The following is a 105,468-nucleotide window of genomic DNA, read 5'->3' on the forward strand; positions in this document are numbered from 1 at the left end:
CTCATCACATCCTGGGGCTGAAGCAGGTCCCAAGGGTTGGGCTGTTCGCCCATTAAAGTGGTACGTGAGCTGGGTTCAGAACGTCGTGAGACAGTTCGGTCCATATCCATCGCGGGCGCAAGATACATGAGGGAGACTGCTCCTAGTACGAGAGGACCGGAGTGGACGGACCGCCGGTGAACCAGTCATGCCGCCAGGTGTGCAGCTGGGCAGCTGCGTCCGGAAGGGATAAACGCTGAAAGCATCTAAGCGTGAAGCCCGTCCCGAGATGAAGTATCTCATAGCATAAGCTAGTAAGAAACCTTGAAGAAGACAAGGTTGATAGGGTAGGTGTGGAAGTACCGTGAGGTATGAAGCTAACTACTACTAATATGTCGAGGGCTTAACTTAAGTAGCGAGCCAAAGATGAAGGAGCGCAAGTGACGCACAGATTTGTGCGAGTCACTTATGCAAAATTTGCGAAGCAAATTTTACGTTCCTACTAAAACGTAACTCGCAGAGCACAAGAGGCCTGGAGTGTTCATACATTGATTTCTTCTGTATAGTTTTGAAAGTTTGAGAGAGCGCCGTTAGGCGCTCTTTTTTTGTGTTAACTGATATATTATGGTATACTTGTATAGTTGTGCAAAATATGGCTAGGGTGTGTTGATTAAATGAACTTGGCACAGATTTGCGGGGATTGGCTGCCCATTGCAAGGCGGCAAACCGGAGGCATAGCGGTGCTATGTCGAGGATTTGTCAACGCAGCAGGGGCAGTCAAGACCCGTGAAGATGGGCTGAGTGAATTAATCAACACGCCCAAGGAGTAATTTAGTCAATGAGTAATAATGTATATGCATTAGTCAATGAATTTTACAGAGAGAATGGCAGAGCCGGTTCTCTGCTGCCTCGCACATTGCTGGACAAGTATCTCCGTCGTCTGGCCTGGCGGGGCAGAGGGGATGCGGAACTCAGGCAGGAATGGAGCCTGATTGAACTGCTGCTGACCTATCTGGACGAGCAGCAGCTTGATTCTTTTGCAGCGCTTTCCATCTTCGATTACCAGGAGCTTCTCTACCGCTACAATGAGGTGCATAAGGAGTTCAGGCTGGAGGAAGAGTCAGTCAGGGAATGGCTGAAGCGGTTGCAGACGTTCTATGATTACCTTGCTGAGAATGGTTGGCAGGAGGATTTTTCTTACTTTATCCAAGATGTGGAGGAATCCTTGTATTTGGATGAAGTATTCTCCATGCCGCCCAGGCATACGAATGGGGATGTCTATCACCGTCTGGACCCGGAAACGGAAGAGTCGGTGGTGGAGGTGGAGAGGCTCAACGCAGAACTGGATGCGGTGCTCAAGAATGTGGGCAAGTACTTCAAGCAGAAGAAGTACGCCAGGGACTCAGAGCGGGCCATGCGGATTTTCTGCGGCCCTGCCCATGAAATGCCGCCTTTTATCAAGGACGAAAGCGAGGTCGAGGAAGACAGTGCCTTTTGGCTGAGCTACTGGGATTACTTCATGTTTGACTATCATCTGCTGGAGGATGACCGCACTCCGCTGCGGCATTATTATGAGCGGGAAAAGGACAATCTCAGCACCACGGCTCAGGATATTCTCCGGGACCTTCTCCATGCCCGCTTTTCCGTCTTTGAAGTAGTGGAAATGCAGGAGGGCATGGTGAAATGCCGTGACATCTTCACCGAGGAGTATATGGACCTGCCCATGCCCGAGGTAGGGCTCAATGGCATAGAGAATTTCGTTTTCTTCGGCCATATCAGGACCAGGGGCATACTGATGCTCAATTACATCACCTCTGTGCCTGCCAGCCTCAAGCTGCGTTCCCGCATGAAGGAGGTTGTGTTGCGCCAGTATGAGCTCTTCAAGCTGCAGAGCCCTCAGGCCAATCTGGAACAGTTCTTTGTGCGTGAGGCGGCGGCGGTGAGGCATATCCTTCACGTGATGTCCGATTACGCCCAGCTCAATGTGGTGTCTTTGAGGGAAATGCCTCCCAAGGTGCAGCGTCTGGAGAAGCTGGCGGATTGTTTCAAGGACGAAGCAAGGGCCCTGGAGGAAATAGTGCGGCGCATAGGCTTCAGTGCCTATGCCCGTCTGCTGATTCGCGCGCTCTTTGCTGATGCCGTGTCGGTGCTGGGGGATGAGAAAAGCTGCCGGGATAAGATGCCGGCTCTGATGACGGCAGTGCTTCTGATGTTCATCAAGATCAACGGCTATGATTACACTGCTACCCCGGATCTGTATATGCTTTTCGGCTCCCAGGAGAAGGAGACGGAGGCACTTGGCAGGATGCTTCGGGAAAAGCTTGATGTGCGGGTCTTTGACCCCCGTTATCTTACGGAGGATGGAGTTGTTTTGAGCTTGTACCTGCTGGTACAGGAAAACAAGCAGGATTAAAGGGGAAAGTCAAGGAAAGGCTTGCCCTGATATGATAAAGGAGTGATGTTGGTGGGTATCTTTCGCACCAAGAGCATTGAGGAATACCAGTCTGATGTGAAACGCACCCGCCTCAGGCGGGAAATGGGAGCCCTGGACGTTACTATGCTGGGCATAGGCGTCATTGTGGGGACGGGGATTTTTGTGCTGACAGGGGTGGCGGCGGCCAAGTATGCCGGGCCTGCTCTCATGGTATCCTTTCTGATGGCTGGCATTACCTGTGGTTTTGTAAGTTTGGTTTACTCAGAGCTTGCCTCCATGGTGTCCGTGGCTGGCAGTGCTTACGCCTATGCCTATACCTCCGTGGGAGAGCTCTGGGCCTGGCTGGTGGGCTGGAATCTGGTGCTGGAGTATTCCGTGGGTGCCAGCGCTGTGGCGGGGGGCTGGTCGGCCTATGTGACGGGACTTCTGAAGTCCATGGGCTTTGCCATACCCGAGGCTCTGACCAAGGTTCCTGCGGAAGGGGGCCTGGTGAATCTGCCGGCGGTGCTGATTACTCTTTTCCTGACAGCGCTGCTGATACGGGGCATACATGCCAGCGTCACGGTGAATAAGGTGCTGGTGGGCGTGAAGCTGCTGGCTATTTTCATCTTCTTGTTCCTGGCCGGGCCATCTGTGGATACTATGAATTGGGAGCCCTTCATGCCCTTTGGGTGGGCTGGCGTGTCTGCAGGAGCAGCTGTGATTTTCTTTGCTTACCTGGGCGTTGATTCCATTGCCACAGCGGCAGAGGAAACGAAGAATCCTGCCCGGGATATGCCCATGGGCATTATCGGTTCCCTGCTTATCTGCACCTTGCTTTACGTGGGGGTCACGGCGGTGATGACGGGCAATATGAGCTATACCCAGCTGGATAATGCCGAGCCGGTGGCTTTTGTGCTGCGTGAGCTGGGCTACCGCTTCGGTTCTGCTTTGGTGGGCACGGGAGCTATTGCTGGCCTGACCACGGTGCTGCTGGTGATGATTTATGCCCAGACCCGTGAGTTCTTTGCCATGAGCCGTGACGGGCTGATTCCGAAATTCATCTGCCAGGTTCACCCCCGCTTCAAGACCCCGCACCGCATCACCATCGTGGTGGGGGTGGCGGTGGCTATCGTCAGCGGCTTCACCCCCATCAATGTGGTGGCTGAGATGTGCAGCGTGGGCACGCTCTTTGCCTTCCTGGTTTCTTCCGTGGCGGTGATGGTGCTGCGCAGGAAGTATCCTGTCACCAAGCGTCCTTTCCGCTGCCCTGCGGTTTATCTGGTGGGCACCCTTTCCATCGTGAGCTGCGGCTACATCATGTACAACCTGTCTTCTATGACCTGGGAGAGGTTCTGGATCTGGAGCGCTCTGGGGGTGGCTCTGTATTTCCTTTATGGCCGCAATCATAGCCGTGAAGCAGCAGAGCAGGATAAGCAGGCATGAATTTTCATCGAAAAAGCAAAAAAATGAATATGACAAGATAAGCATGATTTATGCAAAGGCCCGGAACCGCATGGTACGGGCCGTTTGGCTGTGTGCAGGCGGGTTTTATCTTATTTACAATGGTTTTTGCAGGGTGTATAATTGATGTCAGCGGATAAGTGAAATTGTGTAATTTTCACCGAAAACGTATGTTAGGCTTCAAGTCATACACAGAGGGGAGCAAAACACATGAGCAAAAAAATGAAAACCATGGACGGCAATACAGCTGCCGCCTACGTGTCCTACGCCTTTACGGATGTAGCGGCTATTTATCCTATCACGCCGTCTTCACCCATGGCTGAGCACGTGGATGAAATGGCTGCCAAGGGACAGAAGAACCTGTTCGGCCAGAAGGTGCGCGTGATTGAGATGCAGTCCGAGGCTGGTGCCGCAGGCGCGGTCCATGGTTCCTTGCAGGCAGGTGCCCTGACTACCACCTATACGGCTTCCCAGGGTTTCCTCCTCATGATTCCGAATCTTTACAAGGTGGCAGGCGAGCTGCTGCCGGGCGTGTTCCACGTGAGCGCCCGTGCCCTTGCTGCTTCCTCCCTGAATATCTTTGGTGATCATCAGGATGTCATGGCTGCCCGCCAGGCTGGCTGCGCTATGCTTTGCGAGAACAGCGTCCAGGAAGTCATGGATATGTCAGCTGTGGCTCATCTGGTAGCTATCAAGGGCCGTGTGCCTTTCATAAACTTCTTTGATGGCTTCCGCACTTCCCATGAGATCCAGAAAATCGAGCTCATTGACTACGATGACCTCAGCAAGATCCTTGACTGGGAGGCTGTGAAGGCTTTCCGCGAGAGGGCTCTCAATCCGGATGCTCCGGTGATCCGCGGCACTGCCCAGAACCCGGATATCTATTTCCAGGAGAGGGAAGCTGTCAACAAGTACTATGATGCTATCCCGGCTCTGGTAGAGGAGTGCATGGCAGAGCTGGCCAAGGTCACCGGCCGTGAGCACCACCTCTTTGATTACTATGGTGCCGAGGATGCAGACCGCATCATCATCGCCATGGGTTCCGTCTGCCAGGCTGTGCAGGAGACGGTGGACTACCTGAACAAGAACGGCGAGAAGGTAGGCCTCCTGTCCGTGCACCTCTATCGTCCTTTCTCCCTGGAGCATTTCTTCAAGTTCCTGCCCAAGACCGTGAAGAAGGTGGCAGTGCTTGACCGCACCAAGGAGCCGGGCGCCATCGGCGAGCCGCTGTATCTTGATGTGAAGAGCGCTTTCTACAGCTCCGACCTGAACCCCGTCATCGTAGGCGGCCGTTATGGTCTGGGCGGCAAGGACACCACTCCGGACCAGATTTTCGCCGTGTTCGAGAACCTGAAGAAGGATGCGCCTCTTGACGGCTTCACCATCGGTATCGAGGATGACGTGACGGAGAAGAGCCTGGCTCCCGTGAACTCCGATGTGAACCTCACGCCGGAAGGCACCACCGCCTGCAAGTTCTGGGGCCTTGGTTCTGACGGTACTGTAGGCGCCAACAAGCAGGCCATCAAGATCATTGGCGACAACACGGATATGTATGCCCAGGCATACTTTGCCTATGACTCCAAGAAGTCCGGCGGCATCACCATGAGCCATCTGCGCTTCGGCAAGCTGCCCATCACCAGCCCCTATCTCATCAACAGGGCTGACTTCATTTCCTGCTCCCAGCAGTCCTATGTCTATAACTACGACCTGCTGGCAGGCCTCCGCAAAGGCGGCAAGTTCCTGCTGAACACCGTCTGGAGCGATGAGGAGCTCACCGAGCATCTGCCCGCTTACATGAAGCGCTATATTGCCAAGAACGAGATTGAGTTCTATACGGTCAACGCCGTGAAGATTGCCCAGGATCTGGGCCTTGGCGGCCGCTTCAACATGGTCATGCAGGCAGGCTTCTTCAAGCTGGCAAACATCATTCCCATTGACAAGGCTGTTGACCTGCTGAAGGACTCCATTGTGAAGGCCTATGGCAAGAAGGGCCAGAACATCGTGGATATGAACAACGGCGCTGTGGATCAGGGCGTAGAGGCTCTCCACAAGGTAGAGGTGCCTGCTTCCTGGGCTGAGGCACAGGATGAAGCTGAAGTGAAGCGGGATGAGCCTGCTTTCATCACCGAGATCCAGCGGGTCATGAACCGCCAGGAAGGCGACAAGCTGGCAGTTTCCAAGTTTGCCAGCGATATGGCAGACGGCACCTTCCCCGTGGGCGGCGCTGCTTATGAGAAGCGTGGCACGGCCATCAAGGTGCCTGTGTGGAATGTGGACAAGTGCATCAGCTGCAACCAGTGCTCCTTTGTCTGCCCCCACGCTGCTATCCGTCCTGTGCTCATGACTGATGAGGAGAAGGCAGCAGCTCCCGAAGGGATTCTCTCCAAGAACCCCAAGGCTCCGGCTCTGAAGGAATACAACTTCACCATGGCTGTGTCCACTCTGGACTGCCTGGGCTGCGGCAACTGCGCCCAGGTCTGCCCGGTGAAGGCTCTGGATATGCAGCCTCTGGATGACGAGCTCAAGGCAAAGCAGAAGTACTTCGACTATGCGGTGGACACCAAGAAGGTGGCTCCCAAGACCATCACCATGAAGAAGGAAACGGTCATCGGCTCCCAGTTTGAGCAGCCGCTCCTGGAGTTCTCCGGCGCCTGCGCAGGCTGTGGCGAGACTCCGTACGCCAAGCTCATTACCCAGCTTTTCGGCGACCGCATGATGGTGGCCAATGCTACGGGCTGCTCCTCCATCTGGGGCGGCAGCGCACCGGCTATGCCTTATACCAAGAACGCCAAGGGCCACGGCCCCGCTTGGGCAAACTCCCTCTTCGAGGACAATGCAGAGTTTGGTCTGGGCATGTTCCTGGGCACCAAGGCTGTGCGTGAGGCTCTGGAGGCAGATGCCCGTGCTGCCGTCGAGGCAGGCAAGGGCAGTGCAGACCTGCAGGCAGCTCTCACTGACTGGGCTGACCATCTGAATGAGGGCGAGGGCACCCGCGATCGCGCCGAGAAGCTGGAGGCATTGCTGGCTGCTGAGAAGGGCAGTGACGAACTGCTGGGCAAGATCTATGACCAGAAGCAGTACTTCGTGAAGCGCTCCCAGTGGATCTTCGGCGGCGACGGCTGGGCTTACGATATCGGCTACGGCGGTGTGGACCATGTGCTGGCATCCGGCGAGGACGTCAATGTCTTCGTCTTTGATACTGAGGTTTACTCCAACACCGGCGGCCAGTCTTCCAAGGCAACGCCTGCTGCTGCTATCGCTCAGTTCGCAGCTTCCGGCAAGAAGACCAAGAAGAAGGATCTGGGCATGATGGCTATGTCCTATGGCTACGTGTATGTGGCTCAGGTTGACATGGGCGCTGACCACAACCAGGTCCTGAAGGCCATTGCCGAGGCAGAGGCTTATCATGGCCCGTCCCTCATCATCGCTTATGCTCCCTGCATCAACCACGGCATCCGCAAGGGCATGGGCAACAGCCAGCTGGAAGCAAAGCTGGCTGTGGAGTGCGGCTACTGGGCAAACTTCCGCTACAACCCGCAGCTGGTTGGCAGCGAGAAGAACCCCTTCAGCCTGGATTCCAAGGAGCCTGACTTCGGCAAGTTCCAGGAATTCCTCATGGGCGAGAACCGCTACATCAACCTCAAGCGTTCCTTCCCGGAGGCAGCAGATGCGCTCTTCGAGAAGACCCAGAAGGATGCCATGACCCGCTATGAGAACTACAAGAAGCTGGCAGGCAAGTAAGACGGCAGCTTTCAGTTAATTGCATAGTTTAAGGAGAGACGACCCAGCGTGGGTTGTCTCTCCTTTTTGTCTTTGCGGGAAGGTTTCGAGTTTTCGCAGGATATGTTATAATATTTAATACGACTGAATTATTTTGCAGGGAGGTCATTGCTTTGAATATAAATGATGTAGTCAGCGGCTTCAGGCTGCTGAGGAAAACTTCCATCAAGGAGGTCAGCTCCGAGGCCTATGTCTTTGAGCATGAGAAGAGCGGCGCCCGGTTGTTTTTCCTGGAGAACGATGATGACAACAAGGTCTTCTCCATCGCTTTCCGCACGCCGCCGGTGGATGATACGGGGGTGGCCCATATTGTGGAGCACTCCGTGCTCTGCGGTTCCCGTAAGTATCCCTTGAAGGAGCCCTTTGTGGAACTGGTGAAGGGCTCTCTCAATACCTTCCTCAATGCCATGACCTATCCGGACAAGACCATCTATCCTGTGGCCAGCCGTAATGACAAGGATTTCCAGAACCTCATGGACGTGTACCTTGATGCGGTCTTCTATCCCCAGATGCGGGAAAATCCCCAGGTGCTCATGCAGGAGGGCTGGCATTATGAGATAGAGTCCCCGGAAGAGCCCCTGCGCTACAGCGGCGTGGTTTACAATGAGATGAAGGGGGCCCTGTCCTCTCCTGATGATCTGCTGGAGAGCCGCATCATGAACTCCCTTTATCCCGATACCACCTACGGCTGGGAATCCGGAGGTGACCCGGAGCATATCCCCGAGCTGACCCAGGAAATGTTCACCGAGTTCCATGGCAAGTATTACCACCCTTCCAACAGCTATATTTATCTTTATGGCGATATGGATATAGAAGAGAAGCTGGCCTATCTGGACAGGGAATATCTGTCCCATTACGACCGCATTCCCGTGCCTTCCGTCATTGAGAAGCAGGAACTCTTCACGGAGATGAGGCGCCGCACTGAGTCCTATCCTGTGGGTACTGAGGAGAGCACGGAGGAAAAGACCTTCCTCTCCCTGAATTGGCTCATGGGTGATTCCCTGGATACGGAAACTATCATGGGATTGGAAATCCTCAACCATGCCCTCTTGAAGACACCGGCTGCTCCTTTGCGGAAAGCCCTGATTGATGCAGAGCTGGGCAGTGATGTGGATTCCAGCTTCGAGGAAAGCGTGCTGCAGCCTTTCCTGAGCATTGTGGTGGCCAATTCCGAGGCTGACAGGGCGGACAAGTTCTATCAGCTGACCATGGATACACTGAAGAAGCTGGTGGAGGAGGGGCTGGACAAGACCCTGTTGGAAGCTTCCATCAACCTGCTGGAATTCCGCCTGCGTGAGGCGGACTTCGGCTCTGCTCCCAAGGGCTTGATTTACGGCATTGCCGCCATGAAGACCTGGCTTTACGATGGGCAGCCTGAGGATGCCCTTTACTATGAGAAACTGCTGGTCCGCATGAAAGAAGGACTGGAGGGCAGGTATTTTGAGGAGCTTATCCAGAAGTTCTTCCTGGACAACAACCATGTGACCATGGTGACCCTGACCCCCAGCAAGACCCTGGCAGCCGAGCGGGAAGCTGCCCAGGAAAAGCTGCTGGCTGAGAAGAAAGCGCAGATGTCCCAGCAGCAGATAAAGGAAATCATCGAGGCCTGCAAGGCGCTGAAGGAGCGACAGCAGGCAGAGGACAGCCCCGAAGCCCTGGCTTCCATTCCCGTGCTGGATGTGGCAGATATCCGCAAGGAAGCCTATGAGCTGCCTGTGGTGGAAAAAGAGCTCATGGGGACGAAGGTGCTCCACAGCAAGGTGGACACCCACGGCATTGGCTATCTGAACCTTTACTTTGATGCAGGCTGCGTGTCCCAGGAGCATCTGCCTTATCTCTACCTGCTGGCAGAGCTTATGGGTGAAGTGGATACGGCAGAGCACAGCTATGCAGAACTGGCCAATCTCAAGAATCTCCACACCGGCGGCATCAGCTATGATGTGGTGTCCTATACCCGCAAGGGTGAGCCGGATTCCTGCCAGCCCAAGTTCCGCATCAAGGCCAAGGCCCTGGTGAAGAAGCTGCCTCACCTCTGCCAGCTGCTGCAGGAAATCATTACCCGCAGTGTCTTTACGGATGCCAAGCGCATCAGGGAACTTCTGCTGCAGGTGCAGACAGAAGTGGAGCTGAGCCTGCAGCGCTCTGCCCATCAGGTGGTGTCCGGACGCATTGCCGCCTATCTCACCCCTGCGGGGGCTTATGCTGACCAGGGGGGCCTGCCCTTCTATCATTTTGTGAAGGACTTCCTGGCAGACTTTGACAATCATTTTGCCAAGCTCCCGGAGATTTTCGGTGAGGTGCTGCGCCAGGTCTTCAACCAGAAGGACCTTTTGGTGAGTATCACGGTGCCGGAGGCGGATTACAGGAGCTTTGAAGCTGCCTTTGCCCCCCTGCGCCAGTCACTTTCACGCCTGACTTTCCCCAAGCAGCGCTATCGCTGGAAGCTGGCCCGCCGCAATGAGGGGCTTACCTCCTCCAGCCGGGTGCAGTATGTGGGCAAGGGGGCTAACTTCCTGAAACTGGGCTACAAGTACACCGGCTCCATGCGGGTGCTGGAAACCCTGCTGCGCTATGATTACTTCTGGACCAAGATCCGCGTGCAGGGCGGTGCCTACGGTGCTTTCACCAGCTTCAACCGCAGCGGCATGATGAATTTCGGTTCCTATCGCGACCCGAACCTCAAGGAGACTATCGAGGTCTTTGACAGCACAGCTGATTACCTTGAAAATTTCGCTGCTTCCGACAGGGAAATGACCAAGGCCATCATCGGCACCATCAGTGGCGTGGATACGCCCCTCACTCCCCAGATGAAGGGGGAGATGGCGGATAACTGCTATCTGCGGGGCATTTCCTACCTTGACCGTCAGCAGATGCGCACGGAAATCCTCACCACCCGCCAGGGGGATATCAAGGCATTGGCTCCGCTGGTGAGAGCCTGCATGAAGGAGAATGTGCTCTGCGTCTTCGGCGGGGAGCAGAAAATCAAGGAAAACAAGAAACTTTTCGGTGCTGTGGCACCGGCGCTCTGAGAGTTGGTAAGGGCAGGTTTTTCCTGAAAGTTTGCAGTTTACGGCGTAGACAAAAGCTGCACTATGGCGTAAAATTGTAAACATGAATGAATAAAGGCAAATGTGGATATTCAAGGAGGCTTCCTGATGAAGAAACCGATTTTCAGAGGCGCAGGCGTAGCAATCATCACCCCTTACACTGAGGATGGCGTTAATTTTGAGGAACTGGGCCGCATCATCGACGACCAGATTGAGAATCATACGGACGCCATCGTCATCACCGGCACCACTGGCGAGTCTGCTACCATGTCCGTTGAGGAGCATAAAGAGGCCATCAAGTTTGCGGTGGAGCATACCAAGGGACGTGTGCCTGTGATTGCCGGCACCGGCTCCAATGAGACCCGCATAGCGGTGGAATTCTCCAAGTATGCTGAGGAAGTGGGGGCTGATGCCCTGCTGGTAGTGACTCCTTACTACAACAAGTGCACCCAGAAGGGGCTGATCCAGCACTATACCATGATTGCAGACAGCGTGAATATCCCCATTATCCTTTACGATGTGCCTTCCCGCACGGGGGTTTCTATCCAGACTTCCACCTATGCTGAGCTGGCCAAGCACCCCAACATCGTGGCAGTGAAGGAAGCTAACGGCGACCTTTCCAAGATCCTGCGCCTCAGGGCAGCCTGCGGGGATGACCTGGTGGTCTATTCCGGCAACGATGACCAGATTGTGCCCATTCTCTCTTTGGGCGGCCAGGGAGTTATCTCCGTGCTGTCCAATGTGGCACCCAAGGTCACCCATGATATGTGCCAGCTTTACTTTGACGGCAGGGTGGAGGAATCCATGAAACTGCAGATTGAGTACACTGACCTTATCGATGCACTCTTCTGTGAGGTGAACCCCATTCCCGTGAAGGTGGCTATGCGCAAGATGGGCTGGAATGCCGGCCCGCTGAGGATGCCCCTCTGCGAGATGGAGCCTGCCCATGAGGCACAGCTGGAAAAGGCTTTGAGAAACCATGGGCTGATCAAGTAATTTTGTTTTAGTTGGCAAGAGAAGGAGGAGGCTGTTTGTCAGCCTCCTCTTTTCTGCATGAGGTGAAAGATTATGCATGGTGTGTTTGATATTGTGGGGCCGGTGATGATAGGCCCCTCCAGCTCCCATACGGCAGGGGCTGCCAGGCTGGGGCTCATGGCGCGGAAGATCCTGGGCGAAAGGGCCGTGAGGGCGGAGATAAACCTGCATGGCTCCTTTGCCCAGACCTATAAGGGACACGGCACGGACAAGGCGCTCATTGCCGGCATCATGGGCATGGAGCCTGATGATATGCGCCTGCGCGAGGCGTTGGAACTGGCAGGCAGGAATGGCCTTTCTTACGATTTCAAGCAGGTGGAGCTTCAGGATGCCCACCCTAATACGGCAGTCATCTATCTTGTAGGTGAGACTGGGCGGGTGGCCAGGGTCAGGGGTGCCTCTGTAGGGGGCGGCAATATACTGGTCACCAATATTGATGGCTATGAGGTGGAGCTGAGCGGCCAGTATCCGGCGCTTCTGACCATTCACCACGACCGTCCCGGCATAATTACCAAGGTGACACAGATATTGGCCCGCTATGAGATGAATATAGCCTTTATGAGGGTGTCACGCCAGAGCCGGGGGGAGACTGCCATGATGATCATGGAACTGGATGACGAACCGGCAGTGGATGTAGTAGAGGAATGCGGCCAGGTGCCGGATGTGGAAATGGCCAGGGCAGTGCCCGCCGTGTGAGCAGGAGAGAAAGATGATAAATTTCAACAATCTGGCTGAGCTTATAGCCATGGCCACAGACAAGTCCATGCCCATGCATGAGATAGTCATTGCCCGGGAGATGCACACCAGCCTGCGCAGCAGGGAAAACATCATCAAGGAAATGGCTGCCAGCTGGGCGGTGATGCAGGAATCCATTGAACGGGGCATCAGCAATACGGAAAAATCCCTCAGCGGTCTTACAGGCGGCGACGCCCGGCGCCTTTCTCTCTACAGTGAGGGAAAGGTGCGGGTTCCTTACCTGGGGCGGGCAGCTCTGAAGGCTGCTGCTGCTGCCATAGGCGTAAATGAGGTCAATGCAGTGATGGGCCGCATTGTGGCCTGCCCCACGGCGGGTTCCTGCGGCATAGTGCCTGCAGCCCTTTATGCAGCCAGAGAAAGGGGAGCTTCTGAGGAAAAGCTGGTGCTGTCGCTTTTCACTGCGGCAGGCATAGGCATGGTCATAGATCAGAATGCCTCCATTGCCGGAGCTTCCGGGGGCTGCCAGGCTGAGTGCGGTACGGCGGCAGCTATGGCAGCAGGCGCTCTGGTGGAAATTGCCGGAGGCAGTCCGGAGGAAGTGGGGGAGGCGGTGGCCTTGTCTATCAAGAATCTCCTGGGACTGGTCTGCGATCCCGTAGCCGGCCTGGTAGAGGTGCCCTGCGTGAAACGCAACGGCTTTGCGGTGATCGAGGCCATGCTGGCGGCAGATATGGCTCTTGCCGGCATCAAGTCTGTCATTCCCGTGGATGAGGTCATCGAGGCCATGGATAAGATTGGGCGGGCCCTGCCCAAATCCCTGAGGGAAACAAGCCAGGGGGGATTGGCGGTCACGCCTACAGCCAGGAGGATTGAGCGGAGCCTTTACGGTCAAGAAAAATAACTGGCGGTATTTGGGGAAGTGTAGTAAAATAATAGATAGTGCTAGCCGGGGGCAAGACACCGGCGCAAGCAGGAAATCTATATACGCAGGAGGAAGCAATTCATGAGAAAAATTATCCAAATGCTGGTCATCGCTTGCATGGTAGTGCTTAGCACTCAGGTAGCGTTTGCAAATGCAGAGAAGGAAACCCTTATTGAGGGAGCAGATATTACCTCGATCCATCGCATTGCCGTGGGAGCTCCGCTTTATCAGCCTGTTGCTGCCAATGCGCCCAGTAAGGATATGCTCACCAAGATCGTCTATGATGCCAGCCGTGTGACCCGCAATCATGTGGTGTCCTATGACACGGTGGCAGATAACATCAGGGCAACCAAGGGGGTGGATGTCAGGGTCCTGGAGCGCCGTCAGGCTGGCAAGATTTTCAAGGAGAGCCTTGGCGATCTGGCTGATGCCTATGTTATTTTGACTGTGGCCAACAACAGCCGCACCAGCTTCTTTTTTGATGTGTTCAAGGTTGGCACCAATGAGCTCCTTTACAGCTATGAAATCCGTGCCAACAAAAATGAAGGCGATACTGAGAAAACCTATGCCAATTTCTGTGAGCAGTTCTACAAGCACTTTGACCGTGCTGTAGAGAAGCAGCTCAAGAAAGAACTCAAGGGAAAATATTAAATGCAAGAGAGACAGCGTCATCAGGGCGCTGTCTCTTTTGTGCATTTATGGAGCCTGCAGTTCAGCGGGCAAAGTAAAGGGGCTTTATCTTGGCATCTTCTGCGGTCTTTTCATCTATGAAGCCGTTGCGCACCATGGCGTCCAGCACTACGATCTGCCGCTTCTTGGCCATCTTGAAATCCACGTAGGGGGAGTAAAGGGAGGGAGCGTTGGGCAGGCCTGCCAGCATGGCTGCTTCTGAGAGATTCAGCTCTCTGGGCTGCTTGTCGAAATAGCCCAGGCTGGCGGCCTGGATGCCATAGAAGTTGGAGCCGTAGTAGATGGTGTTGAGGTAGAGTTCCAGGATTTCGTCTTTTTCATAGCTGGCTTCCATATCAAGGGCCAGCAGCAGTTCTTCGCCCTTGCGGCCGAAGGTCTGCTCATGGGAAAGGAAGAGGTTTTTCACCAGCTGCTGGGTGATGGTGCTGGCACCTTCCTGGATTTCTCCGTACTGCAGATTTACCAGGGAGGCCCGGGCCACGCTTTCAAAGTCCACCCCGTAGTGGGTGTAGAAGCGGCGGTCTTCTACCGCCAGGATGGCGTGCTGCATATTTTCCGGCACATCTTTCAGGCGCACGTAGTTTTCCTTGTCCAGCCTGGCCTCCACTGCCCGGTGCAGGAAGAAGAAGCGGGAGAGCCTGTCGCTGCCGCTCAGTTCCTCGGCAGTATCTGAGGCAATGGCGGGCAGGCGCTTTTCCAGCTTCGGCAGGAAATCACCTACGCCCTGCCAGGTGCGGGGAGAGAAAACCATCAGCCCGCCGGAAAAGGCAAAGGCGATAAAAAATAGGATGGCAAGCAGGGCCAGGAAGCGCAGGGGCTTCACGCGCCGCCTGATGACTTTTTTCCCGGTTCCCTTGCGTTTGGTTGTTTTTTTCATAGTCCCCTCCTTAGGAAGATTCTCTCCTATTATACTCCAATCTGTTCATTTTAGAGGAGAATTTTCGCAGAAAGAAAAAAATTCTCAGGGGACTATTGCAAAAATATACATTATGGTTGTATAATTATGCTTATAAGTTTACAGGGTACACTTGAGAGAGGTAGCGGCAATACCGCAAGTCCTTTCAAGGTGTACAGGTCAGGGGGAGAGTTTATGAAGGTAAGCGTATTGGGGGCCACGGGCTATGCAGGGGCAGAGCTCTTGCGACTGCTCTACAGCCACCCTGAGGCTCAGGTGGTGCACATCACTTCTGAAAGCCACACGGGAGAGAAGATTGACAGCCTTTATCCGCATCTTTCAGGACTGTATAATATGCAGCTTGAGAGCATGAAGGAGATTGAGTCCATCGGCAGGGACAGCGATTTCGTCTTTATAGGCCTTCCCCATGGCCATGCCATGAAGGTGGGGCAGGAGCTGGAAAACCTGCCAGTAAGGATTATCGACCTGGGGGCAGACTACAGGTTCGATGATACAGAGGTCTATGAAGCCTGGTATCATGTGCCCCATACTCATAAAGATGCGCCCAGGGTCTACGGCCTGGCGGAACTTTACCGGGACAAGATCAGGGATGCCAAGATCATCGGCAATGCGGGCTGCTTCACCACTGCCAGCATCCTGGCTTTGGCACCACTGGCCAAGGAACACCTGATTGAGGTGAACACCATCATCGTGGATGCCAAGTCCGGCGTCTCCGGGGCAGGCCGTGGGGCCAAGGTGCCCAACCACTTCCCGGAGCTTTACGATAATTTCCGGGCTTACAATGCCTGCAAGCACAGGCATACGCCGGAAATCGAGCAGGCCATGACGGATCTTTCCGGTGAGGAGACTATCATAAACTTCACGCCGCATCTGGTTCCTATGTCCAGGGGCATTCTTTCCACTTGCTATGCAACCCTGAAGCCCGGTGTTACGACTGAAATGGTCAATGAGGCTTTCGATAAGCTTTACGGTGAGGAACACTTCATCAGGCTGCGGGGCTTGGGGGCCTATCCTTCCACCAAGGAGGTGCGCGGTTCCAACTACTGCGACTTGGGCTGGCATGTAGACGAGCGCACGAAGCGGGTAATCGTCATGTCTGCCATTGACAATCTGGTGAAGGGAGCCGCAGGGCAGGCAGTGCAGAATTTCAATATCGCCTGCGGTTTTGATGAGAAGACGGGCCTGGATATGGTGCCCATGTATCCTTGATAGATAATTATGGAGGTTCAAGATATGTCAGATATGTTCAGCGAAGCAATGTGCAAGGCCGGTGTCACTTATCCTCAGGGGTTCAAGGCCGCTGGTGTCAAGGCCGGCGTCAAGAAGAGCGGCAACCTTGATGTGGCTGTCATCTATACGGAGAAGGAGGCCAGCGTGGCCGGTGTCTTCACCCAGAATGCGGTGGCAGCAGCGCCGGTTTTCGCTTCTAAGAAGGTAGTGGCTACGGGCAAGGCACATGCCATCACCGCCAATGCAGGCTGCGCCAATGCCTGCACCGGCGAGCAGGGCACGAAGGATGCCGCTGCCATGCAGTCTATCACCGCTGAGGCGCTGGGCTGCGAGCCTTTGGATGTGGTGGTAGCATCTACGGGCATCATCGGTGTGAATTTGCCCATGGAGAAGATGGAAGCCGGCATCAAGCAGGCTGTCAGCGAGCTTTCCGAGCATGGCAGCGAGACTGCAGGCAAGGCCATCATCACCACGGACACTTATTCCAAGTCCTGTGCTGCTGAGATTGAGCTGGGGGGCAAGAAGGTGCGCTTCGGCGCCATCGCCAAGGGCTCCGGCATGATCCAGCCCAACATGGCTACCATGCTCTGCTTCATCACCACGGATGCGGCTATCGACTCGAAACTTTTGCAGAAAGCCCTGTCGGAAATCACCGAGGTTTCCTTCAATATGATTTCCATTGACGGCGACATGAGCACCAATGACATGGTGATTGTGCTGGCCAATGGTGAGGCAGGCAACGAAGAGATCAAGGTTGAGGGTGCCGACTACGAGAAGTTCAAGGCTACCTTGCAGGAGCTCTGCCAGGGCCTGGCCCAGCGCATTGCCGCTGACGGTGAGGGTGCTACCAAGTTCCTGACGGTGCACGTTTCCGGTGTCAAGAACTTTGCTGACGGCAAGACCATTGCCATGAGCGTGGCCAAGAGCCCTCTGGTGAAGACGGCTTTCTTCGGGGAAGACCCCAACTGGGGCCGGGTCATCTGCGCTGTGGGCTATGCCGGAGTTGAGATGGTGCCTGAGAAGACCGTGGTGAAGTTCGGCGGCATTCCTGTCTATGCTTACGGCGTGGGTGCGGAGCATGACGAGGAGGCCCTGAAGCAGGTCATGAGCCAGAAGGATATCTTCATCGACATTGACATGGGCCTGGGCGAGGCTGAGGCTACGGTCTGGACCTGCGATTTCTCCTATGAGTATGTGAAGATCAACGGCGAGTATCACACCTGAGGGAGGCTGGAACCATGGATTTTTCTGCAGAGGATAAGGCAGGGGTCCTGGTGGAGGCCCTGCCCTATATACAGGAATTTTATGGCAAGACCATCGTCATCAAGTACGGCGGCAATGCCATGGTCAGCGAGGAGCTGAAGGAAAAGGTCATGCAGGACATTGCCCTGATGAAATACGTGGGCATCCGTCCGGTGATTGTCCACGGGGGCGGCCCGGAAATCACGGGCTTCCTCAAGAAGGTGGGCAAGGAAAGCTCCTTTGTGGCAGGCCTCCGGGTCACCGATGAGGAAACCGTGGAAATCGCGGAAATGGTGCTGGACGGCAAGATCAACTCCGAGATCGTGAACCTGCTGAACCGCCGGGGAGTCAAGGCTGTGGGCCTGTCCGGCAAGGACGCGGGCCTTATCAAAGCCAGGAAGAAAATGGCCACCGTCTACGAGGGCGAGGCAGAAAAGCAGGTAGATATCGGCTATGTGGGCGAGGTTGAAGAAATCCAGACTGGCATTATCGAAGACCTCCTGGACCGCGGTTATGTGCCTGTGGTGGCCCCCATCGGTGTGGGCGAGAACGGCGAGAGCTACAATATCAACGCCGACTATGTGGCGGCGGAGATGGCAGGAGCCCTGCAGGCGGAGAAATTGCTGCTGCTGACAGATGTGGAAGGGATTTACAAGGACTTCAACGACAAGTCCTCCTTCATCTCCACCCTGCATATGGAAGAAGCCAAGGCATATATAAGGGAGGGCATTATTGCCGGGGGCATGATCCCGAAGGTGGAAGCCTGCCTTAAGTCCCTCTCCATGGGCACTGGCAAGACCCATATCATCGACGGGCGTCTGGGACATTCTCCCATTCTGGAAATGTTCACTGCCAAGGGTATTGGTACCCAGGTGGTACGCTGAGAGGAGCAGATTATGCGGGAAACTGATCAAGAGATAATGGCCAAGGACAAGGCAGGTTACCTGCCGGTGTTCAACCGCTATGAAATAGTGCTGGACCACGGCGAAGGCGCTTATGTCTGGGACCATAACGGCAAGAAATACCTGGATTTCCTGGGGGGCATTGCAGTCAATGTGCTGGGACATAATCACCCGGCGCTGGTAAAGGCAGTGTCAGAGCAGGCTGGCAAGATGCTGCACTGCTCCAACCTTTACTACACCCAGCCCCAGGCGGATGCGGCAGACAAGCTGGCCAGGCTCAGCGGCCTTGAGGACGCCAAGGTGTTCTTTGGCAACTCCGGTGCTGAGGCCAACGAAGGGGCCATCAAGCTGGCCAGGAAATTCGCCCATGCCAAGGACCCTGAGAAGAGCCAGATTATCACAGCCTGGATGAGCTTCCATGGCAGGACCCTGGCTACCCTTACAGCTACAGGCCAGCCCCACTATCAGGAGGGGGTAGGGCCTCTGCCGGAGGGCTTTGACTATGTGCATTACAACGATATAGCTGAGCTTGAGAGCATGATGAGTGACAAGACCTGCGCCGTCATGCTGGAGACCATTCAGGGTGAGGGCGGTGTCTATCCTCCGAATCCCGGCTACCTGCAGAAGGTGCGGGAGCTTTGCGACAAGCACGGGGCCCTGCTGATCTTTGACGAGATACAGGCTGGTATCGGCAGAAGCGGCAAATTCTTCGCCTATGACAAGTACGGGGTGAAGCCGGATATCGTGACCCTGGCCAAGGGATTGGCTGGCGGCGTGCCCATCGGTGCCTTTGTGGCCCGGGGGGAAGTGGCCAAGGTCATGAAACCCGGCGATCACGGCACCACCTTCGGAGGCAATCCTCTGGCCTGTGCCGCAGCCAATGTGGTGCTGGATACAGTGCCCAAGGCGGAGTTCCTGGGGCAGATTGAGAAGGTGGGCGGCTATTTCAAGCAACAGCTGGTCAAGCTGCAGGAGAAGTTCCCCTCCCTTATCAAAGAAGTGAGGGGCGAGGGGCTGATCCTGGGGGCGGAGCTCTCCAAGGATAATATCGGCAGGGATATCGTGAACGACTGCCTGGCCGAAGGCGTTATCATCAACTGCACCGTAGGCAAGGTGCTGCGCTTTATTCCTCCTTTGATCATCACGGAGGAACATGTAGACGAAGTTATCGGGGCACTTGAGAAAGTGTTGCCCAAATACAACTGATTTGGGGGATTTTTATGTTAAAAGGCAGGGATTTGCTCTCTATCCACGAACTTACAGTGGGGGAAGTGGAGGAGATACTGGCTCTGGCAGCAGAGCTTAAGGCCAAGCAGAAAGCCGGCATTGAGCATAAGCTGCTCTCTGGCAAGACTTTGGGCATGATTTTTGAGAAGTCCTCCACCCGCACCAGGGTTTCCTTTGAAACCGGCATGTATCAGCTGGGAGGACAGGCCCTGTTCCTGTCCAACCGCGACTTGCAGCTGGGGCGCGGCGAGCCCATCAAGGATACGGCCAGGGTGCTGTCCCGCTATCTGGACGGCATCATGATCCGCACCTATGGCCATGAGCGGGTAGTGGAGCTGGCAGAGTATGCAGATATCCCCGTCATCAACGCGCTGACGGATCTCCTGCACCCCTGCCAGGTGCTTACCGACCTGCTTACCATCAGGGAGCATAAGGGCAAGAACCTCAAGGGTCTGAAGATGGCCTATGTGGGTGATGGCAACAACATGACCAATTCCTACATGTACGGCTGTGCCAAGGCGGGCATGGAGTTCGTGGCGGCTACGCCTGAGAATTATCGCCCTGATGAGACGGTGACGAAGCAGGCCATGGAGGATGCCAAGGCCACGGGGGCTTCCATCAGCCTGGTGACTGATCCTGTAGAAGCTGTCAAGGGTGCCGACATCGTGGTGACCGACACCTGGGCCAGCATGGGGCAGGAGGAGGAGCATGATGAGCGCAAGAAGATCTTCGCTCCCTATCAGGTGAACAAAGAGCTCATGGCTCACGCTGACAAGCGGGCCATCGTCATGCACTGCCTGCCTGCTTATCGCGGTGAGGAAATCACCGAGGAAGTGCTGGAGGCCAATGCAGATGTCATCTTTGACGAGGCAGAGAACCGCCTCCATACCCAGAAGGCCATCATGGCGCTCTTGATGGGCAGCTGAATCAGGTTTCACTAAGATTTACATAGACATCATGATAAAAGGAGATGCTTACTATGGCAAAAGCAAAGGTTAGCAAAGTTGTTCTGGCATATTCCGGAGGACTGGACACTTCCGTCATCATTCCCTGGCTCAAGGAGAACTATGACGGCTGCGAAGTCATCGCCTGCTGCTGCGATATCGGACAGGGTGATGAGCTGGATGTGGTCCATGACAAGGCCCTGAAGTCCGGCGCTTCCAAGGTCTATGTGGAAGACCTCACCGAGGAGTTCCTGACTGATTACGTCTGGCCCACCCTGCAGGCCGGGGCTGTCTATGAGGGCAAGTACCTGCTTGGCACCTCCTTCGCCCGTCCCCTGATTGCCAAGTGGCTTGTGGATGTGGCCAAGAAGGAAGGTGCGGATGCCATCGCTCATGGCGCTACTGGCAAGGGCAACGACCAGGTGCGTTTCGAGCTGACCGTCAAGGCTCTGGCTCCCAACCTCACCATCATCGCTCCCTGGCGTGAATGGGATCTTGATTCACGCAGCGCTGAGATCGAGTATGCCAAGAAGCATGATATCCCCGTGGCTACGGAAAACAAGACCTACAGCATGGACCGCAATATCTGGCATCTCTCCCATGAGGGTTCTGACCTGGAGGATCCTGCCAACGAGCCCAAGAACAGCATGTTCCTGATTTCCAAGGCTCCCGAGGATGCCCCGGACAAGCCCGAGTATGTGAAGATCTGCTTCGAGAAGGGCAGGCCTGTGGCTGTCAACGGCGAGAAGCTGGGTGCTGTGGAGCTCCTCACCAAGCTCAACGAGATCGGCGCCCGCAACGGCGTGGGCATCGTGGATATCTGCGAGAACCGCCTGGTGGGCATGAAGTCCCGCGGCGTCTATGAGAATCCCGGCGGAGCCCTGCTCTACTATGCACATCGCGAGCTGGAGTACCTTTGCCTTGACCGTGCCACCTATCATTACAAAGAAGGCCTGGCTATCCGCTACGGCGAGCTGGTCTATGACGGCATGTGGTTCTGCCAGCTGCGTGAGGCCCTGGCTGCCTTCGTGGAGAGCACCCAGCAGACTGTCACCGGCACCGTGACCCTGAAGCTCTACAAGGGCAACATCATCTCCGCTGGCTCCACTTCTCCCTATTCCCTCTACAGCCAGGAGTTTGTCACCTTCGAGCATGATGATGTGTACGACCAGGCTGATGCTACGGGCTTCATTAACCTCTTTGGCCTGCCCCTGAAGGTCCGTGCCCTCATGCAGGAGAAGAATGAGAAATGAGTGAGGCCATGTGGGGAGGACGCTTCACCAAGACCGTTGATGAAATGGTCAATGAGTTCCAGGCGTCCATAAACTTTGACAAGCGCATGTATCATGAGGATATTGCAGGGTCCATTGCCCACGCCATCATGCTTTCCAAATGCGGGATCATCTCCGAGGATGACTGCGGGGCAATCCTGGCGGGGCTGAAGGACATCGAGGGGCAGATTGAGGCGGGGGAGTTTGACTTCTCCGTGGACCTTGAGGATATCCACATGAATATCGAAAAGCGGCTGACGGAAGCCATCGGCGAGGCAGGGGGGCGGCTCCATACCGCCCGCAGCCGCAATGACCAGGTGGCTTTGGACACTCACATGTATGTCCGCCGTGAGACCGTAGCCGTGCTGAGGGAGATCCTCAATCTGCAGGCCGCCCTGGTGGAGACAGCCAAGGCCAATCAGGATGTGATCATGCCCGGCTACACCCACCTGCAGCGGGCACAGCCCATCCTCTTTGCCCATCATCTGCTGGCCTACTTCGGCATGCTCTCCCGTGATTTCGCCCGCTTTGAGGGCGTCTACCAGAGGGCGGACATCATGCCTTTGGGAGCAGGCGCTTTGGCTGGCACCACCTTCCCCATTGACAGGGAACTGGTGGCCAGGCAGCTGAACTTCCAGCAGATTTACGGCAACAGCCTGGATGCAGTCAGCGACCGCGACTACATCATGGAATTCCTGTCTGCTGCCTCCATACTCATGGTGCACCTGTCCCGCCTGTCCGAGGAGACCATTCTCTGGTGCAGCCGGGAGTTCTCCTTTGTGGAGCTGGATGATGCCCATTGCACGGGCTCTTCCATGATGCCCCAGAAGAAGAATCCCGATGTGTCCGAGCTGGTGAGAGGCAAGACCGGCAGGGTGGTAGGCCATCTCATGGCCATGCTGGCCACGGTCAAGGGCCTGCCTCTGGCCTATAACAAGGATTTGCAGGAGGACAAGGAGGGCATCTTCGATGCCATCGACACGGTGAAGTTCAGCCTGGGTGTCTATGCCCAGCTGATCCGTGGCATGAAGGTGAAGAAAGAGGTCATGCGCAGAGCTGTGGCAGAGGACTTTTCCAATGCCACGGACCTGGCTGATTATCTGGTGAAGAAGGGCATGCCCTTCCGCCAGGCTCATGCTGTCTCCGGCACCGCTGTCCACACCTGCCTGGAAAAGGGCTGCTACCTGCAGGATATGAGCCTGGAGGAGTACAAGAAGCTCTCTGAACTCTTCGAGGAAGATATCTACGAGGCCATCAGCCCCGAGACCTGTGTGGCAAACAGAAATTCCCTGGGTGGGACTTCCTACGCACAGGCAGCAAGGCAGCTGGCGGCGGCAGAGGAACTGCTGGCGGCAGAGAACAAGCTGCAGGAAGAACTGGCGCAGAAGCAGATTTAAGTCAATAACGCAAAGCAAGACACAGCCATTGGTGCAAGGCATGATGGCTGTGTCTTTTTGTCTGCCCATGGAGAAAGAGGATTTTGCCTGAAGGGCGCAGAAATCTATATCAACTGAAGGACCAGGACTGAAACGGAGGTGGAGCTTATGTCCATGGAATGGAGGATCTACGGCAGATCCGTAGTGTTCGTGCTCATTACAGCCGTACAGGAGCTTTATTACGGGGCAGAGGTGGTGGTGCAGTTCACAGCCAACAAAGGACTGTTTTGCGAGCTGAATCATCTGCCTGTGCCGCTTAACGAAGGAGTGGTGCGGGCCATTGAGGTGAAGATGCGCCAGATTGTGGCAGAGGACAGGCCTTTGGTCAAGAAGTCCATGCTGCGGGAGGAGGCGGTGCAGCTTTTCAAGAGCAGCGGACAGATTGAAAAGGCGAATCTCATCAGTGCGCTGCCCAGGGAAATGGTGAGCATCTACAGCTGTGGCAATTACCATGACTACCTCTATGGGAAATTGCGTCCCTCTACCGGAGAGCTGGGGCATTTTGAGCTGGACTATGAGCCGCCGGGGATTCTCCTGCGCATGCCCACCCAGTATACCTATGAGACTATGGAGATTCCCCGCCGGGTTTCCCAGCCCAAGTTCCATCAGATCCTGTCTGAGTCCAAAGAGTGGGCCAAAATCCTCCAGTGCCGCTATGTGACGGATCTCAACCGGGCCAACAAACAGGGCAGGATGGGGGAGGTTATCCGCGTTTCTGAGGCGCTGCAGGAAAAAACCATTGCCAGGATTGCCGACCACATTGCCGAGCACAGGGGCAGGCTCCGGCTGATACTCATAGCAGGGCCGTCGTCTTCTGGCAAGACCTCCTTTGCCCAGCGCCTGCGGGTGCAGCTGCTGGTGAACGGGCTGCGGCCTGTATCTATTTCGCTGGATGATTATTTCAAGAACCGTGTGGACACGCCCAAGAATGAGGCAGGAGAATACGACTACGAATGCCTGGGAGCTCTAGACACAGAGCTTTTCAATGAGCAGATGGTATCCATGCTGAAGGGAGAGGCTGTAGACCTGCCCCATTACAATTTCCTCACGGGCCTGAGCGAGAGGGGCGGGGGGCGGCATCTGCTGGTGGCTCATGACCAGCCCATCATCGTGGAGGGGATTCACGGCCTCAATGAAAAGCTCAGCGAACTGGTGCCCAGGGAACGGAAGTACAAGATTTATATCAGCGCCCTGACTCAGCTGAACATAGATGCCCACAACAGGATTCCCACCACCAGTGCCCGGCTCCTGCGCCGGCTGGTGCGTGACTACCAGTTCCGCGGCGCCCGTGCCCTCAAGACCCTGCATCAGTGGCCTGCTGTGCGGGAGGGGGAGGAAAAGTACATCTTCCCCTTCCAGGAGGAGGCAGACTTCATGTTCAACTCTGCCCTGATCTATGAGCTGGGCATCTTGAAGCATTACGCTGAACCTTTGCTGGAAAGTGTTTCTCCAGAGGTGCCTGAGTACGGAATGGCCCGGCGTTTGCTGGACTTCTGTCAGTATTTTGACCCCATCACGGTGGAGGACGAGGTGCCAAATAATTCTATCCTGAGGGAGTTCATAGGAAAGTCGGTGTTCTTCAAATAGAGAGAGCCTGTTTGCGACCGATACGGTTTTGCAAACAGGCTCTTTTATTATGCATATTTTTAGACATCATGTGACTGAGTTTCAGTGCAGATATAAGATGCTGTTCCTTCCGCTACATGGCTTTGTGCGTAGTGCGATTGGAATTGTTTGGCCAACATCAGCAGGTCTTCTCTGTGCTCATGGTTAAGGCTGCGGAAAATACTGAGAAGCTCCCTCTCTTTGGGGAACAGCTCTTCTTTGGTTTGGGGCCTGTCATCGCCCAGCAGCCAGGACAAGCTTACATTTTCTGAGCGTGCAATTGTTACGAAGCCGTCGGCATCAGGCTGGCCTGAACCTCTTAGCCAGCCGATGAAAGCGTTCCTGGTGACACCAAAGCGTTTGGAAAATTCTGTCTGAGTGAGCTTGTAGTCCCTGTCCTTGGCTCTTTCCCATAGTTCATTTATGCGTTCATGGAATTTATTTTTCCAAATCATATCGTATCTATGCTCCTTTTTGGAAAGCATAGCATATATGTTAGTGGAGATAGCTTTGTGTGTCATAAAATTACATTGACTGAGTAAAAAATACTCACTATAATTAAATATGTTGCTTGATAAATACACAAAAACCTTGCAGGGAGTAAGTAAATTTGAACGGACCCATAGATATAGTCCTGCCCTGGCTGGATGACCATGACCCGGCCTGGCAGGAGGAACTAAGAGAGAGCATGTCCAGATATCCAAGGGATGAGGGAGCGGATTCCAACATCCATTTTGAGAGCTGGGACAATCTACATCTATGGTTCCGGGCAGTGGAGAAGTTCATGCCCTGGATGCATCGCATCGTGCTTATCACTTGGGGGCATGTGCCAGCATTCCTGCGCACCGACCATGAGAAACTGCTCATTGTCCGGCATACGGACTACCTGCCTGAGGAGTATCTGCCAACGTATAATTCCAACGTCATTGAGCTGAATGTGCACCGCATAAAGGAGTTGGCGGATAACTTTGTTCTCTTCAACGATGACACCTTCCCATTGGCGCCGGCTGATGAAGGCTATTATTTCCAAAATGACCTGCCCTGCGATGAGGCGGTGGAGGGCATCATCGTCCCCAAAGAAGAGGGGGCGGTGGCCCATATGGCCCGCTATACCCAGGTGAACAATCTCATGGTCATCAACCGACACTTCGATAAACGGGCCATGCAGGAGGAGCACCACGAGAAGTGGTTCAACCCCGTCTATGGGAATCTCTTGGAGCGCACGGAATCCCTTGCCTACTGGAACACCCTGGGCGGCATCCATGACCCCCATATGGCCAACCCCTTAAAAAAATCAACTCTGGCCAAACTCTGGGAGCTGGAGCCGGAGGTGCTGGACAGATGCTCCCGCAACCACTTCCGCGCCCATACAGATGTGACCCAGTACCTCATCCGCTACTGGCAGCTCTGCACAGGTCAGTTCGTGCCCCGCAGGACAGAGGGCAAGATGTGCCTGATGGACAAGAGCAACTATCTGGAATACGCGGAAGGGATCAGGCAGGGCAGCTGCCCCATGGTCAGCATGAACGAAAGCTGCACCGCCGAGGAATTCCCCCTTATCAAAAAGGCCATCAATGAAGCCTTGGCAGAATTGCTGCCTGAGAAATCATCCTTTGAGAAGTGAGACCCATGAAAGAAATATTGCTATCTGTAATCATCCCCACCTACAACGTAGAAAAATATCTCCCAGCCTGTCTTGGCAGCCTCAAGGAACAGGACTTCCAAGCTTATGAAGTTATCTGCGTAGATGACGGCTCCGCAGATAGCACAGTCAGCCTCCTCAGAGACTATGCCGCCGGATGGGAGAAAATGAAGGTATGCACCCAGCCCCACAGCGGCCCCGGTGCTGCCAGGAATCTGGGCCTGTCCAAGGCCAGGGGGCGTTACATCTGTTTCATGGACAGTGACGATATGCTCTCGCCAGGCAGCCTTTCCTTCATGGCTGAAACCATGGAGCGCGAGCAGCTGGATATTCTGGCCTTCGGAGCAGAAGTCCTTTTCGAGAATGAGCGCCTTGAGCGGGAACGCTACAGGGAGGTGCAGGGTTTTTCCTATCGCAAGGCTTATGGCACCTATGCCAAGGGCAGCGAACTTTTCAGGGAGCTTGTAGCTTTAAGCGACTTCATCCCCAGTGCCTGCCTTATGTGCTTCCGCCACAATCTTTTGAAGGAACACAATATTTTCTTTCCGACCCGTCTCAGATGTGAGGATGAAGTCTTCTGCATAAATGCCTGGCTGGAAGCTGGCAAGGCCATGCACACGGACAAGAAGCTTTATCAGCGGCGGGTGCGGGACGGTTCCCTGATGGTGACAGCTGCCAGCTTCGACTACTTCCGGGAGGGAGCGGCAGCCTGGCGGGACATTATGGAGATTCTTGGCCGTACCGACGATGAAGCCGTCAGATCTGCCCTGCGTGCCCACCTTTATCGTCGTGCTCAGGAAATGCACAAGCGCTTCGAAGCTATGCCAGGGGAAGAGCAGGACAAGCTGCAGGAACTTCCGCCAATGGAAGCCGCCTACAACAGACTATTGCTGGAAATAGCCCCCGTTTTCCGCCGTGTCTCCGCCAACTACATCTTCCCCTGGCATCTCTTCAAAAAAGGAGAGCGGGTAATAATCTACGGCGCAGGCAACGTAGGCAAAGACTTCGCTCGCCAGCTGCAGGAATACAGCTATGTGACCCTCACAGGAGCCGTAGACAGAGCAGGTCCCAATGCCAGAATTCCAGGCGTAGAGGTAAGGTACCCCAAAGACCTCCAGACAATGGACTGCGATGCTATACTGCTCTCGGTGCAGGACAAAAAGCTGGCCGACAGCATCAAGGCAGACCTGCAGAAGCTGGGCATAGACGAAGCAAAAATCCGCTGGGATGGCCCGCACTACCTGCAGAAAGACTTCTACGAGGGCTATTATTTCCCAAAAATTTCGGAAAGGAAGTAACCCGTTGAGTTATAGATTCACCATAGTAATAGCAGTCTACAACACCGGCCCCTACCTGAACGAGACAGTGGAAAGCCTCATCAGTCAGGACATAGGCTTCAAAGACCATGTTCAGGTCATACTGGTAGACGATGGTTCCACCGACATCTCCGACACCCTCAGCGATATATGGGCAGACAAATATCCCCATAACATCAAAGTCATCCACCAGCCCAACGCCGGAGTCTCTGCTGCCCGCAACGCGGCCCTGCCATATATCGAGGGGGAGATAGTGAACTTCCTGGACAGCGATGACAAGCTCTCGAAGAACACGCTTTCTCTGGTAGATGAATTCTTCCAGGCGCACGCCAAGGAAACGGATATGGTCTCCGTCCCCATGCACTTCTTCGAGGGAGCCACGGGAGAGCATATCCTGAACTATAAATATGCCCGAGGCACCAGAGTGATAGACATGGAAAAAGAGCCGGACTGCATCCAGCTCTCCCTCAGTTCCTCCTTCGTGCTGTGGGAGCGGGCAAAGGATAAGGTGAGCTTCGACACCCGCCTGAAATATGGTGAAGATGCCAAAGAAGCCCTGAAAATCCTCAAGGGCAGGAAGACCCTGGGCGTTATCTCCGAAGCCAGATACCACTACCGCAAACGCAAGCGGGGCGGCTCGGCCCTGCAGCAGAGCACGGCCCAAGAAGCCTGGTACTTCCCGCATCTGGAGTATCTATGTGTCTATAGCTTGGAAAATCACAGGGATGAAGCAGGAAAAATCCCCAAGTTCATCCAGTATACCATCATGTACGACCTGCAGTGGCGCTTCAAGCTGGCCAGAAAGGTCATAGAGGATGCACTTGGCAGGGAGAAGGCCGGGGAATTCATCAACGCTCTGTTTGCAACGCTTGGGCAAATAGATGATGACATCATCCTGGCCCAGAAAAATATATGGGCCTCTCATAAGGCCATGCTCTTGAAAAAGAAACATAGCATAGAATCAAAGCTGGCTCAAGATGGGGAAGACGTAGCCATTTCCTGCGGAGGCCTGCAGCTGGGACATTTCTCCGACTGCGCTGCCAAGTGGGAATTCATGCGCCTTGAGGGAGACACCCTTATCCTTGAAGGTTACACAGGCTTCGTGGGAATAGAAGAAAAGGACTTGGAAGATATAGGCACCTATCTCCTTATCAATGGCACGGATTGGCTGGAATGCAAGAAAGATATCTCCGCCCTGGACAGGGTGGACAACGCCGAGGCCTTGGGTGAGGACATCTTCCCCTCCATCACCTTCAGCAGCAGGATTGACACCAGCAAGTATGAAAGCATGGAGATAAAGCTCTACAGCTTCTACAAGGGCCTGAAGATAGAGCGCAAGAAAATCAATCACGGCTTATTCTTCCCCATCGTGGATGTATTCCCTCATGCCTACACCCGCCTGGGCCCTTTCCTGGCGGAGACTGAAGGGAATGTGCTGAAACTGCGGAGGGCGTCAGCCTGGGACTTCACCCGGCAGGAAATCAAGCTCTGGCAGGACTTCCGCGCTTCAGGACGTCCCCATGCAGGGAAAGCCATCCTCTACAGGAGCGCCTACCATCTGGCCAAGCGGATCCTGCCCAAGGATATCTGGCTGGTGTCAGACCGCATCAACAAGGCAGATGACAACGGCGAAGCCTTCTTCCGCTATCTCAGCGAAACAGGCAGACACCAGCACAGCTACTTCGTGCTGCGTAAGGACAGCCCGGACTATCAGCGGGTGCAGGCATACGGCAAGTTGATACCCTACCACTCCCGCAGGCACAAACTGCTGCAGCTGGTGGCAGACAAGATCATTTCCTCAGCAGGGGATGATTTCGTCATGAACCCCTTTGGTGGGGAAAGGGCCTTCTACTGGGACATCCTCAAGAGGAAGAGACTTATCTTCCTGCAGCATGGGATTATCAAGGATGACCTCTCCAGGTGGCTGGGCAAGCCCCACAGGGATCTTGGGATGTTCGTCACCTCCACCAGGCCGGAGTATGAATCCGTACTCAAGGGGAAATACTATGGCTATGGCAAAGATGTGGTGAAGCTCACAGGCTTGCCAAGATATGATTATCTGGAAAATAAACCTGAGAAGATAATCACTATCATGCCTACCTGGAGGAATTCTCTGGGGCTGGGGCATGATACGGAGTCCGGCAGATGGCTCTATGCTCCTGGGTTCGAAGAAAGCAGCTTTTTCCGCTTTTACAATGGTCTGCTGAATGATGAAAGACTGCTATCAAAGGCAAGGGAAAAAGGCTATACCATAAAGTTCTTGCCCCATCCCAATGTTATGCCCATTCTGAGTAAGTTCACGAAGTCTGAGGGAGTAGTCTTCTGCCGTGCTGATACCAGATACAAGGAGGTTTTTGCCGAGAGCAGTCTGATAGTCACAGACTATTCGTCTGTAGCTTTTGATTTTGCCTATTTGGGCAAGCCGGTAATATATGCACAGTTTGACAGAAAAGAATTCTTCCAGGGACATACTTACAGTGAAGGTTACTTCGATTATAAGGAAATGGGCATGGGAGAAGTAGAAGAAGACCTGCCCCGCACAGTGGACAGGATAATAGAGTACATGAATTGTGACTGCAATATGAAGGAAAAATATCTCCAAAGGGTGGAAGCATTTTTTCCTTTTAGAGATAAGAAGAACTCAGAAAGAGTTTATGATTGCATTATGGAATGAAAGGATAGGTAAGTAAATTGGAACAGATGGAAAAGCAATTCGATTTCACCATAATCATGGCGGTTTATAATGTGGAACCCTTCCTGCGGGAAGCTGTCATGAGCGTCATCTCTCAGGATATAGGCTTTGTGGATAATGTGCAGCTTATCTTGGTGGATGATGGCTCTAATGATGGCTCTGGCAAGATTTGTGATAACTTTGCGGAGCTATCCCCAGAGAATATCATGGTTATACATCAAGAAAATGCTGGTGTATCTGCAGCAAGAAATGCGGGGTTGCCGTACATAAGGGGCAAATATGTGAATTTTTTGGATGCAGATGACAAACTATCAAGCAATACTCTCAGCAAAGTGCGGGAGTTCTTTAAAAAGCATGGGGATAAATTGGATTTAGTATCCATTCCCATGGAGTTCTTTGATGCCAAGAGCGGAAACCATCCCTTGAATCGTAAGTTCAACAAAGGTACCAGAGTGATTGACCTGACCAAAGAGCCTGATGCAGTGCAGTTGAGTTTGCCATCTTCGTTTATCAAAGCTGAAGCCTTAGCAGGCATTTACTTTGATACCGAGCTTGCTTATGCAGAAGATGCCAAGGTTACTATAACCATTCTCATGCAGAGATGTATGCTGGGCGTATTGTCTGAACCGCGTTATTATTACCGTCGTCGAAGCCAAGGTGCAGTTTCTGCCATACAGCAGTCTGAAGCTAATCCACAGTGGTATGTGCCATATATGGAGCGCTTTGCCAAGTATCTGTTTGAAGCTTCTCGCCAGTATTATGGCAATGTTTTGCCTTTTGTCCAGCATGATATCATGTATGATCTGCAATGGCGCATGATTAGTCGTGAAAAGATGAAAAAGGTGCTGACTGAGGAAGAAATCAATCAGTATTGCAGTCTGTTCTATTCCTTGCTGGAAGATATAGATGATGAAGTAATCCTGGCACAGAAGAATATCTGGCAGGAGCAGAAAACTTTTCTTTGGCGCAAAAAACACGGCATGAATCCTGAATTGCGCTTAAACCCTGCTGGGGATGATTTTGATTTGTATCTGAGTGGGGAAGACCCTTACTTTGGTATATCACATTGCAAGACTCTATACGAATTCCTCAACGTGGACAAGGAAAAAAATAGTCTCACCTTGGAAGGATATACCACACTTTTGGGCATACCGGAGGATGAGGAAGTTAAGTTGTATCTCAGAGTGAATGGCCAGCAGGATATCCCTTGCGAATCCGTGGAGGGCAGGAATATCTCCACGGAGGTGATGGGAGAGGTGATACTGCCTGCCTACACTTTCCATTGCACTATTGAAAATCTTAGCAGCTATGAAAAAAAGGGGTTGGACATCAGTCTGGTGACGGAATTGAGAGGGGTGAAGTTCACCCGCAGGTATAACCTGAGGGTAGGAGACTTCTTCCCCTTGGGCAGAGATTTCAAGTCTGCCTACGCCGAAAGAAATGGCTGGTTTATTCGCTTTGGTGAAGAAGAGCATCTTATTCTGACTAAGGTCGAGCCTGAAGTCATAAATGCACGTGAGGAAATCTTGCTGAAGGAGATGGCAAAGCAAGGGGAGATTGGTAAGGAAGCCGTCCGTCGTAGGCGCATGGCAAGACTCTTGAAGCCGTTCTTCAAGAAGGAAATATGGCTGGTTTCCGACCGTATCAACAAGGCGGATGACAATGGAGAAGCGCTGTTTGCTTATTTGCAGAAGCATGAGGAGATTGACACATACTTTGTTATTTCCAAGGACAGTGTGGACTTTGACAGGCTCAAGGAAATAGGAAAAACTGTAGATTATCTCAGCGAAGAGCACTTGATTCTTCATTTGATGGCAGATAGAATAGTATCTTCTTCTGGTGATGGATATGTCATGAATCCTTTTGGGGGACATCGGAAGTTTTACAGAGATCTTATCAGTAGAAAACAACAGGTTTTCCTTCAGCATGGTATTACAAAGGATGATATATCTGCGTGGATTAATCGTTATAATAAAGATTTTTCAATGATAGTAACAGCAGCACTTCCTGAACATAAGTCAATCTTAGAAGGGGCATACTTTTACGATGGAAAAATAGTAAGACTAACAGGGTTCCCTCGTCATGATAGACTAAATGATAACGCTAGAAAACAAGTAGCAATTATGCCTACATGGAGAAATGCTCTTCTTCGTACTGAAAATTATTCTACAAAATGTGAAGATGGTTTGGTAACAGGTTATGAGGAATCATCCTATTTTAAATTTTATCATGGCTTGTTGAATGATGAAAAGTTATTGTCTAAGGCACATGAACTTGGATATGAGATATTGTTCTTCCCTCATCCACGCATGTTGCCATTCATCGATGAATTAAATCTTGCATCTCAGGTGAAGGTTGGCAACTTCAGCATGGCTTATAAGGATGTATTTGGTGAAAGTAGCCTTGTAGTCACGGATTTTTCCTCTGTTCAGTTTGATTTCACCTATATGCGAAAACCTGTGGTTTATGCTCATTTTGATAAGGAAGAATTCTTCCAAGGCCAAGTATACGACCCAGGCTATTTTGATTATGAACGTGATGGCTTTGGTGAAGTGGAATATGACTTGGAACACACTGTAGACCGCATCATTGAGTATATGGAAAATGGCTGTCAGTTGAAGGATAAGTACAGGGAGCGCATCGAGAAATTTTTTGGTTTCCATGATAAGAACAACTGCCAGCGTACCTTCGAGGCCATCCTCAGTCTGGGACAGCCAGAAAGCTTTACCTCTTGGCAGACAGCTGATGAAGTTCAGACTACGGACACCTCTATGGTACTTTTGCAGGCAGCTGCAAAATCCAAGGATAACGAAGCACTCCGTGCCATGACTGCCTTGCCTGATATGACGCCCCCGCCCCGCAGGGATCATCTGCGCTACATCTTCCCCGCTCATCTTTTCAAAGAAGGGGAAAGGGTAGCCATCTACGCCGCTGGTGAAGTGGGCACAGAGTTCTACCGTCAGGCAAAGAAATACGGCTATGTAGAACCTGTCATGATTGTAGACCGCAACGCTGCCTCAATGCAGGCCACTGCCGACTTGCCTGTGCAGCCTGTGAAGGCTCTGCTGAATGAAGATGAATACGACAGCGTGCTCATAGCCATCAGGTTCGAGAGGATTGCCATCCCTGTGAAGGAAGGCCTCATAGCCATAGGGATTCCTGAGGAGAAAATCAAGTGGGATGGCGAAGTGTACTTCGCTGATGACTGGGGCAGCAAGTTCTGGAAGAGGAAAACGGAAGATAAGGCAGAGGCATAAAAAAGAGCCGAGGTTGCACATAAATAGCAACCTCGGCCCTGAAAGCCTCAGCGCAACTGCTGGGCAAGGGCTTCAATGCGTTCCTGAGGAAGATGGGAGTACTTGATGATTTCCTCCATTGGCTTATTGTCTCGGAGCATATCGAGGGCTGTGTTGGTACGTTCCTCGCTGAGCCACGCATCGCGTTCTTCCCTCATCAAGTCTTGCATGATCTTGCACATTGCATTCACCCCCTTGGTTTCATGTTTGAAGAAACCAGCTCTTTGGGCAAGTTCCTTGTAGTGCATCTGGTCAGGGTCATCGCAGAAGAAGTCATGCATCAGCATACCTACGGCATCCTCCGCCCGATAGTCGCCGTTCACATACATGATGTGGGCAGCGTCCTCAAAGGGCTGGTCAAGCTCGGTAATGACCCGCTCCACATGGTAGATGGGCAGCCCGGCGTTGAAGATGTCATTCTCGGTGATGAAGATGACCCAGACTTTGGGGAATTCCTTGAAGTCTGTGCCCTTGGCAACTTCTCTTGAGTCGATGAGACAGGTGTTGAACCTGGCCCGCCTGGGACTGGCACCTTCGTCAGTGCGCTGAATCTCTACATTGTAGATTTTGCCATCGCCATCCACGGCGAGGACATCGAAGCGGACGCTGCGGCCGTAGAGATTGTGGGCAGACCGCTGGGTGATTACTTCCTTCACTATGATATCAATGCGGTCAAAGATAATGGACAGCAGGAGCTGCATGCACTCATGGCTGCCATCGAAGCAGATGTTGAAGAAGGTATCGTCTATCAGGCGAAATCTTTTGATGGGCTCAAGATATTTGGGATTGAGGCCGGTGGCAAACATGCTCATGGGCATCATCCTTTCTTAGGATATATTATAGCATACGGAAAGAAATAATAAAATAATATTCTGAAAAGAAATGGCTATTCAGTGCAAGTGGAAAGGAGCATGGCACGGACTAATGGATATAAAGAAGGAGATAAAGGATTTTCGAGACAGGTGGTACAGCCATGATAAGAAAATTCTAACCTGCAAACGTAAATACGATAGTTTAGAAGAATTGGCGGCTAAACTGGAGTCGTCACAGTTTGCCATTGACTTGGAAGGCTACCATTTTGAATGCCTTTTTAAAGAACAACCTGGGGAATATCTCTATGTAATTTACAATGGGGCCCAGTACAAGGAATTGCCGGAATTTCCTCGTTGGGGATATCACAGATTATTCAATGGCAGCATGCTTTGTCTGGAAGACCCCATGTATTACAAAGACAAGCGTATTATTTGTGGCTCATTTTATGGTGACAGGGAGAAAAGCTGCATTGTCATGTCGATAGGCATAATCAAAGCAGTATGTCGCAGGCTCGGTTTGGGGGAAGATAAGGTAATATTCTTTTCTTCCTCCCAGGGGGGCTATACAGGCACATATGCTTCTACTCTCATGCCGCATACACTTTCTATAGGACTTAATCCAAGGCTGTACATACAAGACACACCTCATGCAGAGAATTTCACCAAATACACTGGTATTGATATGAATCTGCCTGATCCTTTACACAGAAATGATATCATTCATTGCATAAAGAATGGCTCATCTCATCATATCATGCTTTTTAATGTTCAGTGCGACCACGACTGGAACCATCATGGATTGAGATTTTGTCGTGAATTTGGCATAGAACCTCATTATGGTATTACCATGAAGGAAAATTGTCTGTTTTGGGCATACGACTGTGCAGGTGCTCCTAATCCGCATACTTCTTTTGAAACTAAGAGCATCTTTGTGTTCATTGATAAGGTTGCCAAGACTTTTGTGGCTGGGCAGGTAACAGAGGAAATGTGCAAGACTGCTTTGACGGTCAATGAGTGTTGGCATGATATCTATAATCTAAAGAAGGATAATATAAAATTGAATAAAAATCAAGGATATCTAGATTGCATTTATATATCACAAAAAAAGAGCAATAAAGGAGAAAAAGTTGAGTTTATTCACAACATATCTATATCCAAAAGAGATAGTAAATACAATTTCTTTAGGTATAATATTTTGGCAAAGAATAAAAAGATTACTATACGTATAAGTGGTATTGAAGGAAGTGTAGAAAAATGCACGGTAGGAGTTTACGATTTTCAGCATGAAAAAAAGATTTATTATAGGGATTACAGTATAGATAGCGATATAGAATTTTCTATTGTGACTGGAGAAAACATAGAAGGATTAGCTGTATGTGTTTACGCAGGATTAGCGGGGAAAACACAGGGACAGGAGCTTTCAGTGGAAGGGTTTGAGGTTTGGGAGGAAAAGGTGTGAAAGAGATTTGTGTATACATAGCTGGTGATAAGAGAATTATTAATCAGAGTATAGTTACATTGAAAAGCGTAAAAGAATATAATGACATGGTTGATATTGCTATATTTCAACCAGATGCAAATGATGTTACTGACGAACAAAGAGGTTTATGTAAGAGGTTGGGGATATTTATTGTAGGACTGGAGAATGTGGGAGAGGAGTATACAAAAGATTTTGGTTCGTTTTCAAGATGGCCTAAAGAAGTGTGGCTTAATTATATCGCACCAAATTATTTGGAAAAGAGAGGTTATAAATATGCTATAAAGATGGACTATGATATGCTATGTGTTAAGAAATTTAATTTAGAAGAATTACTGCCAGGTGATCATATCATATCTTATTGTGAAAAGCGAAATAGCCTAAGCAATTTTATCGAAAAAAAAGACGTGACACAGATAGAAAATGAATATAATATTATTTTTGATGCAAAAATAGGAACCGCAAATGTTGGTTTTATAGTATTTGATTTGAAAGAATATGTTAAAAGAAATATAGCGAATATCTTCAAGGATTTGTATGTATTTTTTATAAAAAAGGAAATTAAGGTTTATGGTGAATTTATAGAGCAATTCCTATTTAGTTTATTACAACTTATAATTAGAATAAGGTTTAAAAAAATACCATTTTCATATAACAGTACTGCAAGTTATATGATGTACAATGATGAATGTGTTGTTATACATTATAATACTGACATAAAACCATGGATAGATTATAAAGATTACACTAAGATTGCCATTAGTTTCTACAATGCAGGAAACGATGAATTCAAGCAACTTTTATTGTTTAATCCTTGGAGACGAATTTGTAATCAAATAGGATTTAAAAATTTTTTTTGCCCAGAACCTTTTTCTGATTTTGAACTAGTAAAAATTCATCAAGATTTTTCATATTTTACATTTAAGGAGAGATACAGGAAACAAAAAGAACGAAGAAGTATTAAGGCTTTTGAAATTTGTGGCAATTATGATTTAACTGCTGAGACTACGAAAGTGTCTGTTATCGACATAGCAATTAGAGCAAATGCTAGTAATCATAATTTTTTTAGGTATGATATTTTTAGAGCTAATAGTATATATGTGATTACTTTTTCTACAAAAGAAGAAAATAAATTTTTCACAGCAGGGGTATTCGATTTTAAGAAACAAGAAGTAGTTTTCTTTAATGAATATCTGACTGGAAATGAGGTTTATTGTTCATTTGTAACTGGAGCTGAAATTCTCGGATTGTCTTTTTTAATATATGCAGGCGAGTGTGGGAAAACAGCTGGTGAGTCGCTGTTTATCGAGAAAATTAATGTAAAGACTATACCTATATTAAATAAACTATCTGTATGAGTCGTATAAAATGGTTATATTCATTGGATTGCCAGAAATGTGAATTAGAAAACCTCGGCAATCTAAATGAGAATTGGCAATCATCGGTATTGAGGTGATGTGAAATGCCCTTATACAAGGTTGGAATACCGTAGCTTGAAAGTGTATGGAAAAATTGGCGCAGGATACCCAGCCCTGAAAAATCGAATTTTTTCAGGGTTCATGCACTCTCACATTTGCGCTCATGCCAAGCATCTATGTGAATGACGGACAGTATGGCGAATAATCGAATATACCACATCATAGATGAGCGATGGTGCCCTTCTTCCAGCAGTCCGTCAATCTTTATGCGTTTGTTGGCCCGTTCAGCAGATGTGCGCTTGTTGTAGGCTTGCTTCCATTGAGGCAAACCTCGTGGAGGGTCGCAAAAAGCCGTAGTAGAAGAAATTTCTGGACGAATCCCAGCCCCAATTGGCATCGGGCTGGGAGAACCAGCGCTTGTGTCAGCACTTGTCGATGCCCTGCTTATGGCAGTCACAGGTCGAGTGGCTGCGCTCACGGTTTGAGACCACAACGGGAGTGCCGTCACCAGCCAGAACCAACTTCTTGGTATTCAGAAGACCTTTGTGCATTGAGCCAGCCAAGAAGATACGGCTGAAGATTTTACCGATGATAGAAAGCTTGCTCTTGAGGATGACTCCGGCACCATGCCCATCGAAATATTTGATGATGGTGGCAGCATAATCTTTGTCGAAGGACGGAGACTTTTCACCATTGCCTTTACCTTTAGGCGGTTTCTTCCTGCGATAGCGCAGGTGAGGCGAGAAATTGTTGCAGCCTGGCCATAAGCGGTGGAAGAAGTCATAAAAAGAGGCGAAGGAAGGTGTATGGTCGGGTGAAAAGCCCGAAAGTATGGCCAGAGACTCATCGGACCGCAGATGCTCGGCCCAGTCAACGAGGGAAGTAGACTTAAGGCAGATGGAAAGCAAGTAGGAACGCAGCATCGAGGAAGGGAGCCATGCAGGACGACCTTCCTCTGAGTAGAAAGGGGCGCATGATTTCGTCAATGGGTGAAAGATCAAGAGCCAGGAGCCTGGCTGCCAGCTTGCGCTTCTTCTTGTCGAACCGCTTGAGGTGGCTGTTGTGAATGCGTTGGGAGAGGAGCTGCTTATAAGCAGCGTGGGAGCCGTCTTTAGGCAATCTCAGCATGATGTTCACCTTCTTTCCAAGTACTATTGTACATGTGAAACATCAAACTGAGATGGGGGCTACTCATTCGCAACAGCTTTTGCTACAAATTGTGGGGGCACATTGAATATTATGCCATGGCTCGAGGCTGGCAAATAAATGGCTTTGAGTTTTCTAATTTACATTTATAGTATTATGGAGGTAGTTTGATGATAGGTAGTAAAGTATCTCAGTGTAAATTTACAGCACTTTACAACTTTTACCAAATAAAGATCGCGTAACTGATCCTTACAGACTTTCAGAGTATAATATGTTCTTAAAAAAGAGCAGTGAGCAATTCCGCAAGGGAAAGCTCACTGCTCTTGTACGTTTTACTTTTCCAGGGTTATGCTGTCCACCTTTTGGCCGCTTACGGTGAAGCATTCCACTGACAGCTTTTCCGGGGTGACTGACAGAACCAGATAATTTGGTTCCGTAGGCTGTGAGATGGCAGCTATATCAAGCGGGTCGGCAGGCACCTGGTATTGCTGGTCGCCGGCAGGGCCGCTCATGATGCAGACGGGGCCTTTGTCTGAGGTCTGGAAGTTTGACAGCGGCCCCCGGCGGCGGTAGGTGTGCATGTGGCCCGTGAGGATAAGGTCAGCGCCGACCTCTTCAAGGGCGGGCAGCAGGGCGCGGCCTGCATCGCTGAAGCCGTAGGCGCTGTCCTGCCCCGGCTGGTATTCATCGTAGGCCAGTACGTCCTTGTGCATGAGTACCACCCGCCAGGGCAGGTCTTTTTTTTCGCGCTCTTTCAGCCAGTTCAGCTGGGCATTCAGCAGGTGGTCTTTGCCGAAGAAGCCGTCCAGTTCCAGCATCTGGGTGTTCAGCACGATGAATTCCACGGGACCGTAAGTGAAGCTGTAGAAATAGCCGTGGAAGGTGGCTGTGCCATTGCCGGGGAAGGTGAAGGTGCTGAGATACTTCCTGGGCAGGCAGTTTTTCCAGTCCAAGCCGTAGCATTCATGATTGCCCATGATGGGGACGAAGGGGTGGTTTGCATAGGGCGCCATAGCAGAGAGAAAACCTTCCCACTGCCATTCGGCTTCGCCATTGTCTGCCAGATCACCCAAGTCAGCAAAGAAGGCCGCTTCGGGACAGCGGCCCCAGCCGGCAGCCAAAGTGTCCCGCCATACCTCATAGGAGGCGTTTGTGCATTGGGAGTCAGTGAAGATCAGGGCTTTGAAAGAAGCCGTAGCAGGAGGCTTGGTACCCGGGGGAAAGTAGGCTCCTGGCACGGGGGTATCCATGGGGCTGGCCATAGCCCTTTGCCAGCTGTGGGGCAACAGGGGGAGAAGGCCCAGGGAGAGCATAACCTGTCCTGTTTTTTGCAAAAATGTTCTGCGAGTCATAAGAAAGCCTTCTTCCTTAGTTTTGCACCTTGGTTGCTTTTCGTTCGTAAATCCAGGCGCCTGCAATCAGAACTACAGCGGCGATGATCACCAGAATCAGTCTGGTGGGGTCCTCCTGAGCTGTGATGGTGTCGTGTCCGATGATGGCCTCGATGCCTGTGGAGGGGAATTTGCCGATAAAAGAAGCTATCACATAGTCGCGCAGGGAAATGGCAGACAGGGCGCCTACGGCATTCAGGAGGGCTGAGGGCAGGTAAGGCACCATGCGGGCAATCAGCATGACCACGAAGCCCCGCTCCCCGCTGTACTTGTCGATATTTGAGAGGGATTTGTGCTTCTGGATGATTTTCTCGGCACTTTCCCGGAAGAAGAAGCGCAGCAAGAGGAAGCTGATGGTGACCCCCACGGTCTCTGCCACGCAGGACAGCACAATGCCGGGGATGATGCCGAAAATCAGGGTGTTGGCAGTGGAGAAGATGATGGCGGGAGGAAAGCCGATGGCATTGACGCAGAGGGTGAGCCAAAAGGCGAAGAAAACGGCCCAGGTGCCGAAGGATTGGATATATTCAGCTGTCTCCTGTATATCGCCCCGGCCCAGCAGAGCCAAAAGGTTGGGCAAAAACTCCGGGTCAGCCAGATGGATGGCGGCGAATTGAATGATGATGGCAAAGAGGGCGGCAAACTTCACCCACCCCATGGATTTCTTGATAGCCAAAGCCATTCCTCCTAATAAATTTGCTGGCTTAATTATAACGCTGTTGCTCAGATTTTGTCGACATCTAGCTGAAAAAAGGGCAGGGGTGCTGTCAATTTTGTCCGGGCTGTGGTATTATATTAGGGTGTGTATGCAGGAAAGAGAATTTTGAGGAGAATGATCGAGGGTGAAGCAGGTAAAGGGCAGGGAATTGTCTGCTGGCCTGACCATGGCCGCGGCTCTGCTTACGAGCCTTATTACAGTGCCGGGCCTGCTTTTCCAGGCGGGCATGGACTTCACGGCAGCTTTTATGTCCATGGGAGCCGTGAGCATTGCGGCGTCTGCCTGGCTGGCCTACAAGGGGCTGCCCCTCATAGCCATGCCCTCGGTGCCTATGGTTGCCTGGCTGGCCTATGTTGTGATCATCTCCAGGGGCTGCAGCTGGCAGGAAGTGCTGGGACTTTCGGCGCTGGTTTCCTGTGCAGGTGTTGTCCTGTTCAGCTTTGCCCAAGGGCCAAGGCTGTTTTCTGCTGTTCCTGTGTGGCTTAGGAAGTCGCTGGTTACAGGACTGGGCCTGATGCTCATCATGCAGGGGCTGGTGCAGGGGCGCTTGCTCATTGCCTCTCCCTGGTCGGCTGTGATGCTGGGAAATCTTCAGGATCCGCTGGCCTGGTGGAGTTTCATGGGGCTGATAGTGGGTGCGGTGCTGCTGGCGGCCAGGTTTGACTGGGCGCTGGGGGCGGTCTTTCTACTCATTGCGGGACTGACCCTTATGGAAGGCTTCTGGATTCTCCCTGCCGCTCCGGGGCTTTTGCCTGAGGGGCTGGAAAAGGTCCTGGGGCAGGCTGCCTTTGGCGGCGATTGGGCCGGGGCACATACGTTGGACTTCTTTCTCATGGGGCTGGTCATGCTGCTGGCAGTGAGCTCGGAATCCTGGTGCCTATGGCAGGGAATGCCAAGGGAGGAAGGAAATCTGCGGCCTGTCCTCAGAGGACTGGCTGGCTTTAGCCTGATAGGAGCATTTCTGGGGTGCCTGCCCCTTTCTCTTTCACCGCTTTCAGCCGCAGGCTGGGAGTCAGGCGGCAGGAGAGGCAGAACGGCGGCTTTTGCCTTGTTGGCGCTGGCTGCTATTTGGTTCATGGGGCCGGTTATAGCAGAGCTGTCAAGCTTTCCTGCCATGACGGTGCCGCTTCTGGTCCTGCCAGGGGTGTTGCTCATCTGGCGGCAGCTGGAGGATTTCAGCCCTCACCGCCTGGCTTTTGAAGAGTTCCTGCCGGGACTCACAGCTGCTGTGATCATGGCGGTTTCCTTCAACGTGTCGGCCGGAGTGGGAGCGGGGCTGATTGCCCGTGCGCTGCTCTTTGCTGCCGCAGGCAGGAGCAGGGAATTGTGTCCTGCTGAAACAGGTCTGGCGATTCTCTTTGCCATATATTTTCTGGTTATATATCTCTGATTCAAGAGAGAAATATATTTTTCCGCAAGTTCAAGGTAAAGTTTTTAGGGAGTGTTCTTTTCGTGAAAGTTTCGTTTTGGTACGGTAAAGCCATTGCTTGTTCACTGCTGGGAGTTCTGGCAGTTTCTGCCCCTGCTTCCGAGGTTTCTGCCCGTCATCACAGCAGCCCTGGGGAGACGAAGGTGCTGAACAGGCAAATTGCAAGTGATGTGAAAAGCATGACGGACAGGAAGGTGCAGGACGCCACCAGCCGTGGGGATTTTCAGGCCCGCATCCACGCCATTCTGGAGCAGAATGAGAAGGAAAAAAAGGCACAGCAGGAAAGCTTCAATGTGCGGCAGACGCTTTCTGCTGATGACGATGAGATTCTGGGCACGCCGCTGGCCAGCCAGCAGCAGTGCGTGAATTACCTTCTGAGCGTGAATCCCCGCCCGGCAATTTCTGTTTCTCCCGAAACGCTGGTTTCGTACTATTACGAAGAGGGAGCCCGTGAGGGTGTGCGCCCCGATGTGGCTTTTGCCCAGGCACTGAAGGAAACCGGCTTTTTCCGCTATGGCGGCACGGTAACTGCTGACCAGAACAACTATTGCGGTCTGGGCACTACCAGCGCCGAAGTGAAGGGGGCCTACTTCCCTTCCTCCCAGCTGGGCGTGCGTGCCCATATCCAGCATCTGCTCGCTTATGCCTCTACCAGGAAGCCCGTGGAAGCGGTGGTGGATCCCCGTTACCAGCTGGTGCGTTCCTCCTATGGCAAGCGTACTCTGGGCCGTTGGGAAGATTTGAACGGCCGCTGGGCAGTCCCTGGCTATTCTTACGGCCAGAGCATTCTCTCCATGTTCAAGGACATGCTGCGCAAGTAAATTTCAGCCCCTATGGGTGTAGATAAAGAAAAGGATGAATAACAGCCAATGATTACAACCAACAATGTGAGTCTGCAGTTCGGCAAGCGCGTGCTTTACAAAGATGTGAACCTGAAGTTCACTCCGGGCAACTGCTATGGCATCATCGGTGCCAACGGTGCGGGCAAGTCCACCTTCCTGAAGCTTCTCTCCGGTGACATCGAGCCCACTGGCGGCAACATCGAGATTACTCCGGGTGAGCGCCTGTCTGTGCTGAAGCAGGACCATTATGCCTTTGATGAATTTGAGGTGCTGCGCACGGTCATGATGGGCAACAAGCGTCTGGTGGAAATCATGGACGAGAAGGATGCCCTCTATGCCAAGCCGGATTTCTCCGATGAGGACGGTATGAAGGCGTCCGAGCTGGAAGCCGAGTTCGCGGAGATGAACGGCTGGGATGCCGAGTCCGAGGCTGCCCGCCTGCTGAACGGTCTGGGTATTCCCGAGAATGAGCACACCATGCAGATGGCAGAGCTCACTGCCAAGGAGAAGGTGCGTGTGCTGCTGGCCCAGGCTCTCTTCGGCAATCCCGATATCCTGCTGCTGGACGAGCCTACCAACCACCTGGATGTGGAGTCCATCAACTGGCTGGAGGACTTCCTGGCTGGCTTTGAGAACACGGTCATCGTGGTTTCCCATGACCGTCATTTCCTGAACCAGGTCTGCACCTATATCTGTGATGTGGACTTCGGGGAAATCAAGCAGTATGCCGGCAACTACGACTTCTGGTATGAGTCCAGCCAGCTGGCTCTGCAGATGGCCAAGGATGCCAACAAGAAGAAGGAAGAGAAGATCAAGGAGCTGCAGACCTTTATCCAGCGGTTTGCAGCCAACGCTGCCAAGTCCAAGCAGGCTACTTCCCGCAAGAAGATGCTGGACAAGATCACCCTGGACGACATCAAGCCGTCCTCCCGCCGCTATCCCTACATTGCCTTCACTCCCGATCGTGAGGCTGGCGACCAGCTGCTGACGGTGGAGGGCATTTCCAAGACTGTGGATGGGGAGCAGGTGCTGAAGAACGTGAGCTTCACCCTGAAGCGTGGCGACAAGGTGGCCTTTGTGGGCCCCAACAGCATCGGCAAGACCATGCTCTTCAAGATTCTCATGGGTGAGGAGGAGCCGGACGAGGGTTCCTTCAAGTGGGGTATCACCACCACCCAGGCATATCTGCCTGCTGACAACTCCGCTTACTTTGACGATATCGACCTGAACCTGGTGGACTGGCTGCGCCAGTACAGCAAGGACCCGGATGAGACCTTCGTCCGCGGCTTCCTGGGCCGTATGCTTTTCTCCGGCGAGGAAAGCCAGAAGAAGGCGCAGGTGCTCTCTGGCGGCGAGCGGGTGCGCTGCATGCTGTCCCGCATGATGCTCTCCGGTGCCAATGTGCTGCTCTTGGACGAGCCTACCAACCATCTGGATCTGGAATCCATCACGGCCCTCAACAACGGCCTCATGGACTTCAAGGGCACTGAGCTCTTCGTGTCCCACGACCATCAGTTCGTCCAGACCATTGCCAACCGCATCATCGACATCACTCCCGATGGGGTGGTGGACCGCGTCACCACTTATGACGAGTTCCTTGCCAATGAAACGGTGAAGCAGCAGCTGGCAGAGAAATACGGCAAGAAGTAAGACTTTAGCAGCTAAATTTTCTAAGAACCGGAGGCGTGGCAATGCTCAAGAGATTTTTCCAGGGGCGTGTAGAGGATACCAGTACCACGACGCGCCTCAAGGAAATGGTGAACGTCCTGCGCAAGCGGGAAGTCATGGGGGGCATGACCCCCGAGAAGCTGCGGGCAGTGCTGGAGGATCTGGGGCCCACTTTTGTGAAGCTGGGCCAGGTCATGAGCATGCGTCCCGACTTCCTGCCTCCCGAATACTGCGAGGAGCTCATGAAGCTCCAGACAGAGGCGCTGCCTTTGCCTTTTGAAACCATTGCCGAAGTCATAGAGCAGGAATACAACTGCCGCTGGCAGAAGGTCTTCAGCTACATTGACGAAAAGGCTCTGGGGTCTGCCAGCATTGCCCAGGTTCATCGCGGAACTCTGGTGAGCGGCGAAAAGGTAGCCATCAAGGTACAGCGTCCCGGCATCTATGAAATCATGAGCCAGGACATTGTGCTGCTGAAGCGGGCTGCTACCCTGGTGAAGGTCATCAGCGGTGCCCAGGAAGTGGTGGACTTCGGCCAGGTGCTGGATGAGATGTGGCTCATTGCCCAGCAGGAAATGGATTTCCTCATGGAAGCTTCCCACATAGAAGAATTCACTCATTTGAACAGCGACAATGAGTATATTTCCTGCCCCAAGGTCTACAAGAATCTTTCCACCCAGCATATCCTGGTGATGGAATTCGTGGAAGGCATCTGCATGGATGACCTGGAAGGGCTGAAGGCCCGGGGTTATGATGTGAGCATCCTGGGCCGCAGGCTGGGGGAGAATTACGTCAAGCAGATCATTGAAGACGGGTACTTCCACGCCGACCCGCACCCGGGAAATATCTGGATACGCAACAGCCGCATAGTGTGGCTGGATCTGGGCATGATGGGCCGTCTTTCCACCAAGGACAGGCTGGCCATCCGCAAGGCCGTCATAGCCTTGGCCCGCCACGATACCTTCGAGATGAAGGAGGCTGTCCTGCAGCTGGGGGTGGCCAAGGGGCGCATCAACCACACTGCTCTCTATCAGGACATTGATGCCCTGCTGGGGCAGTACAGCAGCCTTGATTTCAGCTCCCTGCAGATGGGTGTGCTGACACGGCAGATCATCAATATCCTGCGGGTGCATCATCTGGCCTGTCCTCAGGGGCTGGCCATGTTTGCCCGGGGGGTGCTGACCATCGAGGGAGTCATGCGGCTTTGCTGCCCCAAGGTGAGCTTTGTGGAGATCTTCGCCAAGAGCCTGGCGGTGGATTTCAAGAAGAATTTCAACTGGCATGATGAATTTGACAAGGCGAAGCGGCAGGGGCTGCAGCTTCTGCAAAAATCCGTGCAGCTGCCGGAGCAGATCTCGGATATCCTAAAGATGACCATGAGCGGACAGACCAAGGTGAACCTTGATGTGACTGGTTCAGAGGAGCCTCTCAGGCGGCTGGACCAGATGATCAACAAGCTGATCCTGGCCCTGCTCTGTGCAGCTATCCTTCTGGCCTCCAGCACCATCTGCACTACCAATATGACGCCTAAGATAATGGAGATACCTCTCCTGGGGCTGGCTGGCTATTTCCTGGCCTTCATCCTGAGTCTCAGGCTGATCTGGGATATCCACAAAGGCAGCAAGGGGCTGTAAATAAGTATGGAAGGGAAGGTGAGGCCATGGCAATGCGTGGCCTGCGAGGAGCGACAACTGCTCCTGCTGATGACAAGGAAGCAATCTGGCATGCCGCCAAAGTCCTGATGGAGGAACTCCTGAAGAAGAATGATATTTCTGCGGAGGCTATCGGGGCGGCTATCTTCTCCATGACGGAAGATCTGACGGCGGCATTCCCTTCTACGGGGGTGCGGAGCCTGCCGGGCTTTGACCTGGTGCCGCTCTTTGATGCACGCCAGTGTGCCATTGAGGGCAGCCTCCCAAGGTGCATCAGGGTGCTCCTGCTCATAGACACTGACAAGGGTCAGCAAGAGCTCTGCCATGTTTATCAGGAAGACGCAGCAGCCCTGCGTCCTGATCTGGCGAAATAAGCGTAAAAAGTTTTTTGATATTGATACTCGGAGGGGGACACCCCTCTGAGATTGATATGTATAATATTCTATCTTTTAAGTATTTTTAGTTTTAGGAGGAGATTTACCTTGGCTAATCTCGACACCACCTGCGTCAATGCAATCCGTGTGCTGGCAGCTGATGCTGTGCAGAGGGCAAATTCCGGTCACCCGGGCCTGCCTTTGGGCAGCGCTGCCATGGCTTATGAGCTGTGGGCAAAGCACATGAATCATAACGGCAAGAACCCCAAGTGGGCCAATCGTGACCGTTTCATCCTGTCTGGCGGCCATGGCTCCACGCTGCTCTACTCCCTGCTGCATTTCTTCGGCTACGGCCTCACCATGGAGGATATGCGCAACTTCCGTCAGGACGGCTCTTTGACTCCTGGCCATCCCGAGTATGGCCATACCGTAGGCGTTGAAGCTACCACCGGTCCTCTGGGGGCTGGTATGGGAATGGCTGTGGGCATGGCTATGGCTGAGGCACATCTGTCTGCCAAGTTCAACAAGCCCGGCTTCCCAGTGGTTGACCACTACACCTTCGTGCTGGGCGGCGACGGCTGCATGATGGAGGGCATCTCCTCCGAGGCTTTCTCCCTGGCTGGCACCCTGGGCCTGTCCAAGCTGATTGTGCTTTATGATAGCAACAACATCTCCATCGAGGGTTCCACGGATATCGCCTTCACTGAGAATGTCCAGGCACGCATGGCTGCTTTCGGCTTCCAGACCATCACTGTGGAAGACGGCAATGACCTTGAGGCCATCGGTAAGGCCATCGAGGAGGCCAAGGCTGACAAGGAGCATCCTTCCTTCATTACCGTGAAGACCCAGATCGGCTATGGCTGCCCCGCCAAGCAGGGCAAGGCCAGCGCTCACGGCGAGCCCCTTGGCGATGAGAACGTGAAGGCTCTGAAGGAAACTCTTGGCTGGCCTGAGCCGGACAAGACCTTCAACATTCCTCAGGAGGTCTATGACCACTACAAGGAAGTGGCCAAGAAGGGCGAGGAGGCTGAGGCTGCCTGGAACAAGCTCTTCGCTGACTACTGCGCCAAGTTCCCCGAGATGAAGGAGCTTTGGGATAAGTTCCATGCACCGGTGGATGCTATGTCCCTGCTGAACGATAAGGATTTCTGGGCTGTGGAAGACAAGCCGGTGGCTACCCGCGCTTGCTCCGGCACCATGATCAACCGCCTGAAGGACCTGCTGCCCAACCTCATTGGCGGCAGCGCTGACCTGGCTCCCTCCAACAAGACTGACATGAAGGGCGCTGGCGACTTTGCCAAGGGCAGCTATGAGGGCCGCAACCTCCATTACGGCGTACGTGAGTTCGCCATGGCAGCCATTGCCAACGGCATCACCCTCCACGGCGGCCTGCGCACCTATATCGGCACCTTCTTCGTGTTCAGCGATTACACCAAGCCCATGATGCGCCTGGCAGCTCTGATGAACATCCCTGTGACCTATGTCTTCACTCACGACAGCATCGGCGTAGGCGAGGATGGCCCCACTCATGAGCCCATCGAGCAGCTGGCTATGTTGCGCTCCCTGCCCAACGTGAATGTGTTCCGTCCCGCTGACATGGCTGAGACTGCTGCCGGCTGGTGCCTGGCTGTCACCGCCGAGAGCACTCCCACGGCTCTGGTGCTGACCCGTCAGAACCTGCCCCAGCTGGCTGGCTCCGGCAAGGCAGCTCTCCGCGGCGCTTACGTCATTTCCGAGGCCAAGAACCCCGAGAAGATGGACGGCATCCTCATCGCTACCGGCTCCGAGGTCAGCCTGGCCATCGATGCTCAGGCAGAGCTTGCCAAGGACAACATCGACGTCCGCGTGGTTTCCATGCCCTGCATGGATCTCTTCGAGCAGCAGACTCCCAGCTACAAGGAGGAAATCCTGCCCAAGGCTGTGCGCGCCCGCGTGGCCGTGGAGGCTCTCTCCGACTTCGGCTGGGGCCGCTATGTAGGCCTGGACGGCGCTACTGTCTGCATGCACGGCTTCGGCGCTTCCGCTCCTGCTAACCTGCTCTTCGAGAAGTTCGGCTTCACCAAGGAGCATGTGGCTGATGTGATGAAGGAAGTATTGAAGAAGTAAGATAAAGATTAATACTCAAGGCTCCGAGGCTTTATAGCTTCGGGGCTTTTTTTAACTACGTTATGACAAAGAAAATCTTCTTGTTGAAACGCCATTAGGTATATTTTGCCTATAGCAAAATTTGAACAGTTGCGTTATAATGGAAAAAGTTTTTTGTAAGCAACTTATTTAGGAGGAGTTAGACTTTGGATTTAAGTATCATAGAGCTTGTCAAGGTAGTCATCCTCGGCGTCGTGGAGGGCCTGACGGAGTGGCTGCCGGTGTCCAGCACGGGCCACATGATCCTGGTGGATGAGTTCATCAAGCTGGATGTGGATAAGAAGTTCATGGATATGTTCCTGGTGGTGATCCAGCTGGGGGCAATCCTGGCGGTAGTGGTGCTGAACTTTGAACGGCTGAATCCCTTTTCTTCCTGGAAGACCAGGCAGGAGAAGCGTGAGACCATCGACCTGTGGATGAAGGTGGTTGTGGCCTGCGTGCCCGCCGCTGTCATCGGCCTGGCTTTCAATGACTACATGGAAGAGCATTTCATGAATGCCCCTGTGGTGGCCTTTACCCTGATCTTCTACGGCGTGCTCTTCATTGTCATCGAGAATTACAACAAGCGCCGCCGTCCCCGGGTGAACAGGCTGGAACGCCTTGATTACAAGACGGCGCTGATCATCGGCATGTTCCAGGTGCTTTCCCTGGTGCCGGGCACCAGCCGTAGCGGTTCCACCATCATCGGCGGCATCCTCTTTGGTACCAGCCGCTATGTGGCCACGGAGTTCACTTTCTTCCTGGCCATTCCCGTGATGTTCGGGGCCAGCTTCCTGAAGCTGGTGAAGTTCGGCTTTCACTATACCGGTGCAGAAATGCTGATCCTGGTGCTGGGCATGGCCACGGCCTTCGTGGTGTCTATCGCTTCCATCAAGTTCCTGCTCCAGTATATCAAGACCAATGACTTCAAGGCCTTTGGCTGGTACCGCATTGCCCTTGGCATTGTAGTGCTGGCGTACCTGTTCCTGGTGGGGGATCCTACCGCAGACAATATTTGATGTGTTTTTGACAGTTGGGGGTATATCCTTCAACTGTCAGTTTGTTTAGGAGGAAATCATGAAAGTTATCGTAGGCCTTGGCAATCCCGGCCGGGAGTATGCCCAGACCAAGCATAATGTGGGCTTCATGCTGTTGGATGCCCTGGCAGAAAAAATGGGCATTACCGATTGGCAGTCAAAGTTTGATGCCCTGATTGCCGAGGGGCGCATGGGTACGGAGAAAATCCTGCTGGTAAAGCCCCAGACCTATATGAATGAAAGCGGCAGGGCAGTAGGGCCCTTGATGAACTGGTACAAGCTCATGCCGGAGCAGCTTATTGTGGCACACGACGATATGGATATCCCCGCGGGTACCATCCGCATCCGCAAGAAGGGTAGCGCCGGGGGACACAATGGCATCAAGTCTGTACTTGCCCATGTGGGTGATGAGAATTTCAGCCGGGTGAGGATTGGCATCGGCAGGCCCCTGCCTGGCTGGACGGTGATAAACCATGTGCTGGCGCCTTTCCAGGAGGAAGATGTGCCGAAGATCAAGGAAGCTATCCAGTACCTGCTGCCTGCGGTGGAGTGCATAGTTACAGAGGATACTGACAAGGCCATGAACCTTTACAATCCCAAGAAGGTGAAGAAGCAGAAGCAAAAGGCTGAGCTGGAGAAGCAGGAAAGCAAGGAAGCACAGGAAGGAGGAGCAGCATGAGCGATATCATCACGGCGGTGTACGCTGACGAGGAAGGAAATATCCTGGATGCACCGGGATTGAGGGGCATGGGGCGCACTGGCAGCACTAATGTGGAACTGAAGCCTGAGGATTTGATACCCCTGCCGGAGAGTGCAGACCTGATGCTCCTGCCCGGCCATCAGGCCGTGGGCATGACGGCTGAGGGGGAGGTGCTGCCCATTGCGGGACAGGCAGTGTCTGCCATCCTGCCTGCCGGCTACACCCGCCTTTTCCTGCCCGCCTATGAGCGGGAGGAGGAGGCAGAGCGCCTGCCCCTGTACGGCTATACGGCGGTGGTGGTGTATAAGGATGAGCTTTACTGTGCCGCCCTCTACACCGACGAAAATGACAAGTGGGACCCGGTACACTATAATACGGCAGAGCTTAAGAAGCTGGTGAAGCGCACCAAAAAGGATTTGCCAAACAACCGCATTGTAGAGCAGGTGGCAGGGTGCTCTCTCAACTGGCACTGCTGCACCGCTCAGAATCTTTTCTACCGTCGCTGGGAGTGTGGTATTCCCACCTCCCCTGTGTGCAATGCCAACTGCTTTGGCTGCATTTCCCTGCAGCCTGCAGAGTGCTGCCCTTCTCCCCAGAGCCGCATCACCTTCCGGCCTACACCGGAGGAGATAGCAGAGGTAGGCATCTACCACCTGACAGTGGCCCCGGACGGCATCATCAGCTTCGGCCAGGGCTGTGAGGGAGAGCCCAGCCTGGCAGCAGATAATATCGCTGCAGGCATCAAGCTGATTCGCGCCAAGACCAGCAAAGGCCAGATCAATATGAATTCCAACGTGGGCTGGACTGAAGGCGTGAAGAAGATCATTGATGCGGGTCTCGACAGCCTGAGGGTCTCCATCATCAGTGCCCGCCCCGAGGGCTACGATGCCTATTATCGGGCCAGCTATCATTTGGAAAATGTCAAGGAGTCCATTGCCTACGCTCTGGAGAAGGGGGTCTATGTCTCCCTGAATCTCCTTTATTTCCCCGGCTACAACGACAGGGAAGAGGAACTGGCCGCCTGGCAGGAGTTCTTCCGTGAGCTGCCAGTGCAGATGATACAGGTGAGGAACCTCAACATAGACCCGGACGCTTTCCTGGCTATCATGCCTGAGGCCAAAGGCAAGGCTGTGGGTACCAGGAAATTCCTGGAAACCCTCAAAGCCGAGTTCCCCCAGCTGGTTATTGGCAGCTTCAGTCATTACGTGGAAGGTTAAGACAGGTTATCATGAAATATGAAAGCAGGCGCACAGCTGCCTTTTAGAGGCGGCGTGCGCCTGCTTTCATTATGTGCACAGGTTGACGAAGTTAATACTGCGTGTTAAAATAAAATATTTTTATTATTTTGCTTTTTTGGAAAGCGTGTGTTATAATGTAAACAGGCTAGCGATGAACTGCTTTTCGGGGAGGTGGTTGTTTGTTGCATGTAGGTGACAAGGTGGTCTACCCGATGCACGGCGCGGGGGTTATTGCAGGCATTGAGAATTGCGAAGTCCTCGGCGAAGGAAAATCTTATTATGTCCTCCAAATGCCATTAGGCAACATGAAAGTGATGATTCCAACCGATAATGTGGACAACATCGGTCTGCGAGACATTATTTCAGAGGATAAGGTAGGTGAGGTCAAAGACGTGCTGGAGGACAAGCCGGAAAAGGCCTCAGGCAGCTGGAACAGACGTTTCCACGCGAACCTCGACCGCATGAAAACCGGCAATATCTGTGATGTGGCCGCAGTGGCACGCAACCTCATACTGCAAGACCGCCAGCGCAAAGTATCAAGCGGCGAACGCCGCCTGATGGATCTAGCCAGGCAAATCCTCATCAGCGAACTCGTTTATGCTTGTGACAAGACACCAGATGAAGTAGAGGGCTGGGTGGACGACATCTTGGATAAGAACGTCTACACGCATTGAATCTTTGGACAAAGTCAGACAGACCTGCTATACTTATAGAGATGGTCTGTCTGACTTTTTCTCATTTTTAGATGGATTCATCAATTCCTCACTGAAAGGAGGTGAGAAGATGCTAGACAGGGTACTCAGGTTCTTCATTGTGTCTTTCCTGGCTATAGCAGGCGGGGCGCTGTTTCATCTTTTGGCTCCCGTTCTGACGGACTTTCTAAGCACAGAGGTACTGAAGACTGACTTGGGAATCTTCAAGCTGACGCTGGCAAGTCTCCTGTGCCTGCTCACAGGTGCTATTCTGGGCGGCATCATAGGTTTCCTGTTCTCTCCGTACCTTATCCGGCAGCTCAAAAGGTTTTCTACCTGGGTGGAGCAGCAGCTTAGCAAGATGCCCATCCACGATGTGATTGCCGGGGCTGTGGGACTTTCTATCGGACTCATTATTGCTAATCTCCTAGGTTATTCCTTTGCCAAGATTCCCCTTATCGGTGATTATATCCCGGTAATCTTCAGCATTGTGCTGGGCTATCTTGGCATCCATATCACCATCAAAAAGCGTCAGGAACTGGCGGGGCTTTTCGACTTCTTCCCCAAGCTCTTGAAGGAGCTGGCCAAGAACCGGGAGGCCAAGCAAAATGCTGCCAAGCCTGCAGCAGTGTCGGCAGAGCTGCCAGCGGGCAAGGATTACAAGCTCCTTGACACCTCTGTCATCATTGACGGCCGCATTGCCGATATCTGTGAAACCGGCTTCATTGAAGGAACGCTGCTGATTCCCGTGTTTGTGCTGGAGGAACTGCAGCATATTGCCGATTCCGCTGACCAGCTCAAGCGGGTGCGGGGACGCCGGGGATTGGATATCCTGGCCAAGATTCGCGGCGAGTCCAAGAAGCTCAAGGTAGAGGTCACCAATGTGGACTATGATGACATCACAGAGGTGGACTCCAAGCTGGTGCGTCTGGGGCAGGAAGTGGGCGGCAAGATCATCACCAACGACTTCAACCTGAACAAGGTAGCCCAGCTCAGAGGCGTGGAGGTGCTCAATATCAACGAGCTCTCCAATGCCGTGAAGCCCGTGGTCATTCCCGGGGAGACGATGGTGGTCTCCATCGTGAAATCCGGCAAGGAGCAGGGCCAGGGAGTGGCCTACCTGGATGATGGCACCATGATTGTGGTGGAAAATGGCCAGCGGCATATAGGTGAGACTTTGGAAGTGGAGGTCACTTCTGCCCTTCAGACGGCGGCAGGCCGCATGATTTTTGCCAAACCTAAACATTGATTTTTCTCAAGGTTAGTTAGGGGCTGTCCATGGGACAGCCCCTTTTTAAGGAGTTACTATGGTAAGTGTGATTTTTCCCGCTGCGGGACAGGGCTCCCGCATGAAGGCGGGCAAGAACAAGGTGTTGCTGGAACTTGGCGGCAAGCCTATTCTCCTGCGCACGCTGGAGAGTTTTTCCCGCCTGGACGAGGTGAGGGAGCTGATTGTGGTTACTGGCCGTCAGGAGATGGAGGAAGTGAGGGCTATCCTGGAAGGGACCAGGGGCTTGAAGCCCTGGCAGCTGGTGGAAGGCAGCACAGAGCGGCAGTATTCCATCAGGAACGGCCTGAACTGCGTGTCTGAGGAGGCAGGTCTGGTGCTGGTGCATGATGCGGCCCGCCCCCTGATTACCGCTGAGGTCATCAGACGTGTTATAGAGGGTGCGAAGGAGTTCGGCGGTGCCATTGCTGCCGTGCCGGAGAAGAACACGGTGAAAATCGTAGATGATAACGGAATGGTGGTCAGCACCCCGCCCCGCAAGTCCCTCTGGGCTGTGCAGACTCCCCAGGGATTCAGGAAGGACATACTGCTGGAGGCTAACGACAGAGCTGAAGCGGAGGGGTTCCTGGGCACAGATGATGCCAGTCTGGTGGAAAGGCTGGGCAGGCCTGTCAAGGTGGTGGAGGGGGACTACCGCAATATCAAGCTCACTACCCCTGAGGATATGGTGACGGCAGAAGCATTTCTGCAGCAGATGAAGGAGGAAGAATAGATGACGCGTTTTGGCATGGGCTATGATGTGCATAAGCTGGTTGAAGGCAGGAAGCTGATCCTGGGCGGCGTGGAAGTGCCCCATACCCTGGGGCTCCTGGGCCACTCCGATGCAGATGTGCTCCTTCACGCTATCAGCGATGCTCTCTTAGGGGCGGCGGCTTTAGGAGACATTGGCCGCCATTTCCCGGATACCGACCCCAAGTATAAAGGGGCAGACAGCATGAAACTGCTGGCTCACGTGGTGGAGCTGATAAAGGAAAAGGGCTACAAGGTGGGCAATGTAGATGCCACCATTGTAGCCCAGAGACCAAAGCTCAAGGATTATATTCAGACTATGAACGATAATATTGCCCGCGTGCTGGAAGTGGAGCCTGACCAGGTGAATGTCAAGGCCACTACTGAGGAAAAGCTTGGCTTCACCGGCACGGAACAGGGGATTTCTGCTTACGCTGTGGCAGGATTGGAGAAAGCCTGAAAATCAGGACTGGCCTGTTTTTGAGGCAGCCTGTGCGGCTTCCTCGTTTTCGTCGCTGATTTTCTTTTCTGCCGTCTGGGCGAATTTGGTTACCATGACACGGGTCAGGCCTTGCTGGGCCAGAGTACCGGGACCGTCCACACAGCCGTTTACACAGGCCATGCCCTCGAAGTACTCTATGGGCAGCGTCCCCTGCTTCACCAGGGTCAGCTTGTCCTGGCAGTTCCTGAGGCCGTCAGCGTACTCCATGATGGTGTCTGCTTTGCCATCCTGCTTGGTCAGCAGGGCTTTCATGGAGGACTGTACGCCCCGGTTGAGGGGGAAGCCGATGCCGCCGGCTGTGGCCGTGGTCTGGTAAGGCTCTGCCTGCAAATTGTCCAGGTCGATATCCAGCCCGTCGAAGATGCAGGCCAGTTCCTCGTAGGTCATGGCGAAATCCATGCACTCGGGGTGATGGAGAGCTTCAGATTTCTTGGCAATGCAGGGACCGATGAAGCAGGTCAGGGCTTCAGGATCTTTATCCTTTACCCAGTGTCCGCAGGCAACCATGGGAGAGGCGGTTTCGGAAATGTTTTCCTTGAATTCCGGGAAGTGCTTCTTCACCTGCTCCACAAAAGCAGGGCAGCAGGAGCTGGTCATGAAATCAATCTTCCCCGGTACTTTTTCTTTGAACTCTTCGGCTTCGCGAATGGTGGTGATATCCGCGCCTACGGCGACTTCCACCACTTCGGCAAAGCCGATTTTTTTTATGCCTGCAATGATCTGCCCCGGCTGTACTTTGGCTCCGAACTGTCCCACAAAGGAAGGCGCCAGCATGGCTGTTACCTTTTTACCTGCCTTGATGGCAAGGAGAATCTGGGCAATCATGCTGCGCTCGTCCAAAGCGCCGAAGGGACAGCCCTCACGGCAGTTGCCGCAGCTGACGCATTTGTCATAGTGGATGAAGGTGCGCTTGTCCGGTCCCGAGCTCATGGCATCCAGGGCGCAGGATTTGATGCAGGGGCGGGTAATCTCGATGATGGCGCCGTAGGGGCAGGACTTGGCACAGCGTCCGCACTCGATGCAGATATCCCTGTCGATGTCTGCCCGGCCATTCTGGATGCTGATGGCGTGCTTGGGGCAATGCTCCATGCACTTGTGCTGGATGCAGTGGCGGCAGAGGTCAGTCACATAATACTTGTCGATGGGGCAGGCGTCGCAGGCATCGGGCAGCACATCCATGACAGGCAGGTTTTTCTCGAAATTCCCAGAAAGTGCCCGCTTGGCAGCCTCTACGATGTGGATGCCAGTCTCCTGCCACAGTGCCATCTGGATGCGGTTCTTGAGCACTGCCCGCTCCTTGTGCACGCAGCAGCGTACCCGGGGGGTGTCCTCCTTCACGATGTTCAGGATATCGTAGACCTTTTCCTCCAGTGTCCCATCCCAGACATATCTGGCAATCTGGCGCAGGACATTGCGCCGGAAATTGGCTACCTGTGTGGTTTCCATAAAATCCTCCTAAAATGCAATACATACAGTATGCTCATCTTGCTAAATACAACATAATTTTATTTTAACACATCTCCATTTGCTGTAGCCATAAGATTTTTCTCCTACAAGCCGCCTGGTCCATGCCAGCCCAGGCCAACCAGAACAGCAGTGCCCTAAGCTTGCTACAGTAGTCGCAATATACATGCCCCTGTCGGCAATTTGCCGATGGGGTCGTTATTCTGCCTTGGAATCTGGCAAGATGATGCTGATGCTGGAATACAAAAAAATTTAAGCTGATGGCTGATTACTACGATAATAATATAAGAACGTTAAGGTGGACTATTCGTTTGCACATGGGGAGGGAGTCACTATGTCGTATACAGATAAAGATTTCGTGGTGTACTCTGGCACCAGTAATAACGATGAAATATTTAATGTTGGAAGAGGCGCGACTGTCAAAGGCGGAAAAGGGAATGATTCCATCATCAATAATGGCGTACAGGCCGTGATTGATGCCGGGAGCGGAAATGACTCCATCCGCAATAACCTTGATGGAAGAGAGGCAACGATTAAGGGCGGAGCAGGAAAGGATACTGTGGCCAATTGGGGAGAGAAGGTTGTAATCGAAGCAGGGACAGAGAATGATTCCTTGTTTAATGGCGGTGCTGGGGCGCATATCGATTTAGGCGATGGAAATGACTCCATATATAACAATGCTCCCGGAACCAGTGTCACCATCAAGGGCGGTCTGGGCAATGATTTCATCATAAGCAATGGAAATCTGGCCGTGCTTGAAGGAGGGGAGGGAAATGATTATATCAACAATACTGATGGCAAGAAAGCAACGCTCCGCGGCGGAGCGGGGAATGATTCTCTTCATAATGGCGCAGAGCGTGCCAGGGTATATGGAGAGGCTGGCAAAGACTTTATAAAAAACAATGGGGCCAGAGCTTTGCTGGATGGCGGAGCAGATAATGACCGTATAGAGAATTGTGTTAATGGTATTAATACAACCATAAAAGCCGGAGCAGGCAATGATTCAATCTACAGCGACACTGGCAAGGTGACTGTGTACTCCGGCAGTGGCAATGATACCATCCGCATTTTGGGGGCGGAGGACGAGTGTCCTGTCATCTATGCCGAAGGCGGCAGGAATGTCATCAGCCTGGGCAAGGTGCAAAATGCAAAAGTTTTTGGCAGTGCAGGCGGTGAGGAAATCCGGTTTGACGAATCTTTCTGGTATGCAAACGGCGCAGCAGGGGCAAATGTGACTCTGAACGGCGGCAAGGGAAATGACACTTTATACGGCAGCCGTGGGCAGGATCTGTTCCAATATGCAAGCGGTGATGGGGCTGATATCATTGAGAACTACGACTTTCAGGATGTAATCCAGCTGACTTCGGGAAAGGTTGACAGCTACTCTTTAAGTGGCGGCGATCTCATACTGAAGGTAGGCAAGGGTAGTATCACTTTGAAGAACATGGCCAACCATGCCATCAATTTCATGGACAAGAATGGCAATATTTCTACCAAATATTACGGCACAGGTTATACGGCCAAGGAAGTCATTCAGAACTTTGTGCAGACCGTAAGCGAATCACCTTTGCAGGGGATGGCTGCGTTGGATGAGGCTGTGAAGGCTGGCACTTCCTTCAAGGATGCTAATGATGTGGTCAATCGTCTCGTAGCTGACTGCCAGGCTGCGGGAAATGCAGATACGTTCCTAAAAAAATACTGCGGCATCAATCTGGATAATGAGGATACGGGTATCCTTACTGGCTGGGATGCGGGCGGCATGAAAACTGTGAGCAGGAATGAGCTGGTGACTGAGACCGGCAAGGCCGTATATCCCGGCAAGACTACCTTCACCAAGCGTGGTGTCACGGTGACGGTGCCGAAGAAATCCTCCCTGACGAAACAGCAGCAGTTGGTAGTCCAGGGAATATATTCCTGGTGGCTGGATGGTGCCATTGATTTGGTTGAAAAATCATCCGGGATGTCATTCGAGAAGAATCCGTTCTCCATTTCCATAACTTTTGAAAAGTCCGGCAGTATGAAGCTAAGATATTGTGGCGGTTATGAAGCATCCATAAGTTATGGAGATTTCAAGGCTTCGGACAAAAGTGGCGGCGGGCTGGATGCTGCCTTGGCAGCCTGGCTGGCGTATCCTGCTCAAAATGTATTTGGCATCACTGGCAATTTTTCACGTTCTATGACAGAGGGGCTGGCTTCCCTTATGACGGGCGATGAGAATTACATTTGTGGGCGCATCAGGGAGTTGGCGGGAAATCCCTCGAAGCTTGCGCAATATATAAATGGCATCATCAGCAGCAACGGAGATGGCCGCAATGATGCAGCAGGCTATATCCTCTGGCGCTACCTAGCTAAGCAGTCTTCCGATTCATATGATGCCTCTGTGGCCCATCCCTGGGATGACAAGGTGAAGATAAACGGGACTTCCGTCAATGACCTGCTGGCGGCCAGGGGGGACAAGGTCACCTTGAACGGAGGGAAAGGTCTGGATACCCTGACAGCTTACGGCGTGAGCAACAGTCTCAGTGGTGGCGCGGGCAATGACTATCTCTTTGCTGGAGCTGGTGCCACAAAGACTGTCCTGGATGGCGGCAGCGGCAAAGACACCCTGAGGGCCGCCGGGGATAAGGTTACTGTATATGGCGGTGCCAATAACGATATAATTTACTTGGAAGGCACGGGGGAGGTTGTCCGCTATGTCAGCGGCGATGGAAATGATGTGGTTTATGGCTACAAGGCTGCGAAGGATACCATTCGGCTAGACTCCGTGCAGTCCTATTCGGTTAGTACCAGTGGCAAAGATACTTTACTGAAAGTAGGCACGGGCAGCCTTACGTTGAAAAATGCCAAAAATGAAGCATTGAATTTGGTCATATACGGAACTGACAGCGCTAATCGCCTCAGCGCAACAGCTGCCGGTTCGAAGCTTTACGGGCTGGGCGGCAATGATACTCTGACCGGCGGCAAGGGCAGGGATTATCTGGAGGGCGGCAAAGGCCATGACTGCCTCTATGGCGGCAGCGGCAATGACACTATCAAGGGCGGCACTGGCAATGACACCCTCTGCGGCGGCAAGGGGAACGATACCCTTTATGGCGGTACCGGCAAGGATATCTATCTTTATTCCAAGGGTGATGGAAATGACAAGATCATGGATTACTCCTCCAGCCAGGCTGTCAAGGTCATGACAGGCAAAGTAGGCAGCATGTATGCCAGCCAGAAACACTCCCTAGCCGGAGCAGGCTATGTGCAGGATGTGGTGCTGACAGTGGGGGACGGAAGCATAATGCTGAAGAATTTGGGATGCAGTTCCACGTTCAATGTGATTGATGCTGGTGGCGGGAAGAAGAGCTATAAGGTTTCTTCGCTGGTGAAGAGGAATATTTAGGAGCCTGACTGGTCAGGCTGGCATTTTGAACTACATCACGGACAGGCCGAAACTGCTTTCGACCTGTCCGTGAAACATATATTCAAGGAAGTGAATTGAATGGCAACTCACCAGGAAGTAATCAAGTCCTTTATGCAGTCCTTGGACAACACCACCTTGTCTGGTGCTGATGCTTTGGATGAGGCTGTCAAAAAAAGCTCAGGGGGAAGATTCTCCGATATGCAGGCTTTGATTGACAGTTTTATCAATGATGTGAGAAACCATGGCGGAACTTACAGCTACTATGATGAGCAGACGGATAAATTCTTGAAGGATTATTGCGGCATTGTCATAAACAATAAAGATACCGGCGCTATTACCGGCTCTGATGCAGGTGGTGCCATAACTAAAACAGCTGAAAGCATTGTGGCGGAATCCGGCTCTGTTCGTTCCTTCCCCAGTGGCGGCAAGACCACCATCAACGGGCTGACCTTTCATTGGCCGGACAGGAATTCCCTGAGTAGTGATGAACAGGCCATTGCAGACCGGCTTTATAGCTGGTGGGCCGGAGGGGCCTTGAATCTTATACAGGAATCCTATGGTCTGAATTTTTCTGAGGCAGGCACTTCGGTCAAGGATATTACCCTTCAGTTCTACTACAATAGTAGTGATTCCGCCCTGGCTTCAGTCCGGCATTCATACTCCCCCTACACAGGGAAGACAAGCGAGCTGTCTCTGCGGGTGAATATGTATTATTACAGCGGCTTCGACAAGCAGGATGTGAATGGCGCTGCCAGCAGGAATACGGCCTTTTATCTCGACCGCACACTGGCCCATGAGTTTGTCCATGCGGTGATGGCTGCCAATATCGACTACTTTTCCAACCTGCCCCTGTTTGTCAAGGAAGGCCTGGCTGAGCTGGTGCATGGCATCGACGATGAACGCGCTTCGGATATCCGTCAGCTGGCAACCACGGGCAGCGTGGCTGATTTGCAGAAAATGTTCTCGATTCGCGGCACCTACTACAACTATGGTACCCATTCATATGCCGGCGGCTATATGCTGTTCCGCTATCTGGCCAAACAGGCGGCTGCTTCCGGCACCGGCGGGTCTGAGCTGCCGGAAGGAATTTCCTATGACAGAGCCAAGACTACTGTCACCATAGCTGCGCCCTTTAGCGGCACTTGGGATGCCAAGGATTACGCTGATAGTGTGCGTATAGTGGATGCTTCCGGGGAAAATAAGAGCATCACCATCAAGGCAGGCAAGTATAATAGCACCATCAAGGCCGGCAAGAAGGGGAGCAATATCTACGGCCAGGGCGGCAATGACACTATCTATGGCGGCGCTGGCAAGGATGTTTTTTGGTACGGCACGGGTGATGGCAAGGACACTATCAAGAACTTCAAGAGCGGTACGGATGTTCTGCGTTTCTACAACAAAGCCCAGTTGGACGGCGTCACTACCTCCGGCACCAATGTCATCCTGAAATCCGGCACTGGCTCCATAACCCTGGCAGGCATGGCCAACAAGCGGATGGATATCACGAATGCTAATGGCAATAATGCTGCCTATTATTTCGGTCGGCAGGACAAGGCCAACAGCTTTGTTTACGCTGCAGGAAGCCGCTACTACGGCAGCGCGAAGCAGCAGGATACGTTGAAGATAAATGGGACTGCTGCGGTTTCTTTGGCAGATACTGCGCTGTATCATGATATCGATGTGCTGGATGCCTCCAGCTCTGCTGGGGCGGTGAAGCTAACTGGCGGCGTGAAGAGATCTGTGCTGCGCGGCGGTAGCAAGGCAGACACACTGACTGCGGGCGCAGGCGGTGCGGAGCTATACGGCGGCGCGGGCAATGACCTGTACTATGGCGGCAAGAGCAATGACAAATTCTGGTGGGGTTCCGGCCAGGGCAATGACGTGGTCTACAATTATGAAGGCGGCAAAGATGTCATCGCACTCCAGTCCGGAAGCCTGACGAGTGGCAAGGTATCCGGCAAGGATGTCATCCTGACATCGAATACCGGCAGCACCCTCACGCTGAAAGGTGCCTCTGACAAAGTCATCGTGACTGCAGATGCGGCTGGCAATATTACCAGGAAAACTTATAAGCTGGCCGATACCGGCGTTGCCTATAATGCCAATAAGACAGCCGTAACCATCAAGGCTCCTTTCAAGGGCACTTGGGATGCGGCGAAGTATGCCTCGACTGTGCGCACGGTAGATGCTTCCCAGGAAACCAACAATATAACCATCAAGGCAGGCAAATATAACAATATCATCAAGGCCGGCAAGAAGGGCGGTAATATCTACGGCCAGGGCGGCAATGACACTATCTATGGCGGCGCAGGCAAGGATCTTTTCTGGTACGGCACGGGTGATGGCAAGGATGTTATCAAGAACTTCAAGAGCGGTACGGATGTTCTGCGCTTCTACAACAAAGCCCAGTTGGACGGCGTTACCACCTCCGGCACCAATGTCATCCTGAAATCCGGCAGCGGCTCCATAACCCTGACAGGCATGGCCAACAAGCGGGTGGATATCACGGATGCTGCGGGCAAGAATGCGGCCTATTATTTCGGGAGGCAGGACAAAGCCAACAGCTTTGTCTACGCTTCAGGGAGTCGCTACTATGGCAGTGCGAAGCAGCAGGATACGCTGAAGATAAATATGGCTGCCGCGGTTTCTTTGGCAGATACTGCTATGTATCATGATATAGATGTGTTGGATGCCTCCAGCTCCGCTGGGGCGGTGAAGCTCACTGGCGGCGCGAAGAAGTCTGTGCTGCGCGGTAGCACCAAGGCAGACACACTGACTGCAGGCAAGGGCGGCGCCGAGCTCTATGGCGGCAAGGGCAATGACACATACAACGGCGGCAAAGGCAAGGATAAATTCTGGTGGGGTTCCGGCTTGGGCAATGATGTGGTGTACAACTATGAAAGCAACAAGGATATCATTGCGCTTAGCGCAGGTAGTCTGAAGAGCGGCAAGGTCTCCGGCTCTGATGTGATACTTACCTCTAATGCCGGCAATACCTTGACGCTTAAAAATGCAGTCAGCAAGACCCTTGTGGTGGTAGATGCCAAGGGGCATAAGACTACCAGGACTTATCTCCCCGCTGGTGTCACCTACAACTCAGCCAAGACGGTCGTGACCATCAAAGCACCCTTCACTGGTACCTGGAATGCAAGTAATTATGCCTCTACAGTGCGTACGGTGGATGCTTCCCAGGAAACTAACAGCATTACCATCAAGGCAGGAAAATACAATAGCACAATCAAAGCAGGTAAGAAAGGCGGCAATATCTACGGCCAGGGAGGCAATGATACCATCTATGGCGGCGCAGGCACGGATGTTTTCTGGTACGGCACGGGTGACGGCAAGGACACTATCAAGTCGTTCAAGAGCGGCACGGATGTCCTGCGCTTCTACAACAAAGCCCAACTGGACGGCGTCACCATATCCGGTACCAACGTCACCCTGAAATCCGGCAGCGGCTCCATAACCCTGGCAGGTCTGGCCAACAAGCGGGTGGATATCACGGATGCTGCAGGCAAAAGCGCGGCGTATTATTTCATGGGCAAAGGCAATGATACCATCAGCGGCACCAAGGGAGCGGACAGGTTCTACTGGGGCTCCGGTTTTGGCAATGATGTGATCAGCAATTACACCAGCGGCCAGGATCTGGTGGCCTTCAGCGCTGGCAAGCTCAAGAGCGGCAAGGTCTCCGGCCAGGATGTGATACTTACCTCAAATACTGGCAACACCCTCACCCTCAAGAAGATGGCTGGCAAGGCCATCACCATCCAGGGCACGGACGGCAAGCAGGTGAAAAAGACCTACAAGGCTGCAACGCCCACTGACCCCTCCCTGCCCACAGGCGTCACCTACGACAGCAAGACCATGATGGTGAAAATGAGCAAGGGCACCATCACGGACTTCACACTCTCAGGTAATGACGTTATCTTCAAGAGTACTGTAGGCGATATCCGTGTGGCAGGCGGCAAGGATAAGATTCTTAGTGTAGTTGATGGGGACGGTGTAAGGGCTACTTATAAGGTAGCGGGGAATATCCCTACGGGTACCGAACCTGCTTATAATGCGGATAAGACGGAAGTGATTCTGGGGGAGAATACGCAGATTGGTTATATCTTCGACATAGACGATGTCGAGAAAAGTGTTCGTACTGGAAATGCTACTGCGTATAAAGGTAATCACTATATTCTTTGGGGTAGCATTAAGGATGATGTGCTTATTGCTGGCAGCGGAGATATGGAACTGTATGGAGGATATGGAAAAGATACTCTCTACGGCGGTAGCGGCAAAAATGATTTTTCTTGGAGTCACAGTATGAATGATGACGTTGTTTATAACTATACCAAGGGACAGGATAGGATTCTTTTGGAATGTGGCACCAGGATTGAGAGTTATGCTGTGTCTGGTAATGATGTCATACTGAAAAGCGGTAGGCATACTTTGACTGTGAAAGATGTCAAGCCAGGGGATTTAACTGTGTATAACAGGTTTGCAGATGTGAGCGATACATATTGGTATGACGGAAAACTTCCAGATGGCATATCATATAATAGCAGCAAAAAACAATATGTATTAAGTGCTTCTTTTGGCGACACACACACACTGTTTGATTTCGAAGCACTCCCGGAGCTAACTGCTTCTGTAGATGCCTCGGCGATTAAGAATATGGGGGGAGTCTTTTCAATTTATGGTGATGATAGGGATAATTGCATCATAGCCAGTGATTGCGAGGGCTATATTACTACTGGGCGTGGTCATGATACAGTATATATGGGGAATGGTAAGGATAAATTGTGCTGGGATAGTGGGGCAACAGATGAGATTACAGTATATGGCTATAAGGGAGGACAAGACAGTATACGGTTGGGTTATAGCGATAGTGTAAATAGTTATGAAGTTAGTGGCAATGACTTGATTTTGTGGAATGTTGACCGCAGTTGTAGTTCCAAACTTATACTGAAGGACACAAGATTGTCGGATGTTACCATTTTGGATTCGTATGGCAATGAGCTGGCCGACTGGCAGTATTCTGCCAACATCGCTTCTGAGTACAAGAATATTATTGGCGATTCGGAAGGCTCTTTCTTGTATTTCGATGATGAGCTTTCAGACTATGTTGATGCCGACAGCGTGAAGCTGGAATCTATATCGCAGAACCATGACACCCTGACGGTGCAGAGGGAGGCAGAGGATTTGCTGATTCTTTCCGGTGATACAGGTTCATGCGCCGATATGATGACAGTGGTGGGGAATGCTTCCACTACGGCGAAAGGCTTCCTTGATGAGAATATAGGAACATCATCGAAAAATAGTCACAAGGATGAATTGCTCAATGGCAAATGACTTGATATGGAAAATTTTGTTCATGGAAGGAGTGCCTCTCTATGGTTATGACACAGAATAAGGTCATCTTGAAATTTATGGAATCCTTGGCTGACACAGACAAAACGGGGACTGCGGCTTTGGATCAGGCTGTAAAGCGGCTGGGGTATACCAGTTTTCAGGCACTTAGGCAGAGTTTTTGTAAGGATATAAAACCATATCAGGCATCTAGCAAGAGCAAAGAGCTGGAGTTCTTGGAAGATTATTGTAGCATTCATCTAAGCAATGCGGATACAGGCGCTATTACTGGTTCAGATGCCGGCGGTGCAGAAACGAAGACGGCAGAGTCGGTTGTGCCGGAAGCAACGGCAGCCCGTGCGTTGAAGACAAAAGAATATAACAGCTTCGAGTGCAATGGCTTGACGGTGAATGTCACGTATGCAAAGGCTCAGTATGGTTTTCCTTCTGACCAGGCGACACTGGAGGCTAAGGAACGGCTGGTTGTTAAGAATCTTTATAACTGGTGGATCAAGGATTCCCTGAATTTGATAGAAAAGTCTTTGGGAATAAACTTTTCTGATGGGCGTGCCAGTGTTACGGAACTGGAAGTTAAGTTTGATGCCCCAAATTCTGTCTACAAGTACTATAAACCGGTCAGGTTGAATGTGAATTCTGATTCCTGGGGGGCTTCAAAGCTCACCTTGACCATCGACATGAATTATTTCATGTCCTTATCTGGTTCAGACAAAAACGGTAAAATAAATAGATATGGCGAAGTTGAATATTTGGATCGAGATTTTCTGGATGCCCTTACCGAAGCTACATTGGCAGCAAATGTGAAGGGATTTACCAAATTGCCGAATTATCTGAAACTCGGGCTGATCAGCCTTGTAGGCGGCGGGGACAGCAGTTACAACAAATATTTTGGTGTTGAATGCTCTTCCGGCGGCCTAAGTGGGGATTATTGGGATAGCAGCTTTGAAGCGTATGCAGTGCTGCGTTATATGGCGCGGCAGGTATCTGATAAATCATTGCCTAAGGGGCTTTCTGTCAGCAAAGATGGGCTGACCATAACTGCTAGTACAGCATTTAAAGGGTCGTTCAATGCCAGTGATTATTCGGAAGCAGTAAAGACCATAGATGTCAAGAACGCCAATAAGAGCGTTATCATCAAGGGAAATAGCAAGGCTAATGCAATATATGCAGGTTCTGCTGGTGGTACATATTACGGTCAGGGAGGTAATGATACTCTCTTTGGCGGCAAGGGTAATGACACTTTATATGGTGGTGAAGGAAAGGATGTTTTCGTGTATGCAAAAGGAGGAGGTAAAGATACAATCAGTGATTTCAATCCGGAGGAGGATGTGATTCGTCTGACTTCCGGGGCATCTTTGATCAAGTCGGTTGTGTCTGGTGCTAATGCAGTCCTGACAATCGGCTCTTCTGGCAGTATAACTGTCAAGAATGGCGCTGGTAAATCTATCATAGTAAAGGAAGAGGATGGTGGGACTAAGAAAGTGTTCGCATTGCCTAAAGGTGTGACTTCTAACAGTAAGCATACCGAGCTGACGGTGAAGAATCCCTTTGAAGGCAAGCTGGATATTGCAGGATATGAGTCCACCATCAGGAATATTGATGCTTCTAAGAACAGCAATGAACTGACTTTGAAGGGCAATCAGTATAATAATACCATCAAGGCAGGCAAAGCTGGCGGCAATTACTACGGTATGAAAGGCAATGATACACTGCAGGGTGGTGCTGGGAAAGATATCTACTGGTATGGCAAGGGTGAGGGAAAAGACACTATAAAAAATTTCCAAAGCGGCAAAGATGTCATGCGCTTTTACAACAAGGCTCAGATTAGCAGCGTTGTGACTTCAAATACGGATGTGACGCTAAAATCTGGCGATGGTTGGGTAAAATTGACAGGTATGGCTAATAAACGCGTAGATGTCATTGGTGCTGATGGCAAGAGCGCTGTTTATTATTTTGGACGTCAGGATAAGGCAAATACATTTGTTTATGCTGCTAACCGGCGGTATTATGGCAGTGCCAAGAAGGAAGATACTCTGCAGATAAGTGCTGCAGCTACGGTATCTTTGGCTAATACTACGCTGTACCATGATATTGATGTGCTGGATGCTACAAAATCTAATGGTGTAGTAAAGCTTACTGGCGGTTCCAAGAAGTCCGTATTGCGCGGCGGGACTAAGGATGACATTTTGACTGCCGGCAGCGGCGGAGGTTCACTTATCGGTGGTGCAGGCAATGACAAGCTTTACGGCGGCAAGGGAGTGGATAAGTTCTATTGGGGAAGCCGCCTGGGTAACGATACCATTTATAATTATATCAGCGGCAAAGATGTCGTTGTCCTTAGCGCAGGCAAGATCAAGAGTGGCAAAATCTCTGGGAAGGATGTAATTCTCACTTCCAATACCGGCAATACACTCACTCTCAATAAGGTGGCTGGTAAAGAGATTACCATTCTTGATAAAGATGGCAATCAGGTGAATTTGACCAAGTGGCAGAAATCTGAAAATATCATTTCTGACACAAATAATGCAGAATGCAACAAAGCTGCTATTCCTTTGCAAGGAGTTGCGTATTATCCTGAGGAGGCATGGGGGGAGGCATCTGAAGAGAGTAGCTGCATCTGGTCTGTTGATGCCTGCCAGGTGCTGGTAGCAGACGAAGATGATATGACGATGGACAGTGCTTCCCTTTACTTTGATGATGCTGCATCATATCTCGACGCTGACAGCATGAAACTGGAGTCAGTATCTCTTAGCCAGGATTCCCTGACGGCCCGGAGGGCGGCAGAGGATTTGGCAGCGCTCTCTGGTGAAATGTCTGCCGGTGGAAGTGGGATGTTGCTGGCGGGGACTCCTATGAGTACAGATGTAACTGCTCCCCTTGGAGAAAACGGGACTGCGTCCTCGACTGTTTTGAAGAATAGTGAATCGCGCACGCGTAAATGAATGAAGACAGGCACCCCCAACAGCCTTGGCTGTTGGGGGTGTTTGTCGTGCTGGTGGCTGCGCTGGTTTTGATAGCAAAGGCGGCATTTGCTTGCTTTATGATGAGGGGTGGTGTATCATTTTAATGATGCTCTAATCTTGATTTAACTTGGAGCATATCATAAAAGGAGGAATGGGATTTGGCAATTTCACGGAAGAATGAGAAAAGCAATGTGGTTATTTCCGGCAGCACCGGGAATGATCAGCTGAAGAACACCGGGAGCGGTGTGACCCTCAGGGGAGGTGCAGGTGCGGACACCCTTGTAAATGAAGGGGGGCGGACCGTGGTTCTGGGCAATGATGGTAATGATGTCATCCAGAACAGTCCTACGGCTGCGAATGCTTCAATTTCCGGAGGGTATGGAAATGACTACGTCAGCAATTGGGGCAGCCAGGCGTATGTAGAGTTGAATGACGGTAATGACTACCTGCAAAACTCCGGCAGCAGTGTATCTGTCTATGCCGGCGCAGGGGCCGACAGCGTCGATAACTATGGAGCCAGGACCCTGATATGTGGTAATGACGGCAACGATTACATCAGTAATCAGGGTTCTCAGGTGACTATCTATGCTGGTGCCGGGAACGACAGCGTATTTAACCGGGGTGAAAGAAGCTGGGTAGACGGATATGACGGCAATGATTGTCTAGTCAATTTTGTCAGCGCGGTGACGGTGATAGGCGGTGCCGGGAATGACTATATTGAGAACCAGGGCGCAAATTGCGGGCTGGGCGGCAATGAAGGCAATGACACCATCCGCAACAGCTCCAATGGCGTTGGCTCGACGATTAAAGCTGGGGCCGGTGACGACAGAGTCACCAATCAGGCCGTCGGGGCCATAGTCTACGGCGGCGATGGCAATGACCACCTGCACAATGAGGGTCAGAATGTAACCCTGGTGGGCGGGGCAGGCAATGACTATTTCGAGAGCTATGTAGGCAAGGTCACGGTGGATACCGGCATTGGCAACGATACGGTGTGGCTCTACGGTGAAGCCAATGAAATGCCCACGATTAATATGGGAGGCGGTCATAAGACCCTGACCATAGTCGAGGCAAAGAAACTCAAGCTCTTTGGCAGTGACGGTAACGAGGATGTTCGTTTTGCCACCGGGGATTGCAGTAATGAGAATGATTTCCAATATGTAGGCTGGAATCTGGGCAAGGGAAATGACACTATCCATGCCACCAATGGTACAGATCTGATCAAATATGTGAACGGTGACGGCCATGATGTCATAGTGGGTTATGGTGGTGATGATGCCCTGGTGCTGGATTCGGGCAAAGTTGACAGCCATGCCTTCAGGGGCAATGATTTGATCCTGAAGATAGGTTCGGGGAGCATTACCTTGAAGGGGATGAAGAACCGTGCCGTTAGATTTGTGGATAAGAATGGCGATGTTTCTGTAGCATATTATGGTGCGGAGAAAGGAAAAGGTGACAGCCTTATTGGCGGCGCGGGTAAGGACTCCCTGCTGGGCGGCAGTGCCAACGACACTATATTGGGCGGCGCAGGCAATGACACCCTCAACGGCGGCGCAGGCAACGACATCCTGTATGGCGGCGCTGGAGCAGATCTTTTGATTGGCGGCGCAGGCAATGATACCTTCTACTATGCTGGTGGCGATGGGAAGGATATCATCAAGGACTACGAGACGGGCAAGGATATCATCCGCCTGGGCAGCGGCACACTCACCGGCAAGAAGGCCAACGGCAAGGATGTGATCCTGACAGTGGGGCAGGGCAGCCTGACCCTGAAAAACGCCGTGGGCAAGAAAATCACCATGGTGGATGCAAGGGGCAGGCAGTCAGTCATAGGCCCCGTGGTGAATTCCCTGCCGAAGAATGCCAGGTACGTGGACAAGAGGCAGACTCAGGTGAGTCTGGGGGCGGCCTATGCCGGCACCTTTACCGCCGGCCTCTACTCTACGGGCCTCAAGACTGTGGATGCTTCCAAGACTACCAATAGCCTCACCCTCTACGGCAATGCCAATGCCAATGTGATAAAGGCGGGAACTGCCGCCTCGAAGCTCTATGGCCAGAACGGCCATGATACCCTGCTGGGCGGCAAGGGGAATGACACTCTCTATGGCGGCAACGGCAATGACAGCTTGTCAGGCGGTAACGGCCGTGACTATCTCTCTGGCGGCAATGGCAATGACATACTGCTGGGGGGCAGCGGCAACGATACTCTCTGGGGTGGCAAGAGCAACGACACCATCTACGGCGGCAGCGGCAATGATATCTATCTGTATTATCAGGGAGATGGCAAGGATGTGCTCATGGACTATGCATCCAATGAGGCCATCAAGGTCATGTCCGGCCAGGTTACCGATGTGTATGCCAACAAGAAGCACAGAAACGGAGCAAACTGGGTACGGGATGTGCAGCTGATCGTGGGTGATGGCAGCATAACCCTGGAAAATGTGAGCTGCGATGCCAAGCTCAATATCTATGAAGCTGGCAGCAAGACCACCATGAATGATTCTGTTAAATCTTTGAAAACGAAGAATTTCTAAGCGAATAAGAACACACCACCCCCAGCAGCACAGGCTCTGCCCTGTCTGCTGGGGGTGTTTGATATGCTACTGGTTGCGTGATAGGACTTTTGACGCAGATTAGGCTATGATTTTGCTTGCTTTATAGTTAATATGGGTGTAGCATTTTTAATGCAGGTCTAATTTAGGCCTAATCTGGGTTCAATGTAGAGAAAATTGTATCAAAAGATACAATTTGTGCCGCAGCAAAGAAGGAGCTAGAGGGATTGGCTTGTGCGGCATGGTGTGTGCGGTCTCAAAAGGAAAAGGATGTGAAGGAATGGCTACGCAACAGGAAGTTATTAAAAAGTTTATGCAGTCATTGGACAACAGCAAGTTGTCAGGTACCAAGGCTTTGGATGAAGCCGTGAAGAATTGCTCTGGGGGCAAGTTCAAAAGCATGGATGCATTGAAGGAAGACTTTGTTCACGCTTTGTCGAAGTACGGTGCCAAAGATGGTTCTCGTAACTATGATCAACAAGCAGAAAATTTCTTGAAGAATTACTGCGGCATAGATCTGACCAATGCTGATACTGGTGCAATCACTGGCGCGGATGCGGGTGGCAAAAGGGTGAAGACCAAGGAAAGCATTGTGCAGGAAGTTGGCAGTTTATCTTACCCTGTAGGCGAAAAGACTACCATCAACGGCCTGACCTTCCACTGGCCGGACAAGAGCAGTCTCAGCAAGGATGAAAGAGCCATTGTGGAACGCATCAATAGCTGGTGGGCCAAGGGGGCTTTGGATCTTGTGCAGGAATCCTTTGGCATGAGCTTTTCGGAGAAGGGTGCAACGGTAAAGGATATCAGCCTGAATTTCTACTATGATGCCAGTGATTACAGCCGGCCGTGGATAGGTTATTATGATGACTACAAGACGGGAAAAACGACTGGGCTGACGTTGAATATAAATATGTACCACTATGTAGGCTTTGACAGGCAGAATGTGAATGGCATGATTAGTGATGATTATTCCTACGGCAGTTCGGCTGATTACTTGGACCGTGGCCTGGCTCATGTGTTGGCTCAAGCAGTCATGGCGGCCAATATAGACCGTTTCAATGGGATGTCCGATGTTATGCGGGAAGGCATGGCCTATCTGGTGCATGGCGCTGATGATGAACTTCATAATATTTTATATGACATGGTATCTACAGACATAGAATGCATAGACAATTGGAAAAATGTGTTCAAAAAGGGCAGGAACAATGAGGAGTATGGGTACTATGCTGGTGGTGGTTACGTACTGCTCCACTATTTAGCAAAGCAGTCTGCCGCCTCCGGGGCATCTGCACTGCCCGTCGGTGTTTCCTATAGCAATTATCAGCGTACAGCTGTCAGCTTAACGGCTCCCTTCAAGGGAACCTGGGATGCCAAGGATTATCTGGAAAATGTGACCACCGTGAATGCTTCGCAGGAAACCAACAATATCACCATCAAGGCTGGCAAAAATGACAATACAATCTACGCTGGCAAAAACGGCAGTAATATCTACGGCCAGGGTGGTGATGATCTCATCTTTGGCGGCAATGGCAAGGATGTATTCTGGTATGGAAGCGGCGATGGCGAGGATGTCATCAGGGGCTTCCAGAGTGGCAAGGATTCCCTGCAATTCTACAACAAAGCCAAGGTGGACAGTGTTGCTGCCTCTGGCAACAATGTCATACTGAAGTCCGGCAAAGGTTCCGTGACGCTGGCAGGCATGGCTGGCAAGCGGATAGATGTCACTCTTACCGCGGCCAATGGCAGGAAGGAAAATGTTGCTTATTATGTCAGCAATCCTGGGTTGAAGGCTGGCTTTGATCTCCACACTTCACCGACTGCTGTGAATCTTACCGGCGGAAGGGCGAATGATACCTTGGTGGGCAGCAAGCTCGCTGATACCCTGAACGGCGGCGCCGGCAATGATTACCTCGATGGAGGCGCTGGCAATGACATGCTGAAGGGTGGAGCCGGCAATGACACTATTTATGGTGGCAGTGGTAAGGATTACCTGTACGGCGATGCAGGCCATGACAGCCTTTCAGGTGGTGCTGGCGATGATTATCTCTATGGCGGCGTAGGCAATGACACTCTCTGCGGTGGCAAGGGCAATGATACCCTTTTGGGCGGCACTGGTAATGATATTTACCTGTACTGGAACGGCGATGGCAAGGATAAGATTCTTGATTACTCATCTAATGAGCTCATCAAGGTTATGTCCGGCAAAGTAACCGATGTGTATGCCAACAAGCAGCACAAAAACGGAACAAAATTGGTACGGGATGTGCAGCTTATCGTGGGCGGCGGCAGCATAATTCTGGAAAATGTGAGCTGTGATGCCAAGCTCAATATCTATGAAGCTGGCAGCAAGATCACCCGTAAAGATTCTGTTCTGTCTTTGAAAACGAAGAATTTCTAAGCGAATAAGAACACAATACCCCCAGCAGCACAGGCTTTGCTCTGTCTGCTGGGGGTGTTTGCGATACTGTCGATTGCGTGCTAGGCTTATGTTTGGGCTGCCTGGTTATTGGCTGTGGAGTCCTTTATATTTGATGCATCATTTAACCAATAACTGGTGAGCCTTTGCGAGCGCTTCTTCTTTTGACATGGCTTTGAAGGTATCTGTATCGCACATGCCTACAACTTTTGGATGTCTGTAAGGGGCGTCTATGCCGTTGTCAGTCATGCAGACGTACCTTGTATTCTCCCAGCCAGTGCGTTCATCGTTCAAGGTCCTCAGCTTGACTTTGAATTTCGCATCAGGATAGGTGGACAGCCATAGCTTCTTTACATGGTCAAGCAATTCTTCCTCAGTGTCAAATGCGGCTGCCTCAGCCATTGCTCTGTCAAGATCGCTTCTTTGAGGACGAAATAAGATTGCCATGGGAAAAAACTCCTTTCTGAACGAATCATGGGGCTAATAAAGCAGGGAAGTTTGATTCTGTGATGAATATTCTATACATGAAACATGAAAAGATGAGGTAAGAGGAGGTGGATGATCTGGAAAAAGAAAACCACTAAGTTCATGCTGCATGTGTTGGAGAATTTGGTGAATAGTCTTGATTTTTTTTGATTATGCGTGTAAAATTAAAAATGGAAATTACGATTTGAAAGTAGCTGTATTTTCGCAAGTCATACCACAAAAACAATTATTGTAGGGAGGAATTTTTAATGGCACGTCAGGTTAATTACGATCAGAAAATCGAGGCAATTAAGGCAAAAATCGAGACCAAGACTGCACAGCTCAAAGCATTGAAGGACGAGTTGGCAAAAGTTGAGAAGGCTGCAGCTGCCAGCAAGAATGAGGAAGTAGCAAACTTCATTGCCGGCAAGGGTCTGAACCCGGCAGAGGTTTTGGCCGTTCTCCAGGAGAGATTCGGTCAGAACTAAGTCTTGGATTAAATTAAAATACGCATGTAAAGGAGCCGCCTGTTGATGGAAGTCAAAAGGCGGCTCCTTTGTTAGATTAAGTATATAATTCTCTACTGATACTCATTCTGCAGGTTGTCGGAATTGTTTACCCAGTAAAGGTATTTTGAGGATAAGTGGCAGGATGTGTAAAATCCCTATAAGAATGATTGGACAGAAGGGCAGATTTTTGGTACAATACATCATTACGAGTTATTAGTAATGAAAGGTAATGGAGCAAGCATGGCAGATATAAATGGAAGAAAATATTGCAAGCTGATAGTCTACGGCTGTCAGGGGAATGTCTCCGACGGGGAGCGCATGGCCGGGCAGCTGAAAGCTATTGGCTATGAGCGGACGGAGGACATGGAGCGGGCTGATCTCATCCTCATCAATACCTGCTGCGTGAGGGAGACGGCTGAGGACAAGGTCTACGGCAAGATTGGGGAAATCAAGGCCCTGAAGCGCAGGAAGCCTGAGTTGATCTTCGGCATTGCGGGCTGCATGGCGCAGAAGGAGGGTGAGGCCCTCATCAAAAGAGCTCCCCATATCGACTTCGTGCTGGGCACCAGCAAGGTGCATTCCCTGTCCCAGACGGTGCGCCGCATTGAGGCGGAGCGCCAGCATGTGGTGGACGTGAACCTCACGGAAACAGAGCTGCCTGATGAGTCTGAGGCCCCTGTACTCCGGGATGGCAAGTTGTCTGCTTGGGTGCCTATCATGTACGGCTGCAATAATTTCTGCACCTACTGTATCGTGCCCTATGTGCGGGGCCGGGAGCGCAGCCGTCTGCCGAAGGATATCGTAAAAGAGGTGGAGCAGGCTGCCAGGGCAGGCTATAAGGAAGTTACCCTCCTGGGGCAGAATGTGAACTCCTACGGCAAGGACCACAAGCAGGCTGACTTTGCGGAACTTCTGGCCATGGTAGATAAAGTGGAGGGCATTGAGCGGGTGCGCTTCATGACTTCCCACCCCAAAGACCTCAGCGACAGGGTGATTGAGACCATGGCTCATGGCAGGCATCTTTGCGAGCATATCCATCTGCCGGTGCAGCATGGCAGCAGCAAGATCCTGAAGGCTATGAACCGTGTCTATACGGCGGAAGCCTACAAGGATTTGGTGAAGCGCATTCGCGCGGCTCTGCCTGAGGTGAGCCTGACCACTGACCTGATTGTGGGTTTCCCCGGAGAGACAGAGGAGGACTTTGAGGAGCTTCTCTCTTTCCTCAAGGAAATACGCTATGATGCGGCTTATACCTTTATCTATTCCAAGCGTTCCGGCACCCCTGCCGCAGAGATGGAGAATCAGGTTCCAGAGGATGTGAAGAAGGCAAGGCTCCAGAGACTGATGGAGGTGCAGAACGAAATCAGCCTGGAAATCAATCAGGCCCTGCTGGGCAAGACTCTGGAAGTCATGGTGGAGGGACCCAGCAAGAATGACGAAAATGTTTGGATGGGCCATACCCGCAGCAACAAGATTGTGCTTTTCCCCCATGGGGAGGAAAAAGCAGGGGACTTTGTCCAAGTGAAGATAACCAGCCCCCAGACCTGGGTGCTGAAAGGTGAGGTTTGCTAAGGAGGCAGCAATGGAACTTACGCCAATGATGCAGCAATACCTGGCCACGAAAGAGCAGGAGCCTGATGCCCTGCTCTTTTTCCGGTTAGGGGACTTTTATGAGATGTTCTTCGAGGATGCCAAGACCGTGTCCAGGGAGCTGGGCCTGACCCTCACCAGCCGTAGCGGTGACAAGGAAAACTGTCCCATGTGCGGGGTGCCCTACCATGCAGCAGAGCAGTATGTGGGCAAGCTCATTGCCAAGGGCTACAAGGTGGCCATTGCCGAGCAGATTGGCGACCCCAAGGCCAAAGGGCTCACCAAACGGGAAATCATCAAGGTGGTGACTCCCGGCACGGTGCTGTCGGACAATGCCCTGGTTAATGCCAATAACAATTACATTGCCCTGCTCCATGAGGACGCTGTCAGCGGCGATATTGTGCTGGCGGGGGCGGATATCTCCACTGGGGAGTGTTTCTATGGCATCTATCAGGGGGCAAACCGCCTGCAGATGATGCTGGACGAGCTCTACCGGCTCATGATGCCTGAGCTGGTATTGGTAGGGGCTCTGAGCTTTATGGAGACTCTGCAGGAGTTTGTGGAACTGCGCATGCCAAACTGCCTCTTTACCCGTCTGACAGAGGTTACTGAGGAGATGGAGGATATCCTGGTGCAGCATTTCGATGCTTCCCAGCGTCCCTCCCAGCAGTTGGTGAAGGAAGGGGTGGCAACCCTGCTTTCCTACCTGCACCGCACGGTGAAGACAGACCTTTCCCAGATCAGCAAGCTGACGGTGCTGGATGCCTCGGAAAATCTGGTGATAGATACCTATACTTTGAGGAATCTGGAAATCACCCGCAATCTCAGGGATGGGGGCAAGAAGGATACCCTGCTGGACGTGATGGATATGACCCAGACTGCCATGGGCACCCGCCTGCTGAAGAAGTGGCTGGAGTATCCCCTGCTCAGCATCATGAGCATCGAGGCCAGGCTGGATGCGGTTGAGGAACTTGTAAATGATATGACACGCCGCAGGAGCTTGCGTGACGCCTGCAAGGAGGTCTATGACTTTGAGCGTCTGCTGACCCGCATCGAGGTGGGGACGGCTAATGCCCGTGATCTTATTTCCTTGAAGGTTTCCCTGGCCTGCCTGCCTGCTATCCGCAGGTCACTGGCGGAGGCCAAGGCAAAGCTGCTGCAGCAGGGCTATGAGGGCATTCAGGAGTTCCAGCCTTTGGTGGAGCTGATTGAGCGGGCTATTGTGGATGAGCCGGGCTTTTCCGTTCGGGAAGGCGGCATCATCAAAGACGGCTACAATGAGGAACTTGATGAGTATCGCCGTTTGTCCCGGGACAGCAAGTCCATGCTGCAGGAAATCGAGGAGCGGGAGAAGGAAGAGACGGGCATCAAGACCCTGAAAATCGGCTACAACAAGGTTTTCGGCTACTATATCGAGGTACGGAAAAGCGGCACGGATATGGTGCCTGCCCATTATGTGCGCAAGCAGACCCTGGCCAATGCGGAGAGGTACATCACCGATGAGCTCAAGACCTTTGAGACCAAGATTTTGGGGGCTCAGGAAAAGATTGAGGCCATTGAGTACAATCTCTTTACGGAAATCAGAGAGGTCATCAAGGGGCAGCTCTCTTCCATCCAGCAGACAGCTCATGAGATTGCCATTGTGGACGTGCTGGGCAGCCTGGCAGAAGCGGCTTCCGGCTATAACTATGTGCGGCCAAGATTGCGCACGGATGGGGTCATAGACATCAAGGATGGGCGTCATCCGCTGGTGGAACGCATCCTTACCCGTGATTTGTTTGTGCCTAATGATACCCATCTGAGCCATGGGGACAGCGAAATCATGCTGATTACCGGACCCAATATGGCGGGCAAATCCACCTATATGAGGCAGGTGGCCCTGCTTACTCTCATGGCCCAGATTGGCAGTTTTATCCCTGCCCGGGAGGCTTCTATTTCCCCTGTGGACAGGATTTTCACCCGCATCGGCGCCAGTGACGACCTGGTCAGCGGCCAGAGTACCTTTATGGTGGAGATGAACGAGGTAGCCCAGATTCTGAAATACGCCACCAAGGACAGCCTGGTGATCCTGGATGAGATTGGCCGCGGCACCAGCACCTTTGACGGCATGAGCATTGCCCGGGCGGTGATTGAGCATATCGAAAAGAAGGTCCATGCCAAGACTCTCTTTGCCACCCATTACCATGAGCTGACGGATTTGGAAGATGACAAGATCAAGAATTTCTGCGTGGCGGTGAAGGAGCGGGGCACCCAGGTGGCCTTCCTCAGGCGCATTGTGCCGGGGGCGGCTGACAAGTCCTACGGCATCCATGTGGCAAGATTGGCAGGGCTGCCCAAGGTGGTGACCCAGCGGGCCCAGGATATACTTACGGAACTGGAATCACAGCACGGGGAAGGGATGCCCCAGGTTTCGGCCCCAAAGGCAGAGGCAAAGATTGAAGCAGAACCTATGATGGCCTCTCTTTTTGCCTCCAGCCTCAGCGACAGCCTGCTCTCCCTGGATGTCATGACCATGACCCCGTTGGAAGCCATGAATGAGCTTTACAAGCTGCAGGAGCAGGCCAAAAAGGAGGCGGGCAGAGCATGAAGGGCAAAAGCATCATCCATGTGCTGGATGACAATACCATCAACAAGATAGCAGCCGGTGAAGTTGTGGAGCGTCCCGCTTCCGTGGTGAAGGAACTGGTGGAAAATGCCATGGATGCCGGAGCGACCCGCATTGAGGTGGAGGTCATGGCCGGGGGCACCAGCTTCATGCGGGTGACAGACAACGGCAAGGGCATGAGCGAGGCTGATGCCCGCATGGCTATTCAGCGTCATGCCACCAGCAAGATACAGGAGGTATCGGACCTCAATACCATAGGCACCCTGGGGTTCCGGGGAGAGGCACTGCCTACCATTGCTTCCGTGTCTCGCTTTTCCATGCTGACCCGCCCCCAAGGGGAAGATTTGGGCACCCGGGTTGATATCAGTGGGGGCAAGGAACCGGAGTTTTCCGAGGCGGGCTGCAGTCTGGGCACCACCATCAAAGTGGAGGACCTGTTCTTCAACACCCCTGCCCGCAAGAAGTTTTTGAAGACTAACCATACAGAAGGGGCCCATATCAATGATTTCATTGTGAAGCTGGCCCTGTCCCGGCCGGATATCGAGTTCCACTTCATCAACAACAACAAGAAAGCAGTGGTGACCCCGGGCAAGGGCAATCTCTTTGACACCATCGGCGCCATCTATGGCCCGCAGGCGGCAGATTCTTTGTTGGCAGTATCCTTTGAGGATGAGGAAGTGAAAATCACGGGCTTCATTACCAAGCCCACCTTTCTCAAGAGCAGCCGCGGTTGGCAGACCTATATCGTAAATGGGCGCATCGTGCAGAACAGAGCCATTGCCAAGGCTATAGACAATGCCTACAAGTCCCTGATACCCAAAAGCGGCTACCCCTTGGCGGTACTGAAGATAGAGGTGCCCCAACGCACCATAGATGTGAATGTGCATCCCCAGAAAAGCGAGCTGAAGTTCGAGGACGAAAGCCGTATCTTCAAGGCTGTGTATAAGTCTGTGCGGGATGCTATCCGCCCGGCAGAGGTGCAGGACCTCACCCAGGTGGCAGCGGTGGTGGAGCGGCCCAAGGCCCATTTCACACCCCAGCAGGAACCCATGGAATTTGTGCCTGCGACAGAGCCTTTGACTGCAGGGGTAGGCAGAGGAAGCTCAAGTTCCTATCATCAGGACAGGAGTTGGGGTTCTGCCTCAGTCCCGGCAGAGAGGCCCTGGCAGGATAAGCCTGCCATAACCCTCAGTGAGGCCAGAGAACAGTTGAAGGTTCAAAACTATCTTGAGCTGGAACCGAAAACTGAAAAGGTTGCAGAAGAAAGAGCAGAGGATTCAATTGAAACAAACAAGGTAGTTTCCCATGCCTCCGTGGAAAATGCCAGCGTCAATGAGGAGACGGTCTTTGCTTTCGCAGTAGGGCTCATGCCCATCGGACAGGTGGCCCTGACCTACATTGTGGCACAGGACGGCGAGGGGCTATATATCATAGACCAGCATGCCGCCCACGAACGCATTCTCTTTGATCATCTCTGCGCTTCGGCAGACAAGATTCCTTCCCAGCAGTTGCTGCTCCATCAGGTGCTCACCTTTGACAGCAAGGAATACACGATGATTGAGGAGCATCAGGAACTCTTCGGGGAACTGGGGTTCGCCCTTTCTCCTGCCGGAGACAGGGAAATGCGCCTCAGTGAGATTCCTGCCGACGTGCCGGTGGCAGAGGCAGAGGACCTGATCAGGGAAATCCTGGGAGGGCTTCATGACCTGCATTCTGTCTCAGCAGCGGAGATTCGCCAGCATGTACTGGCAACCACCGCCTGCCGGGCTGCCATCAAGGCAGGAGAGGTGCTGAACCTGAAGCAGATGCAGATCCTTCTGGAAGAATTGATGAATACGGCCTTTCCCTATACCTGCCCCCATGGCCGTCCCACCATTCTGAAGTTTTCCAGTGAGGACCTGGCCAAGATGTTCAAGCGCACCGGGTTCAACCTTTAAGTGATGGCATCTGTCCTTTCCTTGACATCAGACCCCCATTTGCTACAATTGAAGCAAAGAGAACGTTTCATCATGGCAGGAAGGAGTGAGGGAAATGGCAGAAGAAATAAGGCGGCTGCCCATCGGGGTACAGAGTTTTGAGGTCATGCGGCAGGAGAAGTACCTGTATGTGGACAAGACCCGCTATATCTATGAACTGACTCATACCGGGCGGCAATATTTCCTCAGCCGTCCCCGGCGCTTTGGTAAGAGTTTGTTCCTTTCAACTTTGAAAGCATATTGGCAGGGGAAGAAGGAACTTTTTGAGGGGCTGGAGATTTCGGAGTTGGAGAAGGACAATGAGGAGGCTTTTGAGGCTTACCCTGTGTTCTATTTTGATTTCAACGGGCAGAATTATCAGGCTGCGGCTTTGGAAGATGTGCTGGACGGGATGCTGGCGGAATGGGAAGCCATATATGGCTGTGAGAAAACGGGGTTATTGAGCGACAGGTTCAAGAAGCTTTTGAAAGCCGCCAGGGAAAAGACTGGCAAGAAATGTGTGGTGCTGGTGGACGAATATGACAAGCCGTTACTTGAGGTACTGGAAAACAACGAAATGGAGGAGCACAACAAGGCAGTCTTCAAGGGTTTTTTCGGCACCTTGAAAAACTATGATGAATATCTCCAGTTTGTCTTTATCACTGGTGTCACCAAGTTCAGCAAGGTCAGCATCTTCAGCGACCTGAACCAGCTGAAGGACATCTCTCTGCATAAGTCCTATAATGCTATTTGCGGTATGACCTCAGAGGAAATATGCCGTCATTTCCAGCCTGAGCTGACGAAGATGGCTGCAGAGCGAAACCTGTCCCGGGAAGAATGCCTGCAAGAAATGGCCAAGATGTATGACGGCTACCATTTTTATCCTGGTGCTGATGGCATCTACAATCCCTTTAGTGTGCTGAATGCCATGGATTCAGGAGATTTATCGGCGTTCTGGTTCTCAACTGGTACCCCGACTTTCCTGGTGCGGCGGCTGAAGAATATGCATTTCGATGTGCGGCAGCTGACCAATGGGGGGCTATATGCTGAGTCATATGACATCACTGATTATCGGGCGGATAATCCTGATATAGTGCCCCTGCTGTATCAGACGGGGTATCTAACCATTGTGGGGGCTGACAGCCCGGTGGGGCCATATATCCTGGGGTTCCCAAATGACGAGGTGAAATTAGGCTTTCTGAAGAGCTTGTTCCCCGAATATGCACCTGGGGCCGTCAGAGGCAGCGGCAAGGATGTCCTAACTTTGCGCCGCCGCATCCTGGATGGTGACACGGAGGGGATGCGGGATATCCTCACCGCTCTTTTTGCCAGCATTCCCTACACCACAAAAGACGCCCCCTTCGAGCATTATTTCCAATCAGTGCTCTATATCGTCTTCACTCTGCTGGGTCAGTACGTCCACGCTGAAGTCCACAGCAGCCGGGGGAGGGCGGACTGCGTGCTGGAGACGGATAAGTTTGTTTACATCTTCGAATTCAAGGTGGATAAGTCTGCCAGGGAAGCTCTGGAGCAGATTGAAGCTAAGGGGTACGCTGCACCCTACGGGGCGGATAAGCGGCAGCTTTTCAAGATTGGCGTGAACTTCGATTCGGAGAGCAGGAGCCTCTCGGAGTGGCTGGTGGGATGATGTTTGCTTTGAGTTTTGGCGAGGGCGGGAAACAGCCCGCTTTTTCTTCCCCGGCAGATAACTGAACAGAGTGAAAGCCACCTTTCCAAAAAAAGGAGAGGTGGCTTTCATAATGACATTTTCAGACATGCAAAAGCATCATGTCTTATGCTTCCGTGTTCATATACACAGCCTCATCCATCATGTTTTCGTGCTTCGACAAGGCTGTCGTCGCGGCAATATCGCCTATGGTGTTGATGGAGGTGCGGAACATAGACGTCAGCGGGTCTATCCCCAGCACTATTGCTGACGCTTCCGTAGGCAGGCCGAAAGAAACGATGATTGAGGTCAGGCAGACGAAGGAACCGCCAGGCACCCCTGGTGCTCCGATGGAGAGCGCCACAACGGTGACGAAAAGCGCCCCGATAAAAGCCGGTGTCATTTCCAGGCCGTACATTTTCGCCAGCAGGATTGCCTGGATGGAAAAATAGAAGCAGCCGCCGTCCATATTGACTGTTGCGCCCAAGGGGATGGAAAAGGAGGACAGACGCGGCGAGACTCCCATTTTTTCCGTGCAGAATTTCATGGTGAAGGGCATAGCGGCGTTGCTGCTGCCCATGGAAATTGCTATTGGCACGAAGCTACCGATTTTTTTCAGGAAGGGGCGGGGAGAAATTTTCCCCATCAGGAGTATGACTGTTGCATAAACCCCAATCATGGCCATGGAGCCGATGAACTGTCCCACCAGCACCCGCCCCAGAAGCAGCAGCGAGTCGGTGCCTACCGTGAACATCAGAGCCATCATGGAAAGAAAGGCAATCAGCGGGATGAATTGCGCCAACAGGGTAATGACGCGCAGACAGAAGGTATTCATGGTTTCAGTGATATTTTTCAGAAGCTGTGCTTTTTCACCCAGCATATTTATGGTTATGCCGAACAACACAGAGACGAAAATGATCTGCAGCATATCGCGGTTTACGATGGGTTCTACCAGATCCTTCGGCACTACATTCACTATCATGTCCAGCAGGGAAACGCTTACGCCTTCTCCACTGCCACTGACTGTCCCCACCTGTGGTACGCCACCATGGAACATGCACAGGCCGATGATAATGCTGAACGCCGTGGCGATGATTGTGGTACACATATACGTTCCCACCAGCTTGCCGCCAATGCGCCCGATATCGGAGGCGCTTGATATGCTGGTAAGTCCTGCAATGATGGAAAAGAAAACCACCGGGGCAATCATCATATTCAGGGAATTCAGGAACATAGTCCGTATGCTGTCTATGATGTTCTTGTTCAACATCGTGATGAGATCCTGCGGAGCAACTTCCTTGATGAGGGCCCCCACCAGTATGCCCATGACCATGGCTAACAGCGTGTAGCGTATCTGTTTGTTGCCAGCTTCATGTACCTTGATGGTTACGATGTTCTTTCCGTTGCTATGGGAATAGGAAAGCATCTCCTTTTTTGATTTGAGGACAATGGTCCGCTCATAGTCCGGGTCGTTTTCGTCCCATTCCGTCAAGACCTGCAGGGGATTGTAGGCGTTGCCTATGGTTTCCATCCGCAGCGAAATGTCGCCGAAGCGTTTTCTCAGATTGACCTTGACACGGACTTCTGGGCGCAATGCAAGCTGTAGCGAAAAGATATGTTCCGTCAGCTGTCTGGCTGTCTCCGCCTCCTTTTCTGATACGCCCAGCTTTTTCAGGGCCTCGCCGATTGATGCGATGGTCTCTCGGTAACTTTCTCCTGCAAGCTCAAAAGAACGCCATCTTTCGAACATTTTTTTCCCTCCCTGTACTAAATTATTAGCAGTTCATGGCTTTGCTTATCACGTTTGTATTTATTCATCGTCCTGGCGGTAATAACCTTTTTTATTTTGCCGTGTTTGATAAATTCCAGGCAGGAAATTGTTGAAAGCAGGGAAGGGAGGTTTCTTTTAAGTATAAGCAAGTATAATAATATTGTTTGCGATACAATAATAAGAATGAAGCCTGAAATTGACAATTATTCAGTATACATGGTATACTTTACAGGATGACTGTACAATAATTTTCAATGATGCTTGTCTGTAAGAGGTGGTTGTATTGGGGAGAGCTTTTCGAATCATTACAGTCCTGACTCTGGTTATGATATTTTTCAGCGTCACAGCCTTTGCCTCGCGGATCATCGTGAAGGAAGGCTGCCGTGGTCATGCGGTGCGCATTGTGCAGACTCTGCTGATTGAGCAGGGGTATCTGGAGGGAGAGGCTGATGGTATTGCGGGGCCCATGACCGCGGCAGCCATCAAGAAATTCCAGAAGGACAAAGGCCTGGAGGCTGATGGCATCTGTGGTGCTGCTACTTTTGAGATACTCTCAGGTGGCGAGGAATACGAGGCTCCTGAGGGACATGATGATGATTACTGTGAGACTCATGGGGATCATTTCAAGCCCAAGATGGTTGCAGAAGTGAAAGAGGAGACTCATGAAGCCCATGAGACAAGCCCCTCAGTCTATGCGCGTGGGCATTGTGTCTATGTGGAGGCTACGGCCTATAGTGCCTTTGACCCAGGCAACAAGCCTACTACTGCCAGCGGTACCTTGGTCCGCCATGGGGTGATTGCGGTGGATCCTGCTTTTATTCCCATTGGAACGCGGGTTTTTATTCCCGGTTACGGTGAGGCTGTGGCAGAGGATATCGGCTGGGGCATCAAGGGCAATATCATTGATGTGGCTTTTGATTCCCATGAGGAAGCTTTATCCTTTGGGCGGCAGCATCTGGAAATCTATATAATCGATTGAATCAAACAGGCACGGCTTCTGTTGAGCTGTGCCTTTTCTTTTGTTTGAAAGGCAGGAACTTATGGAAGAAATGCGACCCTTAGCTTTGGTGACTACCAAGGAGAAATTCTCCACCAAGGCGGTGAGGATTGCCAAAGAGACAGCAGAGCAGCTGGGGCTGCCCTATGTGCCCCGTAGCAGCTTTTCGCTGCCTGAACTGCGGGAGAAGTACGGCGTAGACAATATCCTGGTAGTGAAGAAAGGCTTGCTGTTTTTGGAGGGAATAGAGGAAACTTTGCAATTCCATCCCAACATGGCGCATATAAGGGTGAAGAATTTGCGCTTCGGGCGGGGGGATCATCTGGTAAAGGCCCTTGACATACAGCCAGGCGACAGAATCCTGGACTGCACACTGGGGCTGGGGGCAGACGCCATTGTGGAGAGCTTTGCAGCAGGGCCGGAGGGCTCTGTGACAGGCTTGGAATCCCGGCCTTTGATAGAAGCAGTGGTGAGCTACGGCCTGCGTCATTTTGACGGGGACGGGGAGAAAATCACCGAGGCCATGCGGCGGGTGCAGACGGTCTGCACCGATGCATTGGCTTATCTGAAAGAGCAGCCGGACAATTCCTTTGATGCCATCTACTTTGACCCCATGTTCCGCTATCCGCTTATGGACAGCGAGAATCTCAGCCCTTTGCGCGCGCTGGCAGATGACAGGGCTCTCACGGAGGAAACAGTGGCAGAGGCCTGCCGGGTGGCCAAAAGGCGAGTGGTCATGAAGGAAAATGCCCGCAGCCTTGAGTTTGAGAGGCTGGGCTTCAAAACCATCATGGGTGGCAAGTACAGCAAGGTGCACTATGGAGTCATGATACTTTGACTTGACGTGCAAATCACTTTGGCATGGACAGGGGGAGCAGAACATGGAGATAAGGAAGACGGCGTGCCCGTACGATTGCCCGGATTGCTGCGGGTTGCTGGTGACGGTGGAGAATGGCAGGGCGGTAAAGGTGGCAGGCGACCCGGAACATCCCTTTACCCGCGGTACCCTTTGCCCTAAAATGGCGCATTACGAACGGACGGTACATTCTCCCAGGCGCCTGACTACGCCCCTGAAGCGGGTGGGAGCCAAGGGGGAGGGGAAATTCTTGCCTGTCAGCTGGGCTGAGGCAATTGCAATGATTGCCGAGCGCTGGCAGGAGATTATCAAAAGGGAAGGGGCGGAAGCAATCCTGCCCTATTCCTATGCCGGCACCATGGGCACTATCCAGTACAGTGCGGGGCATGCCCTGTTCTTTGCCCTGGGGGCATCCAGCCTGGACCGAACCATCTGCGCCCCCGCCAAGGGGGCGGGATACCGGGCCTTGATGGGGAAGACCATGCCTACTGCTCCTCAGGAGGCTCAGCACAGCGATTTCATCATGCTCTGGAGCATCAGCATGCTGGCCACGGATATCCATTTCAAGCATGATGTGGATATAGCCCGGAAGAAGGGGGCCAGGATTATTTGCATAGATACCTACGCCACGAAAACCGCTCAGTGGGCTGATGAATTTATCTGCGTAAGGCCTGGCACAGACGGGGCCCTGGCTCTGGGCATGCTGCACATCATTGCCAGGGACGGACTGGCTGATGAAGCTTTTATTGACCGGTATGTGCAGGGCTGGCAGGAGCTGAAGCAGGAAATCCTGCCCCGCTATGCTCCCGCCAGGGTGGCTGAAATCACGGGAATCGGGGCTGAAAGACTGGAGTGGTTGGCTCATGTTTTTGCCAAAGCCAGGGCACCCTTTATCCGCCTGGGCAGCGGCCAGTCACGCTATGGCAACGGGGCCATGACCTCAAGGCTTATCACCTGTCTGCCTGCAGTGGTGGGAGCTTACAAGAAAGAGGGCGGAGGCCTTCTGACCTCCGCTTCCGGCAGCCATGCCTTTGACAAGGATATCATACGCCGTCCTGATATGGAGAAGAAGGGCGTGCGCCATATCAATATGATCAAGCTGGGGGAAGTGCTGACTGACAGGTCCCTGCAACCCCAGGTGAAGGCCCTTTACGTCTATTCTTCCAATCCCGCCTGCACAGCTCCTGACCAGAACAAGGTGCTGGAAGGGCTGGCCCGGGAAGACTTGTTCACCGTGGTGCATGAGCGCTTCCTGACAGATACTGCCCGCTACGCAGACATTGTCCTGCCTGCCACAACCTCACTGGAGCATGAGGATATCTACTATTCTTATGGGCAGTATGTGATCCAGCGGGGGCCGAAGTTCATACCGCCAGTAGGGGAGAGCAAGTCCAACTGGCAGGTCATGCAGCTGCTGGCTGAGGCCATGGGGCTGAAGGAGGACTTCTTCCGTCAGAGTGAGGAAGAACTGGTGGAGAGGCTCATAGCCAGCACGGAAACCGCCTGGCCCCTGCCTGTTGACAAGGTGAGGCTGGCAGCGGCAGAGCCGGTGGCGCTGGACTTGCCGGAAAGCTACAAACTGGACTTCAAGACTCCTTCCGGGAAAATTGAGATTTTGAATCACAATCTGTCACCTGCTTTGCCAGACTTCTTCCCTCCGCATCTGTCGGAAGATGAGGGAGAGTTCATCCTGATCAATTCGCCTGATCCCAGGATACTGGACAGTTCCTTCAACGAGCGTGAAGAACTTGTCAGGGGCAATGTCATGACTCTGTTGCTGAATCCAGCTGATGCCAGCCGTCACGGCTTCAGGGAGGGTGACAGGGTAACGGCGAAAAATCGGCTGGGAGAGGCCGGCTTTACCCTTAAGATCAGCCCATCGGTCCAGGAGGGCACGGTTGTAAGTGAAGGCGTCTGGTGGCAGGAGTATACCCAAAAGGGCAACACCAACCGCCTGACCTCTGCCCGCACTACAGATGTGGGAGAAGGCAGCACCTTTTACGACGTGCGGGTAGATCTTATATCAGGGTGAATCCTTGCTTTTTGAAGCTGAAAAATCCCGCTGGAGCAACTGTGGTTGTTCCAGCGGGATTTTTTGCGTTTATGTTGTTTTCAGCTTAGAGGTTTTGCTCTGTCAGCACCATGTCAAGGGCATTCAGCACCTCGTTGATGTTTTCTTCCGTAATCACCAGGGGGGGCTGGAAGGCCATGACGTTGCGGCCGATGCCGTTTTTGCCGATGATGAAGCCGCGGTCCTTCATGGCTTCCAGGACACTATCAAGTTCCTCCAGGGCGGGGCTGCCGTCTGGTTTCACGAACTCTGCTCCGTCCATAAGGCCCAGGCCACGGATGTCCCCAATAATGGGGTGCTTCTTTTGCAGTTCCCTGAGGCCTGCTCTGAGCTGCTGGCCGCGGGCGTTGGCATTTTCCATCAGCTTGTGCTCTTCGATGTACTCCAGCACAGCCAGTCCGGCCGTGCTGGAGACAGGATTGCCACCCAGGGTGGAGGCGCCGGGGCGGGTGTACTTGTCGGCAATCTCTGCGGTGGAGATGAAGGCGGAGATGGGAGCGCCGTTGCCCAGGGCCTTGGCCATGCTCATGATGTCTGGCACCACGTCGAAGTTCTCGATGGCAAACATCTTGCCTGTGCGGGCGAAACCTGTCTGAACTTCATCTACAATGAATAGGGCTCCGTAGTGTGAAAGAATCTCTTTCACTCGTTGGAAGTAGCCCTTGGGAGGCACTACGATGCCGGCATTGCCCTGGATGCTTTCGGCAATGAAAGCGGCAGGCTGGCCGGAGGTGGCGGTCTTGATTATGTCCTCTACGGCATTGGCGCAGGCCAGGTCACATTCCGGATACTTCTTGCCCAAGGGGCAGCGATAGCAGTAGGGATTGGGGGCGAAGCTGATGCCCCCTACGGGATTGGGGTCCGTGCGCCACATGCCGATGCCCGTGAGGCTCATGGTGAGTTTGGTGCGGCCATGGAGGCCGTTGCGGAGGGCGATGAATTCGCTCCTGCCCGTGTAGATCTGGGCCAGCAGGGCAGCACCCTCGTTGGCCTCTGTGCCAGTGGAGCAGAAGAAGGACTTCTGCAAGCCGCCGGGGGTGACTTCTGCCAGCTTCTCAGCCAGGTTCACGAAGTTTTCCGTCAGATAGATGTTGCAGACATGCTGCAGGGTGTTGACCTGCTCTGTGACTTTGGCATTGATTTCGGGATTGCAGTGGCCACAGTTGATGACGGAGACACCTGCGAAGCAGTCCAGATACTGTTTGCCCTCGCTGTCATAGAGGTACTGCATGGAGCCGCGGACGAACTGTCTGGGCTCCCGGTAGAAATGGGCCAGGCAGGGCATGATGTACTTTTTCTTTTTCTCAATGATGCCCTGGGGGCCAAGATAAGTCTTTTCAGCCATAAGTTTACCTGCTTTCTCTTAGATAGAATTGCGGCTCTGGCGGAAGCGGTAGGTGCCGATGCCAAATTCACGGGGGCTGGCCTGCTGGAGCTTTTCAAAAGTCTCTCTGTCAAAGGCTTTGTCACCGGCAGAGAGTTTGTCCAGGCGCTCACGGTAGGCCTTGGTTACCTGGGCAGTGAGCTCCGGGCTGTAGTCCTGAGCTTCAATGCGGCAGGAGGCCAGACCGTTGAATTTCTCCAGATAGGGATAGAGGCAGAGGTCCTTGGCAAAGAGGATGTGGTTGCGGCCATACTGGTCAAGGCGGAGGCTGTGCTTTTCGCCTGCCTTGTCCAAAAGGGCATAGCGGCGGTCGTAAACCTCGGGATTGTCAAGTTCCTGGGCGTGAGGCAGGCTCATGCCCGCAAGGTCATGGTCGCAGATCATGGACTCATAAGAGCCGTGGACGATGACCTCAATGGGCAGAGGTGATGCTTCCACAATCTCTTTCAGCTGGGCGAAGGAGAGCTCCAGGGAAGCGCAGCCCTGAGTAAGGCCGTTTTCCTTCATGAACTTGGCAGCCAGATGGTTGAAGAGGTTGAAGGAATGGTCGGCGTAGAGGGGATAGTCCGTGAGTTTCTGGGCCAGCTGCAGGGAGCCCAGGTTGCTGACCATGATGCCGTCAGGCTGGGCAGCGAAGCCCTGCAGGGCCTTGAAGAACTGCTCCAGCTCACCGCATTCCCTGCGGCGGGTGGTGCGGGGAGTCATGATCACTGCTTTGGCGCCGGCCTTATGGGCATAGGCAATGACTTCCTCATAGTCCCTGAGTTTCCAGGGGCGATGGGGACGGAAGGCCTCGCCGCCGATGTAGACGCAGTCAGCGCCATTGTCAATGGCTGCCCTGGCTGCGTCCGGTGAACCGACCCGCAGGGCAAGGCTGCGGTGCTGGGCGTTCTCTGCCTCAATGGGGTGCTCCTGCTGCAGCACTTCATCCTGCAGGCCTGCTTCCTTCACGGCGTTGCTGAAGAAGCGGGGCTCACGCTCCCCTGTGAAGCCAATATCCTGTTTGGAGGTGCCGCCGAAAGCAAAGGTGGTGGTGAAGTCCCGGGCGCGGTTCTCGTAGAGGGAACGCCAGCCTTCTTCGTCAACCGTGTAGCCCTGAGGGTCGGCGATGTAGGCATCGATAGCCTTGCGATAGGTGGAGACAATGCGGCGTATGAAGGGGGCAGGACGCATGCGGCCTTCAATCTTGAAGGAGAATACCCCAGCCTGGATGAGCTGGGGGATGGAGCGGTACATGCACATATCCTTCAAAGCAAGTTTGTAGGGACCCTCGCTCTCCTTGTCCAGCACTTCGCCAGTTTCATCATCAATCAGCTGATAGGGCCAGCGGCATGGTTTCAGGCAGCGGCCCCGGTTGCCGCTCTGGCCGAAGAGCACCCCGGAATGGATGCACTGGCCGCTTTCGGACATGCACATATCCCCGTGCATGAAGTATTCCACTTCGATGCCCGTGCGCTCGCAGAAGAGGCTGAGCTCGGAAAGAGTCATCTCCCGGCCCACCACGATGCGGGTGATGCCGTATTCCTTGAGCCTTTCGATGGCGTTCTCGTTGTGGGTGTTCATCATGACTGAGGTGTGCAGGGGGATGGTGAGACCCATCTCATGCACCAGTTCCAGCACCGCAAAGTCCTGCACCAGGATGGCATCCGGGCGGATTTTCTCCAGATAGGCCAGGTACTCACGCAGGGCGGGGATTTCCTCATCGCTGATGAGGTTGTTCAGAGTGATGTAGAGGCGCACGTCATGGGCATGGGTGTACTCCACTGCCCGCTTCAGGGCTTCATCGTCAAAGTTGAAGTCCCCTTCGTGCATGCGCATATTGAAGTGCTTGCCACCCAGGTAAACGGCATCGGCACCAGCCTCCACGGCGGCTTCCAGGGCATCCCAGGTGCCGGCGGGAGCCAAGAGCTCTACGGATTTGCGGTTAAGAAGCATTTATAAAACTCCTTTATAAATAAGATTTATCGTATCAAAAAAACCTATATCAGTATAACAGGAATTGGGAGAGCTATCAATATTTTGACAAGGCGGGGCTTTTTTGATATATTTTTGAAGGAAAACCTATATGATTTGTCATAACAGGCTTAATCATGTATAATTTTATGAAGATGAAAATGGCAGATGGGAAATGACTGCCAGGCATAGATTTTGGGAGGTTTGTTAGTAAATGTTAGGGGATAAGCTGCGGGCTGAGCGTGAAAGGCAAAATCTTACTATCAAAGATATAGAAAAAGGCACAAGCATTCGTGCCCTTTACATCGAGTGCATAGAGAAGGGCGAGTACGGCAGCCTGCCAGGTGAGGTCTACACCAAGGGCTTTATTCGCAACTATGCCACTTTCCTGAAGTTGGACGCCAACGCCTTCGTGCAGGAGTTCAACGAGGAAGTGCATCCTGGGGTGTTGCAGCAGCCCGAGGAGGTGGCCGCTGATGCTGCCGAGGAAAAAGATGATTCCTTTGACAAGGGCAGTGTCAAGGTAAGCTTTGAGGATAATGCTCACCGGCAGAACAAGATCCTGGCAGCGGTGATATGCCTGCTGGTGCTGGGGGGAGCTTACTTCCTTCTGGCCACAGGTGATGATGGCCAGGTAGCCAGGGCGCCCCAGCAGGTGAAGCAGGAAACTGCCGCTGTGAAGGAAGCCCCCAAGGCAGAGGAAAGCAAGGCCGCAGTCGCATCTGCCAAGCGCGACGATGTGGAAGTCGTAGCCAAGTTTGATGACCGCTGCTGGACCCAGGTCATTGCTGATGGCAAGACCCTCTATGAAGGCACCATGGAAAAGGGCAAGACCATGAGCTGGAAGGCCAAGGAAACCGTCAGCATCACGGCTGGCAATGCCGGTGCCGTGGCCCTTTCCGTCAATGGACAGGATATGGGCAAGGTGGGGGAGACCGGCCAGGTAGTGGAGAAGGTCTTCACCCCGTCAGGTGAGAAGAAGGAAGCCGATAAGAAGACTAAGTAAGGACAAGGATAAATAATGCAGGATTTTTTGCCGATCAGTAAAGAGGATATGGAAAGACGGGGCTGGGAGCAGCTGGACTTCGTGTTTGTGTCCGGGGATGCTTATGTTGATCATCCCAGCTTTGGCCCTGCCATACTCTGCCGCCTGCTGGAAAAGCACGGCTATAAGGTCGGTATCATTCCCCAGCCGGACTGGCATTCTTCCAGAGACTTCATGTCCCTGGGAAAACCACGGCTGGCTTTTCTTGTTTCTGCAGGTAACATGGATTCCCTGCTGAACCAGTTCACCGCCGCCAAGAAAAAGCGCCGTCAGGATGCCTACTCTCCCGGGGGTGAAGCTGGACACAGGCCTCTCAGGGCCACGGCGGTGTACTGCCGCAAGCTGCGGGAAATTTATCCCGATGTGCCCCTTGTCATCGGGGGCATCGAGGCCAGCCTGCGCCGGTTTGCCCACTATGACTACTGGTCGGACGAGGTGCGGCCTTCCCTGCTGGCAGAGTCCGGGGCAGACCTCCTGGTTTACGGCATGGGGGAAAAGGCCCTGCTGGCCATCGCGGCAGATCTCCAGCAGGGAGTGGAGATAGGCAATATCCAGGATGTGCCGGGAACCTGCTACAAGGTGCCGGGCTTTGACTATATCTGGGACTACCTGCCCCTGGCCTCTTTCGAGGAAGTGGCGGAGGACAAGAAGAAGTTTGCCGAAGCTTACAAGCTGGAGTACCTGGAGCAGGATGCCCTGCGGGGCCGGAAGCTGGCCCAGCAGAACGGGGAAATCTGCGTGGTGCAGAACCCGCCTTCTCCGCCGCTGACTGAAGCGGAGATGGATGAAATCTACGACCTGCCTTACTGCCGCACCTGGCACCCCCGTTACGACAAGGCAGGAGGGGTGCCTGCCATCAAGGAAGTGCAGTTCAGCCTGGTGAGCCAGCGTGGCTGCTTTGGCGGCTGCAACTTCTGCGCCATCATTTCCCATGAGGGCAGAGTGATCCAGCGGCGCAGCCAGGCATCTATCCTGCGGGAAGCGGAAATCCTCACGCAGCTGCCGGGCTTCAAGGGCTATATTCACGATGTAGGGGGGCCTACGGCCAATTTCCGCCAGCCCTCCTGCCAGAAGCAGCTGGAGCTTGGCACCTGCCGGGGCAAGGACTGCCTTTCTCCCGTGCCTTGCAAGAATCTTGAAGCGGACCATGGTGACTATCTGGAGCTTCTGAGGAAGCTGCGGGCCCTGCCGGGTGTCAAGAAGGTCTTTGTGCGTTCCGGCCTGCGATTTGACTACATCATGCGGGCCAAGGATGGCATGAAGTTCCTGGAAGAGCTTTGCCAGTACCATGTCAGCGGCCAGCTGAAGATTGCGCCGGAGCATATTACGGACCGGGTCACCTGGGTCATGGGCAAGTCCAATAAGCAGGTCTATGTGGACTTTGTGAGAAAATTCGAGGCTGTCAACAAGAAGCTGGGCAAGAAGCAATATCTGGTGCCCTACTTCATGTCCAGCCATCCGGGAGCCACCCTCAAAGATGCAGTGGAGCTGGCGGAGTTCCTGCACGAAATGGGCTATCATCCCCAGCAGGTGCAAGACTTCATCCCCACGCCGGGGACGCTTTCCACCTGCATGTACTACACGGGGCTTCACCCTCTTACCGGGGAGAAGATCTACACGGCCAAGAGCTATGAGGAAAAGCAGATGCAGCGGGCCCTCATGCAGTACTGGCTGCCAGGAAACTATGAGATTGTCTGCAAGGCCCTGAAGGCCGCTCACCGGGAAGATCTGATAGGCTATGACAGGCATTGCCTGGTGCGTCCCAGGAAGGGCCAGGGGAGCAAGGCAGAGGGAAAGGCAAACGGGCAGGCAAGGCCTGAAAGACATAACAACCACAACAAGCATACAAGGAAAAAGAAGGTGCATAGATGAAATGTCCATATTGCAAGCAGGCAGACAGCCGGGTCATAGACAGCCGGGCTGCCGATGACGGAGCCACTATCCGCCGCCGCCGTGAATGCAACGGCTGCCACAAGCGCTTCACCACTTATGAGGTGGTGGAGAAGGTGCCCTTGATGGTAGTCAAGCATGACGGGCGTCGCGAGCCCTTTGACAGGGACAAGATACTGAACGGCATTATCCGTTCCTGCGACAAGCGGGATATCTCCATGGAGCGCATCCTCAATTTCGTAAGCGATGTGGAGCGGGATATCCGCAATACCATGGTGCAGGAAGTTCCTTCCAAGAAAATCGGTGAGATGATCATGGAGCGGCTGAAAGATTTTGACGAGGTGGCCTATATCCGCTTTGCCTCTGTCTATCGCCGCTTTGCGGACATCACCAACTTCCTTGAGGAACTCAAAGAACTCCAGGAGCGCAGGAACCGCCCCCTGGACATCAGGTACAACAAGCAGGACTAAAGAGCAAGTGAGGTAGAAAGTTTGGATTGGGCATTAAAGAAGGAATTGCAGCAGCTGCTGGCAGAGGAACAGGGATACTACCGCTATCCCCCCGGCACCAGGACGAAGTTTGCCCTGGTCTATCCCAATTCCTATTTTGTGGGCATGTCCAATCTGGGGCTGCACATCATTTATGAGCTGCTGAATAAAAGGGGAGATACTGCCTGCGAGCGTGTCTTCCTGCCGGAGCGCAAGAAAATCCAGCAGTATGAGAATACCCGCACGCCTCTCATGAGCGTGGAGTCTCAGCTGCCTCTGCTTGACTTTGAGATCATAGGCTTTGTGCTCTCCTTTGAGATGGACTATTTCAATCTGGTGAAGATCCTGGAGCTGGGCAAGGTCAGGCTGCGCGCGGAGGAACGGGGAGAGAAGGACCCGCTGGTGATTGCGGGAGGGCCCTGTGCCACCTTTAACCCGGAGCCCCTTTCCCAGGTGGTGGATGCCTTTGTCATTGGCGAAGGAGAGGCCGTCATGCCAGGGCTTATGGACGCTTATCATGGGGCAAAGGCTGAGGGCCTCAGCCGCAGGGAAACTCTGCTCAAGCTTTCAAAGGTGCCCGGAGTATATGTGCCCTCCCTTTATGAGCATGAATACGACAGCGAGGGCAGGCTGATTTCTATCAAGGTTCTGCCCAGTGCCCCGGAAAAAGTCTCCCGCCAGTGGGTGAAGGAGCTTGATGCATATCCTGCTCATACAGTGGTGGTGACGGACAATACGGAATTCAACTTCTACCTCATCGAGACAGCCCGGGGCTGCGGGCGCCACTGCCGCTTCTGCATGGCTGGCTACTGCTTCAGAAGGCCCCGCAACCGCTCTCTGGAAGTCATCAACAGGGAAGTGCAGGAGGCGCTGAAGTACAGGAAGCGCATTGGCCTCATGGGAGCGGCCATCTCCGATTACCCGGAGATAGACGAGCTTTGCCGGGATATTCTGGGGGAGGGGCTGTCCATGTCCGTGGCTTCCTTCCGGGCGGATTCTGTCACGGAGGAACTGGTGGAATCCCTGGCCAGCAGCGGACTCAAGACCCTGACCATTGCCCCGGAGGCTGGCAGCGTCCGCATGAGGGCTGTCATCAACAAGGGCATTGAGGAAAAGCACGTCTTCAACACTGTGAAGCTGGGGCTGAAAGCCGGCATAAGGAATTTCAAGCTCTATATCATGGTTGGGCTGCCCTTTGAGGAAGAAGCAGATATTGAGGCCATCATTGATCTGGCGAACCGGGTCAAGGACTACATGGAGGAGCAGGGCAGCAAGGGCACGCTCACTCTGAGCGTCAATCCCTTTATCCCCAAGCCTTTCACCCCTTTCCAGTGGACGCCCATGGCAGACAGGAAGGCTGTGGAGCAGAAGCTGAAACATCTGGAAAAATCCCTGCGGGGGCGCAGGCACATCGTGGTCAACGTGGAATCACCCAAGGAAGCCTATGTGCAGGGGGTGCTGGCCCGGGGCGGCAGGCCCGTGGGAGAGGTGCTCCTGAAGGCCTGCGCTGCAGGCGGCAGCAAGGCTTTCAAAAAAGCCTTGAAGGAAAGCGGCCTCAGGGCAGAAGACGAACTTTACCGCCAGCGCGGAGAAGATGAGTGCTTCCCATGGGACAGACTTGACATGGGTTTTACCAGAAATTACCTCTATCAGGAGCTGAAGCGGGCAGAGGAGCTGAAACCGACCCTGCCCTGCTTTGACAACTGCCACCGTTGCGGTGTATGCTGAATATAGCTTGAATATATCTTAGTGAATAAAGGATGTGCTGTTATGAGCTTTGTCCTGGAACATTTGCATAGCAATCTTTGGCGGGGAAAGTTCACTCACTTTCCCGGGGGCGTTCTGGAGCATGGAATCTCTGCCCGCCTGGGTGGCGTGAGTGCAGCTCCTTACAGCGCCCTCAACATGGGGCTGCATGTGGGAGACGACCCGGCCAAGGTCATAGAGAACCGCAAGCGCTTTCTCCACGCCCTGGAGCTCAAGGCTGAGGAGGTCTGCAGCCCCCAGCAGGTGCATGGCACGAAGGTCCTGCGGGTGAACTGGGAAGACAGGGGCAGAGGCGCCCTGGATTATGCTGCGGCCATAGAAGATACTGATGCCCTGATTACCAACGCATTGGGGGTGCCCCTAATGCTCTGCTTTGCTGACTGCGTGCCCCTGCTGTTCTTTGATCCGGAAAACGGTGCCATCGGCGTGGCTCATGCAGGCTGGAAGGGCACGGTCGGCCGCATCGGGGAAAAGACCGTGCAGGCCATGGCCGCAGAGTTCGGCACGGAGCCAGCCAAGCTCCTGGTGGGCATTGGTCCCTCCATTGGTCCCGAATGCTTCACTGTGGGGGAGGAAGTGGCAGAGAAGTTCCGGGAGGCCTTCCCGGACTATCATGAAAAGCTCCTTTCCCAGCGGGAGGACGGCCTTCACGCCGACCTCTGGGCCGCCAACCGCCTGCAGCTGGAAGAGGCAGGGGTAGCTGCAGAAAACATCGAGTGTGCTGAGGTCTGCACCAGCTGTGAGCACAAGTGGTATTTCTCCTATCGGGCTGATGGGGGAGACACCGGGCGGCTGGCAGCGGTCATGGCTTTGAAGAAATACTGAGAGGGGGGCTTTGATGATAAGGGAGAACTATCAAAAAGTCCTGGACTCCATTGAGGCTGCCAGGGCCAGAAGGACATCGGTGCCCCAGGAAGAACCTGTGCGCCTGATAGCTGTCACCAAGAACCATGATGCAGCCGCCATGCGTGAAGCCATTGACGCAGGGGCGTCAGAGGTGGGGGAAAACCGCATCCAGGAAGCCAGGGGCAAGATCGAGGAGCTTGACCGGCAGGTCACCTGGCATCTTATCGGCCATCTTCAGACCAATAAGGCCAGACAGGCGGTCAGGTACTTTGACCTGATCCATTCCGTGGACAGCCTCCATCTGGCTGAGGCGCTGGAAAAGGAAGCTGAAAAGCAGGACAAGGTGCAGGACGTGCTCCTGCAGGTGAATCTTGCCCGGGAGGAAAGCAAGTCCGGCCTGGAAAAGGAAGAGCTCCTGGAGGTCTTCCGGCAGGCAGACGGCTTTGAACACCTGCGCATAAGGGGGCTCATGTGCATGGCTCCCAACTATGAGGATGTGGAAATGTGCCGTCCTCTTTTCAGGGAGATGTACGGCATTTACCAAAAGGTAAAGGGAATGGACTGGCAGAGAGCAAAGGTGGACTGCCTGTCCATGGGTATGTCCCATGATTATGAAATAGCCGTGGAAGAAGGGGCCAATATCGTGCGGGTCGGCACAGCCATCTTCGGGCCGCGCCAGTACTAGGGGAGTGAAGGATATGAATATCTTCGATAAAGTTTGCGGGAAAATGGGCCTGATGGACCCGGAGGACGAAAAGGAAGAGCTGGAGGAATACTTCGACGAAGACGAGAAGAAGCCCAGTTTCATGAAGCAGGACGAGGGAAGCAGGATGGATCAGCATAATGAAGGAAGCAGCAGCAACGTAGTGGATTTCCACAGCGCCGCTTCTGCCAGAGAGAGTGCAGCGGCCGCTGTCAAGGTAAAGGTGGTAGTCATTGAGCCCAAGTCCTTTGACGATGCCCAGCAGGTGGCCAACAACCTCCGGGAGAAAAAGCCCGTGGTCATCAACTTCGAGCACACCGAAGGCGAGGCTGCCAAGCGCATCATCGACTTCATCAGCGGCACTACCTACGCCCTGAACGGGGAAATCAAGAAGGTGGGGCACAATGTGTTCCTCTGTGCTCCCAGCAATGTGAACGTGAGCTATACGGAAGAAGAGAAGAAGGTATCTGCAGAGATGCCCTGGCTGCAGAAGTAAGGGGAGATGGCGATGCTGGCTGATGTGAAGATTGGCTTTATCGGCGGCGGTGCCATGGCTGAGGCCATCACCGCAGGCATGGTGGGGAACAAGGTGGTTCCTGCCGGTAATATTTTCATTTCCGACCACAAGGCTGCCCGCTGTGAGGAGCTGGCAGACCGCTACGGCGTCCACGCCAGCGTAGGGGCAGATTTCCTGCCCAAGATGGATTTCCTGATCCTGGCAGTGAAGCCCCAGGTTGCGGCCAAGGCTCTTGAGGAAATCAAGACAGGGCTGGCCAATGAAACGGTGCTGGTTTCCATCGTAGCCGGCCTGACGCTGGCTTCCATGGAAGAAGCACTGGGACAGCGTCCACTGGTGCGGGTGATGCCCAATACCCCCCTGGCTGTGGGGGCAGGCATGACTGCCTTTGCCGTCAATCCGCTGGTGGAGGAGGAGCCCTGCGCTGTGGTGCGGGAGATTTTTGCCTCCAGCGGCGAGGCCATCCAGGTGAAGGAAGAACAGCTTGATGCCGTGACGGGCCTTTCAGGCAGCGGTCCTGCCTATGGTTTCCTGGTGATTGATGCCCTGGCAGACGGCGGCGTAGCCGCTGGCCTCAAAAGGGCTGATGCCATCAAGCTGGCGGCCCAGACCATGCTTGGGGCTGCCCAGATGGTGCTCAAGACCGGCAGTCATCCGGATGTACTGCGGGATCAGGTCACCAGCCCTGCCGGCACCACCATTGAAGGCGTGCGCACCCTGGAGCGGGCAGGCCTCAGGAGCGCCCTGATTGAAGCGGTCATTGCCGCCACGGAAAAATCAAGAGCCCTGGGCAGGAAGTAAGAAGAACAGGTTACAGATATGGCAAAGAATACGGAACAGAAAGAAAAACTCATACGCTTTTACAGGGGCACAGAGGGAGAGGAAACAGCTGTCAAGCTGGTTGATATGGCCGAGCAAGTGCTGCGCAGCCAGAAATTCCGCCTCAGCGGTTTCCTTGACCCCTTTGGCCAGGAAATTGCTGAGACGGTGGCGGCCAACTATCCTGAGCTCAGAGTGGACTTTGAGGGAGGTTACCAGGGGGCAGAGCGCTGCCGCGCAATCTTTGTCCATGGGGACTTCCCAGGGACTCCTGGGGGCTTTGACCTTGACTGTGTGGAAGCCAGGTGGAACGGGCAGTTTGCCCGCCTTTCCCACCGGGATGTGCTGGGGGCCCTCATGAGCCTGGGCCTTGAACGGGACAGGTTCGGTGATTTGCTGGTGGCCAGCGACTCTGTAAAGATCATCTGCGACAGCAAGATGGCAGAGTATCTGTTGCAGGAACTGAAGCAGATTGGCCCCGTGGGGGTGGAGTGCCAGCGCGCTGCCCTTGACACCATTGCTCCCAGGGAGGAACGGTGCAAGGAGATAAGTGCTACCGTGGCTTCCCTGCGGGTTGACGCCATTGCCGCCGCAGGCTTTGGCTTCTCCCGCAGCCGGGCAGCTTCTGACATTGCCGCTGACAAGCTGAAGCTCAACTGGCAGCCGGTGAAGAATGCTTCCCAGACTGTGAAGGAAGGGGATATGCTCTCCATGCGCGGCCGGGGCCGGCTGGAAGTGGCAGAGATCCGCGGCACTACCAAGAAAGGACGCACGGCGCTGACTTTAAGACGTTATTTTTGATTCTGAATCTAATTACGATAGGGGATATGATCTTGCTTACACCAATGGACATACACAACAAGGAATTCAAGCATAGCTTCCGTGGCTATAACGAAGACGAGATTGACGAGTTCCTGGACCAGGTGGTCAATGACTACGAAAAGCTTTTCCGGGAAAATGACAAACTGAAGGAAGAGGTAGCCCGTCTGCGGAAGGAGTCAGAAAGCTATCAGGAAAGGGAAAAGAGCATAAATGACACCCTGCTGCTGGCCCAGAAGACTGCCCAGGAAGTGACGGACAATGCCCGCCAGTCCGCTGCGGATATGAAGGAAAATGCTGCCAAAGAATGTGAGAATATGCGCCAGGAAGCGGAGATGGAGGCTCAGAAGAAACTGGACGAGGCTACCAACAGAGTCCGTGCCATCGTTTCCGAGTATGACCGTCTGGTGCGGGAAAAGAACCAGTTCCTGCGCAAGGTGAAACTTACCATGGAATCTGAGCTGGCTGTGCTGAACCAGACCATCAATGAACTGCCCAACCCCGAGGCAGAAGAAAAGGCACGGGCTGAGGTTTCTGTGGAAGTCACTCCCCAGGAGAGGGAGTCCCTGGGACAGGCCGCCGCTCAGGAAGAAGTGCCTGATGAGCAGGCACAGCCCCAGGAGGCCTGAGCTTAGTTGGCAGCGGCATTTCTGTTTTTCGGGGTATTGGCGCTGGATCAGCTGGTGAAGGGACTTATCCAGGTAAGCTATCTGCCGGGAGAATCCACGCCGATAATAAAGGGCATCTTTCACATCACTTATGTGCTTAATCCCGGGGCGGCCTTTGGCCTGCTGGAGAACCAGACCTGGTTTTTCATCCTGGCTGCGGCTGCCATCAGTCTGGGCTTTATCTGGTATTATCCCCGCCTGAAGAAAGAATGCGGCTTCCTGCATTATGGCTGTGTGGCTTTGGTGGCGGGAGCCATGGGCAATCTCATTGACCGCATGAAGACAGGGCTGGTGGTGGATTTCCTTGATTTCCGCATCTGGCCGGTGTTCAATCTGGCAGATATTGCCATTGTGCTGGGGGTAATCAGCATGGTTTATGCCATACTTTTCAAGATGCGGGATGAGGATGAGAGCTGATGAACAATCTTTTTGAGGCGGATAAGGACGGGGAAAGGCTGGATGTCTTCCTGGTAAGGCAGGAGCCGGAGCTTTCCCGGGCCCATATCCAGAAAATCATAGCTGCCGGGGATGTGCTGGTGGATGGCAAGGTGCGCAAGGCCAACTTCAAGCTCAGGGCAGGCGCTTCCGTCAGCTTTACCATGCCCGAAGCGGCGCCCATCGAGGTAAAGCCAGAGGATATTCCCCTGGATATCCTCTATGAGGATGGGGATATCATCGTGGTGAACAAGGCCCGGGGCATGGTGGTGCATCCGGCAGCAGGAGTGAGCAGTGGCACTTTGGTGAATGCCTTGCTCTATCACTGCCATGACCTTTCCGGCATCAACGGGGAAATCCGCCCGGGCATAGTCCATCGCTTGGACAAGGATACCTCTGGTGTCATGGTGGCAGCCAAGAACGACAGGGCTCACCTTGACCTGGCAGAGCAGATCAGCACGAAATCCGCCCATCGCAGCTATCTGGCGGTGGTGCATGGCAATATCAAAGAAGAAGCTGGCATCATCAAAGGCGATATTGGCCGTCATCCCACGGACAGGAAGCGCATGGCCATCGTGCAGGACAACGGCAAGCCTGCGGTGACGCACTTCAAGGTGCTTGAGCGCTTCGGGGACTACACTTTGGTGGAATGCAGGCTGGAAACTGGCCGCACCCATCAGATCAGGGTGCACATGACCAGCATCGGCCATCCTTTGGTCAATGATCCCAAGTACGGCAGCCGCAAGACTCCCTTTGGCATCAAGGGGCAGGCGCTGCATTCAAGGCAGCTGGTCTTGAAGCATCCAGCCACAGGGGAGGAAATGACCTTTGAGGCGCCGCTGCCGGAGGATATGGAAAAAATCCTTGCGGCTTTGAGAAACCGCAGAAAATAACATATTTTGCAGGGAAATGGAGCAGGAGGGATAATATGCCACAGTTTACTGAAAAGGCAGTGCTTATGGACGAGGAAGCTATCAGGCGTTCACTGGTGAGGATTTCCCATGAAATCGTGGAGAAAAACAAGGGCGTGGAGAATATTGTCCTGGTAGGCATTCGCACCAGAGGCGTGCCCATCGCCGAGCGGCTGGCAGATGCCATCGAAAAGATTGAGGGCACCCGTCCTCCCGTGGGCGTACTGGACATTACCCTCTACCGCGATGATCTGTCTACCCTGGCTTATCAGCCCGTGGTGCGCACCACAGAACTGCCAGTGGATATCTCCGGCAAAATCGTGGTTTTGGTGGATGATGTGCTCTACACGGGCCGAACCATCAGGGCAGCCCTTGATGCGGTGATAGATATGGGCCGTCCCACCACCATCCAGCTGGCGGTGCTCATAGACCGGGGCCATCGGGAACTGCCTATTCGTGCTGATTTCGTGGGCAAGAACGTGCCCACCTCCTCTCATGAGGTGGTCAGCGTACAGCTTGATGCCACCGATGGTGCGGAAAAGGTGGTTATCAGGGAACGGGTGGAAGAATAAGGATTTCCGGAGATTTCGTCTGATTGCCATATAATAGTATATGTCTTGGATATATGGTAAAGATACCCTAAAAGGTTAAGAAATATAATATATTCGGTGACCGAATACTTTAGTTGATGAAAGTATTCGGTCACCGAATTTTTTTAGGAGGGCGCAAAGAGGCCGTTTCCATGCAAGAATATTTGCCGGCTGGTCCGGGAAACGGCAGGAATTATGCCCCTCACAGCGAAATTTCACAATGAAGAAGCGGGGTGATTTCATGGCATGCAGGAAGCTTACTAAGCATAATCAAATAAAAGCACTTCTCGACCAGACGCTGGAAACGGTAGAAGCCAACAAGGCCCAGGCGTACAATCTCTATGAGGCCAGCTGCAAGGAAGTAGATGAACAGAAGGAGCGCATCAAAGCCATCAGGCAGGAACTGTCTGTGCTGATCCAGAAAGTAGACAGGGCCGAAAAAGAATTGCAGCGAGGGCGCCAGGGCTTGGTGGGCGCAAGCAAGAATTTTTCCGAACGGGATATGCAGGACCTGGTGGCAGATGTGGCACATCTTCAGGAGGAATGGCAGGAGCTGAAAGACCGGGAAGATGCCCTGCGCAAGGAACGTGATGAAATGGAAATACGGCTGCATCGCCTGGTGGACATGAGGAAGGAAAGCGAGAACCTGGTCGTAACCATAGGCTCTGTGGCGGGCTTCCTGAATGCCAAGCTGAGCGGGGTGGCAGAGGAACTGGAATCTGCCCAGCACGGAGTCGAGATAGGCATGCAGATTATTCAGGCCCAGGAGGAAGAACGCAAGCGCATTTCCCGGGACCTGCACGATAGTGTGGCCCAGGACCTGGCCACCATCAAGATGGACCTGGGCTTTGGAGAGCTGATGTTCGAAAAAGGCAGGATTGATGAAGGCAGGAAGATTGTGTCAAGGTCCAAGGAGTTCATTGGGGACTGCATCACCAATGTCAGGCAGGTCATCTTTGACATGCACCCCATGGCTCTGGATGATCAGGGCTTTGCGCCTGCGGTGCATCAACTCTGCCAGAGCATGGAAAGGAGGGGCTTTCTCTATGCCAATTACGAGGTCATGGGGGAAGCTTATGCTTTTGCCAAGCACATTGAAGCAGGCCTTTACCGCATCATTCAGGAGTGCTTCAATAATATTGTCAAGCATTCAGGGCAGAACAGGGCTTCTGTCAGAATCCACTATACTCCCTCTGCGCTGAATATCCTGGTCAAGGATAAGGGCAAGGGATTCAACCAGGATATAGACGTCAATGCAGAGGCCACAGGTGAGATGAAGCACTATGGCCTGGTGGGGATCATCGAGCGGGCCAGGCATATAGGTGCCCAGATACAGATCACCCCCAAGCTGGGCGAGGGCGTCAAAATCCGCATCGTGGTGCAGAAAAAACAGACTGCTGCAGCCAGTTAGCACTGGCTGCAGCAAATTTCAGGAGGCAGGAGCATGGCAGGCAAAGGAAATGTTGCAGTTTTCAGCAAAAAACGCCGCTGGGCGGAAATCGATATCTTCCGCGGGCTTGCTATATCCTGCATGCTGATAGTCAATGCCCTGCCTGATTTTTCGGAGGCCTATCCCCTGCTGCTGCATTCCAGCTGGGAAGGAATCACTCTGGCTGACCTGGCGTTCCCGGGCTTTGTCTTTGCCATGGGCCTGTCCGCTTCCCTGTGGTTCCCGAAACATGGCAGGGAATCTGCCCTGAAGAAGGCTGCTGTCATCTTGCGGCGGGGCATGATCTTGTTTTTGCTTGGCTATGTCCTGAATCAGGTTCCTTTGCTTTTGCAGCATGTATTCTATCCGGAAGCAGGTGCTTCCCTTTGGGAGGAGATGGCAAGTCACGGGCGCATATTGGGAGTCCTGCAGAGGCTGGGACTGGTATATGCCTGCGGCATGTTTGCCGCCTGGCGGCTGAAAGGAGACGTCTCTCTGGGGTCCTTTGCCCTGCTGCTTCTGGCGGTGTCCTCCCTGGGCTTCCATCTCTACTCCCCTGCTGCTCCCTTCAGCCAGGAAGGCAATATCAGCATGGCCGTGGACGCTGTCTTTCCCGGCAAGGAGCACTGCTATATGCAGGGAGATTCTGACCCGGAAGGGCTGTATGGCACTCTGGCAGCCACCGCTTCTTTCCTGTGGGGGATGCTGGCCGGCCGGTGGCTGACCAGGGGCGGGGCTGGCGTTCTTGCCTTGGCGGGGGTGGCACTTTTGCTGGCAGGGGGCCTGTGGAGCTGCCAGGATATTGTCTGCAAAGCTCTGTGGACAGCACCCTATGTGCTTCTGACCAGCGGCGGGTTCATGCTGCTCTTGTTCTTGCTGCAACAGCTGCTGGGCTGGGGGCCCGACCTGGCTGTCTTATTTGCTCCCTGCCGCATCATGGGGAGCAATCCCCTGCTGCTGTATATTTTCACGGAAATATCACTCATGCTGCTTTGGACCATAATGACTTCTTCCGGGCAGCTCTTATATGCCTGGCTCTGGGAGAACTCCCTGAAGGGGGTAGTGAGCGTGCCCTTCAGCATTTTTTTGTTTGCTTTCCTCTGGCTGGCCTTATGGCTGCTGGCGGCAGGATATCTTGCCAGGAAGCATATCTTTCTCAGAGTTTGAGGAAAACTTAAAATCCTTTTTGGTGCAGAAGCAGGAGTTATGCCCTTTTCAGCGAAATTCTGTAAACTATAACGAGAAAGAAGATGTCCCCCACCTCTACAGGTGGGGGTGGCGAATATCATAACAGGCGGTGAGCACATATCTCCCGCCTCGTTGAAAGGCCAAGAGGAAGCTTTGTCTATCGACAAAGCTGGAACAATGGCCTTATAAAACATAGCTGAAATGATTTACACCAGTTTACAACTTTAAGCCGCATTATTCCAATGCTTGACCACATCACGCAATACGCTAAGAACATCGGCTGAATTTATGGTATTTGATGCCTCATCAGCTAACCTGCTCAAAAATAGCTCATCCTGAATTTGTTTGCTGATGGCCATTCGTACCTCTTGCGGGCTGCATTCCTTGAACCTT

At 52.9% G+C, this 105,468-nt stretch carries 76 protein-coding genes and 1 rRNA gene; 65 read left to right on the forward strand and 12 right to left on the reverse strand.

Annotated elements, in window-relative coordinates; translation table 11 throughout:
• The 10 genes from BLW59_RS07880 to BLW59_RS07920 all read left to right on the forward strand — a co-directional run.
• Nucleotides 1-390, forward strand: a 23S ribosomal RNA gene (locus BLW59_RS07880); the annotation flags it as partial.
• A gap of 263 nt (nt 391-653) precedes the next feature.
• Nucleotides 654-809 (forward strand): hypothetical protein, encoded by a 156-nt coding sequence (locus BLW59_RS17720; RefSeq protein WP_175463386.1) that lies wholly within the window; start codon nt 654-656, stop codon nt 807-809.
• 8 nt (nt 810-817) lie between these two features.
• Nucleotides 818-2,392, forward strand: a complete 1,575-nt coding sequence (locus tag BLW59_RS07885; protein WP_074697352.1) for a hypothetical protein — start codon at nt 818-820, stop codon at nt 2,390-2,392.
• Nucleotides 2,393-2,443: 51 nt separating this feature from the next.
• Nucleotides 2,444-3,838, forward strand: coding sequence for an amino acid permease (locus BLW59_RS07890; protein ID WP_029543078.1), 1,395 nt, complete (start codon nt 2,444-2,446; stop codon nt 3,836-3,838).
• A 228-nt stretch (nt 3,839-4,066) separates the two neighbouring features.
• Nucleotides 4,067-7,597 (forward strand): pyruvate:ferredoxin (flavodoxin) oxidoreductase, encoded by a 3,531-nt coding sequence (gene nifJ / locus BLW59_RS07895; RefSeq protein ID WP_074697353.1) that lies wholly within the window; start codon nt 4,067-4,069, stop codon nt 7,595-7,597.
• Between the two features lie 152 nt (nt 7,598-7,749).
• The gene (locus BLW59_RS07900) at nt 7,750-10,665 is read left to right on the forward strand and encodes an insulinase family protein (RefSeq protein ID WP_074697354.1); all 2,916 of its coding nucleotides are present in this window, start codon (nt 7,750-7,752) and stop codon (nt 10,663-10,665) included.
• A 126-nt stretch (nt 10,666-10,791) separates the two neighbouring features.
• The gene (dapA, locus tag BLW59_RS07905; RefSeq protein ID WP_074697355.1) at nt 10,792-11,679 is read left to right on the forward strand and encodes a 4-hydroxy-tetrahydrodipicolinate synthase; all 888 of its coding nucleotides are present in this window, start codon (nt 10,792-10,794) and stop codon (nt 11,677-11,679) included.
• A gap of 72 nt (nt 11,680-11,751) precedes the next feature.
• Nucleotides 11,752-12,414, forward strand: coding sequence for an L-serine ammonia-lyase, iron-sulfur-dependent subunit beta (gene sdaAB, locus BLW59_RS07910; RefSeq protein ID WP_074697356.1), 663 nt, complete (start codon nt 11,752-11,754; stop codon nt 12,412-12,414).
• 13 nt (nt 12,415-12,427) lie between these two features.
• Complete coding sequence (sdaAA, locus tag BLW59_RS07915; protein WP_074697357.1) at nt 12,428-13,315, forward strand: L-serine ammonia-lyase, iron-sulfur-dependent, subunit alpha; 888 nt, start codon at nt 12,428-12,430, stop codon at nt 13,313-13,315.
• 102 nt (nt 13,316-13,417) lie between these two features.
• On the forward strand, nt 13,418-13,987 hold the full coding sequence (locus BLW59_RS07920; protein ID WP_074697358.1) for a coenzyme F(420) biosynthesis enzyme: 570 nt from the start codon (nt 13,418-13,420) through the stop codon (nt 13,985-13,987).
• A 61-nt stretch (nt 13,988-14,048) separates the two neighbouring features.
• On the opposite strand, the gene BLW59_RS07925 is transcribed toward BLW59_RS07920, so the two are convergent.
• Nucleotides 14,049-14,903 carry a transglycosylase domain-containing protein gene (locus BLW59_RS07925; RefSeq protein WP_074697359.1) on the reverse strand — a complete coding sequence of 285 codons (855 nt, stop codon included), beginning with the start codon at nt 14,901-14,903 and terminating at the stop codon, nt 14,049-14,051.
• A gap of 213 nt (nt 14,904-15,116) precedes the next feature.
• Between BLW59_RS07925 and argC the strand changes: the two genes are divergently transcribed.
• From argC to BLW59_RS07965, 8 genes are all read left to right on the forward strand, one after another.
• Nucleotides 15,117-16,151 carry an N-acetyl-gamma-glutamyl-phosphate reductase gene (gene argC, locus BLW59_RS07930; RefSeq protein WP_074697360.1) on the forward strand — a complete coding sequence of 345 codons (1,035 nt, stop codon included), beginning with the start codon at nt 15,117-15,119 and terminating at the stop codon, nt 16,149-16,151.
• 33 nt (nt 16,152-16,184) lie between these two features.
• Nucleotides 16,185-17,396 (forward strand): bifunctional glutamate N-acetyltransferase/amino-acid acetyltransferase ArgJ, encoded by a 1,212-nt coding sequence (gene argJ, locus BLW59_RS07935; RefSeq protein ID WP_074697413.1) that lies wholly within the window; start codon nt 16,185-16,187, stop codon nt 17,394-17,396.
• Nucleotides 17,397-17,410: 14 nt separating this feature from the next.
• Nucleotides 17,411-18,298: an acetylglutamate kinase gene (gene argB / locus BLW59_RS07940; protein ID WP_029543094.1), complete on the forward strand. Its 888-nt coding sequence runs from the start codon at nt 17,411-17,413 to the stop codon at nt 18,296-18,298.
• Between the two features lie 12 nt (nt 18,299-18,310).
• Nucleotides 18,311-19,522, forward strand: a complete 1,212-nt coding sequence (locus BLW59_RS07945) for an acetylornithine transaminase (protein ID WP_074697361.1) — start codon at nt 18,311-18,313, stop codon at nt 19,520-19,522.
• A 14-nt stretch (nt 19,523-19,536) separates the two neighbouring features.
• Nucleotides 19,537-20,469, forward strand: coding sequence for an ornithine carbamoyltransferase (argF, locus tag BLW59_RS07950; RefSeq protein WP_074697362.1), 933 nt, complete (start codon nt 19,537-19,539; stop codon nt 20,467-20,469).
• 53 nt (nt 20,470-20,522) lie between these two features.
• A complete protein-coding gene (locus BLW59_RS07955; protein ID WP_074697363.1) occupies nt 20,523-21,740 on the forward strand; it encodes an argininosuccinate synthase in 1,218 nt (405 codons plus the stop codon).
• On the forward strand, nt 21,737-23,155 hold the full coding sequence (gene argH, locus BLW59_RS07960) for an argininosuccinate lyase (protein WP_074697364.1): 1,419 nt from the start codon (nt 21,737-21,739) through the stop codon (nt 23,153-23,155). Before BLW59_RS07955 ends, argH begins: the two co-directional genes overlap by 4 nt.
• Nucleotides 23,156-23,302: 147 nt before the next feature.
• On the forward strand, nt 23,303-24,781 hold the full coding sequence (locus BLW59_RS07965) for a uridine kinase family protein (protein ID WP_074697365.1): 1,479 nt from the start codon (nt 23,303-23,305) through the stop codon (nt 24,779-24,781).
• A 59-nt stretch (nt 24,782-24,840) separates the two neighbouring features.
• On the opposite strand, the gene BLW59_RS07970 is transcribed toward BLW59_RS07965, so the two are convergent.
• Nucleotides 24,841-25,254, reverse strand: a complete 414-nt coding sequence (locus BLW59_RS07970; protein ID WP_074697366.1) for a helix-turn-helix domain-containing protein — start codon at nt 25,252-25,254, stop codon at nt 24,841-24,843.
• A 155-nt stretch (nt 25,255-25,409) separates the two neighbouring features.
• Between BLW59_RS07970 and BLW59_RS07975 the strand changes: the two genes are divergently transcribed.
• From BLW59_RS07975 to BLW59_RS07990, 4 genes are read left to right on the forward strand one after another with little or no spacing between them, the layout of a single operon-like run.
• A complete protein-coding gene (locus BLW59_RS07975) occupies nt 25,410-26,423 on the forward strand; it encodes a hypothetical protein (protein WP_074697367.1) in 1,014 nt (337 codons plus the stop codon).
• 5 nt (nt 26,424-26,428) lie between these two features.
• Nucleotides 26,429-27,739: a glycosyltransferase family 2 protein gene (locus BLW59_RS07980; protein ID WP_074697368.1), complete on the forward strand. Its 1,311-nt coding sequence runs from the start codon at nt 26,429-26,431 to the stop codon at nt 27,737-27,739.
• Nucleotides 27,740-27,743: 4 nt separating this feature from the next.
• Nucleotides 27,744-30,431: a CDP-glycerol glycerophosphotransferase family protein gene (locus BLW59_RS07985; protein ID WP_074697369.1), complete on the forward strand. Its 2,688-nt coding sequence runs from the start codon at nt 27,744-27,746 to the stop codon at nt 30,429-30,431.
• A gap of 26 nt (nt 30,432-30,457) precedes the next feature.
• Entirely contained in the window at nt 30,458-33,706 is a 3,249-nt protein-coding gene (locus tag BLW59_RS07990; RefSeq protein ID WP_139283601.1) for a CDP-glycerol glycerophosphotransferase family protein, read from the forward strand.
• 47 nt (nt 33,707-33,753) lie between these two features.
• Here the strand turns inward: BLW59_RS07990 and BLW59_RS07995 are convergent, their stop codons facing one another.
• Nucleotides 33,754-34,557, reverse strand: a complete 804-nt coding sequence (locus BLW59_RS07995) for a PD-(D/E)XK nuclease family transposase (protein WP_074697371.1) — start codon at nt 34,555-34,557, stop codon at nt 33,754-33,756.
• Between the two features lie 112 nt (nt 34,558-34,669).
• Here BLW59_RS07995 and BLW59_RS08000 point away from each other — a divergent pair, with 112 nt between their 5' ends.
• Nucleotides 34,670-36,016 carry a hypothetical protein gene (locus BLW59_RS08000; RefSeq protein ID WP_074697372.1) on the forward strand — a complete coding sequence of 449 codons (1,347 nt, stop codon included), beginning with the start codon at nt 34,670-34,672 and terminating at the stop codon, nt 36,014-36,016.
• Complete coding sequence (locus BLW59_RS08005) at nt 36,013-37,392, forward strand: glycosyltransferase (RefSeq protein WP_074697373.1); 1,380 nt, start codon at nt 36,013-36,015, stop codon at nt 37,390-37,392. Before BLW59_RS08000 ends, BLW59_RS08005 begins: the two co-directional genes overlap by 4 nt.
• Nucleotides 37,393-37,874: 482 nt before the next feature.
• On the opposite strand, the gene BLW59_RS08010 is transcribed toward BLW59_RS08005, so the two are convergent.
• From BLW59_RS08010 to BLW59_RS08025, 4 genes are all read right to left on the reverse strand, one after another.
• Nucleotides 37,875-38,375, reverse strand: coding sequence for a hypothetical protein (locus tag BLW59_RS08010; protein ID WP_074697374.1), 501 nt, complete (start codon nt 38,373-38,375; stop codon nt 37,875-37,877).
• A complete protein-coding gene (locus BLW59_RS08015; RefSeq protein WP_074697375.1) occupies nt 38,341-38,580 on the reverse strand; it encodes a hypothetical protein in 240 nt (79 codons plus the stop codon). The genes BLW59_RS08010 and BLW59_RS08015 overlap by 35 nt, the downstream gene beginning before the upstream one ends.
• A 350-nt stretch (nt 38,581-38,930) precedes the next feature.
• Nucleotides 38,931-39,950, reverse strand: a complete 1,020-nt coding sequence (locus BLW59_RS08020; protein WP_081348455.1) for a metallophosphoesterase family protein — start codon at nt 39,948-39,950, stop codon at nt 38,931-38,933.
• A gap of 16 nt (nt 39,951-39,966) precedes the next feature.
• Complete coding sequence (locus BLW59_RS08025) at nt 39,967-40,647, reverse strand: TVP38/TMEM64 family protein (RefSeq protein WP_139283604.1); 681 nt, start codon at nt 40,645-40,647, stop codon at nt 39,967-39,969.
• 184 nt (nt 40,648-40,831) lie between these two features.
• Here BLW59_RS08025 and BLW59_RS08030 point away from each other — a divergent pair, with 184 nt between their 5' ends.
• The 13 genes from BLW59_RS08030 (at nt 40,832) to ispF (ending at nt 54,940) form a co-directional block, all read left to right on the forward strand.
• Nucleotides 40,832-42,097, forward strand: coding sequence for a hypothetical protein (locus BLW59_RS08030; RefSeq protein WP_074697378.1), 1,266 nt, complete (start codon nt 40,832-40,834; stop codon nt 42,095-42,097).
• A gap of 218 nt (nt 42,098-42,315) precedes the next feature.
• On the forward strand, nt 42,316-42,957 hold the full coding sequence (locus tag BLW59_RS08035; RefSeq protein ID WP_080706056.1) for a glucosaminidase domain-containing protein: 642 nt from the start codon (nt 42,316-42,318) through the stop codon (nt 42,955-42,957).
• Nucleotides 42,958-43,005: 48 nt separating this feature from the next.
• A complete protein-coding gene (locus BLW59_RS08040) occupies nt 43,006-44,628 on the forward strand; it encodes an ABC-F family ATP-binding cassette domain-containing protein (protein WP_029543152.1) in 1,623 nt (540 codons plus the stop codon).
• 41 nt (nt 44,629-44,669) lie between these two features.
• Nucleotides 44,670-46,280 carry an ABC1 kinase family protein gene (locus tag BLW59_RS08045; protein ID WP_074697380.1) on the forward strand — a complete coding sequence of 537 codons (1,611 nt, stop codon included), beginning with the start codon at nt 44,670-44,672 and terminating at the stop codon, nt 46,278-46,280.
• 32 nt (nt 46,281-46,312) lie between these two features.
• Nucleotides 46,313-46,672, forward strand: coding sequence for a chorismate mutase (gene aroH, locus BLW59_RS08050; protein ID WP_074697414.1), 360 nt, complete (start codon nt 46,313-46,315; stop codon nt 46,670-46,672).
• Between the two features lie 108 nt (nt 46,673-46,780).
• A complete protein-coding gene (tkt, locus tag BLW59_RS08055) occupies nt 46,781-48,778 on the forward strand; it encodes a transketolase (RefSeq protein ID WP_074697381.1) in 1,998 nt (665 codons plus the stop codon).
• 185 nt (nt 48,779-48,963) lie between these two features.
• The gene (locus BLW59_RS08060) at nt 48,964-49,815 is read left to right on the forward strand and encodes an undecaprenyl-diphosphate phosphatase (RefSeq protein ID WP_029543160.1); all 852 of its coding nucleotides are present in this window, start codon (nt 48,964-48,966) and stop codon (nt 49,813-49,815) included.
• 58 nt (nt 49,816-49,873) lie between these two features.
• Nucleotides 49,874-50,512: an aminoacyl-tRNA hydrolase gene (gene pth / locus BLW59_RS08065; RefSeq protein ID WP_074697382.1), complete on the forward strand. Its 639-nt coding sequence runs from the start codon at nt 49,874-49,876 to the stop codon at nt 50,510-50,512.
• Entirely contained in the window at nt 50,509-51,750 is a 1,242-nt protein-coding gene (locus BLW59_RS08070) for a radical SAM protein (protein ID WP_074697383.1), read from the forward strand. Before pth ends, BLW59_RS08070 begins: the two co-directional genes overlap by 4 nt.
• A gap of 200 nt (nt 51,751-51,950) precedes the next feature.
• A complete protein-coding gene (locus BLW59_RS08075) occupies nt 51,951-52,445 on the forward strand; it encodes a CarD family transcriptional regulator (RefSeq protein ID WP_029543166.1) in 495 nt (164 codons plus the stop codon).
• Nucleotides 52,446-52,554: 109 nt separating this feature from the next.
• A complete protein-coding gene (locus BLW59_RS08080) occupies nt 52,555-53,712 on the forward strand; it encodes a PIN/TRAM domain-containing protein (RefSeq protein WP_074697384.1) in 1,158 nt (385 codons plus the stop codon).
• Nucleotides 53,713-53,770: 58 nt separating this feature from the next.
• Nucleotides 53,771-54,463 (forward strand): 2-C-methyl-D-erythritol 4-phosphate cytidylyltransferase, encoded by a 693-nt coding sequence (gene ispD / locus BLW59_RS08085; protein ID WP_074697385.1) that lies wholly within the window; start codon nt 53,771-53,773, stop codon nt 54,461-54,463.
• A complete protein-coding gene (ispF, locus tag BLW59_RS08090) occupies nt 54,464-54,940 on the forward strand; it encodes a 2-C-methyl-D-erythritol 2,4-cyclodiphosphate synthase (protein WP_029543171.1) in 477 nt (158 codons plus the stop codon).
• 3 nt (nt 54,941-54,943) lie between these two features.
• On the opposite strand, the gene BLW59_RS08095 is transcribed toward ispF, so the two are convergent.
• Nucleotides 54,944-56,428, reverse strand: a complete 1,485-nt coding sequence (locus BLW59_RS08095; protein WP_029543175.1) for a monomeric [FeFe] hydrogenase — start codon at nt 56,426-56,428, stop codon at nt 54,944-54,946.
• 352 nt (nt 56,429-56,780) lie between these two features.
• Between BLW59_RS08095 and BLW59_RS08100 the strand changes: the two genes are divergently transcribed.
• The 5 genes from BLW59_RS08100 to BLW59_RS08120 all read left to right on the forward strand — a co-directional run bounded on the left by BLW59_RS08100 (nt 56,781) and on the right by BLW59_RS08120 (nt 73,120).
• The gene (locus BLW59_RS08100; protein ID WP_074697386.1) at nt 56,781-59,831 is read left to right on the forward strand and encodes a calcium-binding protein; all 3,051 of its coding nucleotides are present in this window, start codon (nt 56,781-56,783) and stop codon (nt 59,829-59,831) included.
• A 99-nt stretch (nt 59,832-59,930) separates the two neighbouring features.
• Entirely contained in the window at nt 59,931-65,192 is a 5,262-nt protein-coding gene (locus BLW59_RS08105) for a calcium-binding protein (RefSeq protein ID WP_074697387.1), read from the forward strand.
• A gap of 41 nt (nt 65,193-65,233) precedes the next feature.
• Nucleotides 65,234-68,149: a calcium-binding protein gene (locus BLW59_RS08110; protein ID WP_074697388.1), complete on the forward strand. Its 2,916-nt coding sequence runs from the start codon at nt 65,234-65,236 to the stop codon at nt 68,147-68,149.
• Between the two features lie 179 nt (nt 68,150-68,328).
• On the forward strand, nt 68,329-70,704 hold the full coding sequence (locus BLW59_RS08115) for a calcium-binding protein (RefSeq protein ID WP_074697389.1): 2,376 nt from the start codon (nt 68,329-68,331) through the stop codon (nt 70,702-70,704).
• A gap of 298 nt (nt 70,705-71,002) precedes the next feature.
• Nucleotides 71,003-73,120 (forward strand): calcium-binding protein, encoded by a 2,118-nt coding sequence (locus BLW59_RS08120; protein WP_175463387.1) that lies wholly within the window; start codon nt 71,003-71,005, stop codon nt 73,118-73,120.
• Nucleotides 73,121-73,258: 138 nt separating this feature from the next.
• Here BLW59_RS08120 and BLW59_RS08125 read toward each other — a convergent pair whose 3' ends face one another.
• Nucleotides 73,259-73,585, reverse strand: coding sequence for a hypothetical protein (locus BLW59_RS08125; RefSeq protein WP_074697391.1), 327 nt, complete (start codon nt 73,583-73,585; stop codon nt 73,259-73,261).
• A 287-nt stretch (nt 73,586-73,872) separates the two neighbouring features.
• Here BLW59_RS08125 and BLW59_RS08130 point away from each other — a divergent pair, with 287 nt between their 5' ends.
• The 5 genes from BLW59_RS08130 (at nt 73,873) to BLW59_RS08150 (ending at nt 81,910) form a co-directional block, all read left to right on the forward strand.
• On the forward strand, nt 73,873-74,091 hold the full coding sequence (locus tag BLW59_RS08130) for a hypothetical protein (RefSeq protein WP_029544847.1): 219 nt from the start codon (nt 73,873-73,875) through the stop codon (nt 74,089-74,091).
• A gap of 261 nt (nt 74,092-74,352) precedes the next feature.
• Entirely contained in the window at nt 74,353-75,684 is a 1,332-nt protein-coding gene (gene miaB, locus BLW59_RS08135; RefSeq protein WP_139283603.1) for a tRNA (N6-isopentenyl adenosine(37)-C2)-methylthiotransferase MiaB, read from the forward strand.
• Nucleotides 75,685-75,694: 10 nt separating this feature from the next.
• A complete protein-coding gene (gene mutS, locus BLW59_RS08140) occupies nt 75,695-78,289 on the forward strand; it encodes a DNA mismatch repair protein MutS (protein ID WP_074697392.1) in 2,595 nt (864 codons plus the stop codon).
• A complete protein-coding gene (gene mutL, locus BLW59_RS08145) occupies nt 78,286-80,244 on the forward strand; it encodes a DNA mismatch repair endonuclease MutL (RefSeq protein ID WP_074697393.1) in 1,959 nt (652 codons plus the stop codon). Before mutS ends, mutL begins: the two co-directional genes overlap by 4 nt.
• Before the next feature lie 94 nt (nt 80,245-80,338).
• Nucleotides 80,339-81,910: an ATP-binding protein gene (locus BLW59_RS08150; protein ID WP_074697394.1), complete on the forward strand. Its 1,572-nt coding sequence runs from the start codon at nt 80,339-80,341 to the stop codon at nt 81,908-81,910.
• Between the two features lie 145 nt (nt 81,911-82,055).
• Here the strand turns inward: BLW59_RS08150 and BLW59_RS08155 are convergent, their stop codons facing one another.
• A complete protein-coding gene (locus BLW59_RS08155) occupies nt 82,056-83,678 on the reverse strand; it encodes a dicarboxylate/amino acid:cation symporter (protein WP_074697395.1) in 1,623 nt (540 codons plus the stop codon).
• A 346-nt stretch (nt 83,679-84,024) separates the two neighbouring features.
• Here BLW59_RS08155 and BLW59_RS08160 point away from each other — a divergent pair, with 346 nt between their 5' ends.
• From BLW59_RS08160 to BLW59_RS08170, 3 genes are all read left to right on the forward strand, one after another.
• Complete coding sequence (locus BLW59_RS08160; protein WP_074697396.1) at nt 84,025-84,678, forward strand: peptidoglycan-binding protein; 654 nt, start codon at nt 84,025-84,027, stop codon at nt 84,676-84,678.
• Between the two features lie 61 nt (nt 84,679-84,739).
• Nucleotides 84,740-85,534: a class I SAM-dependent methyltransferase gene (locus tag BLW59_RS08165; protein WP_029544839.1), complete on the forward strand. Its 795-nt coding sequence runs from the start codon at nt 84,740-84,742 to the stop codon at nt 85,532-85,534.
• A gap of 43 nt (nt 85,535-85,577) precedes the next feature.
• On the forward strand, nt 85,578-87,584 hold the full coding sequence (locus tag BLW59_RS08170) for a molybdopterin-containing oxidoreductase family protein (protein WP_074697397.1): 2,007 nt from the start codon (nt 85,578-85,580) through the stop codon (nt 87,582-87,584).
• Between the two features lie 85 nt (nt 87,585-87,669).
• On the opposite strand, the gene BLW59_RS08175 is transcribed toward BLW59_RS08170, so the two are convergent.
• Complete coding sequence (locus tag BLW59_RS08175) at nt 87,670-88,968, reverse strand: aspartate aminotransferase family protein (RefSeq protein ID WP_074697398.1); 1,299 nt, start codon at nt 88,966-88,968, stop codon at nt 87,670-87,672.
• An 18-nt stretch (nt 88,969-88,986) separates the two neighbouring features.
• A complete protein-coding gene (locus BLW59_RS08180) occupies nt 88,987-90,942 on the reverse strand; it encodes a peptidase U32 family protein (protein ID WP_074697399.1) in 1,956 nt (651 codons plus the stop codon).
• A 232-nt stretch (nt 90,943-91,174) separates the two neighbouring features.
• On the opposite strand from BLW59_RS08180, the gene BLW59_RS08185 reads away from it, so the two are divergent.
• The 15 genes from BLW59_RS08185 (at nt 91,175) to BLW59_RS08255 (ending at nt 105,054) form a co-directional block, all read left to right on the forward strand.
• A complete protein-coding gene (locus tag BLW59_RS08185; RefSeq protein ID WP_074697400.1) occupies nt 91,175-91,966 on the forward strand; it encodes a helix-turn-helix domain-containing protein in 792 nt (263 codons plus the stop codon).
• Between the two features lie 15 nt (nt 91,967-91,981).
• Entirely contained in the window at nt 91,982-93,877 is a 1,896-nt protein-coding gene (locus BLW59_RS08190; RefSeq protein ID WP_074697401.1) for a YgiQ family radical SAM protein, read from the forward strand.
• Nucleotides 93,874-94,365, forward strand: a complete 492-nt coding sequence (gene nrdR / locus BLW59_RS08195; RefSeq protein WP_074697402.1) for a transcriptional regulator NrdR — start codon at nt 93,874-93,876, stop codon at nt 94,363-94,365. The genes BLW59_RS08190 and nrdR overlap by 4 nt, the downstream gene beginning before the upstream one ends.
• 21 nt (nt 94,366-94,386) lie before the next feature.
• Complete coding sequence (locus BLW59_RS08200; protein WP_074697403.1) at nt 94,387-96,111, forward strand: TIGR03960 family B12-binding radical SAM protein; 1,725 nt, start codon at nt 94,387-94,389, stop codon at nt 96,109-96,111.
• 42 nt (nt 96,112-96,153) lie between these two features.
• Entirely contained in the window at nt 96,154-96,975 is an 822-nt protein-coding gene (pgeF, locus tag BLW59_RS08205; RefSeq protein ID WP_074697404.1) for a peptidoglycan editing factor PgeF, read from the forward strand.
• Nucleotides 96,976-96,988: 13 nt separating this feature from the next.
• Nucleotides 96,989-97,681, forward strand: a complete 693-nt coding sequence (locus tag BLW59_RS08210; RefSeq protein ID WP_074697405.1) for a YggS family pyridoxal phosphate-dependent enzyme — start codon at nt 96,989-96,991, stop codon at nt 97,679-97,681.
• 13 nt (nt 97,682-97,694) lie between these two features.
• A complete protein-coding gene (locus BLW59_RS08215; RefSeq protein WP_074697406.1) occupies nt 97,695-98,195 on the forward strand; it encodes a cell division protein SepF in 501 nt (166 codons plus the stop codon).
• A gap of 12 nt (nt 98,196-98,207) precedes the next feature.
• Nucleotides 98,208-99,017 carry a pyrroline-5-carboxylate reductase gene (proC, locus tag BLW59_RS08220; RefSeq protein ID WP_074697407.1) on the forward strand — a complete coding sequence of 270 codons (810 nt, stop codon included), beginning with the start codon at nt 98,208-98,210 and terminating at the stop codon, nt 99,015-99,017.
• An 18-nt stretch (nt 99,018-99,035) separates the two neighbouring features.
• The gene (locus BLW59_RS08225; protein WP_074697408.1) at nt 99,036-99,836 is read left to right on the forward strand and encodes an RNA-binding protein; all 801 of its coding nucleotides are present in this window, start codon (nt 99,036-99,038) and stop codon (nt 99,834-99,836) included.
• Nucleotides 99,837-99,862: 26 nt separating this feature from the next.
• Nucleotides 99,863-100,483 carry a DivIVA domain-containing protein gene (locus BLW59_RS08230; protein WP_175463388.1) on the forward strand — a complete coding sequence of 207 codons (621 nt, stop codon included), beginning with the start codon at nt 99,863-99,865 and terminating at the stop codon, nt 100,481-100,483.
• 6 nt (nt 100,484-100,489) lie between these two features.
• A complete protein-coding gene (gene lspA, locus BLW59_RS08235; RefSeq protein WP_029544825.1) occupies nt 100,490-100,939 on the forward strand; it encodes a signal peptidase II in 450 nt (149 codons plus the stop codon).
• On the forward strand, nt 100,939-101,850 hold the full coding sequence (locus tag BLW59_RS08240) for an RluA family pseudouridine synthase (RefSeq protein ID WP_074697409.1): 912 nt from the start codon (nt 100,939-100,941) through the stop codon (nt 101,848-101,850). Before lspA ends, BLW59_RS08240 begins: the two co-directional genes overlap by 1 nt.
• Nucleotides 101,851-101,885: 35 nt before the next feature.
• Complete coding sequence (gene pyrR, locus BLW59_RS08245) at nt 101,886-102,440, forward strand: bifunctional pyr operon transcriptional regulator/uracil phosphoribosyltransferase PyrR (RefSeq protein ID WP_074697410.1); 555 nt, start codon at nt 101,886-101,888, stop codon at nt 102,438-102,440.
• A gap of 259 nt (nt 102,441-102,699) precedes the next feature.
• Nucleotides 102,700-103,869, forward strand: coding sequence for a sensor histidine kinase (locus BLW59_RS08250; RefSeq protein ID WP_175463389.1), 1,170 nt, complete (start codon nt 102,700-102,702; stop codon nt 103,867-103,869).
• Nucleotides 103,870-103,902: 33 nt separating this feature from the next.
• Nucleotides 103,903-105,054 carry a heparan-alpha-glucosaminide N-acetyltransferase domain-containing protein gene (locus BLW59_RS08255; RefSeq protein ID WP_074697412.1) on the forward strand — a complete coding sequence of 384 codons (1,152 nt, stop codon included), beginning with the start codon at nt 103,903-103,905 and terminating at the stop codon, nt 105,052-105,054.
• Nucleotides 105,055-105,468 lie beyond the last annotated feature (414 nt).

The sequence above is a fragment of the Selenomonas sp. KH1T6 genome (assembly GCF_900108415.1).
GTDB lineage: Bacteria > Bacillota > Negativicutes > Selenomonadales > Selenomonadaceae > Selenomonas_B > Selenomonas_B ruminantium_A.

Excerpts from the sequence above, each read along its gene's own strand:
- BLW59_RS17720 (WP_175463386.1), top strand. The coding sequence starts at position 654 with ATGAACTTGGCACAGATTTGCGGGGATTGGCTGCCCATTGCAAGGCGG.
- BLW59_RS07885 (WP_074697352.1), top strand. The coding sequence starts at position 818 with ATGAGTAATAATGTATATGCATTAGTCAATGAATTTTACAGAGAGAAT.
- nifJ (WP_074697353.1), top strand. The coding sequence starts at position 4,067 with ATGAGCAAAAAAATGAAAACCATGGACGGCAATACAGCTGCCGCCTAC.
- dapA (WP_074697355.1), top strand. The coding sequence starts at position 10,792 with ATGAAGAAACCGATTTTCAGAGGCGCAGGCGTAGCAATCATCACCCCT.
- sdaAB (WP_074697356.1), top strand. The coding sequence starts at position 11,752 with ATGCATGGTGTGTTTGATATTGTGGGGCCGGTGATGATAGGCCCCTCC.
- sdaAA (WP_074697357.1), top strand. The coding sequence starts at position 12,428 with ATGATAAATTTCAACAATCTGGCTGAGCTTATAGCCATGGCCACAGAC.
- BLW59_RS07920 (WP_074697358.1), top strand. The coding sequence starts at position 13,418 with ATGAGAAAAATTATCCAAATGCTGGTCATCGCTTGCATGGTAGTGCTT.
- BLW59_RS07925 (WP_074697359.1), bottom strand. The coding sequence starts at position 14,903 with ATGAAAAAAACAACCAAACGCAAGGGAACCGGGAAAAAAGTCATCAGG.
- argC (WP_074697360.1), top strand. The coding sequence starts at position 15,117 with ATGAAGGTAAGCGTATTGGGGGCCACGGGCTATGCAGGGGCAGAGCTC.
- argJ (WP_074697413.1), top strand. The coding sequence starts at position 16,185 with ATGTTCAGCGAAGCAATGTGCAAGGCCGGTGTCACTTATCCTCAGGGG.
- argB (WP_029543094.1), top strand. The coding sequence starts at position 17,411 with ATGGATTTTTCTGCAGAGGATAAGGCAGGGGTCCTGGTGGAGGCCCTG.
- BLW59_RS07945 (WP_074697361.1), top strand. The coding sequence starts at position 18,311 with ATGCGGGAAACTGATCAAGAGATAATGGCCAAGGACAAGGCAGGTTAC.
- argF (WP_074697362.1), top strand. The coding sequence starts at position 19,537 with ATGTTAAAAGGCAGGGATTTGCTCTCTATCCACGAACTTACAGTGGGG.
- BLW59_RS07955 (WP_074697363.1), top strand. The coding sequence starts at position 20,523 with ATGGCAAAAGCAAAGGTTAGCAAAGTTGTTCTGGCATATTCCGGAGGA.
- argH (WP_074697364.1), top strand. The coding sequence starts at position 21,737 with ATGAGTGAGGCCATGTGGGGAGGACGCTTCACCAAGACCGTTGATGAA.
- BLW59_RS07965 (WP_074697365.1), top strand. The coding sequence starts at position 23,303 with ATGTCCATGGAATGGAGGATCTACGGCAGATCCGTAGTGTTCGTGCTC.
- BLW59_RS07970 (WP_074697366.1), bottom strand. The coding sequence starts at position 25,254 with ATGATTTGGAAAAATAAATTCCATGAACGCATAAATGAACTATGGGAA.
- BLW59_RS07980 (WP_074697368.1), top strand. The coding sequence starts at position 26,429 with ATGAAAGAAATATTGCTATCTGTAATCATCCCCACCTACAACGTAGAA.
- BLW59_RS07990 (WP_139283601.1), top strand. The coding sequence starts at position 30,458 with ATGGAAAAGCAATTCGATTTCACCATAATCATGGCGGTTTATAATGTG.
- BLW59_RS07995 (WP_074697371.1), bottom strand. The coding sequence starts at position 34,557 with ATGAGCATGTTTGCCACCGGCCTCAATCCCAAATATCTTGAGCCCATC.
- BLW59_RS08000 (WP_074697372.1), top strand. The coding sequence starts at position 34,670 with ATGGATATAAAGAAGGAGATAAAGGATTTTCGAGACAGGTGGTACAGC.
- BLW59_RS08010 (WP_074697374.1), bottom strand. The coding sequence starts at position 38,375 with ATGCTGCGTTCCTACTTGCTTTCCATCTGCCTTAAGTCTACTTCCCTC.
- BLW59_RS08015 (WP_074697375.1), bottom strand. The coding sequence starts at position 38,580 with ATGCTGAGATTGCCTAAAGACGGCTCCCACGCTGCTTATAAGCAGCTC.
- BLW59_RS08020 (WP_081348455.1), bottom strand. The coding sequence starts at position 39,950 with ATGACTCGCAGAACATTTTTGCAAAAAACAGGACAGGTTATGCTCTCC.
- BLW59_RS08025 (WP_139283604.1), bottom strand. The coding sequence starts at position 40,647 with ATGGGGTGGGTGAAGTTTGCCGCCCTCTTTGCCATCATCATTCAATTC.
- BLW59_RS08035 (WP_080706056.1), top strand. The coding sequence starts at position 42,316 with ATGACGGACAGGAAGGTGCAGGACGCCACCAGCCGTGGGGATTTTCAG.
- BLW59_RS08040 (WP_029543152.1), top strand. The coding sequence starts at position 43,006 with ATGATTACAACCAACAATGTGAGTCTGCAGTTCGGCAAGCGCGTGCTT.
- BLW59_RS08045 (WP_074697380.1), top strand. The coding sequence starts at position 44,670 with ATGCTCAAGAGATTTTTCCAGGGGCGTGTAGAGGATACCAGTACCACG.
- aroH (WP_074697414.1), top strand. The coding sequence starts at position 46,313 with ATGCGTGGCCTGCGAGGAGCGACAACTGCTCCTGCTGATGACAAGGAA.
- pth (WP_074697382.1), top strand. The coding sequence starts at position 49,874 with ATGAAAGTTATCGTAGGCCTTGGCAATCCCGGCCGGGAGTATGCCCAG.
- BLW59_RS08070 (WP_074697383.1), top strand. The coding sequence starts at position 50,509 with ATGAGCGATATCATCACGGCGGTGTACGCTGACGAGGAAGGAAATATC.
- BLW59_RS08080 (WP_074697384.1), top strand. The coding sequence starts at position 52,555 with ATGCTAGACAGGGTACTCAGGTTCTTCATTGTGTCTTTCCTGGCTATA.
- ispD (WP_074697385.1), top strand. The coding sequence starts at position 53,771 with ATGGTAAGTGTGATTTTTCCCGCTGCGGGACAGGGCTCCCGCATGAAG.
- ispF (WP_029543171.1), top strand. The coding sequence starts at position 54,464 with ATGACGCGTTTTGGCATGGGCTATGATGTGCATAAGCTGGTTGAAGGC.
- BLW59_RS08095 (WP_029543175.1), bottom strand. The coding sequence starts at position 56,428 with ATGGAAACCACACAGGTAGCCAATTTCCGGCGCAATGTCCTGCGCCAG.
- BLW59_RS08100 (WP_074697386.1), top strand. The coding sequence starts at position 56,781 with ATGTCGTATACAGATAAAGATTTCGTGGTGTACTCTGGCACCAGTAAT.
- BLW59_RS08105 (WP_074697387.1), top strand. The coding sequence starts at position 59,931 with ATGGCAACTCACCAGGAAGTAATCAAGTCCTTTATGCAGTCCTTGGAC.
- BLW59_RS08110 (WP_074697388.1), top strand. The coding sequence starts at position 65,234 with ATGGTTATGACACAGAATAAGGTCATCTTGAAATTTATGGAATCCTTG.
- BLW59_RS08120 (WP_175463387.1), top strand. The coding sequence starts at position 71,003 with ATGGCTACGCAACAGGAAGTTATTAAAAAGTTTATGCAGTCATTGGAC.
- BLW59_RS08125 (WP_074697391.1), bottom strand. The coding sequence starts at position 73,585 with ATGGCAATCTTATTTCGTCCTCAAAGAAGCGATCTTGACAGAGCAATG.
- BLW59_RS08130 (WP_029544847.1), top strand. The coding sequence starts at position 73,873 with ATGGCACGTCAGGTTAATTACGATCAGAAAATCGAGGCAATTAAGGCA.
- miaB (WP_139283603.1), top strand. The coding sequence starts at position 74,353 with ATGGCAGATATAAATGGAAGAAAATATTGCAAGCTGATAGTCTACGGC.
- mutS (WP_074697392.1), top strand. The coding sequence starts at position 75,695 with ATGGAACTTACGCCAATGATGCAGCAATACCTGGCCACGAAAGAGCAG.
- mutL (WP_074697393.1), top strand. The coding sequence starts at position 78,286 with ATGAAGGGCAAAAGCATCATCCATGTGCTGGATGACAATACCATCAAC.
- BLW59_RS08150 (WP_074697394.1), top strand. The coding sequence starts at position 80,339 with ATGGCAGAAGAAATAAGGCGGCTGCCCATCGGGGTACAGAGTTTTGAG.
- BLW59_RS08155 (WP_074697395.1), bottom strand. The coding sequence starts at position 83,678 with ATGTTCGAAAGATGGCGTTCTTTTGAGCTTGCAGGAGAAAGTTACCGA.
- BLW59_RS08160 (WP_074697396.1), top strand. The coding sequence starts at position 84,025 with ATGATATTTTTCAGCGTCACAGCCTTTGCCTCGCGGATCATCGTGAAG.
- BLW59_RS08165 (WP_029544839.1), top strand. The coding sequence starts at position 84,740 with ATGGAAGAAATGCGACCCTTAGCTTTGGTGACTACCAAGGAGAAATTC.
- BLW59_RS08170 (WP_074697397.1), top strand. The coding sequence starts at position 85,578 with ATGGAGATAAGGAAGACGGCGTGCCCGTACGATTGCCCGGATTGCTGC.
- BLW59_RS08175 (WP_074697398.1), bottom strand. The coding sequence starts at position 88,968 with ATGGCTGAAAAGACTTATCTTGGCCCCCAGGGCATCATTGAGAAAAAG.
- BLW59_RS08180 (WP_074697399.1), bottom strand. The coding sequence starts at position 90,942 with ATGCTTCTTAACCGCAAATCCGTAGAGCTCTTGGCTCCCGCCGGCACC.
- BLW59_RS08185 (WP_074697400.1), top strand. The coding sequence starts at position 91,175 with ATGTTAGGGGATAAGCTGCGGGCTGAGCGTGAAAGGCAAAATCTTACT.
- BLW59_RS08190 (WP_074697401.1), top strand. The coding sequence starts at position 91,982 with ATGCAGGATTTTTTGCCGATCAGTAAAGAGGATATGGAAAGACGGGGC.
- nrdR (WP_074697402.1), top strand. The coding sequence starts at position 93,874 with ATGAAATGTCCATATTGCAAGCAGGCAGACAGCCGGGTCATAGACAGC.
- pgeF (WP_074697404.1), top strand. The coding sequence starts at position 96,154 with ATGAGCTTTGTCCTGGAACATTTGCATAGCAATCTTTGGCGGGGAAAG.
- BLW59_RS08210 (WP_074697405.1), top strand. The coding sequence starts at position 96,989 with ATGATAAGGGAGAACTATCAAAAAGTCCTGGACTCCATTGAGGCTGCC.
- BLW59_RS08215 (WP_074697406.1), top strand. The coding sequence starts at position 97,695 with ATGAATATCTTCGATAAAGTTTGCGGGAAAATGGGCCTGATGGACCCG.
- proC (WP_074697407.1), top strand. The coding sequence starts at position 98,208 with ATGCTGGCTGATGTGAAGATTGGCTTTATCGGCGGCGGTGCCATGGCT.
- BLW59_RS08225 (WP_074697408.1), top strand. The coding sequence starts at position 99,036 with ATGGCAAAGAATACGGAACAGAAAGAAAAACTCATACGCTTTTACAGG.
- BLW59_RS08230 (WP_175463388.1), top strand. The coding sequence starts at position 99,863 with ATGATCTTGCTTACACCAATGGACATACACAACAAGGAATTCAAGCAT.
- BLW59_RS08240 (WP_074697409.1), top strand. The coding sequence starts at position 100,939 with ATGAACAATCTTTTTGAGGCGGATAAGGACGGGGAAAGGCTGGATGTC.
- pyrR (WP_074697410.1), top strand. The coding sequence starts at position 101,886 with ATGCCACAGTTTACTGAAAAGGCAGTGCTTATGGACGAGGAAGCTATC.
- BLW59_RS08250 (WP_175463389.1), top strand. The coding sequence starts at position 102,700 with ATGGCATGCAGGAAGCTTACTAAGCATAATCAAATAAAAGCACTTCTC.
- BLW59_RS08255 (WP_074697412.1), top strand. The coding sequence starts at position 103,903 with ATGGCAGGCAAAGGAAATGTTGCAGTTTTCAGCAAAAAACGCCGCTGG.